Here is a 115,343-nt window from a genome sequence, read left to right on the forward strand (position 1 = left end):
GTCGTCCAACGACAAGTTCGTCGCGCTCGACCTGCTCAAGAACGCGAACATCGCCGCCGCGGGTGTCCTCCCCATGTGCCAGGACACCGGCACCGCGATCGTCATGGGCAAGCGCGGGCAGAACGTGCTGACCGAGGGCGGTGACGAGGAGGCCCTGTCGCACGGCATCTTCGACGCGTACACCAAGCTCAACCTGCGCTACTCGCAGATGGCCCCGCTGACCATGTGGGACGAGAAGAACACCGGCTCGAACCTCCCGGCCCAGATCGAGCTGTACGCCACCGACGGCGGCGCGTACAAGTTCCTCTTCATGGCGAAGGGCGGCGGCTCGGCCAACAAGTCGTTCCTCTTCCAGGAGACGAAGGCCGTCCTGAACGAGGCCTCCATGATGAAGTTCCTGGAGGAGAAGATCCGTTCGCTGGGGACCGCGGCCTGCCCGCCGTACCACCTGGCGATCGTCGTCGGCGGTACGTCGGCCGAGTTCGCGCTGAAGACCGCGAAGTACGCCTCCGCGCACTACCTGGACGAACTGCCCGCCGAGGGCTCCCCGACCGGTCACGGCTTCCGGGACAAGGAGCTGGAGGAGAAGGTCTTCGAGCTGACGCAGAAGATCGGGATCGGTGCGCAGTTCGGCGGCAAGTACTTCTGTCACGACGTGCGCGTGGTGCGCCTGCCGCGGCACGGTGCCTCGCTGCCCGTCGCGATCGCCGTGTCGTGCTCGGCGGACCGCCAGGCCACCGCGAAGATCACCGCCGAGGGTGTCTTCCTGGAGCAGCTGGAGAAGGACCCGGCGCGCTTCCTGCCGGACACCACGGACGAGCATCTCAACGAGGCTGGTGACGTCGTCGAGATCGACCTGAACCGGCCGATGGACGACATCCTCGCCGAGCTGACCAAGTACCCGGTCAAGACCCGGCTCTCGCTGACCGGTCCGCTGGTCGTGGCGCGCGACATCGCGCACGCCAAGATCAAGGAGCGGCTGGACGCGGGCGAGGAGATGCCGCAGTACCTCAAGGACCACCCGGTCTACTACGCGGGCCCGGCGAAGACGCCCGAGGGGTACGCCTCCGGTTCCTTCGGCCCGACGACGGCCGGCCGCATGGACAGCTACGTCGCACAGTTCCAGGCGGCGGGCGGCTCCAAGGTGATGCTCGCCAAGGGCAACCGGTCCAAGCAGGTCACCGACGCGTGCGACGCGCACGGCGGCTTCTACCTCGGCTCGATCGGCGGCCCGGCGGCGCGCCTCGCCCAGGACTGCATCAAGAAGGTCGAGGTCGTCGAGTACGAGGAGCTCGGCATGGAGGCGGTCTGGAGGATCGAGGTCGAGGACTTCCCGGCGTTCATCGTCGTCGACGACAAGGGCAACGACTTCTTCACCGAGCCCGCCCCGGCGCCGACGTTCACCAGCATTCCGGTGCGGGGTCCCGGTCTCGCCTGATCACTTCGAGCGTAGGTGCCCGCGGGGGCGTTCCGGCGTCGGCCGGGGCGCCCCCGTGGTGCGTCCGTACTGCTTCGCTCAGGGATCCAGCAGTCCCGACGTCGCGAGCAGATAGCCGAGTTGGGCGCGGCTGTTGCTGCCCAGTTGTTCCGAGACCTTCCGCATGTGTTCGGCGACGCTGCGACGGCTCATGCCGAGCCGGCGGGCGATCGACGCGTCCGTCTCGCCGCCCACGACCGCCAGCAGAATGGTGCGCTGGAGGTCGGACATGATGACCGAGGAGCGCAGCGGCGCGCTGTCGGGGCGGATCGGGACGGAGCGGGACCAAGCGTTGTCGAATTGCCGGGCGAGCAGGCTGACCAGGGCCGGGTGCTGGACCCGCAGCGCCGTGTGCGGCTCTTCGGGGACGGGTACGAACGCGATCTCCCGGTCGCAGACGATGACCCGGTCGACGACTTCGGCGACCGTCCGTACCTCGGCTCCGGCCGACGTCACCTGCTCGATGTAGGAGAGCGTCGCCCGGTGCGAGCGGACGGTGTGCTGGTAGATCGTCCGCTGCCGCACTCCGCGCCGCAGCATCCGCAGATCGCGGGGCAGCGCCTCGCCGAGGACGTGCGAGGGGCGGCCGCCGCCGGGCTGTGCGGTGAGCAGCTCCTCCTGGCAACTGCCCACGGCCGCCTCAAGTGCCTTGCTGATGACGGCTCTTCCGACGAGACGGGTGAGGACGGGCTGTTCGAGCCGGTGCACTTCCGCGTACAGCCCCTCGAACGCGGCGAGACTGGCGCGGACCGCGCGCAGGTTGCGGCGCTGCTGGGCGATCTCCTCCTCGATGGGGCCGAGCGCGGCGAACGATGCCGTCTCCGGCGGCACGGGGATCAGCGAACCGGGTGCGTCCCGGTCCGTCACCACCAGCTGCAGGGCCCGTAGACAGGCGGGCGCCCCGTCCTGCGGAAGGCTTCCCTGCATGAGTGCGCGCCGGTACGCCGCCAGGGCCGTCTCGCAGGGACGGTCGGGCGACGATTCGCGGCAATCACATGCCCGTGGGCCGGATTGATCGTCCTTCACAAGTATGCAGATTACATTTGTGCAAACGGCTCGACATCAGAGGTCGTGGTTGCTCGACGAGTATGTCCGGGTGAAGCTCGGCATCGACCAGACCAACAGCCATTCCGACGACGGACCGGACCGCACGGCGCTCGGCGAACGGCGTTATCGATTCCTCGTCGCCGGATACGCCATCTCTTCGTACGGCACCTTCCTGAATATGGTGGCGCTCAATCTGTTCGTCTATGAGACGACGGGCCGGGCGATCGCCATGGGGCTGTTCATGGCGGTGCGGCTGGGGTCCGGCTTTGCCGCCGGCCTGACGGCCGGCACGCTGCTCGCGCGCTTCACCGCCAAGACCGTGATGCTCTGGACGAATGTGGCACAGGCGGCGGTGATGCTGCTGCTGGTCCTTGCACCGGACGGGCTGCGGACGGGCGCACTGGTGGCCGTCTCGGTGGTGGTCGGTTCCTGCGGCACGCTCTTCATGGTGTCGCTGCGCAGTTCCATTCCCGAGATGGTGGGCGCCGACCGGCGCGGCTGGGCGAACTCCCTTTCCATTAGCGGGCGTTCGCTGGCAATGGTGGCCGGCTTCGCGTCGGCCGGTGTGGTCGTGTCGCTGGTCGGTTACACCGCCGCGTTCGTGGTGGACATGGCCACCTTTGTGATCTGTGCCGTGACGGTGGCGCTGCTGCCGATCGCGGGCGGAGGCAGAGGGAAGAACGCTCCGCCGGATTCGGAGGGGGATTCCGGCGGGCGCACCGAACAGGGTGCGGCGGCCGCGGAGAAGACGGGGCGGCGGCGGATACCCGTCGCGTTCGTCGCGCTGGCCGCCGCGCCCGGTCTCGGCCTGATGGTGGCGCTGCGCGGGGTGGACGCGTTCGGTTCGTCGTCCCACAACGCCGCGCTGCCGATCTACTCCACGGAGCTCGACGCCTCGCGCCCGGCCGTGTTCGTCAGCGCCTTCTGGTGCCTGTGGGCGCTGGGGAACGTCCTCGCGCAACAGGTGATCCAGCGGTACGCGAAGCGCACCGGCCGATCGGTGGGTGCGCTGGGCTTCGGTTACGGCACGATCGTGATGTCCGGGGCGTTCATCCTCGCGTTCGCGGGGTTCCCGTTGGTGGCGACGGGAGTGATCGCACTGGTCGCGGGAGCGGCCGACGGGCTCACGGAGGTCTCGTACACCTCGCATCTGCAGACGCTCTCCGCCGATCTGCGCGGGCATGCGTTCGGGCTCTCCGCGACGTTCGAGAATCTTGGCTTCGGCGTCGGAATGATCCTTGTCGCAGCGGCACTTGACCGCTACAGCCCGCTGACGGTCGTCGGATGGTCCCATGGCGCTGCGATGGTGGTCGCGGTGGCGTTCCTGCTCCGGGTGGCGGGGCTGCGGAGGGGAGAGAAGCGCGGTGGTGGAGACGGCGAGGGAGCCGGAGCAGGAGCGGGGGAACGAGAACCGCATCGCGGTGATCGGGATGGCGCTGAGGTTCCCGGGAGCTGACACCCCCGAGCAGTACTGGCGCGACATCCGGGCGGGCGTCTCGCACGTGCGCCGGTTCACCGGGGCCGAGTTCGCCGCCGCCGGGATACCGGAGGCGGAGTACGGGGCGGCGGGGTTCGTCGGGGCGTCGGCGCTGCTGGGCGGCAACGGGCACGACGGCATCGACGGGTTCGACGCCGGGTTCTTCGGGATGAGCGGGCGCGAGGCGGCCCTCACCGATCCGCAGCAGCGGCTCTTCCTTGAGTGCTGCTTCCACGCCCTGGAGGACGGCGGCTACGCCGGTCGCGACGAGTCGCTACGGACAGGGGTGTACGGGAGCGCCGGTTACCGTCTCTACTCCCTGCACAGCTATCTCGCCGAGAACCTGGCCGCGGAGGCACGGTCCGGCGACTGGATGACCGTCAAACAGGTCCAGGTCGGCAACTACCCTGATTTCACCGCCAATCGGGCCGCGTTCCGGCTCGGTCTGACCGGTCCCGCGGTCAATGTGGCGACGGCATGTTCCAGTTCGCTGGTCTCCGTCCATCTGGCCTGTCAGGCGCTGCGCGCCGGTGACGCCGATCTGATGCTGGTCGGCTCGGCGGCGCTGCATCTGCCGCAGGTGACGGGGCACCGCCATGTGAAGGGTTCCACGCTCTCCCGGACCGGTGCCGTGCGGGCCTTCGACGCGGGTGCGGACGGCACGGTCGGCGGCAACGGTGTCGCCGCCGTCCTGCTGAAGCCGCTGGACCGGGCGCTCGCCGACGGAGACACGGTCCACGCCGTGATCCTGGGCTCGTCGGTCACCAACGACGGTGCGGCGAAGACCGGTTTTGCCGCACCGGGTGTCGCCGGGCAGCGAGATGCCGTACTGGGCGCGCTGCGGTCCGCCGGGGTCCCGGCGGAATCGGTGGGTTACCTGGAGGCGCACGGCACGGGCACGTTCAAGGGCGACCCGATCGAGTTCGCCGCCCTCACGGAGGCGTTCCGCCGCCACACCGACCGGACCGGGTTCTGCGCGCTGGGCTCCACCAAACCTGCCATCGGACACCTCGACAGTGCGGCGGGGCTGGCCGGGCTGATCAAGGCGGTCCTGGTGCTGCGGCACGGGATCGTCCCTCCGCTGGTGAACTTCCGGGCGCCGAATCCGGCGCTCGCCGTCGAGTCGAGTCCCTTTGTCCTGCCGACGCGGGAGACGGCGTGGCCGGTGCCTGGGGAGGTACGGCGAGCCGGGGTGCACTCCATCGGGATGGGCGGTACCAATGCGCACGTGATTCTGGAGCAGGCGCCCATGGTGCGGGAGAAGGAGCGGGGGTGGGCCCCGGGACGGAAGCGGAACGTTTCCTCGGATACTCCGTCTCTGCTGCCGCTGTCCGGCGCGAGCCGCGAAGCGCTGGTGGCGTACGCCCGCGCATTCCGCGAGCGGCTGGCACACGGGCCCGGGGCCGCTCCCGCCGATCTGCTGGTAACGGCCGCGCTGGGGCGGCGCCATCTGCGCCACCGGCTGGTCGTGACGTCCGAGGATCCGGTGGCGGGGCTGGACGCGTTCCTGGCGGGGGCGGCCCCGCGCGGCGCGTACGACGCCGGGGTCGTCGAGCAGGAGCCGGAGCGGCCCGTCTTCCTCTTCAGCGGGCAGGGCGGCGGACATCCGGGCATGGCCGCGGAGCCGGCCGCACGCTTCCCCGTCGTGGCCGAGGTACTCGCCTCCTGCGCCCGCGTGTACGAGGAGGAGACGGGCAACGGCGACTTCCTCGGCCGGGTCGTGCACGGCCACGGCCCGGCCGCCTGGACCACCGACTTCGCGCAGCCCGCCCTGTTCGCCCTCCAGATCGCCCAGGCCCGCCTCTGGCAGCAGCTCGGCGTCACGCCCTCGCTGGTCGCCGGGCACAGCGTCGGCGAGTACGCGGCGCTCTGCGTGGCCGGGGCGCTGAGCATGGAGGACGGGATGCGGCTGCTGTGCCGGCGCGGCCGGCTGATGCAGGAGCGGTCGGAGACCGGCGCGATGCTCGCGGCGTTCGTACCGGAGGCGCGAGTAAGCGAGTTGCAGGCCGCCGTCGAGGGGCTGGAACTCGCCGTGGTCAACGGGCCGGCCCACCATGTCGTCGCCGGGCCCCCGGAGGCGGTCGAGGCCGCGCGCGCCCTGCTGGCGGCGGGCGGAGAGGCGTACGAGCCACTGGCCGTGGACCGGGCCTTTCACACCGCCCTGCTCGATCCGGTCCTCGACGAGCTGCGGACCGCCGCGGAGAAGGCCGGGCTGCTCCCGCTCCGTACGCCGTTCGTCAGCGGGCTCGACGGGGCGGTGCGGCACCCGGGGTGGCGGCCCGACGCCGACTATCTGGTCAGGCAGGCACGCCGGACCGCCGACTTCCACGCGGTGCTGCGGGCCGTCGGGTCCACGGGATCCGCTCGACCCACCGGCCCCACCGGCGTGGTCCTCCTCGAACTCGGCCCCTCCGCCACGCTGACCGGGATGGCGCGCCGGGTGCTGCCGGGTGCTGCCCCCGTACCGACATCGGCGTTCCGGCACGCGGTGGCCCGGCTGCACTGCGCGGGGGTGGCCGTCGACTGGGCGGCGCTGCTCGCGGGGTGCGGCGGCCGACGGGTGCCGCTGCCGACGTACCCGTTCCAGCGTCAGTCCCACTGGGCCGGTCCGCCACCGGTCCCCACCACTTCGTACGTACCCGAGCGCACAACGGAGGATGGCATGACCGAACAGGCCGTACTGGACCGGGTTCTGGCGCTTACCGCCGACCACCTCGGCTATCGGCCGTCAGAGGTCGGCGCGGACAGGACGTACGTCGGACTGGGCGCCGACTCCCTCCAACTGATCGGCATGGTGCGACAGTTGGAGGCCGAATTCGGTACGGAGATCGCGATACGGGAGATACTGGAGGAGGCGGGCACCCCCCGGCTCACGGCTCGCCTGATATCGACGCGTACGGCCCGGGAACCGCAGGTGGCGGACGAGCCGGAACCGGTCTGCGCGACGCGCGCCGAGGTAGAGGAACTGACCCGTCAGGTGGCCCAGTTGGCCCGTAACCAGGCCGCGATGCTCACCCAGCTCTCGGATGCCGTGGCCCTGCTGACCGGCATCTCGGCCACCGCCCCCGAGGGGGACCGCCGATGAACCACACGGACGGTGCCGCCGCCGAGGTGGCCCGCGCGGCGGAGCTCTCGCGACGCCTGACCGAGCAGCTCACAGCCGCTGCTACCCCCTCCCCGTACCGCTCCCCCTCCCCCGCTGCCGCTGGCGCACAGCACGGACCCCGCCTCGTCGTGGATCCCGCCGCCGGCATGGCCGGGGCGGGCGCCGACGCCGCTCAGCGCACGCACACCGCGTCCCTCGTCCGGCGGTTCACCGAGCGCACCCGCACCTCGAAGGAGCTGGCACAGCAGCATCGGCCGGTGCTCGCCGACAGCCGGGCCGTCGTCGGGTTCCGCCGGGCCACCAAGGAGATGCTGTACCCGATCGCCGCCCGGTCCGCGCACGGGTCACGGCTCACCGATGTCGACGGCAACGACTACACCGACATCACCATGGGCTTCGGCGCCCTGCTCTTCGGGCACGAGCCGGAGTTCGTCACCGATGCCGTACAGCGCCATCTCTCGCAGGGTCTCCGGTTCGGTCCCCGCTCCCCCGACACCGGTGAAGTGGCAGCGCTGCTGGCCGAGGTGACGGGGATGGAGCGGGTGGCGTTCGCGAACTCGGGTACGGAGGCCAACTCGGCCGCGGTCCGGCTGGCCCGGGCCGCGACCGGGCGCGACAAGGTCGTCATGTTCCGCGGTTCGTACCACGGGCACATCGACTCCGTGCTCGGCCGCCCCGGCGGTCCGGGCGGCCGGGGCGCCGTGCCCGTCTCACGCGGCATCCCCGCGAGCGCCGTCGCCGAGCTGATCGTGCTGGAGTACGGCAGCCAGGATGCCCTCGACACCATCGACGCGCTCGGTGACACCGTGGCGGCCGTCCTCGTCGAGCCCGTCCAGTGCCGCAACCCCGCACTCCGCCCGGCCGACTTCCTGCGGTCGCTGCGCGACCTGACTGCCCGCCGCGGCGTCGTGCTCCTCTTCGACGAGATGCTGACCGGTCTGCGCCCGCACCCGCGCGGCGCCCAGCACCACTTCGGCGTCGTCCCCGACCTGGCCACCTATGGCAAAGCGCTCGGCAGCGGCTTCCCGATCGGCGCGATCGCGGGCCGCGCCGACATCCTCGACGGCGTCGACGGCGGTCTCTGGCAGTACGGGGACGACAGCAGACCCCCGCACGAGACCACCTTCTTCGGCGGTACGTATATGCAGCACCCGCTCTCGATGGCGGCGGCGCGGGCGGTGCTCACCCACCTCAAGGAGGAGGGCCCCGGTCTCCAGGAGCGGCTGAACGCCCGGACCGACGCGCTCGGCGACCGCCTCAACCGCTTCTTCCGGGACGAGGAGTTCCCGCTCGAACTGGCCCACTTCGGCTCGATGTTCCGGTTCACGCACCGCGCCGACATGGAGCTGCTCTACCACCACCTCCTGCTGCGCGGTCTGTACGTCTGGGAGTGGCGCAGCTTCTATCTCTCCACCGCGCACACCGACGACGACGTGGCGGCGGTCGCCGCCGCCGTGGAGGGTTCGCTGCGCGAACTGCGCGACGGCGGCTTCTTCCCGTCGGCGAAGCGGCCCGCCCGGCCGCTGCCGGCACCGCGCACCCGCCCCGCCCCCGACCTCGGCGTCTACTTCTTCGGCGACTACCCGGAGACCGCGGACACGGCCAAGGCGTACGACAGCGTCATCGAGACCGCCCGCTTCGCCGACGAGCGCGGCTTCAGCTCCGTCTGGCTGCCCGAGCGGCACTTCCACTCCTTCGGCGGCCTCTTCCCCAACCCGGCCGTACTCGCCGCCGTCCTCGCCCGTGAGACCGAGCGGATCAGGATCAACGCGGGCTCGGTCGTCCTGCCGCTGCACGACCCGATCCGGGTCGCCGAGGAGTGGTCGGTCGTCGACAACCTGTCCGGCGGGCGGGTCGGCATCGGCTGCGCCACCGGCTGGCACGCGCAGGACTTCGCCCTGCACCCGGACCGGTTCGAGGACCGCCGGGAGATCGCCTTCTCCCACCTCGACGACGTCCGCCGGTTGTGGGCCGGCGAGTCCGTCGCGCGGCGGACGGGCGAGGGCACCGACATCGGCGTACGCATCCATCCCCGCCCGGTGCAGGCCGAGCCGCCGATGTTCCTGGCCACCTCCGGGCAGCGTTCCTCGTACGGGGAGGCGGCCCGGCGCGGGCTGGGGATCGTCACCAACCTCATGAGCCAGACCGTGGCCGAACTGGCCGCGAACATCGACCACTACCGGCGGGTGCGCGCCGACTGCGGACTCGATCCGGACGGCGGCCGGGTGACCGTCCTGGTCCACACCTACCTCGGTACGGATCACGCTGCCGCGCGGGCCGAGGCGCTGGAGCCGATGAGTCGCTATCTGCGCTCGTCGCTGCTGATGCGGTCGGCCGCCACCGCGCTCGGCCGCAGCCCCGAGGACGTGGCGACGGCGAGCGAGGACGACCTGGACTACCTCTTCCGCCGGGCGTACGACCGGTACTGCGACCAGCGGGCCCTGATCGGCACCCCGGAGAGCTGCGCCCCGCTCGTCGACGCCCTGCACAGGGCCGGGGCTGACGAGATCGCCGCGCTCGTCGACTTCGGGCTGCCCGAGGAGCGGATGCGGGCGGGGCTGGAACAGCTGGATCTGCTGCGGCGCCGCACCCGGGAGCGGAAGACGCCGGAGACGCAAGGGTCGAAAGAGGCACAGGGGCCGCAAGAGGCACAGGACATCACCGCGCCCGCCACCTCCGCGCAGCGGCGGCTGTGGCTCGCGGCCCGGCTGCTCGGCAACTCCGCCGCGTACAACGAGACCCAGGCGGTCCGCCTGCACGGCCGGCTCGACGAGTCCGCCCTCCGGGTCGCCCTGGACGGGCTGGTCGCCCGCCATGCCGGGCTGCGGACCGTGTTCCGGGCCGGCAGCGGCGACGAGACCGTGGTCCAGGTCGTCAGGCCCGGGCTGCGCATCCCGCTCCTGGTGACGGACGCCCGGGCGCAGTCCCCCGACGGGGCCGACCGGACGATCGCGGCGGCGCTCGCCGAGGAGAGCGGGCGCGGGTACGACTTGGCCGCGGGACCGCTGTTCACACCCCGGCTGATCCGGCTCGCGGACGACGACCAGGTGCTGCTGCTCGGCATGCACCACATCGTCACCGACGCCCACTCCGCGGGGCTGATGACGAATGACCTGGAGGAGCTGTACCGGGCGGCGGTGGAGAACCGTGCGCCGGTCTTCGCACGGCCTGCCGGCACGACGGCCGGTGCACCGGAACCGCCCCGGGACCCGGCCGATCTCACGTGGTGGCGCGAGCAGTTGGGCGAGAAGCCACCGGTGCTCGAGCTGCCCACCGACCGGCCGCGCGAGCGCCGGGTCGCGGGGCGCGGCAGGGCGGTGGCCGTACGGGTCGACCAGGAGCGGACCGTGCGGTGGCAGGAGTGGAGCGGGGAGCAGGGCGCCACACTGTTCGCGACGCTGTGCACGGCATGGCAGCTGGTGCTGCGCGGGCGGTCGGGGCAGGACGAGTTCGTGCTCGGGTCCACCTTCGGGCGGCGCACCCCCGAGACCCGGGACACGGTCGGCTTCCATGTGGCGCTGCTGCCGCTGCGGGTGTCGCTGCCGGACGGTACGGACGCTGCCGATGCGGTACGGGCCACCGGGCGCGCCCTGCGCGAGGCGGACGAGCGGCAGCTGGTCGACCTGGACGCCCTGCTCGTCGGGGCGCACCCGGACCCGGGCAACCCGCGCCCCCTGATCACCGTGTCGGTGGACCTGGACAACGAGACGCTGTCGCGGATCGACCTGCCGGGACTGCGGGCCGAGGAGGTGCCCGCCGGGACGGAGTCCGCCCCGCTGGAACTGGCCCTGATGGCGACGCGTACCGCATCGGGCCTGCGGCTGCGGCTGCGCTACGACGCGGATCTGTTCGACGCGGGGACGGCACGCGGGTATCTCGACGAGCTGGTCGGGACGCTGGAGTCGATGACGGGAGGTGGCAGGGCCACCGGGGACGAACCACCGCGCTCCACCGCGGACGCGCTCCGGGACGTCTGGGAGTCCGTCCTCGACGTCCGCGGCTTCCCCGCCGAGACCAACTTCTTCGACCTCGGCGGCAATTCGATCACCGCGATCCGCCTGGTCAACCGGGTGCGGGACGCGCTCGGTGTCGACTATCCGATGGCGGACTTCTTCTCCGACGCCACGCTGCGGGCGATGACCGACCAGCTCGCGCCCGAGCCCGCACCCCCCGGGGAGGACGTCGAGATCGTCGACCGAGCGCCGGTCAGCGACCAGCAGGCCCGGATGATCGCCGGACACCACTCCGTACCGCACTCCGAGTTGTGGAACATCCCGACCCGGATCACCTTCACCGGCGCGCTGGACGTGCCGGCCCTGCGGTCCGCGCTCACCGAGCTGCTGGCCCGGCACCACTCCCTGCGGACCCGGTTCGTCGAGGAGAACGCGTCCTGGTGGCAGGAAGTCGTCGCCGCGCAACCCGTCGATCTGCCCGTCGAGGACCTCACCGGCCTGCCGCCGGGCCAACGGCGGCCCCGGGCGGATGAGTTGTGCCGCGAAACCGCCACGACCGCGTTCGACCTCTCGCAGCCCGCGCTTCCCGGTCTGCGGCTGCTGCGCGTCGAGGAGGACCGCTGGGCGCTGATGTTCGTCCTGCACCACATCACCGCCGACGGCTGGTCCCTGTCGCTCCTGCTCGCCGAGATCGCCGCGCTGTACACCGCGGCGGCGAAGGGAGTTCCGCACACCCTCGACCCGCCGGGCTCGCAGGTCACGGAGTACGCCCGATGGCAGCGCGCCCAGGACGACCCGGAGACCGAGGCCCGCCGGGCCGCTTACTGCGCCGCGTACCTCGACGGAGTGCCGTCCCGGGTGCCCGTACCGACCGACCGTCCCCGGCCCGAGCAGCTCAGCGGGCTCGGCGACACGATCCGCGGCCGGGCGTCGGGGGCGGTGCGGGCGGCCGTCGAGATGTTCGCCGGGGCTGTTCACACCACCCCGTTCGCGGTGGCGGCCACGGCGCTCGGAGTGTTTCTGACCAGGCTCTCCGGGGAGCCGGACATTCTGCTGAGCGTCCCGTACGCCAACCGTCAGGGCACCGCCTTCGAATCGCGCGTCGCCATGACGTCGACGGCGGTGATGGTCCGCGTACGACAGGATTCGGCCAATCTCGGGACCACCTGTGCCGAGCTGACGGCGCGCACCGGGGCGGGGGCGATGGGGGCGATGGCGCACGTGCTGCCGACGGCCCGGATCATGCAGACGATGCGCGATGCGGGCGCCGACGACGTGCCGGACCGGGTGCCGCATGTGCTCGCCTTCCAGAACTCCCTCGACACGGACATCGAGATCCCCGGTCTGGGCGTCGAGGTGGAGGATCTGGCACCGCCTCTTTCACGCAGCGAGCTGTGCTTCGGGCTTGCGCCGTGCCGGGACCGTACGAAGGGTTATCGGACGTTCCTGGAGTACTCCGCCGACCTGTGGAACCGGGAGACAGCTGAAGAGCTCCTCAGCTCGTACATCGAGCTGCTCGAGGAGTTCTGCGCCCGGCCGGACCGCCCGGTCCGGGAACTGCTGCTCCCGTCGTCCCCGTCACCCACGCCCTCGAAGCCCTCACCCCCACCCTCACCCTCGAAAGCGAACAGCGGAAAGGCGGACGCCGTATGACGCCGGCCCCCCACCCCAGTCACCGCAGTCACACCGACGACCTGCTCTCCTTCATCCGGGCCAGCCCGTCCCCGTACCACGCGGTGGCGAGCGCCATCCAACGGCTGGAGAAGGCCGGCTTCCGCGAGCTGCACGGTACGGACGACTGGACGGGCACGACCGGCGGCAGCTTCGTCGCCCGCGGCGGCGCCCTGATCGCCTGGTACGTCCCCGAGGACGCCCCGGCGCACACCCCGTTCCGGATCGTCGGCACCCACACCGACTCGCCGAACCTGCGGATCAAGCCCACCCCCGACACGGGCTCGGCGGGCTGGCGCCAGATCGCCGTGGAGATCTACGGCGGGGTCCCGCTCAACACCTGGCTCGACCGCGACCTGGGCGTCTCCGGGCGGCTCGCGCTGCGCGGGCCCGGCGGCACGACCGAGTCGCGGCTCGTCCAGATCGACGAACCGCTTCTGCGGGTCCCGCAGTTGGCCATCCACCTGGACCGTTCCGTCAACGAGGGGCTGGCGCTCGACCGGCAGCGTCATGTCGCCCCCCTGTGGGCGCTCGGCGCGCCCGAGGAGGGTGCGCTGCTGCGCCGCGTGGCGGCGGCCGCCGAGGTGGACCCGGACGAGGTGCTCGGCTGGGACCTGATGCTGCACGACGTCCAGCCGCCCGGATATCTGGGCGCGGAGCGGGAGTTCGTCGTCTCGTCACGGCTGGACAACCTGGTGTCGGTGCACGCCGGCGTCACCGCCCTGGCCGGCGCGGCGACGGGAGCCGAGCCGCCCTCGTACATCCCCGTCCTGGCGGCCTTCGACCACGAGGAGGTCGGCAGCGGATCCGAGACGGGTGCGCAGAGCCCCATGCTGGAGCGGGTCCTGGGCCGCTCCGTCACCGCGCGCGGTGGCAGCTCGGAGGACTGGTCGCGGGCGGTGTCGGGGGCCTTCTGCGTCTCCGCCGACATGGCGCACGCGGTGCACCCCAACTACGCGGAGCGGCACGACCCGGACCACCACCCGCTGCCCAACGGCGGGCCGACGATCAAGGTCAACGTCAATCAGCGGTACGCCACCGACAGCACCGGGATGGCCGTGTTCGCGGCCGCGTGCGAGCGGGCGGGTGCGCCGTGGCAGCCGTTCGTCTCCAACAACGCGATGCCGTGCGGTACGTCGATCGGTCCGCTCACCGCGGCCCGGCTGGGGGTCGCGACGGTCGATGTAGGGGTGCCGGGACTCTCCATGCACTCGGCGCGCGAGCTGTGCGGGGCGGACGACCCGGCGTATCTGGCCGCCATCCTGGGCGCGTTCGTGACGTCCGGCTGACCCTCCCGTACACCCGAGACCGGAAGAGAGACCGTGGAAGAGACTGTCCTGATCTGCCTGCCCTTCGCCGGGGCGGGTGCGTCGTTCTTCACGCCGTGGCAGGGGCAGGCCCCGGCGGGGCTGACGATCCTGCCGGTGCAGCTGCCGGGCCGGGAGAAGCGGTTCGCCGAGCCCGCGTACACCTCGGCGGCCGAGGCCGTGGACGATGCGTACGCCCAGGTCACCGCCGCGCTCGGGGGCACGGGCCGACGCGTGGCCGTGTTCGGGCACAGCATGGGCGCGGTACTCGCGTACGAGCTGGCGCACCGGCTCGAACGCGAGCCCGGGATCCGTCTCGAAGCGCTCTTCGTCAGCGGCTCGCCCGGTCCGTGGACCGCCCGCACCGACCGGGCGGGCGGGCTGCCGGAGGACGAGTTCGTCGCACGGGTGAAGAGCTTCGCCGGGTACGCACATCCGGCGCTGGAGAACCCGGAGATGCGGGAGCTGCTGCTGCCGTCGCTCCGGGCCGACGTACAGCTGCACGAGAGCTACCGGCCGGCCTCCGAGCGGCCGCTGACCGTGCGCGTCGTCTCGGTCCGCGGGCGTGCGGACACGCTCGTCGCTGCGGCCGGCGCTGCCGAGTGGGGGTGGGCGACGAGCGGGAAGCTGAGCGTCGCCGAGCTGGACGGCGGGCACATGTATCTGGCCGACCGGCCGGACGCGCTGCTGGAACTGATCGCCGCCGAACTGGGCGAGGGATGACGACGAGCGGCGGAACCGGGCGGCTGGCCGGGCGGACCGCGCTGATCACGGGTGCGGCACGCGGGCTCGGCAGGGCCTGCGCACTGACGTTCGCCCGCGAGGGCGCGGATCTGGTGCTGCTCGATGTGGCGGGCCCGCTGCCCGGCGTCCCGTATCCGCTGGGTTCGGCGAGCCAGCTCGCGTACACGGCGGAGCTCTGCCGCGATGCGGGCTCCGCCGTGCTGACCCGGCAGGCGGACGTGCGGGATCTCGGCGCGCTGGAGGCGGCGGCGGACGATGCGGAGGAGCGCTTCGGGCGGATCGACGTCCTCGTCAACAACGCGGGGATCGCAGCCCCTTCGGGCCGTTCCGCACACGAGATCACCGAGCCCGAGTGGCAGCTGGTGATCGATGTGGACCTCGGCGGTGCCTGGCGGGCGATCCGGGCCGTCGGCGGGCGGATGACCGCGCAGGGCTCCGGCTCCATCGTCAACATCGCGTCGACGGCGGGCCTGGTCGGCTACCGGAACTTCGCCGGTTACGTCGCCGCCAAGCACGGCCTCGTCGGGCTGACCAAGGCCGTCGCACTGGACTACGCGCCGCGCAAGGTGCGGGTGAACGCGGTGTGCCCCGGGTCGGTGCGGGACGACGAGGCGATGGAGGGCCGGATGCTCGCGGAGATCGCCCGGTCGCTGGAGGTGCCGGTCGCCGAGCACGAGGAGACGTTCGTCCAGGCGCAGCCGATGAACGCACTCGTCGAGCCGCAGGATGTCGCGGACGCTGCGCTCTGGCTGGCGTCGGACGAGTCGCGTCAGGTGACGGGAAGCGTGTTGACGGTCGACGGCGGATTCACGACGCGCTGAGGCGCACCCCTACGAGGAGGAGGACACCGGTGCCAACTGCCGCCCATACGCTGACGGTCCGCCTGCCACTGGGCGCGACGGACGACGGCCCGGTCGCGACCGCACTCGCGACGGCGTCGAAGCGGTGGTGGCCGGACGGCCCGCACCCCCGGCTGTGGACCGAGACCGTCCCGGCACCGGCGGACTCGGCAAGGGCAGCCCGCCGCCGCGAGACGGAGACCCGGCGCCCGCTCGGACCGGGGCAGCTGCTGCGGGTGCTGCTGCTGCGGTACGAGGAGGAGGGCGCGGGTGAGTCCGGGGGCGGGTCGGCGGGCGGGAGCGCGTCCGCCCCTGCGACCGGCGCCACGGACAACCTCGCGGGCACCCGCGCAGGCGGGACCGCGGGCGACCTCGCAGGCGCCCCCGCAGGCGGGACCGCGCAGGGCGCCGTGCGGCCGCCCGTGCCGCGTCCCGGTGATCTCGTCCTCGTCGCCGATCCGGCCGCGTTGGACGCGACCTCGCTCCGGCTGATCTCTCGCGTGCTCTGCGGGGAGGTCGGGCCGGAGGAGGTACGGGCGGCGGAGCACTCCCCCGCAGCGCATCCCGCCCGTGTCCCCGGCCCCGACGCCCTGCGGCGCGCCGCCGCCACCGCACTCGTGCTCGGACGGTACGAGGGCAGGTCGTCCGTGCGCGTGGCCGTGCCCGTATCGGCGCCCGACCGGCCTGGGAACACCCTTGGCGCGTTCGACGGCCGGGCCGTGCTCGAGGCCGACCTGTCCGAGGGCCGCACGGTCGGGGACCTCCTCGCCACTCCCCTCAGTCCCCCGGGCGACGAAGCCGTCGACGAGTCCGCCCCTGCCGAGCGCCATGTCGCCCGCGTACAGGACCAGTTGGCCACGGTGCCGCCCGGGACCCCCCTCATCGACCTCGTCCTGCTCGACGAGACGGAGTCCGCCGAGCAGCTCGCCCTCGGCCGCCCGCCCCGCTCGGCCGTCCCACCGTCCCGCCCTTCCCACCGCATCGACGAAGCCTTCGCGGACCAGGTCGCTCTGCGCCCCGAGGCGCCCGCCCTGACCTGCGGCGAGCGCACCCTGACCTACCGGGAGCTGGACTCCCGCGCCGACGAACTGGCCGCCGGGCTGCGTGCCCGGGGCGTCCGGCCCGGTGACCATGTGGGTCTCTGCCTGCCCCGCTCGACGGACCTCGTCGCGATGATGCTCGCCGTCCTCAAGGCGGACGCGATCTACGTACCGCTGGATCCGGATCACCCCGCGGACCGCCGCGCCCGCACCGCCGAGGACGCCGGTCTGCGGCTGACGGTGGAGGACACCGCCCCCCTCACCGGCCACCCGGCCGACCACCGGGCCCCCACCGCCCGGCCCGCCACCGCCCCGGCGTACGTCATCCACACCTCCGGCTCGACCGGCCGCCCCAAGGGTGTCGTCGTGCCGCACAGCAATGTCCTCGCCCTCATCGACGCCACTCGCGACGACTTCGCTCTCGGCCCCGGCGACACGTGGACGCTCTTCCACTCCAGCGCCTTCGACTTCTCCGTCTGGGAGATCTGGGGCGCCCTGCTGACCGGCGCCCGGCTGGTCGTCGTCGACTACTGGGTCTCCCGCTCCCCTGCCGACTTCCACGCCCTGCTCGTACGGGAGGGGGTCACCGTTCTCAGCCAGACCCCGTCCGCATTCACCCAGCTCATGGCCGCCGACCGGGAGCACGGGGAACGCCGGGGCCGGGGAACGCCGCTCGCCCTGCGCCTGGTCGTCCTCGGCGGCGAACCGCTGGACGCCCGCCCGCTGCGCGACTGGTTCGACCGCCACCCCGAGGACCGCTGCCGGCTGGTCAACATGTTCGGCATCACCGAGACGACGGTCCATGTGACGGCGCAGACGGTGACCCGGCGCACGGCGTTGTCCGGGTCCCGCTCGGTGGGGCGTCCGCTGCCCGGCTGGTACGTGTACGTGCTCGACGCCCGGGGCAGGCCGGTCCCGCCCGGGGCACCCGGCGAGATCCATGTCGGCGGCGCCGGGGTCGCGACGGGGTACCTGGGCCGCCCGGGCCTGACCGGGCAGCGCTTCGTACCCGACCCGTGGCACGGCGGACGGATGTACCGCAGCGGCGATCTGGGCCGGCTGCTCCCGGACGGCACCCTGGAGCATCTGGGCCGGATCGACAGCCAGGTGAAGGTGCGCGGCTTCCGGATCGAGCTGGACGAGATCCGTCACGTGCTGCTGGCCGATCCGTCCGTGACCGCGGCGGCGGTGACGGTTTCCGGGGACGCGTTCCTCGATGCGGCGGGTGTGCGGATCGATGCGTACGTGGTTCTGGCGGCGGACCCGGTCGGCACGGCCGACGACATACGCCGGCGGGCCGCGAAGCTGCTGCCGGAGCACATGCTGCCCGCGTCGGTGACCGCCCTGCCGCGGCTCCCGCTCACCCCGAACGGCAAGCTGGACCCGTCCCGGCTGCCCGCCCCGACGGCCCCGGCCGACGCCCCGGCCGGCACCGCTGCCCCCGCCGCGGCCGACCCCTTCGCCGAACTTACCGGAATCTGGGAGTCCGTCCTCGGCGTGCCGGTCGGCCCCGACGACAACTTCTTCGATCTGGGCGGCAATTCGCTCTACGCGATCCGTCTCGCCACCGCGATGCGGGAGCGCGGGCTGCCTCCGGTGGCGCTGCGGCGGCTCTATCTGTCACCGACGGTCCGGTCCCTCAGCGAGGCGGTGGACGAGTGACGGCGCGGTGGCCGCATCGCGCGACCGCCCCGCCGTCATGCGCCCTGCGGCCCTACGCGAAACGCTGCTTCGCCGACCCGTCGCACGCCTGGAGCTTCAGCGGGTCCTTGGCCGCCGCGAGCGTCAGGCACAGCCCGGTCGAAGCCGCCGGGCGCAACGTGCCCGACTCCCGGACGAACTGCTGGTTCGCCGCCCCCGAGCAGTTCCACAGGATGAGCGTGGCGCCCGCTCTGTAGTCGGCGCCCGGCACATCGAGGCACCGGTCGTGGCTCAGTTCCGTACGGACGGTCTTCGTGCCTGCGTCGTACCACCAGCCCTGGTTGCGGCCGCCGTGGCAGTCCCAGCCCGCGATCTTCGTGTTGTTGCGGGTCACCGACGCGGGGACGTCCACACACGTGCCGGTGGCCTCGTTCTTGAGGGGCTCGAAGACCGAGTCCCAGGCGGCAGGCTCCAGGACCGGCTTTCCGGTGCTCGCCGGGTCGGCGCAGCTCGCCTCGCGCAGACCGGAGTTGTAGATCTGGGTCAGGCAGGAGGCGAAGGCGGCGTGCCCGCGCGCATTGGGGTGGAAGGACTGCCGGACGGAGTTGGAGTCCGGCGGGAAGTGCGACAGGTCGATGTAGAGGCCGCGTGCCCAGGTGTCCTCCATGCAGACCTCGTGGCCGTGGAAGAGCCGGGAGTTGTCGAGGTAGACGGCCCCGGTGTCGGCGGCGGCCCTGCGCATTCCGCGCTCGAAGGCGGGGACGGCGACGTTACGGCCCCAGGCGGCGTCGGAGTCGTAACCCGCGCAGCCACCCGGAATCTTGCCGGGGAAGTTCGGGTTGTCGTTGAAGTCGGGGCCGATCGGGCTGGGGTAGCCCATCACCACGAGCTTGTAGTCGCCACTGGCGTAACCGGCGTCGGACATGACGGTCTGCAGGTCGCGTACGGTCTTCTCGACCTTGGGGACGAGCCCGTCGACCCGAGCCTGCCAGCCGCCCTCGTACGTCGGCCGGCACGCACCCTGCAGGAGCACCCAGCGCTCCACGCAGTCCGTCATCACCGGGCCGAACTGGAGGTCGTCGTTGGCGCCGGCCACGAGCACGATCATCTTTATCCGGGTGTTGCGGGCCTTGATGGCGAGGTTGTCGCTCTGCACGAGTTCGTCGGCGTACTGCCTGGATCCGCCGATCACGATGTTTCCGGTGTACGCGCCCGAGCAGGAGACGTTGTACGTGACGTCGGCGGGGATCCCGGTGCGGTGGATGGCGGAGTCGGGCGAGCGGTGGCACCAGTTGTCGGGGCCGTTGGTCCCTGCCTCGTACGTTCCGACGCCCTCGCCGGAGATCTCGCTGTCGCCGAGCGAGATCAGCCCGGTCCTGCGGTCGGCGAGCGGGCGCTCGGCCGGGTCGCCGTACAGCCGGGTGGCTTCGGCGGCGCGGATGGCCTCCAGCTCGGGCGGGAGGGGGGTGGATGCGGTAGGGGTGGTACCGGACCGGTGTGCCGCGCCTGCCGGTCCGGCGGCAGCGGTCATGCCGCCCCATACCGCCGCCACGGCCGCAGCGGCCGCGACCGTGCAGCGGACTCTGTGTCTGGTGCGCCTCATTGCGCCTCCCCGGGTTGTGGTTACCCCCGGTATTTACTGGCCGGTAGGCGAATTGGGAATACGCAGAACAAGACAAGTGCTCAACTTTTTCAGGAGGTTGAAACCCATGGACGACGCGCAGACACCCGCCGGCACGGCCGACTCCACCGGCGCCACCGAGTACCGCATCGAGCACGACTCGATGGGTGAGGTGAAGGTCCCCGCGCACGCCAGATGGCGGGCCCAGACGCAGCGCGCCGTGGAGAACTTCCCGATCTCCGGCCAGCGTCTGGAGCGGGCCCACATCGAGGCCCTGGCCCGGATCAAGGCCGCCGCGGCCAAGGTCAACGCCGAGCTCAAGGTGCTCGACCCGGACATCGCCGACGCGATCCAGGAGGCGGCGGGCGAGGTCGCCGACGGCCGCTGGGACGCGCACTTCCCGATCGATGTCTTCCAGACCGGGTCCGGCACGTCCTCCAACATGAACACCAACGAGGTCGTGGCAACCCTCGCCACCGAACGTCTCGGCCGTGAGGTCCACCCCAACGACCACGTCAACGCCTCGCAGTCGTCCAACGACGTGTTCCCGTCCTCCATCCACATCGCCGCGACCGCGGCCGTCACCGGTGAGCTGATCCCCGCCCTGGACCATCTGGCGGCCGCGCTGGAGCGCAAGTCCGCCGAGTTCGCGACGGTGGTGAAGTCGGGCCGTACGCATCTGATGGACGCGACGCCGGTGACCCTGGGTCAGGAGTTCGGCGGCTACGCCGCGCAGATCCGGTACGGCATCGAGCGGCTGAACGCATCGCTGCCGCGCCTCGCCGAACTGCCGCTGGGGGGCACGGCCGTCGGCACCGGCATCAACACCCCGCCCGGCTTCTCCGCAGCCGTGATCGCCGAGATCGCCCGCGTCACGGGGCTGCCGCTCACCGAGGCCCGCGACCACTTCGAGGCGCAGGGCGCGCGGGACGGACTCGTCGAGACGTCGGGCCAGCTCCGTACGATCGCGGTCTCGCTCACCAAGATCTCCAACGACCTGCGCTGGATGGCCTCCGGCCCGCGCACCGGATTGGCCGAGATCAGCCTTCCCGACCTGCAGCCGGGCTCGTCGATCATGCCGGGGAAGGTGAATCCGGTCATCCCCGAGGCCGTCCTGATGGTCGCCGCCCAGGTGATGGGCAACGACACGACGGTCGCCGTCGCTGGCGCGGCGGGCAACTTCGAACTGAACGTCATGCTGCCGGTCATCGCGAAGAACCTGCTGGAGTCGATCCGGCTGCTGACCAACGTCTCCCGGCTGCTCGCGGACCGTACCGTCGACGGGATCACGGCCGACGTGGAACGGGCCCGGGAGTACGCGGAGTCCTCGCCGTCCGTCGTCACCCCGCTGAACAAGTACATCGGTTACGAGGAGGCGGCCAAGGTCGCCAAGAAGTCGCTCGCCGAGCGGCGGACGATCCGTGAAGTGGTGCTGGCCTCGGGGTACGTGGAGCGCGGCGATCTCACGGTGGAACAGCTCGACGAGGCGCTCGACGTGTTGCGTATGACCCGCCCGTGACGTGGATCGCAGCAACCGGGCGGCGGCATCCCTAAGATCTCTCCATGGCAGGTACGGGAGACAACGCGCGCGCAGAAGTCGATCGCTCGGACGTCGCGTACTGGGCGCCGGGCGATCACATCCTGTGGCGCTACCGCGGCAACGGTCCGCGGTCGCCCGGCGGCGCCCACAGCCCGGTCCACATCTGCCGGCCGGTCACCGTCGTCCAGGACACGGACGAACTGCTCGCCGTCTGGATGGCGCCCGGCACCGAATGCATCAGACCGGTCCTCGCCGACGGCACCAGTGTGCACGCCGAGCCGCTCGCCACCCGGTACACCGCGCCCCGCACCGTAGCCCGCTCGACCTGGTTCGGCAGGGGCGTGCTGAAGCTCGCCCGGCCCGGCGAACCCTGGTCGGTCTGGCTGTTCTGGGACCGCGGCTGGAGCTTTCGCAACTGGTACGTGAACCTGGAGGAACCGCGCACCCGCTGGGCCGGCGGCGTCGACTCCGAGGATCACTTTCTCGACATCGCCGTACACCCCGACCGGAGCTGGCGCTGGCTGGACGAGGACGAATTCGCCCAGGCGCAGCGGGTCGGTCTGATGGACCGGGACACCGCGCGGCGGGTACGGCAGGCGGGCCACGCGGCCGTCGGCGTCATCAACGCCTGGGGCACGCCGTTCCGGGACGGCTGGGAGAACTGGCGGCCCGATCCGCGGTGGCAAGTGCCCGCGCTGCCGGATGACTGGGACCGTACGCCCTCGCATATGCCGTCGTGAGACCCTTGATGCACCCCAGGGGGGCAAACGTAGGATCGTCCTCCGGAGGGCTGCTCCGCTCCAACCGGGGGGCGCGGCACTGGACCTGATCGCAAGTCATCGCACGAGTTGCACGATCTTCATGAGCCGCATCAGTTGCATGAGCCGCAACAACCGCACGAGCCACTACGAGGGGGTGGAGATGTGCACGCTGTCCGCCGCCGAAAAGGCGGAAACGTTGTCAGCGACACACCCCGCAGGCATACGGTTTCGGCCCCTCGGAGCTGGGCAGGCGGTGGCAGCCGTTGTCATCACCGCTCTCGCCGGGGCACAGTGGCGCCCCACAAGGTGATTGCCTCATACAACCGGCCCGGACGGACGGAACCCCACGCGTGACGGAGCATCCCACCTCCCACGAAGGCCGGCAGCCTCTCGCCGCCCGGTCGCAGGAACGCGCCCGGCCGCGGCAGCAGGACGCCGCGCCGGCAGCCGCCCCTGCCACCGCGGCGATCCCCGGCCCTGCCGCGGCGTCGGGCCCCAAGCCCGCCACGCCCCCGGGCACCGGCTCGAATCCCACGGCGATTCCCGGCCCTGCAGCGGCACCGACCCCCGCCGCGGCGGCGGGACCGGACCCGCAGACGGTGGCTCGCCGCGAAGGTGACCGGCTGCGCTTCGTGGGCGCCGCGACCCGCCGGATCGCCCGCGGCATAGATCTGGACGAGATCGTCCTCGGCCTGTGCCGGGCCAGCGTGCCGACGTTCTCCGACGCCATACTCGTCTACCTCCGCGATCCGCTCCCGGTCGGCGACGAGCGCCCGGCCACACCGTTCGTGCTGCGGCTGCGCCGGTCCGACCGGCTGCGTTTAAACGATGAGGAGACCGAGACCTCCCCGGAGACCGAGCGGCTGCGCCCGCCCGCCATCGACCCGCACGCCGACCTGACGCCCGCGGCAGAACTCTGCGAGGTGCAGGCGGGCGGTGCGCTCGCCGAGGTGCTGCGCGGCGTACGGCCCGTCTTCGGGGACTCCGCGGCGGCCCGCGTCGCCCTGCCCGAACTGCTCGGCGCCGGGCGCACCGTCCCCTCCGGCCACCGGGTGATCCTCGCCCCGCTGCGCGGCCGCCGGCGGGTGATCGGTGCTGCCGTCTTCCTGCGGGGGACCGAGCGGCCGCCGTTCGAGGCCAACGACCTGCTGGTCGCCGCCCAGCTGGCCACGCACACCGCACTCGGCATCGACAAGGCCGTGCTGTACGGGCGCGAGGCGTACATCGCCGATGAGCTGCAGCGCACCATGCTGCCCGACTCACTGCCGCAGCCCACCGGCGTCCGGCTCGCCTCCCGCTACCTCCCGGCCGCCGAGACGGCCCGGGTCGGCGGTGACTGGTACGACGCCATCCCGCTGCCCGGCAGCAGGGTCGCCCTGGTCGTCGGCGACGTCATGGGCCACTCCATGACCTCCGCGGCGATCATGGGCCAGCTGCGCACCACCGCACAGACCCTCGCCGGGCTCGACCTGCCGCCGCAGGAGGTGCTGCACCACCTGGACGAGCAGGCGCAGCGGCTCGGCAGCGACCGGATGGCGACCTGCCTGTACGCGGTGTACGACCCGGTCGCGCACCGGATCACCATCGCCAACGCCGGGCACCCGCCGCCCGTACTGCTGCATCTGGGCGGCCGCGCCGAGGTGCTGCGGGTGCCGCCCGGCGCCCCGATCGGCGTGGGCGGAGTGGACTTCGAGGCCGTCGAGCTGGATGCGCCCTCGGGCGCCACGCTGCTGCTGTACACCGACGGTCTGGTGGAGTCCCGGCTGCGGGACGTCTGGACCGGCATCGAGCAGCTGCGCGAGCGGCTCGCCGCCACCGCCCAGCTCACCGGACCGGATCACTCGCCGCCGCTGGAGGCGCTCTGCGACGACGTGCTCGACATGCTCGGCCCGGGCGACCGGGACGACGACATCGCGCTGCTCGCCGCCCGGTTCGACGGGATCGCGCCGAGCGATGTCGCGTACTGGTTCCTGGAGCCGGAGGACTCCGCCCCCGGACGGGCCAGGCGGCTGGCCCGCAGGGCGCTCAGCCGGTGGGGTCTCGACGAGCTCTCGGACTCGGTGGAACTGCTGGTCAGCGAGGTGGTGACCAATGCGGTGCGGTACGCGGAGCGACCGGTGACGCTGCGGTTGCTGCGGACCGACATCCTGCGCTGCGAGGTCGGCGACGACGCCCCGCAGCTGCCCCGGCAGCGCCGGGCCCGCGACATGGACGAGGGCGGCCGCGGCCTGTTCCTGGTGAACCGGCTGGCCCGGCGGTGGGGTGCGACCCGGCTGTCGACCGGCAAGGTCGTCTGGTTCGAGATGCCGACCCGCGGCCAGCAATAGGGCGCCGACGAAATAACCCAAGTCTGGACAAGGTCCACATGTTGCCGACCTCTCGTCGTCGGAGTTGACTCAGTCGTGACCGGGCGCCGCCTGGGCGACCTGACCGACACCCCGCACCGACGGGAGGACGCTCGTGACCGAGGAAACCAAGAACGCTCCTTACACCACGAACAACGCCGGGATCCCGGTGGAGAGCGACGAACATTCACTCACCGTCGGATCCGACGGCCCGATCCTGCTCCAGGACCACTACCTCATCGAGAAGATGGCCCAGTTCAACCGTGAACGGGTCCCCGAACGGGTGGTCCACGCCAAGGGCGCCGGGGCCTACGGCACCTTCGTCGTGACCAACGACGTCAGCCAGTTCACCAAGGCGGACCTCTTCCAACCGGGCAAGCAGACCGCCATGCTCGCCCGCTTCTCCACGGTCGCCGGCGAACAGGGCTCCCCCGACACCTGGCGCGACCCCCGCGGCTTCGCGCTGAAGTTCTACACGGAGCACGGCAACTACGACATGGTCGGCAACAACACGCCGATCTTCTTCGTACGGGACCCGATGAAGTTCCAGGACTTCATCCGCTCGCAGAAGCGCCGCCCGGACAGCGGGGTGCGCGACCACGACATGCAGTGGGACTTCTGGACCCTCTCCCCCGAGTCCGCGCACATGGTGACGTGGCTGATGGGCGACCGGGGCATCCCGAAGACGTACCGCAACATGAACGGTTACAGCTCGCACGCCTATATGTGGGTGAACGCGGGTGGCGAGCGGTTCTGGATCAAGTACCACTTCAAGACCGACCAGGGCATCGACTTCTACACCCAGGCCGATGCCGACGAGATGGCCGGTATCGACGGCGACGTCCACCGCCGCGACCTGTTCGAGTCGATCAAGCGCGGCGATCACCCGAGCTGGACGCTGTACGTCCAGGTGATGCCATTCGACGACGCGCCGGACTACCGGTTCAACCCGTTCGACCTGACCAAGGTGTGGCCGCACGGCGACTACCCGCTGATCGAGGTCGGCCGGATGACGCTGAACGAAAACCCCGAGGACTTTTTCGTCCACATCGAGCAGGCGTCCTTCGAGCCGTCGAACCTGGTGCCCGGCATCGGTCCGTCGCCCGACAAGATGCTGCTCGGCAGGCTCTTCTCGTATCCGGACACCCACCGGTACCGGATCGGTCCGAACTACGCGCAGCTGCCGCCGAACCGCCCGCGCTTCGGCCGGAACTCGTACGCGAAGGACGGCCCGATGCGGTACGAGCCGACGCGCACGGGAGCGGTCTACGCGCCGAACTCGTACGGCGGACCGGCCGCGGACACCGAACGCTTCGGCGACCCGGCGGGCTGGGCCACCGCGGGCGAGATGGTCCACGAGGCGTACAAGCTGCACCGGGAGGACGACGACTGGGGCCAGGCGGGCACGATGGTCCGCAAGGTGCTCGACGACGCGGCGCGCGATCGGCTCGTGTCGAACATTTCCGGCCATCTCCTGGACGGCGTGAGCCGCCCGGTCCTGGAGCGGGCACTGCAGTACTGGCGCAACGTCGACAAGGACCTCGGCGACCGGATCGCCAAGGAGGTCAACGGCGGCTGACGCCGTCGGACGCGGACAACATGGGAGAGGGGCGGTGCCGGTCGGCACCGCTCCTCTCCCATGTGTTCACTGCTCTCTCATGCGTTCACTGATTGAGCGAGTTGTTGTTTCCCGGCCGCCCGGAGTTCCCTCCCCCACCCGGCAGGACGGGGGACTCGCTCGGCAGGACGGGGGACTCGCTCGGCGTCTCGATGGGCGACTGACTGGCCGAATCGCTGGGCGTCTCGATCGGGCTCTGCGAAGGCAGGTCCGACGACTCGGACGGCGACGGGTCGGGGCTCTCCGACGTCGAGGGGGTCGTCGACGGGCTGGCCGGCACGGAGACCTCACCGCGCTCCACGTCCTGAAGATCGAACTGGGCACTGGAGCCGCCGCCCAGCGCGCCGAGGGTGTAGTCCGCCCAGATCTGCGCCGGGAAGCCGCCACCGTTGGCCCGGCCGGCGTTCGCGGTACCGGTCAGACTGACCTGGCCGCCGCCTTCCTTGGGGGATTCACCGAAGAGCGCCACAACCGTGGTGAGCTCCGGGGTGTAGCCCGCGAACAGGGCGGACTTGTTGTTCTCCGAGGTGCCCGTCTTGCCCGCCGCCTCGTAGGCCGAGGTGTTGGCCGCCTGGCCGGAACCGCTGTCCACGACGCCCCTCAGGACGGAGGTCACGGTGTCGGCGGACTTGCGGCTGATCACCTGATTCCCGATGCCCTTGACCGGGTCGACCGTGCGGTCCCGGTGCTTGGCGGACTTCACGATGAACGGGGTGACCTTCCGGCCGTGGTTGTCGAGCGTGGCGTACGCGCCCGCCATGTCCCAGGTCGAGGCGTTCATCGTGCCCAGTGTGATGGCGGGGCGCTCGGGGAAGTTCTGGTCCGGCACACCGAGCGCCAGCGCGGTCTCCTTCACCGCGGGCGGGCCGACGTCGACCACCATCTGCGCGAAGACCGAGTTGATCGACTTGTTCATCGCGGTCTGCACGGTGACGTCACCGTAGCTCCGGTTGTCCTCGTTCTCCGGGGCGAACGGGGTGTCGCTGCCCACGACCGGCCGCTTGCTGGTGCCGTCGTAGCGGGTGTTGACGCCGATCAGATCGCCGTCCTGGGTTTTCGCCTCGTTCTCCAGCGCGGAGGCGAGCACCAGCGGCTTGAAGGTGGAGGCGGGCTGGTAGTCCCGACGCGTGGCGTTGGAGAAGTAGTGCTTGACGTAGTCCACCCCGCCGTAGAGCGCGACGACTGCGCCGGTCTTCGGGTCGACGGAGGTGGCACCCGCCTGGACGGTCGCGTCGACCTTGTTGCCCTCGCGGTCCAGCTTGGACTCCAGCTGGCGGTCGACCGCCGCCTCCAGCAGCTTCTGCCGCTTCTTGTCGATGTTCAGGGTGAAGGTCCAGCCGCCGGCCTGCCGCATGTCCCCCGTGATGCCCTGCTTGTCGAGCTCCTTGTTGGCGGCCTCGACGAGGTATCCGGTCTGGCCCTCCATGCCGCGGGCGGGCTTGGGCTTGTCCGGGACGGGGAACTTCAGGGTGTCGCGCTGGGCCTTGTCGAGCCAGTGCATCTCGACCATGTTGTCGAGCGTGTAGGCCCAGCGCTCCTTGACGAGCCTCCGGCCGGTGGGCGTCGCGACCGCCCAGTCGTACTGGCTGGGGGCCTGGAGCAGCGCGGCCAGATAGGCACCCTGGGAAACGCTGAGGTCCTTGGCGTCGACCCCGTAGTAGGCCTGCGCCGCGGCCTGGATCCCGCTCGCGCCGCGTCCGTAGTACGCGGTGTTGATGTACCCGGCGAGGATGTAGTTCTTGTCCTTCTTCTGGTCGACCTTGAGCGAGATCACCAGCTCTTTGAGCTTGCGGCTGACCGTCGGGTCCTGCGTCAGGTAGTAGTTCTTCACGTACTGCTGGGTGATGGTCGAGCCACCCTGCTTGCCCTTGCCGGAGAGCGTGTTGAGGATGCCGCGCGCGGTGCCCTTCAGGTCGACGCCCTGGTCCTTGTAGAACGTCTTGTTCTCGGCGGCGACGAAGGTGTGCTGCACCTCCTTGGGGACCTCGGCGAGGTCCACGATCTGGCGGTTGACCCCGTCACCGGTCCGGGTCAGCACTGTGCCGTCGCTGTACTGGTAGACGTTGCTCTGCCGCTCGGCCAGGGCGTTGGCCTTGGGTATGTCCACGTACAGGTAGAGCGCCACGAAGGCGCCCATGATCAGCAGGCAGAACCCGAAGAACGTGCCCAGCATCTTCCGCCAGGTGAAGAGTCTGCGTATGCCGCCGCTCTTCGCGGCCCGCCGCGCTCCGCGCTGCTGGGCTCGTCGCGCATCCGCTCGACCCATCGCTGTATCGCTCCCGTTTCTCTGCTCGCCTGATCCGCTCGGCCCAGACAGCTAACACTGTCGACAAGGACAAAATGCAGCCGATCCGGTCTTTTCCGGACGTGACAATCAGCACCCGTTCCCTAAGGAACCGACTCCCGGGAGGTGCACATGGTTGCGAATTCGCTTAATGTGTAATCACATTGCTAGCAACACGCTAGACACGCAAACAGGGGGAATCATGACCGACCAACCGATAGCGGTGCAAACCGACGGCGCTCCGGAGATGCCCGAACCGCAGGTCCGGGAGACCACGGCGCACTCCATCCCCGGCGGCTTCGGCCTGCTCCTGACCGTCCTCGGCGTATTCCTCGGCGTCGGCCTGGCGATCATCGGCGGCGCCCTGGGCGCCAACGGACACGACGGGGCGGGGATCCCGCTCCTCGTCGTAGGGGTGCTTCTCGCCGTCGCCTCGTTCTTCTGCATGAGCGGCGTCAAGATGGTGGCGCCCGGCGAGGCCCGCGTCATCCAGCTCTTCGGCCGGTACGTCGGAACGATCCGAGCCGACGGACTGCGCTGGATCAACCCCCTGACCAGCAGCCGCAAGATCTCCACCCGGGTCCGCAACCACGAGACCGCGGTCCTCAAGGTCAACGACGCCTACGGCAACCCCATCGAGCTCGCCGCGATCGTCGTCTGGAAGGTCGAGGACACCGCGCAGGCGCTCTTCGAGGTCGACGACTTCCGGAAGTTCGTCGCCACGCAGACCGAGGCGGCCGTCCGCCACATCGCGATCGAGTACCCGTACGACGCCCACGACGAGGGCGGCCTGTCACTGCGCGGAAACGCGGACGAGATCACCGAGAAGCTGGCCGCCGAACTCACCGCCCGGGTGCAGGCCGCCGGCGTACGCATCATCGAGTCCCGCTTCAGCCACCTCGCGTACGCCCCCGAGATCGCCTCCGCGATGCTCCAGCGCCAGCAGGCGGGTGCGGTGGTCGCGGCCCGCCAGCAGATCGTCGAGGGCGCAGTCGGCATGGTCGAGATGGCGCTGACCCGGATCGCCGAACAGGACATCGTCGAGCTCGACTCCGAACGCAAGGCGGCCATGGTCAGCAACCTGATGGTGGTGCTGTGCGGTGACCGCGCGGCGCAACCCGTCCTGAACACGGGCACGCTCTACCAGTGACGGAAGAAACCCCGAAGCGCAAGCAGATGCTGCTGCGGCTGGACCCCGCGGTGCACGACGCGCTGGCCCGCTGGGCCTCGGACGAACTGCGCAGCGCGAACGCCCAGATCGAGTTCCTGCTGCGCAGAGCACTGGCAGAGGCGGGCCGCCTGCCGAAGACGACATCTCCCATCCCCCGCCGAGGCCGTCCACCCAAGCCCCCGGCGGAGTAGGAGGCGGGCGAGCAGGGGCAGGCGCCGGGCGCCTGCCCCTCAGCACCGGACGGGCCCGAAGATCGGCCCCCCGGCGATCGCGGGCACGCAGCTGTCACGGAACCCCGGCTGCGGGTTGTTCCGTCTGCGGATGCCTCTCGTTCACGACGGGTACCACCCCCGCGCCTACGTTCACGTGTGAAAGCTTTGTAATTCACGAGGAGCTGTTGTGAACAGACGCGTGCGTAGTGCGCGATGGGGAGCACCCGTCGCTGCGGCCGTCGTGGCCGCGGTCGCCACGATGGTGCTCAACCCGACGCTGGGTGCGTCGGCCGCTGCCCCGCAGTCGGCGGCGAAGGCGAAAGCCCCCACGGCGAAGAACGTCATCTTCATCAACGGTGACGGCATGGGTGCCTCGATGCGCGAGGCAGCGAGGCTCAACCTCTCCGGCCTGGAAGGCCAGCTGGCCATGGACCGCCTCACGGCGTCCGGCCAGCTCACCACCACCCCGCGGGACCCGAAGGCCGTCGTGACGGACTCCGCCGCGGCGGCGACCGCGTGGGCCACGGGCGAGAAGACCTACAACGGCGCGATCAGCGTCGACGTCGACGGCAACCCGCTGGCGACCCTCGGCCAGCAGGCCAAGGCGGTCGGCAAGGCCACCGGCCTGGTGACCACCGCGCAGGTCACCGACGCGTCCCCGGCGGCGTTCTTCGCCAACACCGCGGACCGCGGACAGCAGGACGAGATCGCCCGTCAGTACCTGGACGTCAGCAAGCCCGACGTCATCCTGGGCGGCGGCGAGGACTGGTGGCTGCCGGCCGGTACGCCGGGCGCGTTCAAGGACAAGCCTGCGGAGGACACGACCGAGGGCAGCCGCGGCACCAAGGGCAACCTGATCAAGAAGGCCCAGAAGGCCGGTTACTCGTACGTCAACAGTGCGAGCGGGCTGAGCAAGGCCAAGAACGGCAAGCTCCTCGGGCTGTTCAGCAACGAGGAGATGTTCCAGCAGCGCCCCGAGGGCCAGGGCGACGTCTACAGCCCGGTCGTGGACCTCGGCACGATGACCAGCAAGGCCCTGAGCAGCCTGGACAAGAACAAGAAGGGCTTCTTCCTCATGGTCGAGGAGGAAGGCACCGACGAGTTCGCGCACTCCAACAACGGCACGCGCGTCCTGCAGTCGATGCAGCAGCTGGAGAAGGCCGTCGCGGTGGCCCGCGCGTACATCGCGACGCACCCCGACACGCTGCTGGTCGTCACCGGTGACCACGAGACCGGCGGTCTCTCGGTCGAGGAGGTCGACGCCAACGACGAGTCCGGGGACGCCATCTCCGCCGAGGACGGTCCGTTCTCGATCCGCGGCAGCGACCGCAAGTTCACCATCGACTGGACCACGTCGGGGCACACCAGCGTGGACGTGCCCGTGACGGCGAGCGGTCCGCTCTCCGACAGCTTCTCGGGCAAGCACCCGAACACGTACGTGCACGACGTACTCAAGCAGGTGCTGGCACCGCGCCGCTGAACGCGGTGACGCAGGAACGGGCCCCGGGAGCATTCTCCCGGGGCCCGTTCCCGTGCGCAGGGGCGATGCCGTCGGGCCGTGGCGGCCCGGGCCGGGCCCGCCGTATGGCCCGCTGAGGGCCGCACCCAGCAGTACGGCCGACGCCCCACCTCATCTCGGGAGGACTGCCCCACCCGCGTATACATGCAAGGTATACACGCCACGTATAGTGTCCGCATGTCTATCGGTCACACCCTGCTCGGACTCCTGGAGTCCGGCCCCCGCCACGGCTACGACCTCAAGCGCACATTCGACGAGAAGTTCGGCCACGACCGCCCCCTGCACTACGGCCAGGTCTACTCGACCATGTCCCGCCTCCTCAAGAACGGCCTCGTCGAGGTCGACGGCATAGAGAGCGGCGGCGGACCCGAGCGCAAGCGGTACGCCATCACCGAGGCCGGTATCACCGATGTCGCCGGCTGGCTCGCCCAGCCCGAGAAGCCGGAGCCGTACCTCCAGTCGACGCTGTACACCAAGGTCGTCCTGGCCCTGCTCACCGGCCGCAGCGCCGAAACCCTCCTGGACACGCAGCGCGCCGAGCACCTGCGCCTCATGCGCATCCTCACCGACCGCAAGCGCGGCGGCGACCTCGCAGACCAGCTGATCTGCGACCACGCCCTGTTCCATCTGGAGGCCGACCTCCGCTGGCTGGAACTGACCGCCGCCCGGCTCGACCGCCTCGCCCGCGAGGTCGCCGCATGACCGCCGCCGGCTCCCTCCTCGTAGCCCGCGACCTGCGCAAGTCGTACGGCTCGACACCCGCCCTGGACGGCGCCTCGTTCTCCGTCCATCCCGGCGAGATCGTCGCCGTGCTGGGGCCGTCCGGCTCCGGCAAGTCGACCCTGCTCCACTGCCTCGCCGGCATCGTCACACCCGACAGCGGCACGGTCACCTACGCGGGCCGCGAGCTCTCCGCGATGTCCGACGCCGAACGCAGCGCCCTGCGCCGCAGCGATTTCGGCTTCGTCTTCCAGTTCGGACAACTCGTCCCGGAGCTGACCTGCGTGGAGAACGTCGCCCTGCCGCTCCGCCTCAGCGGCACCAGGCGCAAGGACGCCGAGCGCACCGCCCTCCGCTGGATGGAGCACCTGGAGGTCGACGACCTCGGCGCCAAGCGTCCCGGCGAGGTCTCCGGCGGCCAGGGCCAGCGCGTCGCCATCGCCCGCGCCCTGGTCTCCTCCCCGAAGGTGATCTTCGCGGACGAGCCGACCGGCGCCCTGGACTCCCTCAACGGCGAGCGGGTGATGCAACTGCTCGGCGAGGCCGCCCGGTCCGCCAATGTCGCCGTGGTCCTGGTGACGCACGAGGCCCGCGTCGCCGCCTACTCCGACCGCGACGTCACCGTGCGCGACGGCCGGGCCCGCGACCTGGAGCACGCCGTATGACGCTGCTCGAACCGAAGAAGGTCCCGGTAGCCGAGCAGCCCCGGCCCGCCGAGCCCTCCCGCGCGATCGCCCTGCTGCGGGATCTCGGCCTCGGTATCCGGTTCGCCTCCTCCGGCGGGCGTGAAGGCTGGACCCGCACCGCGCTCACCGCGGTCGGTGTGGGACTCGGCGTGGCGCTGCTGCTGGTCGCCTCCTCCGTACCGCATCTGCTCGATCAGCGTGCCGGCCGCGATCAGGCCCGCGCCGAGGCGCGCGTCTCACGCGACGACACCGTCCCGAAGTCGGACTCCACGGTGCTGCGGATCAGTACGGAGTCCGAATACCGCGGCCGCTCCGTCGGGGGCTTCCTGATGCGCCCGGAGGGGGCTCACCCGGTCACCCCGCCCGGTGTGGCGAACTTGCCCGGCCCGGACGAGATGGTCGTCTCGCCCGCTTTGGAGGAGCTGCTGGGCTCCCCGGAGGGGAGTCTTCTCAAGGAGCGGCTGCCGTACCGGATCACCGGAACGATCGACGACCAGGGCCTGACCTCCCCGAGCGAACTGCTCTACTACGCGGGCAGCGACACCCTGACCCCCGCCGCGGGCGGCCACCGGCTGGCGGGTTACGGCGACCAGGCCCCGCCCGAGCCCCTGTCCCCCGTCCTCATCGTGCTGGTCATCATGATCTGCGTCGTCCTGCTGGTGCCGGTCGCGATCTTCATCGCGACGGCCGTGCGCTTCGGCGGGGACCGCCGCGACCGCAGGCTCGCGGCGCTGCGCCTGGTCGGCGCGGACATCCGGATGACCCGCCGGATCGCGGCCGGTGAGGCGCTCTTCGGCGCGGTGCTCGGCCTGCTGACGGGCCTGGTCCTCTTCCTGGTGGGACGTCAGTTCATGGGCGCCGTCGAGGTGTGGGACTTCAGCGCCTTCCCCGCCGATCTGGTCCCGGCCCCCTGGCTGGCGGCGATGATCGCGGTGGCGGTACCGGTGGCGGCTGTGCTCGTCACCCTGACCGCCCTGCGCTCGGTGGTGATCGAACCGCTCGGCGTCGTACGCAACAGCCGCAGCCGCAGGCGCCGGTTCTGGTGGCGGCTGCTGATGCCGGTCGCGGGAGTGGCGGTACTCGCGCTGACCGGAAAGGTCGACGAGAACACCGCCGTCAATCCGTATCCGATCGCCGGTGGCGCGGTGCTGGTCCTGGTGGGGCTCGCACTGCTGCTGCCGTGGCTGGTCGAGGCGTGTGTGAATCGGCTGCACGGCGGCCCGCTGCCCTGGCAGCTCGCGACCCGCAGGCTCCAGCTGAGCAGCGGGACGGCGTCCCGTGCGGTCAGCGGCATCACGGTCGCGGTGGCGGGCGCGGTGGCGTTGCAGATGCTGTTCGCCGCGATGGGCGACGACTTCAACCGGGTGACGGGACAGGATCCCTCGCGGGCCCAGTTCACGACGTTCTCCGAGAACGTGACCGGTGACGCGGCCACGCGCACCATCAAGGAGTTCCGGGCCACCAAGGGCGTGCAGGCCGTCATCGGCACGGTCGAGGTGTACGTCACCCGGCCGGGGAAGTACGAGGGCGACATCCGGCCCACCACCTCACTGTCCATCGGCGACTGCGCGACCCTGCGCGAGCTCGCCCGGATCGGCTCCTGCAAGGAGGGCGACGCCTTCGTCGTCCACCCCAGGAACGACAAGGAGATGGCCACCTGGATGGACCAGACGGCTCGCAAGGGCAAGGAGGTCGAGATCAGCTCGTCCATCGAGCCGGACGGCGTGAAGTCGAAGCGGTGGACCCTGCCCGCCGACGCCCCGACCGTCGTCTCCCGCCGCGATCCGATGGGCGAGGACCACTGGGGCATCATGGCCACGGTCGGCGCGGTCGACCCGAGTACGCTGCCCGGCGCGACGGTCAACGCGCAGATCAAGGTCGACGAGAGCGTCCCGGACGTCGCCGAGTACGTACGGAACACGGCGGCCAGGATCGACCCCGGCATGCGCGTCGACTCCCTGCATTCGGTGACGCGCGACCGGCAGTACGCGAGCGTGCAGACCGGCCTCCAGGTCGGCGCGACCGTGACCCTGCTGCTGATCGCCGCCTCGATGCTGGTCTCCCAGCTGGAGCAGTTGCGGGAGCGCAGACGCCTGCTGTCGGTCCTGGTCGCCTTCGGCACCCGGCGGACCACCCTCGGCTGGTCGGTGCTCTGGCAGACCGCCGTACCGGTCCTCATCGGCCTGGTGGTGGCGGTCGCGGGCGGCCTCGGGCTCGGCGCGGTGATGATCAGGATGATCGCCAAGAAGGTGACCGACTGGTGGCTGTTCCTGCCGATGGTGGGGGCCGGCACCGCACTGATCCTGCTGGTCACCCTGGTCTCGCTGCCACTGCTGTGGCGGCTCATGCGACCGGACGGCCTGCGGACGGAATGACGACGACGAAGCGGTGAGCACAAGGGGTGCGGTCCCTCCGTGAGGAGGAGGACCGCACCCCTTTCACGCGTGTCACGTGGCTGCGGTCACCCGTACCGGCAGCGGCCGCATCGCCTCACGCAGTGCGGCGGCGAACTCCTCGAACTCGCCGTGCCGCGCCGCCCCGGTCCGCATCCCCAGCGCCACCCGCCGCGACGGCGCGGGATCCGCGAAATAGCCGGTGGCCAGCGCATCGTTGCGGGCGGTCTCCACGGTGACGGCGGTACGCGGCAGCAGCGTCACCCCGAGCCCGCCCGCGACCAGCTGCACCAGCGTGGAGAGCCCGGCCGCGGTCGTGGTCACCGGCGCCCCCTCCGTGCGTCCCGCCTCCCGGCAGATGTCCAGCGCCTGGTCGCGCAGACAGTGCCCCTCGTCGAGCAGCAGCAGCGGCAGCTCGCGCAGCGCCTCGCGCGGAATGTCGGCGCGACCGCCCAGCCAGTGGCTGCGCTCCATGACGAGCACGAAGTCCTCGTCGAAGAGCGGGAGTTCGGTCACCTGGGGCACCCCGAGCGGCACGGCCAGCAGCAGCAGGTCCAGCCGGCCTGCGGCCAGCCCCTCCAGCAGCGACGAGGTCTGCTCCTCGTGCACCTGGAGGTCGAGCTCCGGGTAACGGTCGTGGACCAGCCGCAGCACGGTCGGCAGCAGGTACGGGGCGACGGTCGGAATCACGCCGAGCCTGAGCACTCCGGTGAACGGCGCCCGGACCGCCTCGGCCTCCTCCATCAGCTCACCGACGGCCTCCAGCACCACCCCGGCCCGCACCGCCAGCCGCTCCCCGGCGGGCGAGAGCAGCACCTTGCGCGTCGTACGCTCGATGAGCTGGACACCGAGTGTCTCCTCCAGCGCGGACACGGCTCCGGAGAGCGCGGGCTGACTCATCCCGATTGCTGCCGCCGCGTCCCTGAAGTGCAGGTGCTCCGCCACGGCCGCGAAGGCACGCAGCTGCGACAGACTCGGTTGTTTGGGTCGATTGCCCTGGTTGCTCTGCGCCACTGATAGGCACCTCCGATCATCACGACCGAGTGTAGCTATTTCCGCGATCAATGCACTCTGTGCCAAGGTGGACATCGTCCACCCCCCAGGAACTCCCGCAAATGGGAATTCCTATGCTGCAAGGAGAGCGCGTGCTCACTGTCGGTGACAAGTTCCCCGAGTTCGACCTGACTGCTTGTGTCTCGCTGGAGAGCGGCAAGGAGTTCGAGCAGATCAACCACAAGACCTACGAGGGTCAGTGGAAGATCGTCTTCGCGTGGCCGAAGGACTTCACCTTCGTGTGCCCCACCGAGATCGCCGCCTTCGGCAAGCTGAACGACGAGTTCGCCGACCGTGACGCTCAGATCCTCGGCTTCTCCGGCGACTCCGAGTTCGTGCACCACGCCTGGCGCAAGGACCACCCGGACCTGACCGACCTGCCCTTCCCGATGATGGCCGACTCGAAGCACGAGCTCATGCGTGACCTCGGCATCGAGGGCGAGGACGGCTTCGCCCAGCGCGCCGTCTTCATCGTCGACCCGAACAACGAGATCCAGTTCACGATGGTGACCGCCGGTTCCGTGGGCCGTAACCCCAAGGAGGTCCTCCGGGTCCTCGACGCCCTGCAGACCGACGAGCTGTGCCCGTGCAACTGGACCAAGGGCGAGAACACCCTGGACCCGGTCGCGCTCCTCTCGGGCGAGTGAGCTGACACCGACATGGCACTCGATGAACTGAAGGCCGCCGTCCCGGACTTCGCCAAGGACCTGAAGCTGAACCTCGGTTCGGTCATCGGGAACAGCGAACTCCCGCCGCAGCAGCTCTGGGGCACCGTCCTCGCCTGCGCGATCGCCTCGCGCTCGCCGAAGGTGCTGCGCGAGCTGGAGCCGGAGGCCAAGGCCAACCTCTCCGCCGAGGCGTACACCGCGGCGAAGTCGGCCGCCGCCATCATGGCGATGAACAACGTCTTCTACCGGACCCGGCACCTGCTGTCGGACCCCGAGTACGGGACGCTCCGTGCGGGCCTGCGGATGAACGTCATCGGCAAGCCGGGCGTGGAGAAGATCGACTTCGAACTGTGGTCGCTCGCCGTCTCCGCGATCAACGGCTGCGGTCAGTGCCTGGACTCCCACGAGCAGGTGCTGCGCAAGGCCGGCGTGGACCGTGAGACCATTCAGGAAGCCGTCAAGATTGCCTCGGTGATCCAGGCGGTCGGCGTGACCCTCGATGCCGAGGCCGTGCTCGCCGAGCAGTAACAGCAGTACCCCTGATACGAGAAGGGCCCCGAGGACGACCGACCGTCCACGGGGCCCTTCTTATCGTTCCGCCCCACCGTACTCCCCGCCTCACTGCACCGGCGGCTTCTCTTCCCCTTCGTCCCCGCCCGCGGGCGGTGGCCCCGGCGCCGGGGGCGGGGGCGGGGGCTGAGTCGGGGCCGCACCCATTGCCGTGGCCCCGCGGGGCTGCGGCGCATGGCGAAGGGAGGCCTCCTGCCCGTACGTCCGCAGATAGCCGACCACCGTATTGGTGACCGCGACCAGCGGCACCGCGGTCACCGCACCGCCGATGCCCGCGATCATGCCGCCCGCGGCGACCGAGAGGACGACGGCGAGCGGGTGGACGCGTACCGCGCGGCCGAGGATGAACGGCTGCAGCACATGTCCCTCGATCTGCTGCACGGCCAGCACCACGAGCAGCACCATCAGCGCGGTGAACACGCCCTCGGTGACCAGCGCGACGACCACCGCAAGCGCTCCGGAGACCACCGCGCCGACCAGCGGGATGAAGGCGAAGAGGAAGATGAAGACAGCGAGCGGCACCGCCATCGGCACATCGAGGAACCAGATCCCGAGCCCGATGAAGATCGCGTCGATCATGGCGACCAGCACCGTGCCCCGCACATAGGCGGTCAGCGTCCGCCAGGCACGCGGCCCGGCGCCCGCGACCCCCGGCCGGGCCTGGGCGGGTACGAGCTTGAGCACCCACTGCCAGATGCGCTTCCCGTCGTACAGCAGGAAGAGCGTCGAGAACATCGCCAGCAGTATCCCGGTGAGGACCTCCACCATCACGGTGACGCCCTGGAGCCCGGCGGAGGTGATCTCTTCGGTGTTGGTGCCGATGGTGTCGCTGAGGTTCTTCGCGACATCGTTGATCTGCTGCTCGGTGACGTGGAAGGGGCTGTCGAGCAGCCAGCGCTTCAACTCTTCGATACCGTCGCGCACCTTGTCGGAGAGGGTGTCGAGGTTGTCCATGACCTGCCAGACAACGAACCAGCCGACCAGGCCCATGATGACGAAGCCCAGGATCGCCGTGACGGCGGTGGCCAGGCCGCGCGGCAGCCCGTACCGCCTCAGCCGGGCAACGGTCGGCTGCAGCATCGCGGTGACGAGCAGCGCGGCGACGAACGCCAGCACCACCAGCTGTACGGCACTGATGACCCGCATCAGCACCCAGAGCGTGCCCGCCAGGACGAGCAGCCGCCAGCCGGCCTCGGCCGCGACGCGCATCCCCCAGGGGATCGCCGCGACCGGATCGGGCCGGGCGCCGACGGACGGGGCGTATGCGGGCGGTGGCGGCACATGGTCGGCCGTGGCGGCAGGGTGGTCGGCGGCGGTCGGGATCGGCGGCTCGGCGTCCGCGTCCCGGTCCGCCTCGGCCTCCGCCGCGGCCCGGCGTTCCTCCAGCCGCTCGCCCAGCTCGGTCAGTTCGGCGCCCACCCGGCCGAGCCACCCTGGCAGTTTCGACATGTGTGTTCCTCTTCCCCCGATTTCTCTCCCCACCACTCCCCCGGAGTCGTCCGGACGACGGTACACGCGCGAAGCCCCTCACCGTAGGACGGTGAGGGGCTTCGCAAGGTTGAGACCGGAACCCCGGAAGGTTCCGATTTCTAGTACCAGTTGTTCGCCTGCCAGAAGGACCAGGCACCGCACGGGCTGCCGTAGCGGCTGTCCATGTAGTTGAGGCCCCACTTGATCTGGGTGGCCGGGTTGGTCTGCCAGTCGGCGCCCGCGGATGCCATCTTGGAGCCGGGCAGCGCCTGGACGAGACCGTAGGCACCGGAAGAGGCGTTGGTCGCCCGGTAGTTCCAGCTCGACTCGTGGTTCACGATGTTGCTGAAGCACTGGAACTGATCACTGGGGATCATCTGGCGAGCCATCGCCTGGACTTCGGCCACGGTGTACGAGCTCTGCGTGGCGAACGCGGAGGCGCTGCGGACCTCGGAACGGCTGGCGCGCTCGGCGTCCTCCTTGGCCTGCCGCTCCTGCTCCAGCTTGTCCTCGGCCGCCTGCTTCTTCGACTTGGCGTCCTTGGCGGCCTGGATGCGGGCCGCTTCCTCGGCAGACTTCTTCGCCGCCGCGTCGGCCGCGGACGCCTGGGCGTCGGCCTGCTGCGTCAGCGAGGCGGTCTGCACCTGGGCCTGCTGGCCCGCAGGGATGTCGGCGAGAAGCGTCGTGTCGGCTGCGGTCGCCTCGAAGTTGTTGTCGTCGACAGCGGGAGTGCTGCCCGAAGCAACGCCTACGACGGCGCCGACGGTGGTGACCGCGGTGGCAGATGCCACGGCGAACCCCCGGACCGAGATCCGGCTCACACGGTGTCCTTCCAGCATCGCCCGCTTAGGTGACCTCGCAGGCGCAATCGTGCCCCTGACACTGGCCTCCCTACTGCTTGGGTCACGGGGAGGCACGGGCCCGGTGGGCAGCTCCCCTGAGGGAGTGCCGCGTGGTGCTCGCGGGCGGCATACGGACGGCGATTGTTGAGTTGTGTGGTGCGTGGCACCTCTGGAGGTGCGGGTGTGCCGTATGCGGGGCCTGACGGAAGCAAGACTCTGCCGGAACGGGCCGCCGCGAAGCAATTCTCCGTTGCGTGTGAAAGCTCACACCTCGTTTGGCTCAGGTGTTTTGCGGAAATGGCACCGCAACATGATGCCGCCCGGCTAAGCTCGTTGGCTCGCCGGGCGGAATCAACTGTGGCATCCCCTATCAGATCTGGCCTTCCTCCAGCATTTCGGTCACCAGTGCGGCGATCTGCGAACGCTCGGAGCGGGTGAGCGTGACGTGCGCGAAGAGCGGATGACCCTTCAGCTTCTCGACCACGGCGACGACTCCGTCGTACCGGCCGACCCGGAGGTTGTCCCGCTGGGCCACGTCATGCGTGAGCACGACTCGGGAATTCGACCCGATTCTGGACAACACGGTCAGCAGGACGTTGCGTTCGAGCGACTGCGCCTCGTCGACGATCACGAAGGCGTCGTGGAGCGACCGGCCCCGGATGTGGGTGAGCGGCAGGACCTCCAGCATCCCGCGCCCCAGTACCTCCTCGATCACCTCACGCCCGGCGACCGCCGACAGCGTGTCGAAGACGGCCTGCGCCCAGGGGCTCATCTTCTCGGCCTCGGTGCCGGGGAGATAGCCGAGCTCCTGCCCGCCGACCGCGTACAGCGGCCGGAAGACCATCACCTTCTGGTGCTGCCTGCGCTCCAGCACGGCTTCGAGACCGGCGCAGAGCGCCAGCGCCGACTTTCCGGTACCGGCCCGGCCGCCCAGCGACACGATGCCGACGTCCTGGTCGAGCAGCAGATCCAGGGCGATGCGCTGCTCGGCGCTGCGGCCGTGGATCCCGAAGGCCTCCCGGTCGCCGCGGACGAGGCGCACATTGCCCTCGGCCGTGACCCGGCCGAGCGCCTTGCCGCGCTCGGACTGGAGGACCAGTCCGGTGTGCACGGGCAGTTCGGCGACCTCGGGGACGTACAGCGTCTCCTCTCCGAAGAGCAGATCCACCTGCTCGGCCGAGAGCGGAAGTTCGGCCATCCCCGTCCAGCCGGAGTCGGTGATGGCGAGTTCCGCGCGGTACTCCTCCGCGAGAAGGCCGACCGACGATGCCTTGATGCGCAGCGGCAGGTCCTTGGAGACGACCGTGACGTCGTAGCCCTCGGCCTGGAGATTGCGCGCGACCGCGAGAATCCGTGAGTCGTTGTCCCCCAACCGGTAGCCGGCGGGCAGTACGCCGGGATCGGAATGGTTGAGTTCGACGCGCAGCGTTCCGCCGAGATCCCCGAGCGGGATCGGGGCATCCAGCCGGCCGTACCGGACCCGGAAGTCGTCCAGCAGGCGCAGGGCCTGCCGGGCGAAGTAGCCGAGCTCCGGATGGTGGCGTTTGGCCTCCAGTTCCGTGACCACGACGATCGGGAGCACGACTTCGTGCTCGTCGAAGCGGGCCATGGCGTTCGGATCGGCCAGCAGGACGCTGGTGTCGAGAACGTAGGTGCGCCTGTCGGGCATGCGGCGCTTTGTGCTGGTCACCACGGAAGGACGTACCCCCTCGGACGAGGTTGGGCTGCGACGGCGTCGCGGAGCATCCCAAAGGGAGAGGACGGACCGGGCTGCGGCCACCTTGCGCGGGCCGAGCGCCGGCCCTCCGCGTCGGCCGCACTGTATGTACGGTCCTTCGTGTGCAAAGGGCCTCCCGGGCGAGCGGACTCGATGCCACTCACTTGGACACGACGTCCGCCTGGTTTTTGACCGGACGTCGACCTGACAGGGGTATTCCCTCGAACACGCGAAGCCATGCCGCCACGAGGCGGGCGGGTGAGCCGGAAGTGATGTCCAGGACCACGCAGGTCCGGGCCCACGCTGTGAGCCTGTCCGGCACTTGGCGCCGGAACCGTTGCGCAGGGGCGCGGGCGAGCCGGAAGCAGTGCTCCGGAGCACGGGTCAGGGCGCCCACCCGCCCCGGGGTTCGGTCCTCGAACGCCGGACGGGCTGGGTTCGGATGCGTGTGGTGTCAGCCGCCGAAGCGGCGGCCTCGGGCCGCGTAGTCGCGCAGCGCGCGAAGGAAGTCGACCTTGCGGAACGCCGGCCAGAAGACTTCGCAGAAGTAGTACTCGGAGTGCGCGCTCTGCCAGAGCATGAAGCCGGACAGCCGCTGCTCACCGCTCGTACGGATCACCAGGTCCGGATCCGGCTGCCCCCGCGTGTACAGGTGCTCGGAGATCAGGTCCGTGGAGACGATCTCCGCGAGGTCCTCGAAGGACGTCCCCTTGGACGAGTGGTCGAGCAGCAGAGACCGCACCGCGTCCGCGATCTCCTGCCGCCCGCCGTAGCCGACGGCGACGTTGACCAGTATTCCGTCGACGCCGACCGTGGCCTGCTCGGCCTCCTTGAGGACGGTCTGGGTGTGTGCGGGCAGCAGGTCCAGCGTGCCGACGTGGTGGACGCGCCACCGGCCGTCCGCCGCCAGGTCGCGCACGGTGTTCTCGATGATGCCGAGGAGCGGGGTCAGCTCGGACGCGGGCCGGTCGAAGTTGTCCGTGGAGAGCAGCCACAGGGTGACGACCTCGACATCGGTCTCACTGCACCAGCCGAGCAGCTCCTGGATCTTGTCCGCACCGGCCTGGTGCCCCTGCGCGGCCGTGCCGCCGGACGCCTTCGCCCAGCGCCGGTTGCCGTCGAGGATGACACCGATGTGCTTGGGCACCTGGGTGTGATCGAGGCGGGCCTCCACCCGGCGCGCGTAGAGCCTGTACACCAGGTCGCGCAAGTTCACTGAGTTCACCTCTCGGTTCTGTGCGGGCCCGCCCGCCCCACTGCCCGGGGTCCGGGGTCGTCCCCCCTGGGGATCGCCGCACAAGTCCGCAGAGTCCATCGCTCCGCCGTGCCGTGGCAGTCCCCGACGTCGCCACATTACTGCGCAGGCGCCGCACCGGCCCAACCTGGTCTGTCACAAGTACGTGATAAGGAGGGAAACGTGACTGATTCTTCTTCCTCCTACCGGGCTGCCGGTTCGCGCTACGACTCCATGGAGTACCGCCGGACCGGCCGCAGCGGTCTCAAGCTCCCTGCCGTCTCGCTCGGCCTGTGGCACAACTTCGGCGACGACCGCACACTGGACTCCCAGCGGGCGATTCTGCGCCGCGCCTTCGACCTCGGTGTGACCCACTTCGACCTGGCCAACAACTACGGCCCGCCGCCCGGCTCCGCCGAGCTCAATTTCGGAAAGCTCTTCCACCAGGACTTCGCCCCGTACCGTGACGAACTCATCATTTCGACCAAGGCCGGGTATGACATGCACCCCGGCCCGTACGGCGAGTGGGGCTCCCGCAAGTATCTGCTGTCGTCGCTGGACGCCTCGCTGAAGCGGATGGGGCTGGATTACGTCGACATCTTCTACTCGCACCGCTTCGACCCGGACACCCCGCTCGAGGAGACGATGGGTGCGCTGGCCTCCGCAGTGCAGCAGGGCAAGGCGCTGTACGTGGGTGTGTCCTCGTACAACTCGGAGCAGACCGCCGAGGCCGCCCGGCTGCTCAAGGAGATGGGTGTGCCCGCCCTGATCCACCAGCCGTCCTACTCGATGATCAACCGCTGGACGGAGGACGACGGGCTGCTGGACACGCTGGAGACGGCCGGCATGGGCTGCATCTCCTTCGTGCCGCTCGCCCAGGGCCTGCTCACCAACAAGTACCTCCATGGCATCCCGGAGGGTTCGCGCGCGACCCAGGGCAAGTCCCTCAGCCCGGAGCTGCTCTCGGACGAGGTGGTCCGCCGGCTGAACGGGCTGAACGACATCGCTCAGCGGCGCGGCCAGTCCCTCGCCCAGCTGGCACTCAACTGGGTGCTGCGAGACAGCCGTATGACGTCCGCCCTGATCGGCGCGTCGAGTGTGCAGCAGCTCGAGGAGAACGTCGCGGCACTCGCCGGACCGGCGCTGTCCGCCGAGGAGTTGAAGGAGATCGACACCTTCGCCGTGGACACCGAGGGCACCAACATCTGGGCCGGACGGGGCTGATCGGTCCGGTTCTCACGGGTCCCGCCCGGGACCCGTGAGAACCGGCCCACAAAAAAATCGGGCCGGTCCGTGGGGGGGGATACGGACCGGCCCGAGGGGGGGTTTCCACCATAACCCTTCGTAAGTGATGCTGCGTGCCACGCCGCTCCATAATTACTCTCCGAATTCGCAGGACTCCGGTCCGAGCACGGATTCCGGGGCCCGGGAGAGGGTGCAAAGAGGGCGGACGGCCGACGGCGCCGCCTTGACGCCGGACCGGCATCTCCCGGGTCCGGGCCCGTTCCCGTTCGCGGCCCGCAATGGGCTCGGTGGCCGCCGACCGGTCACCTTGCGGCCCTCGGCCCCGGTGGTGTGCCGGTCCTGGGCCATCGGAGTGAGCGCCGCCTCGATCCGCTCGACCTGGGCATCGGCCTTCACCCGGTCGGCGGCGGGTCGCTCCGGCGGAGAGCGTGGGCCTCGTCGTGAGCGCCGGTGCGGTCGCTGCCGCGGCGCCGGCCTGCGCCCGCTCCTTCCCGCAGCCCGCGAGGGCCGGGGCCAGGACGGGCACCGTCGCGCCGGCGAGGACCGCAGCCGTGCGTCTCGCGGAGGTCATGGACCACATATGGGACACGCCCTGACCTGATGGGCCGCTAGTTTCCGCATCATGACGACACGAACCGCGACCGTGACCTGGGCCCAGGCGAACGCGCGCCGGATCGAACGCCAGGGCCTCGCCGCCCCGATGGCCTCCTCCTCCGACCGTGCCGTGTCGGCGATGCTCGCCGCGCATGCACAGGTGTCGTCCGCCGCCGAGCTGTCCGTGGGGCTGCGGCTGGCGGGCGCGACGCGTACCGACGTGCGCAAGGCGCTGTGGAACGACCGCACCCTGGTCAGGACGTATGGGCCGCGCGGCACCGTACATCTGCTGACGGCCGCCGAACTGTCCTTGTGGATCGGTGCGTTGTCCGCGATCCCGGCCGGTACCGGCCCGTTCCGCAAGGACGTCCGGCTGAGCGCGGATCAGACCGAGGAGGTTCTCGCGGCGGTCGGCGACGCGCTGACGGGGGCCGAGCTGACGATCGACGAGCTCTCCGACGCGGTGATAGCCCGCACCGGGCCATGGGCCGGGGACCGGGTGATGCCCGCGTTCCAGGACATGTGGCCGCGCTGGCGGCAGGTGATGCATCTCGCGGGCCACCGCGGTGTGCTGTGCTTCGCCCCCGACCGCGGCCGCAAGGTCACGTACACCAACCCGGGCGCCACCCCGCTCGACGGCCCGGAGGCGCTGGCCGGGCTCGTACACCGCTATCTGCACGCGTACGGGCCCGCCACACCGCGGCACTTCGCGAAATGGCTTGCCGCGCCGAACAGTTGGGCGGCGTCGGTCTTCGCGGAGCAGGCCGGGACCGGGGCGATCGAAGAGGTGGCGTACGAGGGTGGCGGGCCGGCCTGGCTGGCGACGGGCGACACCGACTTCCCCGCCGGGCCGGCGCGCGGGGTTCGGCTGCTCCCCTACTTCGATGCGTTCGCCATCGCGTCACAGCCGCGCGAGAGGCTCTTCCCGGGCGCTGCGTACACCCGCGCGCTGGCGGGTGGCCAGGCGGGGAACCACCCGGTGCTGCTGATCGACGGCACGGTCGCCGGGGTCTGGCACCAGCGCCGCTCGGGCCGCCGGATCGCGGTGACCGTGGAGCCGCTGTCCCCGCTCACGGCCGGGCAGCTGCGGGAGCTGGAGGAGCAGGTGGAGCGGGTGGGGGTGGTGCTGGAGGGGAAGCCGGAACTGACGGTCGGAAAGGTGTCGGTGGGGCCGCACGCATAGCGCCTGCCCGGTAGCCGGTGGCTTGTCCTCTCAGGTGGTCGCTTCCGCGCCGCGGTGGCCTCGGGTGTAGCGGATCGCGACATTGTCCCCGCCGATGACGACGAAGCGTCCGCCCTCGCACCGGATGACGGCCTGGTGCACCTCGCCGCGCTCGTCCCGGAGCTCCTCCGTGCGGGTGACCGTCCACCCGCCGTCGGGCGGTTCCGGCAGGTGCGGCAGGGCGGCGAACTCCCACTGGCCGGCGGGTACGCACCAGTCGGGCAGGCGCGGCCAGGTGCCGGGGCCGATATGCAGGGTCCAGTCGGAGGCGCAGGTCAGGAGCAACGACTGGCTGTCGGAGAGCAGGAACTCGACGGCCTCCGGTTCCCCCATCCGTCCCTCCGGCCGGTAGAAGAGGCCGAGGACACCGACGACCCGTGCCCCTCTGAGCCATTCGGCGTTGCCCTGCCGCGTGCTGCGGGAGGCCTCCTCGCCGTTCTCCACCCTCATGGCCTGCTCCTTCCCCGTGCGCTCACCGCCCAGGGTCGCATCATTTTGGGCGTACGCCGGTGAAGGGAGAGTGATGGCACAGCGAGCGTCACCACGTTTACGGCTGCCGCGGCTTGCGGGCCTCGATCAGGAAGCGGGTGGTGCGCGCGACGAACGGCCCCTCGGTCTCGATGAGGTGGTGCAGGGCGGCCAGTTGCGGCCGGTACTGCTCGACCGTGAAGCCGGGCACCATCCAGATCACCTTCCGCAGGAAGTAGACGACGGCGCCGATGTCGAAGAACTCGGTACGCAGCGTCTCCAGCCGCAGGTCGACGACTTCGAGCCCGGCCGCCTCCGCGTCGGCGCGGGCCCGCTGCGGGTCGCGGGCACCGCGGGCCTCGGGAGGCTGCGGGCCGAGGAAGTACTCGACGAGTTCGAAGACGCTGGCCGGGCCGACCTGCTGCGAGAAGTACGTACCACCGGGCTTCAGCACGCGCGCGATCTCCGCCCACCACGTGGTCACCGGATGCCGGCTGACCACCAGGTCGAAGGCCGCGTCCCCAAACGGCAGCGGCGGCTCGTCGGCGTCGGCGACCACGACCGCGCCGAGCGGGTGCAGAAGGCCGGTGGCGCGGGCGATGTTCGGCGGCCAGGACTCGGTGGCGACCGTCAACGGCGGCAGCTTCGGGGCGGAGGCGAGGACCTCGCCGCCGCCGGTCTGGATGTCGAGGGCCGCCCGCGCCCGGCCCAGCCGCTCGGCCATGGCGTGCGCATACTCCCAGGAGGGGCGTTGTTCGGTGGCCCGGCCGTCGAGCCAGGAGAAGTCCCAGCCGTCGACGGAGACGGCGGCGGCCTCGGCGACGAGCGCTTCGAAGCGTGTGCGTTCCTCTTCTTCGGATGTTCCGGGCATGCGGGGATGGTGTCACCGCACATTCGCGGGCGCGACCGAATTCCGGGTGCCCCGGCGGGTCAGGCCGCGAGGCCGCCGAACAGTATCCCGAGCAGCGCGCCCGCGATCATGAACGGCCCGAACGGGATGCCCGTCTTGCGTCCGGCCCGCCGCAGGATGACCAGCCCGAACCCGTACACGGCACCGAGCACGAACCCGGCGAAGCCGCCCGCGAAGACGACCGCCCACCCGTACCAGCCGAGAGCCACCCCCAGTGACAGGGCGAGCTTGACGTCGCCGAAGCCCATCCCGTTCGGGTTGATCAGGAAGAGCAGGAAGTAGAAGCCGCCGAGGGCGAGGCCGCCGAGCAGGGCGGACAGCCACGAACCGGCGTGCTCCGGAAGCAGCGTCGCGCCACCCAGCAGTACGACGGCCGCACCGGCGAGCGGCAGCGTCAGCCGGTCGGGCAGCCGGTGGACGCGGCGGTCGATGGTGGCGAGGAGTACGGCGACAGGGGCGAGCAGCAGCCAGACGGCAAGCTCGGGCCGGAGCCCGGTGGCCGCGGCGAGGGCGGCGCAGCCGAGTGCGCCGGCGACGGGGGCAAGGACGGCGGGGGCGTAACGCGCGACCGGTTCGGTGCGGGGGTCCCCTTCCCGACCGTCACCTTCCTTCGTGCTCGCGTCCGCCGACTCGGCGACCTCGGCAGACTCGGCGGCCCCGTCCCGCTCCTCGGGTGGCGTCGGCACCGCGGCCGTCTTCGTCTGCGCAGTCGTACGCACCGCAGCACCCGCGGCACACGCCGCGCACCGTGTGGAGCCGAGCCAGCCGCGGGCCACCCCATTGAAGGGGTGGCCGGCGGGGCAGGTGTCCCGCCATGCGTCCTCCGGTTCGACGGAGAACCGGTAGGCGGCGCGCGGGACCAGCAGTCCGGTCGCGGCGCCCCAGAGCGCGGCGACGCCTGTCAGCATGACGTACACGGAACCGACCCTAGGCGGGCGACGTACATGCGGTCATGGGCCCTGGGGCCCACTGCTCGTCATTTCGGGCCCAGTGGTTGTCACCGGGCGCTACCGTCGTCGCCATGGGTCAATGGCGCAATGGCAACGGGACGTTGACGGTCGGGGACCGGGAGGGGGGGCCGGGGCTGGAGATACCGCTGCGGATCGCCGCCTCGTACCGGGCCCGGTCGAAGGGGCTTCTCGGGCAGGACGGGATCGACGGGGCCCTGATGATCACCCCGTGCGGGAGTGTGCACACGTTCGGGATGCGGTTCACGATCGATGTGGCCTACCTGGACCGGAAGTTCAACGTCGTGGCGGTCCACACGATGAAGCCGGGGCGGCTCGGGATGGTGCGGCTGCAATCCCGTCATGTGCTCGAGTCGGAGGCCGGGACGATGGAGAAGTGGGGACTGCGGCCCGGCGTGCAGGTGCAGATCGACCAGGCCGGCTGAGGGGCGGGTCACGGGAGCTTGGCCAGCTGCGCAGTGACCACTTCCGCCGGGATTTCCGGAGGCGTCGCGTCGACGAAGTCGGCGACGTAGAACGTGACGACCGTCGAACCCCTCCGTACGAGCCGGAAGACCAGCGGCACCTTGTCGCCCTCGATGTTCCCCGTCACCTGGTAGGCGATGCTCTCCTCGCCCACCCGCGGCGCATCCAGCAGATCGACCTTGCTGTACGTGGACGGCCCCTCGTCGCTCGAGGTCCTGAACCCACCCGCGCAGGCCTGCACCGCGTCGCGGACGTCGCGCAGCACCTGTTGGGCCGCGCCCTTCGGGTGGGAGGTGAGAATCTCGGTGACGACGGTCTGGTCGTCCTTTCCCTCCTCCGATTTGTCCATCACGGTACGGAAGACGGTAGCGGTCGCGGCGGGTTCGGGAGCGCCGTTGATCACGGCGGCCAGTGGCCGGCAGGCCTGGTCCTCGGCTTTTTCCGTGCCGGTGTCCTGGCTGCCCTGCAGCGGGGTGACCTCGTAGCCGGCCACGTCGCCGGTGGCCAGGGCGGCCTCGGTCAGCTCCGGCTCGGTGAGCACCTTGTTGGTGCCGGCCGGCAGCGTGCTCGGGGAGGACGGCGGGGGCGGGGACGAAGTGTCGTTGCCGGACGGCTTCGCGCTCGACGGACTGCTCGCCCTGCCGTTGTCCTTGCCCTGGGACGAGTCGCCGCCTGACGGGCCGCAGGACACGGCCGCGAGGCAGAGCGCCGCTGTCGTCGCCGCCATGACTGCTGTACGAGCCTTCATCGTTCCCCGTTTCCGACCATGGGCCCCGTCCCTGTCTGCACGCTAACAACCGGGCGGCGGCGGGTGCGTGGGCCCACGGGCCCAACCCGGAGCCGCGCTCAGGAAGGGGCCCTTCTTTCGGATCAGGCGGGATCAGGGCGCGTGCCCCGCGAGCCCGGCGTGGTCCGACAGCCCTCAGGGCCGGGTGCCCAGGCCGCGGCCGACGAGTGGGGACACCGTGCGGATCAGCTTCAGTTGCGTGGAGCGCAGGACCTTCACGGTCGTGACGTCGGACCAGCCGGTCGTCGTGGACCACTCGTAGCCCGAGCCGACCACCTCGCTGGCGAACGCCAGCTCCGTGGCGAGCAGCGCCCGCGCCCAGTCCATCGGCTCCAGGGGTTCCTTCGCCGCCAGCGCCGAACGGATCCTGGCCCCCCTCCGGTTCAGGTCGGCCGCGTCGTCGAAGCCCATGGCCACCGCGAACTCCTCCGTGCAGCGCGCCGGGCCGCTCCACTCGACCAGGCCCTGCTGCAGGAGCCGGGACTCCTCCTCGGTCAGCGCCAGCTGCTCCGCCGTCTGTAAGCGAGTCCTCACCCGTCCACCCTTCCGGTCACGCGCCCGCCCCGGTCGTTGTCCGTACGCGGAGACGGGCGGGCCATGAACACTTCCGGGGCACGACGCTAGCGACCCGCCCCGGCCCCGTCTTGGGCCCCAGGACTCAGGCGGGGACCCAAGGCCCGGCGACGAGGCCGATCCGTCGTCAGTCCCTCGGGCTCTTCCCGTAGTAGGGCTTGACCGTCCTGGCCAGCTTCCGCTGGATCGACCGCAGCATCATGATGGTCGGCTCGTCACCGAGTCCCGTGGTCGTCCGCCATTCGACGCCGGTGCCGGCGAGGTCGCTGACGAACACGATCTCCACGGCCAGCAGGGTCCGCGCCCAGTCCACCGGGGCGAGCGGGGCGTCGTCGGCGAGTGCAGCCCGCAGCCTGCCGCACTGGTCGACCAGGTCCTGCTCGTCCGCGAAGCCCATGCCGACGGCGAGCTGGTCGCTGCAGTGAGCCGGGCCGCCCCATTCCAGGAGCGCCCGCCGCAGGAGTCCGGTCTCGGCTCCCGTGAGCAGTTCGCTCGCCGCCACTTCGCCTGCCGACATCAGTTCAGCCCTTCCCAGTACTCTTCGAGCTTCGCCGGGTCCCGCCGGAAGATGGTTCCGCCGTCCGGGCTCATTGGATCGTGGATCACGATGGTCGTGCCGTCCTTGCCGAGGAACGCCTTCCGGCCGCTGCCCAGGTCCTTGGTCCGCGACGGATTCTTGATCACGTCCTTGGCGAGTTCGGCGAGATCGTCGGTCGACAGCCCGGGGAAGTCGCCCGCGTGCTTGCTGTCCGCGTGCCCCTTGGCGATGTCGTCGGCATCCTCGAGGCGCTCCTCGTCGGTGCACCACGAGTTGTTGTGCACCAGGACGGGGGCGCCGCCTGCCAGCACATAGTACGTATGGATGCCGTTGACGGTCAGGTCGTACGTGGTCTGCCGCTGGGTGTACCGCACGACGGCCGAGACGGCGAGCACGGACCCGTCCGCGGTCCGCAGCTCCGTACCGGGCGTGATGTCGGCCGCATCCACCCACTGCCGCCGGCCGACCGCCCAGAACGGGTGCGTGCCGGTCGCGGTGATCACCGCGGGCCCGCCGGCGGTCCGGAACGTCAGCCGGGTGAAGTCCTTGTCGTCGTACGTCGTGATCGTGCGCTCGACCCGTCGGCCCTGGGTGCGGTCGCTGTACGGGTCGGTGGCCCGGACCCGGTCGCCGGTCCGCACCGATTCGATGGGGACGCTCCGCCCGTCGGCGAGCAGCACCTGTGTTCCCGGCAGGAAGCTGTGCTTGACCTTGCAGTTCGGGTTCTCGTCGGGCTTCTTCTCGTCGGGCTTGTCGTCCTTCTTCGGCGGGTCCCTCTTCGCGTCGTCGAGCTTCTTCCGGGCGTCCTCGAGCTTCTTCTCGGCTTCCTTGACCTTCTTGCGGTTCTTGACCAGGCCCTTGAGGGCGTCGTAGAGGTCGCCACCGTGTTTCTTCAAGCTCTTGATGAGCTTGTAGGCCTTCTTCCACTTCCACGGGGCGCCGTACTTCGCGCCCAGTTTCCCGACAGCACCCCCGATCAGGCTGAGCAGGACGTTGATCAGGGTTTCCGTGCAGGCGCCCATGTCGCCCTTGGTGATGCAGTTCAGCGCGTCGGTGATCCCGAGCTCGTCGGCGAGGATCTTCGCGAGTTCCTTCGCGGCTTCCTTCGCCTTGTCCGAGTTGGACGTCTCTTCCTTCTGGGCGTCCTGGAGCTCTTTCAGCGCCTTGTCGTAGTCGACCTGCGCCGGCGTCTTCGGCGTACCGTCGTCGTTGCGGTCCGACGCCGGATCCCCGGTGCCGGGCTTGCCCGAACCGCCGTCCCGAGCCTCGGTGTTCCCGTCACCACCGCAGTTCCCGCCGCCTCCGATCCGGCAGACCTGCGCACCGATCTTCTCGGTGAGCTCCGCACCGATCCCCGTCGCCACCAGAGCGCCGACGATCGCCACGACCACCAGGACCAGGCCCAGGTACTCCAAGGCCCCCTGCCCCCGATCGCGCCGGCGGCGCAGACCCAGCAACCGGACGTCCGTACGCGGCCGGGAACCCCGTGACCACCGTCGGATCCGACGACGCAACTCCCCCAGATGTGACATGGTTTCGACGCTAACGAGCGTGCGGTGCACCCGTCTTGGGCCTCCGGACCCCAATGAGCACCCACCTGCAACCGCCCACCGGGCGGCGAGTCCCCGGCCGACCTCCGATTGCCCGGGCCCACGTCCAACCACTCGATCGCCCGTCACCCGGCGCCTCCTTCACCGGACTTGGGCCCGAACTTGGGGCCAAGGACCCAGGTCATCCGGTCCGCACGCCCGTACGCTCACGCCACACCCGGGGTTCGGCAGCGGGGCGGGCAGGCAGTGCGAGTCAGTGGCGGAGGGGAAGACCGTGAGAAGTGGCGGCGGCTGGAGAAGCGGAAGCGGGGGCCACATACCGCGAGAGCGCGGCGGGGGTGTGTTCTTTCCCCTGACGCGCAGTTGGGCCGTCGGCGCCCTCGTCTACGTCTTCGCCGGGATCCTGGTGACGCGTGGGCTCGTCGAGACGCTCGCCACCGATGAGCGGCTCCAGGTCTTCACCTGGCGGCTGGTACTCCTGCATGTGCCCAGCGTCATCACCACCCTGCTCACCACCCTGGCCGCCGCCCGCGTCCTGCCCGACGAGCAGCGCGAGTCACGTCTCCTGTACCTGCTCGCCACCTTGAGTGTTCCGGTCGTCGGGCTCGCGTACGGCCTCTACGTCTCGTGGCATGTCGTCGGCGTCGAGGGTGTGCTGATGCCGGTGGTGGTGCTGGTCACCGGCTCTGCCGTGGGACTGGCCGTCGACCGGCTGCTGGAGGCCGACGAGACGGAGCCCGCCGCGCCGAACTCGTACACCTGGCGCGACAGCGGTGCCACCGCCATGGAGTACCTGGGGGTGATCGTCCTCGTCGTCACCCTGATCGGCGCGATGGCGATGGCGGGTGTCGGCGGGCAGATCGGCGACCGGATCCGGTGTGCGATCAGTTCGATGGGCGGCGGCAGTGCCGGATGCACGACGGGCGGCGGGGACCCGACCGCGAAGCCGAAGACCGATGCCGACTACGAGCCCAAGCTGTGCCAGGTCTCCAGCGTCTCCGACACCGTCGGCGACAAGGTGAAGATCGGCTGGTTCGAGTGGGGCAACGAGTACGGCTTCCAGCAGAAGGTCAGCCAGGCCAAGACAGATGTGAACGAGGACGGCAAGGTCGACGAGAACGACAAGCTGGTCTACATGACGTTCACGGACGCCGCGTCCGTCGGCGCCAGCGGCAGTACGCCCGGCGTCAAGCTCGGCAAGCTCGGCAAGGCGGACGTCGACGTCGGCGGCGGCGTCAAGATCACCAACGGTGACACCTGGGTCTTCAAGAGCGAGGAGGACGCCAAGAAGATGCGGGACGACATCGAGGAAATGAAGATGTGGGAGACCTCGACCAAGTACAGCGGCGGCTACGGCGGCGGCTGGTACTCGGGCATGAAGTGGGCCGAAAAGAAGGAGGACGTCGAGAAGAAGATCGGCGACAAGAAGATCTCCTACTCGACCATCGGCCTCAACGTGTACGCCGACGGCGGTCTCAACATCAGCGCGGGCGACGAGTCCGCGCTCGGCGCCAAGCTGGGCGGCAAGGCCAAGTTCTCCCCCGACGTGACCATCACCAAGGACGACGTGAACGGCAACGAGTCGTACACGTACACCGCCAAGCTCGAACTCGAGGGCAAGGTCGGCGGCACGGCGGGCCCGCTCACCGGCACGGCCGGCGCGAAGGACACCCGCACCGGGGCGATCACCGTCACCCGTGACCAGAAGACCGGCAAGATCGTCCGTATCGACATGACGAAGACGGTCGAGACGGGCTCGACGTCCGACAAGGGCGAGGCCAAGGGCGACAACGGCAAGAAGGACGGCGACAAGCGCGGCGGCAAGGGCAGTGTCACCGACTCGTCCGGCGAAACCGGCATCGAGGTCCAGACGAACTCGATCATCTTCGGCAAGGACGACGACAAGGCCACCGAGGACAAGCGGGCCATCGCCGAGAAGTGGCTGGACGGCAGCGGCAACAACACCGCACCGTTCGAGTACATGTTCGGCGACAAGTCGCTGCAGCAGAAGCCCGACGGGACGGACCCCTTCGACCAGATGATGTTCCAGGACGGCCTGTCGAGCACCATGCAGTACCACGGCGAGACGGACGCCCAGGAGTTCGGCTTCGAGGTCTCGCTCGGCATGAGTCTCGGGTTCTCCATCTCGGACGAGCACAAGAAGGAGACACTGACGGACGCGCAGTTCCTCGGAGCTCCGCAGGGCGACAAGCGCAGCTTCCTTCCGTACAGCTACTGCGCGAACTGAGCACCCCGCAGCACCGGCGGCACCACCCGGCACCACGCACGACGAGAGGCGATGAACAGACCATGGCAGCGGCAACGGCAAGGGCGGCAGTGAACAGGTCCCGGACGCTCGGCGCGGCTGTTGCCGCCGCCATCGGTCTCACCCTTCTCACCGGCTGCGGCTCCTCGGACGCGGGCGCCGTCCCGGACGGCTGGGGCAAGCTCGACACGAAGAGCCTGTCCGTCGGCTACCCGAAGGACAAGGGATACAAGGAGCAGTCCGTGGCCGACCGCAGCAAGAGCAACGCGGCCGTCGCGCTCAAGACGGAGGGCGGGCTGCGCACCGGCATGGTCTCGGTCCAGCTCGACTTCGCCACGGGCGTCGACGACGCGGGCGAGGCCGCCGCCGCGGCGGGCGCGGGCATCGGCCTCGGTGCGACCCGTAAGGCCACCTCCGATGTCCGGCTGGCGGGCGAGGAGAGCGCCCGGGACGCGCGTCGGATCGACTACGAGTTCACCTCGTCCGGCAAGGAGCAGACCCCGGCGAGCGGCACCCGGATGACAGGGGTCGTGGTGGCGGGGGTCGACTCGAAGGACGTACCGTTCGCCATCCGGATCAACGCGGTGAAGGGCTCGCTGAGCGCGAAGGATCTCGACGCCTTCGTCGGCTCGATCACCGTGAAGTAGCCCGTGGAGGACTGGCGTTCATGAATGTTCTGCCCGGCGGCACCGCGACATTCCTGCTGCTGTTCGGCCTGTTCCTCGGTGCGTTCGCCGTGCGCTCGGCGCTGCGGCTGGGCCGGGTACTGAGCCTGATCCGGCACGGGGTACAGGTCGAGGGCCGGTGCGCGGAGCGCCGGGTCGTGGACCGGGGGGCGGACCGGGAGCGTGGGTACGCGACGGAGTACGTGTTCGCGTTCCGCACGCTCGACGGCCGCGACATGGAGTTCGTCGACCATGCGCCGGGCCCGTTCGGCTTCGAGGTCGGGGCACCGATCCGGGTCACGTACGATCCGGCGGACCCGGAGAAGCGCGCCACGGTGGCCGGGCCGCGGGCATGGGGGCCGGTGCTGATGCCCGCGGTGTTCGCGGCCGGTCTGACGGTGTTCTCGCTGGGCCTGCTGTACGGGTTCGTGGCGATGCGGGGCTGGGTCTGAGGGCTGCCGGCCGCCGCAGCGGTGCGGCGGCCGGGTCCGAGGCCTGCACGGGCCCTTCGGGGCGCAGGCCGGGCGGCCGCTACCGGCTGGGGACCTCGCTGCCGAACAGCATCCACGGCGACTGCTCGAACGACGCCACACCCGACAACTGCGGCTGCACCGCCGCCACCTCGTGCCGTACGGCCAGAGTGTCCGGCCAACTGTCGAAAAGCGTGGTGCCGTTGACGATGACCCCGTCCCAGTCGGTCGCCACCGATGCCCCCTCCCGGTCGACCACGAAGCCGATGCAGAGCACGGAGGCCCTGCCGATCGCCTCCCTGATCGCGCGGACGGCCAGCTCCTGATCGTCCTGGGACAGCCCGTGGAGTCCGAATTCGAGAGCGACGACGCCACCCCTCGTACGACGGATGCGCGCGTACACCTCGGCGCCGCTCTTCACCCACAGCAGGAAGCTGATCTCGTCGAGCCGTTGCAGGCCCGCCACGGTCACCAGCTGCTCCCAGGTCACCCGCGCCTGGGTGGCCGGCGGTTCGGAGCCGGGACTGACCAGTGTGATGCGGCCGGTGGCGGGGTGGTCGAGCCGCAGCCCCGCCGCGCCCAGATCCCCGAGCAGCGACTCGGCATCGAGTCGGCTCCAGCCGAGATGGTACGAGTGGAAGAAACCGTCTTTCATCGACGCTTCACCTCATAAGAGTGTGGGGGCACCTCTTCGGATGTGCGTATGAGCACGTCGAGTCACCGCTCGGCGGCGGCAAGTCTTCAGCTCACATTCGGTCGGTCACGAGCGTAATGAGCGCAGCCGACGGAGGCGTGGGCCCACGGGCCCATGAACGGGCCCCAAAGCGCTCAGCGTGCCGATGCCCCGGGCTGACGGCCGATGAGGACCTGAACCGGCTCAGGCGACCGGCACGGCGGGGGCGGTGAAGAGCGAGGCGTCCCCGCCCTGGACCCTGTCCCGGACACCTGCGCTCGCCTCGTGCGGCACACCCAGCGGAACGGCACTGACCTCGGAGAGGCGGGTGTACTGCTCGGGCGTGAGGACGACGTCGAGGGCGCCCAGGTAGTTGTCGAGCTGGCTCACGGTGCGCGGGCCGACGATCGGGATCTGGGAGGTCGCCGCGCGTGCGGCCCGCTCGTTGATCCAGGCGACCGCGACCTGGGCCGGGGGCGCCCCGGTCTCCTCGGCGACGGCAATGACGGTGTCGACGATCGCGGCCTTCTGATCACTGCTCTCGGTGTGCACCAGGGTCTTCAGATCGCTGAGCCGGCCTTCCGCGCTGCCGCGGTACTTGCCGGTCAGCAGCCCTCCGCCGAGCGGGGACCACAGGGCGGTGCCGAGCCCGAGGCTCTCGGCCATCGGCAGCAGCTCACGGTCGGCGGTCCGCTCGACCAGGCTGTACTCGACCTGGATTCCGGCGACGGGCGCCCAGTTCTTCAGGTCCGCCAGTGTCGCGGCGCGGGAGACTCGCCAGGCGGGGAAGTTGGACAGTGCCGCGTGCAGGATCTTGCCCTGGCCGACGAGGTCGTCGAGGCCGCGCAGGATCTCCTCGACCGGCGTCAGGCCGTCGGGGAAGTGCACCCAGAGCAGGTCGATGTAGTCGGTGCCGAGGCGCCGCAGACTCGCCTCGACCGAGTGACGCATGTTCTTCAGGCCGTTGCCGGTCCGCGACAGGGCCGGCTGCGGAGCGGCGCCGTTGGTGAACTTCGTGGCCAGGACGAAGTCCTCCCGGTCCGCGCCGAGGAACTCCCCCAGCAGCGTCTCCGACTCACCGAACTGGTAGTGGTCCGCCGTGTCGAGGAAGTTCCCGCCGGCCTCGGCGAACCGGTCGAACATGCGGCGCGCCTCGTCGGGCTCGGCCCCGGCGCCCCAGCCGGTGCCGAAATTGCCGGTACCCAGTGCGTACTGGGAGACGCGCAGCCCGGTACGGCGGCCGAAGGTCGTGTAGCGCATGGAGTTCTCCCTGGAAATCGAGTCCGTCCGCAGACCCCGGAGCCGTCGGCGAGCAGTTGGCCGCGGACCACGACGGTGCTGTCGCCCGCACTCGACAGCGACCGCCCCGGGGCGTCGGCGCATTCCGTCGCCGCTCTGCTGATCGACTACGCCGTCGGTGCCGCGGAGCAGGAGCGGTCTCCTGGTACGGAGAAACCCGCAACCGGCTGCAAACGGCTCCCGGGCGGTCTAGCCGATCGTGTCGAGCCTGGGCACGATGCGCGCGGCGAGCTGTTCGGTGAAACTGACCGGGTGCCGGTCCGGCAGCACCTGGACGGCGGTGATGCCGAGCTCCGCGTACTCCTCGACGTCGGCGAGGAACGCATCGGTCTCGTCCAGCACCGGCCTGTTGAACATGAGGGTCTTCTCGATGGAGTCGTAGTCGCGGCCCACCGCCGCGCAATGCACCCGCAGTACGTCGAGCTTGTGGGCCACCTCGTCCACATCGGTGGCGAACAGGTTGCACGCGTCCCCGTACCGGGCGACCAGCCGCAGCGTCTTCTTCTCGCCGCCGCCGCCGATCATGATCGGCGGCCGCTCGCCGATCGGCTCCGGCATGCACAGCGTCTCGTCCAGCCGGTAGTGCCGCCCCTCGTACGGGCCGTTCTCCTCGCTCCACATCTGCAGACAGATCTGCAGCGTCTCCTCCAGCCGTTCGAACCGCTCCGCGACCGGGACGACCGGCACCCCGAGTCCGCGCTGCTCCCGCTCGTACCAGGAGGCGCCGAGACCCAGCACGGCCCGGCCGCCGGACAGCACGTCGAGGCTGGTGACGATCTTCGCCAGCAGGCCCGGATGGCGGTACATCACCCCCGTGACCATCAGGCCGAGCGTCATCCGCTGGGTCAGCGCCGCCACGAATCCGAGGGCCGTGTACCCCTCCAGCATCGGCTCGTCGGCCGTGCTCTGCGGGGTCTCCATCTGGAAGTAGTGGTCCATCACGGTGAACGAAGCGACCCCGCCCTGGTCGGCGATCCGCGCCGCCTCGGCGAGCGTGGGCGCGATGAGCGCGGGGTCGGCGGGTTGCGAGTAGTTCCAGTAGTGCAGGCCGAGCTTCACGTCCACTCCTCCGTGCCGGAACCTCTGCGACGACCCTGTGCAGTCCTTCGTCACGGTACGTGCGTCCGGGCAGGCAGGCATGGACAGTACGCCCGGCCGGGTGCCGGGGCCTCGGCTCGACCTTGCTTCGGAACCCTTGCGGGAGTCGGCATGCTCCCCTGCATGCGGTAACCCGGCGCGCGCAGCCGACCTCCCCCCGGAAAGCTGTTGGGCGTACGCACCCCCACCGTCCCCACGGCGAAAGACAAAGAGGGTCTCCCTGTGCGTTTGTACCGAATGGCACTGTGGGTCACGGTCCCTTTGGCCGTTCCTCTCCTGGCGGCACCGGCCGGGGTGACGAGGGCCGGCAGCGGGACGATGCCGGAAAGCCCTCCCTCGGCGCAGCGGACCGAAACCGTTGCGGAGCCGGCCGTCGATTCCACATGGCCGTACCCCACCCTCGGAGCGACGCCGGTGACATTCCCCCGTGCGGCGCTTCGGCCCGCCATCGTGTCGCGTGCGCAGTGGCGGGCCGACGAGACCCAGCGCGACGCCCATGCCCACTACGCGGGAGGGGTGACAGCGATCTTCATCCACCACACCGACACCCCCAACGACTACAACTGTGCGGACGTCCCGCTCACCCTGCGCAACCTGTACACGGGCCAGACCCACGACCGGAATTGGGGAGACCTCGGCTACAACTTCCTCGTCGACCGATGCGGCAACATCTACGAAGGCCGCGCCGGCGGTGTCGACCGCCCCGTCGTCGGCTCCCACACCCAGGGGTTCAACCGGGGCACTGCGGGGATCGCGGCAATCGGCACCTTCGGACGAGGGACGAAGGTGCCGGCCCCCATGGAGCACTCGATCGCGGCCCTCGCCGCCTGGAAACTCGGCCTGCGCGGTGTCGACCCCCGCAGCAAGGTGCGACTCACGTCCACCAATGACAAGAGCCGCTACGCCAAGGGCACTTCGGCCGAATTCAATGCCATCTCCGGCCATCGCGACGGCAATGAGACCGACTGCCCCGGGGATGCGCTGTTCGCCCGGCTCCCCGCGATCCGGGACATGGCCGCCGATCTCCAAGGCAGGTCTGCGGGAGCATTCTCCGGTATCGGCGTCCCGGTGACCTTGCAGAGCCTCCACCAGGGCGGCAACTGACGCCGGTCATCGGTCGGCGCGCTCACGGACGCCGGCGGCCCGGCCCTCACCCGTTCGGGGCCACCGGCGGTGCGAACGGGTCCCTCCGTGTGCGTGGACGTCGGGGTCTGCCCACGCTGAAAGGTGCTGCAGCCGGTGATCCACGATGAGGGACGATGATCGTATCGGTGGTGTCGATGCCGGAAGGCGTCGTTACTCATACACACGTGTCGGAGGCGCGTGAACGTCTCGCGGCATCCCGTTTTCTGATCGTGGACATCGAGCTGCCCGAGGAGGCACCGCCCGACGAACAGCCGGTCGCCCACCAGCTCGGTCTGGAAGCCGAGGACCTGGCGTGGCTCGGAAGGGAGGGCAAAGCCGTGCGTGCCGAGTTCCTCGGAGAGAGCGCCGGGTTCGTCGTACCGATGTTCCGGCAACGCCGGCCCCAGCAGGTCTATCGTCTGGCACGGCTACGACGGCGCGCGGCCCTCCTGCACCACTCGCTCCTGCCCTACCTGGAGGCGACGGACGAGACCTTGACGCGGAGGATGATGAGCGGCAGCTTCTCGGAGGAGCGGCAGCGGCTCGCCCGCTCGTACCAACGCGCTGCGAGGTCGGTGCTCACGGACATCGCGTCTCTCCAGGACGCCTCCCGGCGAGCCTTCGTCAGCTACTCCTCCCTCGTGTCCGGCGAGCAGAACGGCGTGATCAACCGGCTGGCCGTCGTGTCGACGATCTTCCTGCCGCTGACGTTCCTGACCGGATTCTTCGGCATGAACTTCACGTACATGACCGATGAGTTGGAGAGCACGACCGTCTTCTGGCTGCTGGCTGTGGGGCTGCAGGCGATCGTCCTGTCCATCGCCCTCTACGTGCTGCACCGCACCCGCCTCTGGCGGAAGCTGCGCGACGACAGTCCCGATGACCTGTGAGCCCACGCACGCTCGACATCGCCGGTTCCTCTTCCGGCCCTTGCTCTTGGCCATCACCCTCCACCGGAGGTCAGGCCGCAGTCGTGATGTTCCGTTGTTGTTGTTCGAAGGAGCTCATCGTGCGCGTGAAGTCCCGGGTGGACAACAGCAGCTTGTAGACGATGGCCAGTTCGAAGACCAGCAGCAGTGCCGCGCTGACGACAGTGGCACCGATGACCTGGTCCAGGAGCGGGCCGATGATGAACACGCTCATCTGGAACTCGATGCCACTGATCAGATGGGTGCGGATGCGGTGACGCAGCATGAACGAGCGGAACCGCAGGTAGCCGGGGAAGCGGTGACGGAACTCCTGTTGCAGATCGATCACTTGCCCTCGGGAGGCGGCGAGTGTCACTGGACCGGAGGGCGCCTCCTCCCGCGCAGGGAGGCTGGTTGCATCCTGCTCGATGTCGGCTTCGGGGTTGTCCCGAAGCAGGTCCTCCATGAACGCGAGCTCCGCCTGGTTCTCGGCTCGACGGGCTGACCGGATGCGCGACTTGATCTGCTTGCGCATCGTGTGCCGGGTCTTGAAGATCTCCAGCGAGTTGATGTACCGCAGGCCGTCCAGGAAGACGACCACGGCAGCGAGCCAGACATAGATCATCTCGCCGGTGCGGGAGTACTGGCCGGCCATGAGGGCGATGGCGCACGCCATGACCCGTATCCGGTCGAAGATGTAGTCCAGCCAGGCACCGAACACAGACCCCTGACCGGTGAGACGGGCGACCTTGCCGTCCATGCAGTCAAGGATGAAGCTCAGGTGGTAGACCAGCGCGCCGGCGATCAACCAGTACCAGTCACCCTTGGCGAAGCAGGCGGCAGCAACCAGCCCCAGGACCAGCGCGCCCCAGGTGATCTGGTTGGGAGTAATACGGGTGCGCCTGGCAACGAACCGCACCAGAGGTGTGGCTACGGGGTCGACCAGGAGCACGGTCCACCATGCATCGCGCTTCTTCTGCGTAATGCGACGCACCTCGGCGAGGGGCGGTATGTCTCGACGCATGGAATAACTTCCTGAAGTTCTACTGACGTTCACCTGAACTTAAGAAGGCGGTGATCCAGATACAAGGCTCCACCGGTGCAACCTTTACCCGCCGGTAGGAGTCATGGAGCGTTTCCGGCGCGCCTGCTCACGTACGACCGCGGCCCGGCGAAGCCTCCGTCACCTGGGCAGCCGGGCCCATGACCTGATGCCCGCATGCGGCGGCAGCGCGTCGCAGACGCCCCACTGCCCGCCCCAGTCGTCCACTACGGAATCCAGCAGCCACAGGGCCCTCCGGCGTCGCTCGGCACAGAGGGCGACGGTATCGGGATCGGCGTGGCGCGGGTGCTGGTCCCAGACGGCCAGTCGAAGTGCGTTGTCGCGGTGCCGGGCGGAGACGTACAGATCGAGGCCCGGGGTCATCATGCCGGCGACACCCCCGAGCTCACCCACCACGAGCGCGGTCGGCCAGGCGTACGGAGTGAGCCCGTACGCGCGCAGCGAGGCCGTGACGGCATTGCGCCCGATCGCCGCGCTGCGCGGGTCGCCGGGGAGAGTGAGACTGAGCGCCGGCCCACGATCGGCGATGCGGCGGCTGGGCTGCGGATACGCGTACGGGTCGGGTGCGGGCTCCTCGACGGCTACCGGGCAGAGCGCGGCGCGCGGAGATTTCGGCATGACTGACTCCCCTTCTGTACAGGTGGCGAGTTGGCGGTCTCTCTTCCGCGTCGATGCGCACAGGTGGCTCTTGCGCTGCGGAATGAGCGGTGGCTTGCCTCCCTGGCACGGAACCGCCCCTCCCAGGGCAGGAGGATGCGGGCAGGACCGCGCGATGCACTTCCAACTCGTCGCAGCGTGACCAGTGCGTCACCAAACGTAGTTGGCTGGGGGTCATAATGGCCACCCACTCCCGCAAATTTGAATCCTTACGTGGTCCAAGGCGCGGTCTGCACGGCAGACTTCGCACGGAAGGTCACGGAAGGACTGACATGGCATCGCGAACGTCCCCGACCGAACGTCAGCGGCGTTTGGGTAGCGAACTCCGGAAGATGCGCACCACGGCCGACATCACTGCCGAGAACGCGGCCAGGCTGCTCGGGGTCGACCGCTCCAGGCTCTCGAACATCGAGCAGGGTCTCCGCGCCATCAGCGAGGACCGTCTGCGCACACTCGCCAACGCCTGCGGCTGCACGGACGAGGCGTATGTGAACGCCTTGGCCGACATGGCCCGTCCCTCGCACCGCGGCTGGTGGGAACACTACCGGCCCACCCTCCCCAGCGGCCTCCTGGACATCGCGGAGCTGGAAGCCCACGCCTTGCGCATGCGGACGGCCCATTCCGTACACATCCCGGGGATCTTTCAGACCAGCGATCACGCCCTCGCCGTCTTTCGCGTCGTCGTGCCGGCTCTTCCCGAGCACGAGGTCGCCCTCCGCCTGGCCCACCGCGTGGAACGCCAGCAGGTCCTGGACGGCGTGACACCGCCGGAGTACGTCGGCGTCATCCACGAAGCTGCGCTGCGTATGCAGTTCGGCGGCAGAAGGGTGGCCCGCGCCCAGCTGGAACACCTCCTGGCCGTGTCGGAGCGCCGCCACATCACCTTGCGCGTGACCCCGTTCGACGCGGGCGCCTTCCCCGGTGCGGGACAGACCGTGAACTACTCCGAGGGCCCCGTACCGCAGCTGGACACGGTGCAGGTGGACAGTACACATGGGCCCGAATTCCTTTATGGGGAAGCGCAACTGGCCAAATACCGTTCACACCTCGACTGGATGGAACGGATTGCGCTGCCACCCGAGAAGTCCCGGGATTTCATCCACGACATCGCACGTCATCTCTGAGGGGAGTCTCCGTGCACGGCATCACATGGGAAGAACCGTTCTGTGGTGAGGGAGCCAGCTGCTACCGACTCGGGACGGATGATCAGGGCAACAGCTACATCGCACTCGTCGGCCAGGAGGCCCACCACCTCACCGACAGCCGAGAGGCGCTCCGGCAGATGATCCGCGACATCAAGGCCGGCAAGGCCGACCACCTGCTCTGACGCCGGAGGCCCGGGCCGGTTTCGGTAAGAGGCAACTGCGCATCGGCTATGCCACCGGCAGACTCGCCGTCCGGTGGATACGCGGCGGCGCACACGTCACGCAGCGCCGGTGTCCGAGTTCCGGTCGCGGCACAGCGGCCGGCGGGGCCCCATACCGCTCGGTGTCGCCGCGTCGAGCGCATCGCGGCACACTGAAAACGGGCGTCCAACCGGCGCCGAGTGCTCCTCAGGACGGAGGTCACCACCTCACCTGCGGGTTCATCGAAGACTCGGGGCGGTCACCCGCTGTCAGAACGAGTGATCGCCCCGATGGCCGACGGAGGTGCCTGGGCCGTGAGGGGCGACACGCTCATGATCATCGATGGTTCCGGTGTGATCACGGAGTGGAGTCACGAGGCCGCCTCCTTGCTGGGCCTCCCCGAGTCCGAGGTGCTGGGTCTTCCGGCGACAGGACTCTTCACGGTCGGCAAGGGCAATCATGGCGGGGAGGAGCTGCAGCTGAGGAGCCGAGAGGGCCGCACGGCAACCTGCCAGCTGTGGGTGCGACCGGTGCTGCGAAAGGGCGCCGTGGCCTGGGAAATCGGGCGGCAGCCGACGGAACCCACGGGCGGGACCCATGCGGACGACATCAGCGCGAGTGTGATCGAGGCCCTGTTCACCCAGTCACCCATCGGCTTGCACATCCTCGACCCCGAACTCCGGGTCGTGCGCGTCAATATGGCCACACGTGCCTTGCACGGAGTGCCGCCCGAAAGCCTGCTGGGTCGGACACTCATGGAGGCGTACCCCTTTTCGGACCCTGCAGCCGAGGAAACCGTGGCCCGCCGTGTCCTGCAGCGAGGCCTGCCAGTGCTCGACCGCTTGGTGCGTGTTCGCCCCCCTGCCGATCACGGCAGGGAACGAGTGTTCTCCGCATCCACCTTCCGGCTTCAGGACGCCCGAGGTGCAGTCCTCGGGCTTGCGATCTCCACGGTCGATGTCACCGACCGGGATCGGGCGCACGCGCACACCGCCGTCCTCGCCCGTGTGCGCGAATCCGTCGGCCAGTCCCTCGACGTGGTCACCACCTGCCAGGAAGCAGCGGATGTCCTGGTACCTGTGTACGCCGACATCCTCGTGGTCGAGGTAGTGGATGAAGTCGTACGGGGTGAGGACCCCCCGGTCGGTCCCCTCAGCCGGGATGTGCCCCTACGGCGTGCTGCCTTCCGCAGCCGTGTCGTGGAGCCCGTGCATCCGGTCGGCGATGTACGCACCGCTCCCTACGCGACCCCGTTCGGGCAAGCTCTGTCCGACCTGCGTCCCCGGCTCGTGGAATTGACTGCCGACAGTGCCTGGCTGGCGGCGGATCCGCCACGTGCCGAGGCCATCCGCGCGTCGGGAGCGCATTCGCTCATCACGGCACCGCTGACGCTCCGCGGCACGGTGCTGGGGCTGATGAGCCTGTACCGCTGCGGGCAGACCGAGCTCTACGGAGAGGACGACGTCGACCTCTCCCTCGAACTGGCCGCCCACACCGCGCTGTGCATCGACAATGCCCGCCGCTTCACCCGCGAGCGGACCATCGCCGCCACGACCCAGCGCCGGCTGCTGCCCCAAGGCCCTTCTCCGCAGTCGGCCGTCGACACTGCGTGGCTCCGCCTCCCCGCGGACCTGGGTGCGAGCTGGTTCGACACCATCGCCCTGCCCGGCGCCCGCACAGCACTGGTCACCGGCAACGCGACCGGACAAGGAATCTCTGCCGCCACCACCATGGGGCAGCTGCGCACCGCAATCCACGCGCTGGCCGCACTCGACCTGGAGCCCGACGAACTCCTCGCCAGACTGCACGACACCACCGGCCGCCTGGCCGAGGAACGTGCGGCGCTCCCACCCGCCGATCCGCTGCACAACGAGACACTGACCGCAAGTTGTATCTACGGGGTCTACGACCCCATCACCCGCATCTGCACCATCGCCCGAGCGGGCCACCCCGCACCGATCGTCGTCCAGCCTGACGGCACGACCCACGTCTGCGACGTCCCGGCGAGCCCCCTGCTGGGATGCGCCGAGGACATGCCCAGGGCTTCCGCGAGCCTCGAACTCGACGAGGGCAGCATCCTCGCCTTCTACACCGCAACCCTGCTCCCGGAGGCGGAGAAGGATCCGGGCCTGCTCCGGAGCGTCCTGAGCCGGTCCGACCGCTCCCTGCAGTCCCTGTGCGACGACGTCGTCTACGCACTGGGAAACGATCCCCCAAGAGGCGACGCCGCGCTTCTCCTGGCCCGTACCTCCGGCATCGCCCCCGACCACGTGGCCACCTGGCGACTCACCCCCGACGCGACAGCCCCCGGCGAAGCCCGAGCCCTTGCCCGGCGCCGCCTCACCGACTGGGGACTGGACGAGGAAACCGTCTTCACCGCAGAGCTGATCGTCAGTGAACTGGCCACGAACGCCGTGCACTACGGAGCCCCGCCCGTGCAACTGCGCCTCATCCTGGAGCGCGCACTCACCTGCGAAATAGCGGACGCCGGCAGCTCCGCACCCCATCTGCGGCACGCGCCGGTCGTGGACGAAGGAGGTCGCGGGCTGTTCATCGTCTCCCAACTCGCCCACCAGTGGGGCACCCGCTACAGCCAGAACGGCAAGACCATCTGGGCCGAACAGTCCCTCCCGCCCCATTGAGGACTCAATGAACCGGGAAAGCAGGGCCGCACCCCGCTGGGGCACATCGCGCTGCCACCGCGCGACCACCACCTGCTGCAACGAAAGCTGTTCCTTTCTGATCACGTGTGCCGCTACAGTGACGCAGCTGTCGTAGGGGAACGTGAGGTTCCGTTCCGCGCCGGGGAGGCGAACGGCAGCCTTTCATCACTCTTGTGGGGGCACATGAAGATTCACAGACGCCGCGTGCTCGCGGCACTGGGCACCGCCGTCGCCGTGGCGGCGGGCATGGCCACCGCGCCGGGCGCGGCTGCGGCAGACCCCGTGACGTGGCAGGCCACGGACGGCAAGCTGATGTTCCTCAACGGCGCACGCAACGTCCTGCAGACGCACCAGCTCGGCAGCGGCACCTACACCGACTTCGTCGCCGCAGGAAGCCAGCCGGCCTGGTCGCCCGACGGCAGCCGGGTCGCGTACGTGAAGGACGGCCGGGTCGAGACCCGCCGGTACACCGGCTCCACCCTGGTCAAGATCCCTGAGCGGGACACTCCGCGAGGGGTGGGCCATCCGACGTTCCTGTACACCGGCAACACGCTCGTCTACTCCGAAGACGGCCGCCTCCGCTACGCCCCGTCGGACGGTTCCCGCTATGCCGAGCCGCTGTTCTCCACCGCGGAGGACGGCTGCGATCGCAAGCCGAGCGCGTCCGTCAACGGCCTGATCGCCTTCGTGCGCACCGGCGACACCTGCAGCTCGCCGACCGGGTCGGCCATCTGGCTCTACGACGACACCACCGGCGGCTTCACGGAGCTGACCGACAACGGCGACGACCCCGCGGTCTCGCCCGACGGCACGCAGGTCGCCTTCGTCCGCGAGGCCCGGCTGTTCGTCATCAACGTCGACGGCACCGGGGAGCGCCAACTCTCCTTCACCGACGGCGCGTACGCCCCGGCGTGGTCGCCCAGCGGCACCCGGATCGCCGTCACCAACGGAACCGACGAGGACGCGGCCACCCCCCGCATCGTGGACGTCGCCACCGGTGAGGTCACCAAGATGCCGTCGCCACCGGGCACCTCGTCGACCCTCGACATCGCCTGGCAGCCGCTGCGCCGCCAGAGCGTCGGACGGGTCTGGGGCGCCGACTCCTCGGCCACCAACGTGGCCTCGTCCCGCTGGACGTGGAACACGGTCGGCCGGAGCGAGCTCGGCCTGATCGACGCGCGGACGGCCGTCCTCATCAGTAAGGACAGCCCGTCCTACGCCCTGACCGGGCAGTCGCTCGCCGGCCAGAAGCAGGGCCCCCTGCTGATGACGTCGAAGACCTCGCTGTCGAGCGCCGTGCAGACCGAGCTGAAGCGCACGCTGAAGTCCGGCGCCACGGTCTACCTGGTGGGCGGCACGGACATCCTCTCCAGCACGGTGGCGAGCAAGGTCAGCTCGCTCGGCTTCACACCCAAGCGGCTGGCGGGAACCTCGCGCTACTCCACGTCCGTGGCGGTCGCCAAGGCGGTCACCAGCGCCCCGGAGTACGTGTTCGTCGCCACCGGCACCGACTACCACTCGGCACTCGCGGCCTCCGCGGCGGCCGGATCGCTCGGCTACGGCGGCAAGGGAACGGTCGTCCTCAACGAGGGCAACACGCTGTCGTCGTCGGTGAAGTCGTACCTCAACTCGCTCGACCCCGACCAGACCATGGTCATCCCGGTCGGCACCTCCGCGAAGTACGCGCTCACGCACACGCAGCTCTCCAACTGGCCCGACACCTGGACGTACTACCCGATCAGTGGCAGCGGCCACGACGGCACCTCCGTCGCGCTCGCCCGCTTCTGGTGGAGCTCCCCGTACCAGGTGGGCCTGGCCTGGTCGGACAGCTGGCGCGGCGGCGTCTCGGCGAGCGCCGGCATGCTCTCCTACGGCCCGGTCCTGTGGACCGACGAGACGACGCTGACGGAGACGGACGCGACCTACCTGCGGCAGCAGGCGGCCGGGGTCAGTTCCGTCATCGCCTTCGGCGGGACGGGGTCGGTCTCCTCGGCCGAGCTGACCGCGGCGGCCTCCGCCATCAGCGCGGGCAGCTCGCTGGTGGACTACCGCCCGTACTACAACGGTCTCGCCCCGGCGCAGCAGACGACGCTCTCGGCGCAGCGCGACGCGAGCGACACCGGCACAGCCGCTCCGAGGGCCGGGACCGCGGCACCGCGACCGGACCTGGACGCGGTGCGGACCTCGACCAGGTAGCGGACGGGCAGGACGGTCCACCGGCCCCGGGCGTCACGTACGCCCGGGGCCGGTTGTACGGGGTGCTCGACACGCTCGGGCTCACACCCGGCAGTTGAGTCCGGCGGCGCGAGGCCACCAAGGGCTTCGCGCAGCAACCGCTGACTCAAACTCAGGTGCGGAAAGCGTGCCCTTGCCCGGATTCGAGCGGTTCACGTCTGGCAAGTCCGTGCCATGGCAAGGACTTGCCGTCATCAGGCCTTCTCGTCGGCGTTACCGGCCGATAGACCCATGGCATGTTCTCCCCCTCACTATCTTCCGCCTTCCGGCGCAGACGCTGGCAGCTGCTATCGGCCGCCACCGCGGTGCCGCTGCTGGCGTCGGGGCTCGCAGTTCTGCAAGCGCCCGCACAAGCCGCTCCGAGCAAGCCCACCGTTCCCGCCAAACCCTCGGCGACCCACAAGGTCACCCTGGTCACCGGCGACGTCGTCACGGTCACCACGATGGCCGACGGCAAGCAGACCGCCGACGTCGACCGGCCGGACAGCGCCGTCGGCGGCGTAAAGATCCAGGAGATCAAGGGTGACCTGTTCGTCATCCCCGACGAGGCGGCGCCGCTGCTGGGCACGGACAAGCTGGACCGCCGGCTGTTCAACGTCACCGACCTGATCGAAATGGGCTACGACGACGCGAAGTCGGCCGCGGTGCCGCTGATCGCGGCGTACGCCCAGCCGAAGTCCCGCTCGGCCGTCGAGCCGACGGCCCCCCGCGGCAGCAAGCTGACCCGCAAGCTCAAGGGCATCCACGGTGCCGCACTCAGCACCGAGAAGCGGCAGGCCCGCACCTTCTGGACCACCGTCGCGCCGCAGGGCAGCGCGAAGTTGGGCGCGGGCGTGTCGAAGCTGTGGCTCGACGGTCGCGTGAAGGTCAACCTGAAAGAGAGCGTGCCGCTGATCGGCGCGCCCGAGGCCTGGGCGGCCGGCTACACCGGCAAGGGCGTCAAGGTCGCGGTGCTCGACACTGGCATCGACGTCAACCACCCCGACTTCGCCGGCCTGATCGACGGCACGACCAGCTTCGTGCCGGGTGAGACCATCACCGACGTCAACGGGCACGGCACGCATGTGGCCGGCACGATCGTCGGTTCCGGCGCCGCCTCCGGAGGCGACAACAAGGGCGTCGCCCCCGGCGCCGACCTGTTCGTCGGCAAGGTGCTCGGCGGCGCGGAGGGCTACGGCCAGGACTCCTGGGTCATGGCCGGCATGCAGTGGGCCGCCGAATCCGGTGCGGACGTCGTCAACATGAGCCTCGGCGACTCCTACCCGACGGACGGTAGCGACCCGATGTCGCAGACGGTCGACGCGCTGTCCGCGCAGTACGGCACCCTGTTCGTCATCGCCGCCGGCAACGCGGGCCCGGAGAGCATCTCCGCCCCGGGCGCGGCCGCCTCGGCGCTGACCGTGGCCGCCACGGACAAGCAGGACCAGCTCGCGTCCTTCTCCAGCACCGGCCCGCTGTCCGGCTCCGGCGGCATGAAGCCGGACATCGCGGCACCCGGCGTGGACATCACCGCGGCCCGTTCGCAGGAGATGACCGACGGCGGTGAGGGCCTCTACCGCACCCTCAGCGGCACCTCGATGGCCACCCCGCACGTGGTCGGCGCGGCGGCGATCCTGGCCCAGCAACACCCGGACTGGACCGGCGCCCAGCTCAAGGAACACCTGATGAGCACCGCGAAGGGCCTGGCCGACGGGTACTCGCCGTACGAGGTCGGTACCGGCCGTGTCGACGTGGCCGCCGCCGTGCGCACCACGGTCCGCGGCACCGGATCGCTCTTCTTCGGCAACTACACATGGCCGCACGAGTCGAGCGACGTCGCCGTCAAGAAGGACCTGACCTTCACCAACACCGGTTCCGCCGACGTCACGCTGAACCTGGCGCTGACCGACGACGGCGGCCCGTTCACGCTGGGAGCCACCACGGTGACCGTCCCGGCGGGCGGCACCGCCGCCGTCGCGGTGACCGGTGACCCGCAAGCCGCCTCGGCCGGCCGGCACGTCGGCTACGTGATAGGCACCGACGCGGCCACGGGGAAGCCGGTGACCCGCACCTCCGTGGCGCTGCTCAAGGAGGAGGAGCGCTACGACCTGAACATCAAGCTGGTCGGCCGGGACGGCAAGCCCGCTGCCGGCTGGGTCACGGTCAACCTGGCCGGCGACTTCTGGCCGTGGTCGGTCTACGTCGACGGCTCGACCACCATGCGCATGGCACCCGGCCTGTACACCGTCGCGGGGTACATCGACGTGGCCGGCGAGAAGGCGGACCGCTCGGGTCTGGCCGTGCTGGTCGCCCCGGAGACCGTGCTCAAGGACGGCTCCGCGGACGTGGAGCTGGACGCGCGCAAGGCACGCCTGCTGCAGACCGAGGCGCCGCAGCGCACCGAGGACCGCCAGCGCAAGGTCGACTTCAACGTCCACTACAAGGGCCTCGACCCGTTCATGGACTACCGCAGCGCATACGTGCTGCCGCCGACGTACGACGACGTCTACGTGGCGCCGACGAAGCCGATGAAGCAGGGCGAGTTCCTGCTGACCACCCGCTGGCGCAAGGGCGAGCCTCTGCTCAGCCTGAGCACGCCGGGCGGACGGCTCCGCTTCGAGACACTGGTGCAGGCGGGCAGCGCCCTGGGCACCGCCACGGACAGGCTGGACGCCGTCTACGCGGGCAACGGCGCGGCGGTCGAATACAAGAAGGTGAAGGCCAAGGGCAAGGTCGTCGTCATCGGGCGCAGCGACGAGGTCTCGCCGCAGGAGCGCACCGAGGCCGCAGCCGCGGCCGGCGCGAAGGCGCTGATCGTGGTCAACGACGGCGTCGGTGCCCTGATGGAGTACGTCGGCGAGTCGACCATCCCGGTCGCCACCGTGCACCGCGACACGGGCAGGACCCTTGTCTCGATGGCCAAGGCCGGCAGCCTGAAGCTGACCGCGAAGCAGACCGAGTACACGCCGTTCGTCTACGACCTGACCCGGGAGTACCCGGGCAAGGTGCCGGACCGGGCCCTGGTCTACAAGCCGACCAAGGGTGACCTCGCCCGGATCGATGCCCGCTACTACTCGGCCACGGACGGCGGGTTGGCGGAAGGCTACCGGTCCGACTTCACCCTCAGCCCGTCGTTCAACCTCCCCGAAGCCGAGTGGCACCCGGGCACCCGCACCGAATGGGTGACCCCGGGCCAGGTCTGGAGGGAGTTCCACGCGCAGGGCGTCGACGGAGACATGCCGTGGGTGATGGTGTCGGGCGACAACACGTATGCCAAGGGCAGCACCACCCGTCTGGACTGGTTCGCTCCGGCGACCCGGCCCGGCCAGAGCGAGTCCTTCGGTGTGTACAACTCCCGCTGGCAGAACTACATGACCTGGAACGTGCAGGCATGGGCCTCCGCCAGCGACAACATGCGGCTGGGCGGCTTCCTGGACTGGGGTCGGACACCGACCCACCTGCAGGTCTTCCAGGGCGACAAGCTGATCCACGACAACCCGTACAGCACGGACATGCAGTGGATCGAGGTGCCGGCGGGCAATCTGCCCTACCGCGCCGTCCTCGACGCGGAGCGGCCCGGTGACGTCTTCCGGCTGTCGACGCGCACCCACACCGAGTGGACGTTCATGTCCGACACCGTCGACTCGGACTTCTTCGAGCCGTTCTCGGTGCTGAACCTGAACTACAAGCTGGAGTCGGACCTGCACGGCGACGTCAAGGCCAATGCGACCCAGAAGATCGCGCTCAAGCCGGTGTCGATGGACCTCGGCACCGTGCCGGGCACCGTCACCAAGGTGAAGCTGGACGTCTCGTACGACGACGGCGCCACCTGGCAGAAGGTGACGCTGGCCAAGGGCGCCCACGGCTACTGGACGGGTTCGTTCAGGACGGACAGGAAGCGCGGCGGCTTCCTCTCGGTCCGCGCGAGTGCCGGGACGGACAGCGGCTTCAGCGTCAAGAACGAGATCATCCGGGCGTACGGCCTGCGATGAACCACACTGTCGGGCCCCGGGGAGGCGACTCCCCGGGGCCCTTCCCGTCGCACCTGCTCCCAGCAGGAACTATTCACGGCCTGCCACCGTGGCGCATACTCTCCCCGCTGCGGCAAGCGGAAGGGGGTCGATCACCGATGCTGGATGTTCTGGGTCTCGAACCCGATGACGAGCGCGTCTACCGGGCGCTGCTCGGACGGCCCGACTCCACCGCGATGCTGCTGTCGGATCTGCTCGTCGTAGCGCACGCCGACGTCGACAAGGCCTTGTCCCGCCTGGTCGGGTGGGGACTGGTGATCAGGTCGGCGGATGAACAGTTCACCGCCGCGCCACCGGCCATGGCGCTCGGCGCTCTCATCAGCCAGCGCCGGGACGGGCTGCGGATGGCTGAGCAGGCACTGGTGACCTTCGCCGAGGAACACCGGGCGGCGATGACCGGGAGCAGCATCAACGATCTGATCGAGGTCGTCACGGGCGTCGACGCCATCCGTCATCGCTTCCTGCAGGTGCAGCAGGCAGCCCGCACGGAGGTCCGCAGCTTCATCACCGCACCCTTCCTCGCCGTGCCGCCCGACGAGAACACGGCAGAACCCGCGGCCATCGGGCGCGGCGTGCGCTTCCGGGCGGTCCTGGACCGGGCCGTGCTGGCAGAGCCGGGCATCATCACCGATGCGATCGATTCACTGCGCAACGGCGTGCAACTGCGTGTCGCCGACCAGCTGCCGATGAAACTCGTGCTGGCCGACGCCGACCTCGGCCTTGTCCCGCTCGCGGTCACACCGGCCGGAGAGCCCGGCGCCGTGCTGCTGCACCGCAGCGGCCTGTTGGATGCGCTGGACGCACTGTTCGAGACGGTATGGCGCACCGCCCACCCGCTCGAGCTGTCGGACACCGGCAAAGAAGCCGGAACCACCGTCGAGCTCGGTGCGGAAGGACCGACCGACCTCGACCGAAAGATCCTCGCGCTGCTGCTGGCCGGCCTGACCGACCCGACGGCCGCGACACAGCTCGGTCTTTCACCGCGCACGCTGCACCGGCGCCTGCGCCATCTCATGGACATAGCCGGAGTTCGGACCCGGATGCAGCTCGGCGGTTACGCCGTCAGACACGGCTGGGTGGATCCACGCTGAAGGTCCTGTGCCGGTGCGGACGCGCCCTGTTCCCTCGCCCGTCTCGCCATGTACCGTTCAACCAAGCGTGTTCCAGCCTTCCGGCCGATGCCTTTCTACGCGCGAAGAATCAGCGCCCGCACCGCCTCTCCCCCCACCTTCACGGAGGTATGACGGATGCTCGGATCCAGTAGGTCCCACCGCCGCGTCGCCAGAGTCCTGGCTCTCCTCGGTGCCCTCGTCGCGGGTGCCGCCGTCCAGGCCGCTCCCGCCCCCGCGGCGCCCGCATCGGGCGGCAGCGCACCGGCGACTGCCGCGGCCGCCACTCCCCACCGTGTCCTCTTCGACAACTCCAAGGCCGAGACCGCCGGCAACGCCGACTGGATCATCGGTACCAGTCAGCCGGACCCTCTTGGCCAGGATGCGACGCCCTCGGCGGAGACCGACTGGACGGGGGCGATCTCCTCCTGGGGCGTGGCCCTGCAGAAGACCGGCGCCTACTCGCTGAAGACGCTCCCTTCGGGCAACAGCATCACCTACGGCACCGCTTCGGCCCTGGACCTGCAGAATTTCGACACCTTCGTCCTCCCGGAGCCGAACGTCCTGCTGTCCTCGGCCGAGAAGGCGGCCGTGATGAATTTCGTGAAGAACGGTGGAGGCCTTTTCCTGGTCTCCGACCACACCGGCGCCGACCGCAACAACGACGGCTACGACGCGGTCGAGGTGATCAACGACCTGATGACCAACAACAGCGTCGACAGCACGGACCCGTTCGGCTTCTCCGTCGACTCGCTGAGCATCAGCACCGACGACCCCAAAGCCATCGACGACTCCTCGAACGCCGTCCTGCACGGTTCTTTCGGCACGGTCGGCGGCAGCATCATCCGCAGCGGCACGACCGCCACGCTCAAGCCGGCCGACAACCCCGCCGTCAAGGGCCTCGTCTACCGGACCGGTTACTCCGGCAACACCGGCGCCTTCTTCGCCACCAGCAGCTTCGGCAGCGGCCGGGTCGCGTTCTGGGGCGACAGCTCGCCGATCGACGACGGCACCGGCCAGTCCGGCAACACCCTGTACGACGGCTGGAACGACCCCGCCGGCACCGATGCCGCCCTGGCTCTCAACGCGACCGAATGGCTCTCCGGGGCGACCGGCGGCGGGGGTGGCACCACCTGCACGCCGGCGCAACTGCTCGGCAACCCCGGCTTCGAGTCGGGCAGTTCCCCCTGGTCCGCCACCAGCGGGGTCATCACCGACGACAGCGGCGAGGCCGCCCGCACCGGCTCCTACAAGGCGTGGCTGAGCGGATACGGGACCACCCACACCGACACGCTCTCCCAGTCGGTGACCATTCCGGCCGGCTGCGCCGCCACCCTCAGCTTCTACCTTCACATCGACACGGCGGAGACGACCACGACCACGTCCTACGACACACTCAAGGCCCAGGTCGTGAACAGCAGCGGCACGGTCCTGTCCACCCTTGCCACGTACTCCAACCTCAACGCGGCAGGCGGCTACACCCAGCGCAGCTTCGGTCTCGGCGCCTACGCCGGGCAGACGGTGACGGTCAAGTTCACCGGAACCGAAGGGTCCACGCTGCAGACGTCGTTCGTCATCGACGACACCACGCTCGACGTGAGCTGAGTGCGCACGCCCACTCACGGCGCCCCGGGCCTGTTTGCATCATGAGCAAACAGGCCCCCGGCGAATACGCAGGAGTTGAGGTCCGGGCCGCGGCGCTCGGCCATGAGGGTGCCGTGACCGTGCTGGGTGTGCAAGGCATCGCCCCCACTCGCCCACTACCGCAGCGAGCAACCACAGCACGCCCCGACGCCGCTCCTCGCAGAGGGTGACGGCATCCTGGTCCGAGTGACGTGGATGCTGGTCCCGGACGACCGGCCGCAGCGCGTTGTCGCGGTGCCGAGCGGGGACGTACAAGGGCAGGAGCTGGGCTAGGGCCGGTACCGCACGATCACGGCGCGGCTGAAGTTCGCGTCGCCGAACGCTCCGAGTTCGGCCTTGCCGACGCCCCATGCCTCATCGGTCCCCGGGACCGGGGCGATCTCGGCCAGCCGGAACGCCTGTTTCCTGTCGACCTCGGTGACCTTCCCGGTGATCCCGGTGACGTAGGGCGGCCGTGCGATCCGGTTCACCTTCCCGTCCTTGCCGCGCACCCTCTTGGCGTCGAGGATCCCCGCAGGCAGTGCATCCGACTTGCTCCACCGCTTGCCGTCCCAGTGCAGAGCGCAGGGTCGGTCGCCCGGAGGGGCGTATCTGGTCCCGGTGTACGGGCCGTACTCGATCCCCATGGCCCACACGTCGTCGGCTCCGCGCGCGACGAGCGTCTGCACCTCCGTCCGACAGCCGGGAAACTTCGCGTCCGCCTCATCGACGTCCGGCATCCGCTCCTCGCGCCACTGCCGCCCGTCCCATCGCGCGGCCGCGAGCCGAAGGGGGCGCGGCTTCGGGTGGTCCGGATCAGACTCGTCCGCCTTGTCCGCCTCCGGGTTGGGAACGTTCCCGGCCACCCGGAGATCCCCGCCGGCGGTCTCCGTCGTGATGGCCCGTGCCTCCAGTGGCAGCCGGGTGGCGGTCCAGCCGCGCCCGTCCCAGTGCCAGGCCGTCTGCTGCTTGGGATTGCCGAGCGCCCAGATGTCCGAGGGCCCGAGCACCGCGACGCCGGCCATGTCGCTTTCTTTGGGCAGCGCGACGGCCAGCCAGTGGCTGCCGTCGAACCGGGCGGCGATCGGAGTGGAGTACGTGCCCGGCCCGTGGTGGACGCGCGCGAACAGCCAGGCGCTGCCCGCGCCGGCGTACAGGGCCGGTGTGCCGAGCGTGCCGCTACCGAGTACGGCACGGAGATCGGAGGACAGGTCGTACTTCTGCCACCGTGAGCCGTCGAACCGGAGCATCTGCATCCTCGGGACGGAGCCGCCGACGTCGTACAGCTCCGCAATGGCCCAGGCCTCGCGCTGGGACACGGCGGCGATGTCGAGCACCTGATTGCCGACGGGGTCGACGTCGGAGACGTACTCGTACGCCCAGGCCCGATGAGCGGGTGCTTCATCGGTACGGGAGCCACTCGGCGCCGGATCGGCCGCGTGCGGCCCCTCCGTGCCGCACCCGGCGAGCAGCGCGACAACGGCGACGAGTGCAACCCTGCTGGTGAGGCGTGGTATCGGCATTCGCGGGATTGTACGGCCTGGCTCGGCCTGCCCCTGTGTCGGCGCGAGCACGAGGTGCCTCTTGTGTGCGCGTCGCTGCATGCGGAACGATCACATGCAGCGGGCCGAGGCCCGACGTGCGAGCACGCGTTCGCCCTCCTGGCCTCGCTGTGGGGAGTCACCGCTCAGGCAACCTCCTGCGCAGCCAGTTCACGGATCTCGGGAGGCAGCGCCTCGTCTGCGGCCAGCCGGGCCAGGGCCTCGCGGCTCTGCGGGACCTCGGCGGTGTTGCGGAGTGCCCACACGGCCTGCTCGGCGGCCATGCGCGCACTCCGCCTCGGCCTCGGCCATGCGTTCACGGGTCACGCAGCGGGCGTACGGCATGCGCTCCCGCAACACGTGCCTGATCTCGGTCCATTCGGGCCAGGACGCGTCCTGGCCCAGGAACTTCAGAATCACTTCGGGGGGAGGTTCGGGCGAGGCGAGGGGAGCCGGGGGAAGGCAGGCTTCGAGCACGGCTCGCGCGTAGGCGAGGTTCTCTTGGCTCTCCTGCGTTTCCGGGGGCCAGCTGAAGCCGAGGTCCCACGAGTACGGCAGGGCGCGTACGGCCTCGGGAAGCAAGGGCTCCTCGCCACCGTCTTCCGTAGTCATCACGAGACTCCCAGGTATTCCATCGCGCTCTTGGGATCCTTCATCTTGCCGGAGTCACGAGCGGCCTGCTTCTCCGCGTCGGTCTTGGAGTTCCACGCGGCGTCCATGTCCTTCAGCTGCTTGGGGGTGACGTCCTGACCGGCGATCCGGGCACCGAGACCGTTGTAGCAATGGTCTGAGCCGGGGTCCCTGGTGGAGTCGTACCGGTCTTTTTGTCCTTCTGGACCACCCTTGGCACGCACCGGTGCGGTCGCAACGGGCTGAGGCCGGCCAGGGGGCACCCCAGTCACCACCCCAGTCGTCGACGACGGCGGTCAGCGGCCACAGCGCCCGGCGGCGGCGTACCTCGCAGCGGGTGGCCATGTGGGTCCACCTGCTGCAACGGCGAAGGCCTGGCACTGCGACCGTGTCGCAGTGCCAGGCCCCATGTGGGCGTGCGCCCTCAGGAAGCGTTGCCGCGCGGGAAGGAGACCTCCACGCGCCGGTTCTTCTTCCGGCCCTCTTCGTTGGCGTTGCTGGCGATCGGGTACTGCTCGCCGTAGCCACGGATCTCGAAGGTGACGTTCGAGTCGAGCGACTGGGCCAGCACCGAATGCACCGCGTCGGCACGCTGCTTGGACAGCACGTCACCGTGTGCGGAGGAACCGAGATTGTCGGTGAAGCCGAAGACGCGCACCTTGGTGGCGTTCTGCTTCTTGATCTCGGCAGCGACGGCCGCGATACGGGACTTGGCCGCCGAACTCAGCTTCGCGCTGTCCTTGCCGAAGAGGACTTCGGCCTGGAGCGCGAACTTGATGCTCGCGTTGCTGTCCTCGCGACGCTCCTCGCCGCCCATGTCCTCGACGACCTGGATGATGTCGAGGACCTTGCCCGGCGCGAGCGTGCCACCGTCGGGCATCTTCAGGTCGGGGTCGTTCCCATCCACCTTGACGGGCGGCTCCGACGACGCCTCCGTACCGGGAGGCACACTCGGACCGTCGTCCGCGAGGGCGGTCGAGACCCCGAAGACGCTGGTGCCGGCCATCAGCATCGCCACCGCGACGGCGCGCCCCACGGCATGACCTGACCTGAGCCTTGTGCGTGTACTGGTCATGTCGGCCATCACCCGGAGATCTTCAGAGAGGTGGTGGCGAAGGTCGGCAACGTGAAGTCAACTTCAGTTGTCGTGCTGGGCGGAGCCGGGAACTGCATGAAGACCGGTGTCGACTTCCCCGGCTGGAGCGGGAGAATCCCCGTCGTGCAGAGGCACCGAGAATCCGTGTCCCGGAGGATGTAGTAGCGCTTCTTGCCCGCCTTGTCCACCAGCGTGGCGCCGGCGACCGAGTTGGGGTTCTTCGCCACGATGGCGCTCTCGGCCCCCGCCCAGCCTGCGGTGTTGCTCGACTGCTGGCCTTCGTTCTTGATCTCTCCTTGGACGGTGACGAACCCGCCGGAGTCGCGCTTGACCTGATTGATGACGAGGGTGAGGCCGCCCTGCCCCTTCACCTCAGCCAGCTTCACATTCGGGTCCACATTGTCCCCGGCGGAAGTGTCTTCCTTCGCACCCTTGTCCCCGTCGGAGGGCTTGGAGGGTGTGGAGGATGACGACGAAGAAACGGGGTCCTTCGTCTTTCCGCCGTCATCGCTGCCGCAAGCAGTGACGGCGAGGGCCAGTGCCGCCGTCATCGAGACAGCGGCCACCACCCTTCGGGTCCTCGCAGTACGCCGAATGCTCATCGGTTCTGATTCCTTTACTCGTCGTTCGCTGTCAGTCGTCGACCAAGTGGACGGCGAAGATGGCCTTGCTCAGTGCGGCCCATGCATTCTGATTGAAGTCAGTGGGGTCGATCGAGAAGCCATCCCGGCCATCGCACTTGAAGGCCACCGGTTCACCCGGGTCGCCCTTGAACTTGTAGGTGCATCGGAACTCGATGACTGCAGTCGCATCCGCGGTGGCCTGCTTGGTCTCCGTACCGGGGATCACCGTGTCGCCAACCGTGTAGCGGGTCCGGATGCTGACATGCATCTTGTCCTGCAGGTAGCCGTACGTCGGGTAACAAGCTGTGGTGTCAGCCCGGTTGGAGGCGGCGAACCGCTCGGCCTGCATGCAAGGAGCCACCGGGTTGAACATGTAGTCCTGCAGGAACTCGTGGAGCCCGCCCGGTGTCATGAGTGAGGCGACGAACGGAGGCCCCAAGGTGTCACGAGCGTCCTGAGCCGCAGCGAGCACGGCGGCGTCCGCCGCTCCCTGAGCTCCGTTTCGAGTTGCCGATGCCTTACCGACAGCAAAGAACGCGCACGCGAGGAAGAGCAGGCCCGCCACCATCACTACATAGATGGGGAAGGCCTGCCCTGCATCGCCGCGTTTGCGCGTACCCATTAGCCGGCGGTGATGGAGTCCACGAGGCCGGAGATCCGAGTCGAGATCGCGCCACCGATACCCGTCGCCACGATCGCGCCGATGATCGCCACGACCACCAGGATGATGCCGAGGTACTCGAAGGCCGTCTGGCCGCGGTCCTTGGCCTCGTAGCGCTTCTGGATGGAACGGACGGTTGTGGCGGCCCAGCCGTTGACGCGGACGGCGGTCTTCAGGGTGATGTTCGACATGGTGTTCCCCTCCAGGTTCGGCCGACCGGTAACCGGCCGACTCACACGTTTCTTTGTTGTCGCTTCCGTTACCGGCTTCCTCCTGGCCGGTGCCGTTTGCGACATGAGAAACATACGGCGGAACACCCTGCCCACCAGAGGGTCCCAGGGCCCAATCCCGGGCCCAAAGGGCCAGTTGGGTCCTGACGCCCGAGTCCTGGGCCCGCGTCCCCCGCTCAGCCATGTCCACCACTCCCCCGCGCCGGCGCCGTACCGAGCCAGCGGGCGATCGCCTCGCTGCGGCTTCCGCTGTGCAGCTTGGTGAAGATGCGGTTGATGTGGTTCTTGACGGTCTTCTCGCTGATGAAGCAGGTGGCGGCGATCTGCTGATTGCTCATGCCGGACGCGATCAGCTCCATGACCTCCACCTCCCGCGAACTCAGCCCGTACTGCTGCCTGTTGGGAGCCACGACCGACCCCCCGGTTGTTGAAGACTGTGCCACAACTGGTTGCATTTGCGAAAGACCCTGCACGGGAAGGGCCGGTCGCGTCGCAGGTGACGGCATTTCGGGGACCGACGGATGTGCAGGCGCACCGTATTGCTGCACATGTCCGGCGCCCTGCCCGTCGTAGCCGGGGCCCTGGTGGGCAACGCCCGTGGTCAGCGCGGTCCCCAGCCCCTCGGGCAGCTGTCCGCCCTGTGGTCCGGGGCCCTGCCGCATATGGGCCAGGAGCGCGTTCGCCGCGGTGGCGGTGAAGTGGGCCCGGCCGCTCTTGGTGTCCCTCACGGCCTGCACGAGTTGGTCCGCCGTGAATTCCCCGTGCACCAGATAGCCGCCCGCGCCCAGCCGCAGCGCCTCGTGGACGATCTCGCTCTCGCGGCTGTACGTCAGCATCATGACCGGGGCGACCTGCACGAGGTGCGGCAGCGCGGAGATGCCGTCGACCCCCGGCATGCGGACGTCGAGCAGGACGACGTCCGGGCGGTGCTGAACGGCCATGTCGTAGGCCTGGCGGCCGTCCGCGGCCTCCGCCACGACTTCGATGTCCTCGCGGCCGGAGAGCAGCACGCCCAGGCCGGCCCGGACCACCGGGTTGTCGTCGGCGACGACGACCCTCAGCGGGCCGGTCACCGGCGCCGGAGGGGCGGCGGGGAAGGGGGGAGGCATGGCCTCGGATGCCGCGAACTGCTGGGGGACGGGGAACCCGGAGGAGCTGAGCTCCGAGTTGAGCGGGGTGACGTGCGAGGACGTGTGCTGGGAGGCGTGGTTCTGTGCGGCCCAGTTCTGGCCCGACGCGCGGGAGACGTCGTCCGGCATCTGCGACCTCCTCTCAGGTTCTTGGGGGGGTGGGATGGAGCGGGTCAGTTCATTTGTGGTGCGTGGGGGCCGGCTGCGAGAGCGGCCACCGGAAGTTCCAGGCGTACTTCGGTGCCCTTGGCCGCCTTGCCCTTGCCGATGCGGATACGGGCTCCGATGGACGCGGCACGTTCGACCATGCCGACGAGGCCGAAGTGGCCGGCGCGCTTGAGGTCGTCGAGCGTCGTGCCCGGGGGCAGCCCGCGCCCGTCGTCGTACACGCTGACGCGCAGGACATCGCCCTTCACGCCGGCCAGCACGATGAGATAGGTCGGGTGGGCGTGGCGATGGGCGTTCTCCATCGCTTCGGAGGCGACGGTGAGCAGCTGGCGGGCGACCACCTGCGGCACGAGCGGGACCGGGGCCTCGTTGAGCATCCGGAAGGTGGCCGTGAGCCCATGGCGACGGGTGAAGTCATCGGCCCTGGCGCGGAGTTCGGAGACGACGTCCACACCTCCGTCGAGTCCGGAGTCGCGGCGCAGGTCGGAGAGCAGTTCCCGCGACTCCGCCGCTGCCCGGCGGGCGGAGCGTGCGACCAGTTCGGCCTGGTGCTTGACGGTGAGCGGGTCCATCCGGTCGGAGGAGCCGGCCAGGCCGTCGGCGGCCAGCGCCAGGCCGTGCAGGGTCTTGGCCACCGAATCGTGCATCTCGCGGGCGAGCCGGGTGCGCTCGCCCTCCACGGCCTCGTTCACGGCCAGCCGGGCCCTGGTCTCGGTGAGGGCCTGGCTGGCTGTGCCGAACCGGAGAAGGAGATTGCGAAGGGTGACTCCGACGGCGCCCGCGATCACGCAGAAGCCGGGCAGGAGCAGCGCGGTGGCATCGCCGGCCTGCAGCCTCGAGTCGGTCCCGTACACGCCGAAGACGATCAGTGTCTGGAGCGCCGCGAAGACCGCCGCGCCCCGCCAGCCGTAGACGAGTCCCGCCAGCAACGGGGTGCACACGGTGACATAGGCGAGCGTGGACTCGGGCGTCGCGGTGATCAGCAGCAGGGCTCCGAACAGCGCGTCGATGCCCAGCAGCCAGGGGTGGCGCAGAAGGACGGGCCCGAAGCGTTCCCAGTCCCGGAAGAGGACGTACGAGCCCATGAACGTGACGAGGACGGCCGAGCCGATCAGCCAGGTGGCCGCGCCCGACGCCGTGTGATCGATCGCGAACGGAGTGGCTATGGCGATCATCGCAAGCCGGAAGCCGAAGACCTGGCGGCACATGGCCTGGAGCGCGTTGAGCTGGATCGCGAACGCCGGGCGCGCCCCGGGGTCGGCCATCGCCTGACGCACCTCAGCGGTCAGTCCGAGTTGTGAACTGCCGAGCTGGAAAGACATGAGCCTGTCACCTCCCCCTGGTCATCGTGCTCAAGATCCCCGTCATGCATGTCATCCGCCCGTGAGGAAGCTGAAGTCGACGTTGGCTCCGTAGACGAAGCCGACCGTCAGCAGGACCAGGGTTCCCGGGAGCAGGAAGGTCGTGACCGCGAAGGTGGCCTTCGGAACGGCCCTGGCGGCCTTCCGGCGGGCGTTCTGGGCATCCGTACGCCGCATGTCGTTGGCGATCTGGATCAGCGTGTCGACGATCGGGGCGCCCAGCTCCTCGCCCTGCTGGAGCGTGGTCACGAACATCGCGACCTGTTCCGAGTCGTTGCGCTTGCGCAGCTCCTCGAAGGCCTGGCGACGACTGACACCCATGTCCATCTGGCGCAGGGTGATACGGAGTTCGTCGGCCCACGGGCCCTCGTACTTGTCGGCGACGCGCCCCAGTGCCTGGCGGAAGCCGAGGCCCGCCGAGACGACGACCGCCAGCACGTCGAGGAAGTCGGGGAGCGTCCGCTCGATGTGGTCCTTGCGGACCCGGACCGCCGACCAGATGCCGACCTCCACCCAGAACAGACCGAAGCCGATCAGCAGAAGGGAGAGGAAGAGCTGGCCGCGCAGGATCATCGAGAAGGCGCCGAGCAGGCCGAGGGCACCGTAGACGAAGCGGCGGGCGGCGTAGCGGTCGATGGTCAGACCACCGGGGTTGCCCGCCATGTCGATCTGGCGGCGCTTCTTGTTGACGGCCTTGGGGCCCATCATCCTCAGCACCATGGGGGCCCAGCGCATGCCGAGCCGGTCGATGCCGGAACCCACCGCGCTGGTGCGGGTGGCGCCGACCTCCAGGGCGATGGCGAGGTCGCCGGGGAGTTTGGCGTCGGCCCGGTACATCCGGATGCCGGCGATGGCTCCGAACACCGCGAGACCCACGACGAGTGCAAGCAACAGGTCCATGTCAGTTCCTCCCCTCAGACGTCGATACGGGACATGCGTCGGATCACGATGAATCCGATCGTGTACAGGACGAGGGAGACGATCACGGCGACCTGGCCGATGAGGGCTCCGGTCATCCGGTCGAGTGCGCCCGGCATCACCGCGTTCATCAGGAGCATCGCGCCGAAGCCGAAGACCGGGACGGCGTAGGCCGTGACGGTCACCTGTGACAGCTGCGTCTTCACCTCACGTCGGGTCTCCTTGCGCTCCTCCAGCGTCTCCGTGAGGTTGCGCAGCGAGCTGACGACCGTACCGCCGGCCCGGTTGGACAGGACCAGTGTCGTCACCAGGACGACGAGCTCGCGCGACGGCAGCCGGTCGGTCAGCTCGCTCATCGCGTCGTCGAGCGATTCGCCGACGGCGAGGCGGCGGGCGACGCGAGCCAGTTCCTCCCCGGCCGGGTCCTCCATCTCGTCCGCCGCCATGCTGATGGCGGTACGCAGGGCGAGGCCGGCCTGGGTGGCGTTGGCGAGGATGCGGGAGAGCTCGGGAAGCTGGTTGATGAAGCGTTCGGTGCGCTTGGTCCGCTGCCAGTTCAGGAAGGCATTGGTGCCCCAGAGACCGATGAGCGCCGCGACCGGGCCGAAGAAGCTGGCGAGGATCGACGAGGCGGCCATCCAGAGTCCGGCCATGGCGACGAGCGCGTAGACGAAGAACTCGCCCGGGGTGATCTCCAGGCCCGTGGCGGCGAGTTTCAGCTCCAGCTTGCGGCCCAGGCCCGTCTTGCGCAGCCTGCGGTCGACGCCCTGGAAGCGGCGGTGTCGCCCGGCTGCCGGGATCTGGCCGGTGTGCGACAGCCGGTCGACGAGGGCGTCCCGGTCGGCCTTCCCGCCGGAGTAGGCGTGCAGGCCCATGACGCCTGTCACACCGAAGAGCAGTGTGACGCCGATCGTGAGCAGAGGGAGATTGTTCATCACGCGGTACCTACTTGGCCTCTCGGGTGGCGAGCTGTTCGTCGGACGCGGCGACTCCGAAGGCCTGCGGGATGGGCTGGCTGGCCATGTAGAGACGGTCGGCGATCTTGCGCGGGAGCGGGAGGTACTGGAACTGGCCGTAGATCCGCCCGTCGGCGGCCATCGGCTGGGCGTTGAACCGGGCGACGGACACGATCCGGTAGGCGTCGCGGCCGTGCGAGTCGAGGACGGCGATCTCGGTGACCTTGCGGGAGCCGTCGGCGTGCCGGGTGAGCTGGACGATGACGTCGACTGCGCTGTTGATCTGGTCGTGCAGCGCCTCGAACGGGATCTTGATCTCCGACATCGAGGCGAGGGTCTGCAGACGCATGAGCGCGTCCTCGGCGTTGTTGGCGTGGACGGTGGCGAGCGAGCCGTCGTGACCCGTCGACATCGCCTGGAGCATGTCGAGCGATTCGCCGCCGCGGACCTCACCGACGACGATCCGGTCGGGCCGCATACGCAGGGAGTTACGGACCAGGTCACGAATGGTGATCTGGCCCTTCCCCTCGACGTTCGCCGGGCGGGACTCCAGCCGGATCACATGGCTCTGCTGGAGCTGGAGTTCGGCGGAGTCCTCGATGGTGACGATGCGCTCGTTGTTCGGGATCAGACCGGAGAGTGCGTTGAGGAGCGTCGTCTTACCCGTACCGGTGGCACCGGAGACGATGATGTTGAGCTTGGCCTGGACGAGCCCGGACAGCAGGATCAGCATCTGCTCGTCGAGTGAGCCGACGTTGATCATCTCCTGGAGCGTGAACGCACGCGGGAACCGTCGGATGGTGAGCGTCGCGCCGGTCAGGGAGAGCGGCGGGATGATCACGTTGACACGCTCACCGCTGGGCAGACGCGCGTCGACCATCGGATTCTGCTCGTCCACCCGGCGGTTGACGGTCGACACGATGCGCTCGATGGTCTGCATCAGCTGCTCGTGCGAACCGAACCGCATCGGGAGCTGCTCGACCTTGCCGCTGCGCTCCACGAAGATCTGGTCCGGTCCGTTCACCATGATTTCGGTGATGGACGCGTCCTCGAGGAGCGGTTCCAGGATGCCGAGACCGAGGGCCTCGTCGACGACGCGGCGGATCAGCTGGGTGCGTTCGACGGTCGAGAGGACCGGGCCCTCACGGCTGATGATGTGGCTGAGTACGCGCTCCAGGCGGGCCCGCCGGTCGGCGGCGGCCAGCGAGGACATCTCCGCGAGGTCGATCTCCTCGAGCAGCTTGGCGCGGTAGGTGGCCACCATGTGGCTGTCCTCCCGCCCCCCGCTGTTCTTCTCGGGGGCGGTGATGCGGGCCCGCAGGCTCATTCCGTAACTCCCTTGATCCGACGTGCAGATGGTGCTCCGGCCGCGCGATGCGGGGCTCGGTCACTCCCGGGGGAAGGTGGAGCTTCGCTCGGCGTAGCCCCAGCTGAGTCCAGGGACGACGGAGGGGATCTTGACGCGCGCGGTGTAGGTCACCTCGTCGATGCCGTAGCTCGGGGTGAAGAGTGAGTCGTCGGCGAGCCAGTCGCTCATCGCCTCCCGGCCCGCCAGTTCGGGAAGCGTCAGCGGCATGTCGTGGCTGGCCGTACGGGCCGCCGCGCGGGCGCCCGTGCCGGCCTGGTTGGCCGTGTACGCGGCCACGCCCAGCTGGATCGCCAGGAGACCCACCAGGAGCAGCAGCGGGATGAAGCCCATGTACTCGATGGCCACCTGGCCGCGGTCGCGTCGGGATGTGCCTGTGCGCTCGCTCATCGGTCAGCCCTCCGTCGGCGACGCGGCTTCGCCGGTGATCGTCATCGGCCAGTTGAGTACGCCGGGCGCCAGGACCGGCACCTTCAGGCTGACCTCGGCCTTGTACAGAGTGGGCGTCGCCCGGCAGCGCGTTCTCGACTTGCTCTCCCAGGCGTCCGGCAGGTCCTCCCGGGCCGCGCGCTTGCAGGCCAGCGTCGGAAGGTACTCCGCCCCGGTACCCGCCCGGGCGGCCTCGTCGGCCGCGTTCGACGCCAGGCTGAACGTGTAGCCGATCAGCGCGCACTGCCAGAGCGCGATCAGTAACAGGATGATCAGCGGCGTGACGCCCACGAACTCGATCGCGGTCTGGCCGCGATCCCGCCCACGGAAGGAATCACCGTCACGCCTCCTCCGTATCCTCAGGCCCCTCATCTCGGTGGCTGCCATTGGTCAACGTGTCCCCTCGGTCGTCCCACGGCCCCCGGAGTCACCGTCGCGCCGTCTGCGCGGGCGTCCGATGGAGCCTCGGTCGTTCTTGAACTTTCCGGCGTTCTTCCCGCCGCTCCTGTCTGCGCCGGCGGGGAGCTTGACGATCCCCAGCTCTCCGGCCAGGCCCCAGAGCGCCTGCTTCACCGTGCTCCTGGCGTCGAGTTCGTGCATCCGGCCCGCGTCGACGGCGCCCTGCAGTTCCTTGAAGTTCGCGGGAATCGCCGTGTTCGCCATCCGGGTCCCGGTGATCTTCTCGATCAGCGGCGGCTGGATCTCGGTGTTGCGGATGAACCGGTTGACGAGCGTGAGCGTCTCCTCCGCCTTACGGATCTGGAGCCGCTCCCACATCCGTACGGTGCGCTTCGCGCCGCGCACCGCGATCACGTCCGGGGTGGTGACCAGCACCGCCGTGTCGGCCATTTCGATGGCTGCCGCGCCGGCTCCCTGGAGCTGGCTGCCGCAGTCGATGACCACCACCTCGTACCGCGAACGCAGGGCGCTGACGATCTGGCGGGCCGACCGGTCGCTGACCTCCTCGCCGCGCTCGCCCTCGCCCGGCGCCAGCAGCAGGGCGAGCCCGCTGCTGTGGCTGAACACGGCGTCGGACAGGACGCGGGGCGATATGTCGGCGATCGCGGCCAGGTCGACGATGGAGCGCCGGAACTGCACGTCGAGGTACGAGGCGATGTCGCCGGACTGGAGGTCCATGTCGACCAGCGCGACGGTCTGCCCCGACGCCTGTGACGCCAGGGCGAGCTGGACCGCCGTGACGGTCGCCCCCACCCCGCCCTTGGCACCGCTGACGGTGATGACGGTGCCGCCGGGCCCGGTGAAGACGTCACCTCCGGAGCCCAGGTGGCGGCGGACCCCGACCGACCACTGGGCGGCGGACTGGACCCGGTTGGCGAGTTCCTCGTAACTCACCGGCAGGGTGACCAGGCCACGGGCGCCCGACTCCATCGCCGCGGAGAACAGCCCGGGGCTGGCATCCGCGGTGATCAGCACGACCCCGATGGCGGGGAAGCGCAGGGAGACCTCCCGGATCAGCTCCAGAGCCGGCACCGGACCGATCCGCTCATGGACCAGCACGACCTCGGGCAGCTCGTCGATCGACTCGCCCGCGAGGCGGGCAAGGGTGTCGATGAGCTGGGTCGAGTCGCCGACCGGTGCGGCCGGCTCTGCGTCGGGAAGCTGGCTGAGCAGAGTGGTGACGGATCTGGCCGCGTCGGGGTCCCCGACGGCCGGGAGGATCCTTGTGGTCATTCGATCCTCACTTGTCCTTGTCGAGCGTGTAGGTGCGGTCGCCCGGTCGGATGGTGCTGTCGCTGCCGGAGGCCAGGAGCGCGAGGCGTACGTGCTCCGCGAAGGACTCGGCGTAGGCGATGCGCTGGGTGTCGAGCGTGTTGAGCGCGAACGTGATGGGGACGGCCTCGGTGCCCATGTTCGTCTTGGCGTCCCGGCCCGGCTCCAGGGCGGTCAGCTTGCCGACGTCCAGCACCTTGGCGTTGGAGACGATGACCTTCGACTGGGACGGGGCGCCGTCCTGCTCGCCGGCGAACGTGGCGTAGATGTTGACCGTCGAACCGGGAGTGATCTTGCCGGCGACGCCGGTGGCGGCGTCGATCATGATGGCGATCTCCTGCTCACCGGGCTGCAGTTCGGGACTCTTCTGCATCATGTCCGACTGGAGCAGCGAGCCCTTGCGCAGCTGTGTGACGGCGATCTTTCCGTTGACCTCGGAGAGGTCGGTCACGGCGTTGGTCGACAGCCAGCGCTTCGGCATCTTGATCTTCTCGAACTGTCCGGAGGACAGCGCCGTGTAGGGGGCGATGTCGGACTTCAGCTGGTAGGCCGACACCTCGGGGCCGACCTTCGAGTTGACATCACTGATCACCGAGAGCACGCCGGCGAAGGCGCCGAAGGCGCACAGGACCGACAGGAGCAGGAGTATCACGCCGCGGCGCTGGCGGGAGTTCATGGGCCGGACAACCTCGTTCGTATCGGATGCGTGGGGCAGCGGACAGAAGGATGCGCGGTGGCTGGGCGTACGTCGGGAAGTCGGTCGGGATTCGCGTACGGGACCGTTCCCGTACCACGTCTGCATCTACGCGTGTTGCGGAAATGCAGGGACGTCACGACCGTGCCTGCACGGCCGCTCCCTGGTTCAGGACACTTCCGGGGTGCATTCGGTTCTCGGGTGGAGGAAGTGGTGAGGAACAGAACCCACAACGATCTCCGATGAGTTCCATTCCGCACCAGTGGCAGTTCTCGCGCCTTACGGAGGCAACCAGTTGGTACAGAACGGAGATGTCCGGAAGATAGGCGGCAAATTCCACCAGTTTTCCGGTTCCCCACCAGCGGGAGGAGTCGGAAGGAAGAGTGGCCTCCTGAATGGCCTGGACCTTCCAGGCGGGAGCCAGAGTCTTGTGCACCCAATCCGACTGCGACTGGCCCTTGGCGATCAGCAGATGCGTTCCGAACTCCGGGCCGGACGGCGGCTCCACTGCCGGGCCGACCTTGACGAGCTGCGGGTTCGGCCCCGCGACCACGGCGAACTGGGAGCCCGGCACCCATGATTTGGCATGCGTCTTGAGACTGACCGGAACCCGGTCCAGCTTGGTGACCGAGTTCAGCAGGGCGCCCGCGTAGATGTAGTGCGGCAGCAGCCGGGCGGCGGAGGCGACCACTCCGGGACTGAAGTCGCAGATCGACAACTGGCGCAGCTGTCTTACCAGTACGGCGATTCCGAGCGGCGGAAGATCCACCTTGAGCAGGGCAATGCGATCGCTCTCCAGGACCGATCTGACGGAATGCAGTCTGCGCTCGTGGGCGACCGGAAGGCCGGCCGAGTAGACGGCGACGACATAGCCGTGCTGCTCCAGCAGCACGTGCATGTCGCTGATCGCCAGATCCATCGTCTGGTCTTCCGGAGCCTGCAACAAGGCCGCCGTAGGTGTCTGCTGGTCGGTCGGTGGTAGTACAAGATCAGCACTGGTCACTGCTATTGCGGTCGGCACGCTGGTCCCCGTTCGGCTCCGACCGCCGTCGCGCTGACGGCGGCCGCAATCGCTCCTGCTCCGTGCTTCTGCCACAGCACTTTATCCACGTCTTACCAGCCAGAGAACACCTTTCGTGGACCAGTACAGCTACATCCGGGCAACACCCTCGCGACAGGCCGGCGACAGCCGGGTACGAAATCGGGCGAAACAGAGAGTGGTTAACTCCTGTACCACTGCGGAGGGTTACCGAAACGCGTTCCGATTTTCGTTGGCCTGAATTCATTCGCGCACGTCAGAATGGATCTCGGCTACCGACGTCTCATTCCGGCGGTGCGAAATCCGTCACCGTCCGGCCACCCAGGCCGCCCCCCGCCCGCCGTCCGCCCGACTCGCCGGTGAGGGACACCGGTTGGGTCCCGGAATGTGCGCCCGCAGCGATCCGAACCCCGGCCGGCGCACTCCTGTCGCCCCCTCACCGGAACCCGTAGTCGCCAGAGGTCTTGACAACTCGATTGGTCTGGACCAGCTTTGTCGGCCAACGGTGGCCACCGTTCTTCAACGCACCTCCACGCCCCGCACGTTCACTCCCGTGTCGCATCCCCGGCACCCGCCTGCATCCCGATGCATCCCCGGCATCCCCAACTCCCCCACGGAGGCAAGCAAGTGGAACGCTCACCCGGCACCCGGCACGGCAGACGCCGCATCCGCCCGGTCCTCGGCTCCGTCATGGCCGTCGTCGCCGCAGCGGCGCTGACCGTCACCGGCCTCGCCGGCACCGCCCAGGCCGCCGACGTCAACAACGCCAAGAACGCGGGCTTCGAGTCCGGCCTCGCCAACTGGACCTGTTCCAACGGCAGCGGCACCACCGTCTCCTCCCCCGTGCACGGGGGAGCCGCGGCCCTGAAGGCGACCCCGGCCGGCCAGGACAACGCCCAGTGCACACAGACCGTGGCCGTGAAGCCCAGCTCCACGTACGCGCTCAGCGGCTGGGTGCAGGGCGGATACACGTACATCGGCGCGACCGGCACCGGTACGACCGACGTGTCGACCTGGACCCCCGACTCCAGCAGCTGGACCAAGCTCTCCACAAGCTTCACGACCGGCCCGAACACCACCTCGGTGACCGTGTATCTCCACGGCTGGTACGGGCAGGCCCCCTACCTCGCCGACGACATCTCCGTCACCGGCCCGGACGGGGGCGGCGGCGGTGACCCGGCGCCGACCGTGCCCGCCACCCCGGCCGGTCTCGCGGTGGGCTCCGTGACCGCGTCCTCCGTGGCCCTGTCCTGGAACGCGGTGTCCGGCGCGACGGGCTACAACGTCTACCAGAACGGCACCAAGGTGCAGTCGGTGAGCCGAGCCTCGGCCACCGCGACGGGACTGACCGCCTCGACCTCGTACTCCTTCCAGGTGTCCGCGACCAACGCGGCCGGTGAGTCCGCCAAGTCCGCGGCGGTGACCGGCACCACCTCGGCCACGGGTGGCGGCGGGGGCGGCGGGACCGTGCCCAAGCACGCGGTGACCGGCTACTGGCAGAACTTCAACAACGGCGCCACCGTCCAGAAGATCAGCGATGTGCCGGCCAACTACGACATCATCGCGGTCTCCTTCGCCGATGCGACCGGTACGCCGGGCGGTGTCACCTTCAACCTCGACTCGGCCGGGCTCGGCGGCTACACCGTCGACCAGTTCAAGGCCGACATCAAGGCCAAGCAGGCAGCCGGGAAGTCCGTGATCATCTCGATCGGCGGTCAGAACGGCACCGTCTCGATCAACGACGCCACCTCCGCGACGAACTTCGCGAACTCCGTCTACTCGATGATGCAGACGTACGGCTTCGACGGCGTCGACATCGACCTGGAGAACGGCCTCAACTCCACGTACATGACGCAGGCGCTCAGGTCCCTCTCGTCGAAGGCGGGCTCCAAGCTCGTCATCACGATGGCGCCGCAGACCATCGACATGCAGTCGACGTCGAACGAGTACTTCAAGACGGCGCTCAACATCAAGGACATCCTGACCGTCGTCAATATGCAGTACTACAACAGCGGTTCGATGCTCGGCTGCGACGGCAAGGTCTACTCGCAGGGCTCGGTGGACTTCCTCACCGCGCTCGCCTGCATCCAGCTGGAGGGCGGCCTCGCGCCGGCCCAGGTCGGGCTCGGACTGCCGGCCTCGACCAGTGGTGCGGGCAGCGGCTACGTCTCCCCCACGATCGTGAACAACGCCCTGGACTGCCTGGCCCGCGGCACGAACTGCGGTTCGTTCAAGCCGTCCAGCACGTACCCGGGTCTGCGCGGCGCGATGACCTGGTCGACCAACTGGGACGCCAAGTCGGGCAACGCCTGGTCGAACGCGGTGGGCCCGCACGTGCACGCCCTGCCGTAACCACCGTCCGGTACCAGTGACCAGCAGCGCCGCCGCTCCCCCGGTGGCGCTGCTGCATGTCCGCCTCCGGGCGTCGCCCCGTGGCCTCCTCATCACCCGTGATTCCCTGCCGGAAAGGGAAGTTGCGGACCTGGTACAGAGGGAGTCGTGGCACCTGCCGACCCCTCGTGGGACCCTGTTCACCGCGCGATGAAGTGACGGGGGGAGCGACATGGCGGGGGCACGGCTGGAAGGGCTGAGCGAGAGCGATCCAGCAGCACTCGGGGCAAACCGGCTGCTCGGCCGGCTGGCGTCCGGTGGCATGGGGCGGATCTACCTCGCGCTGGCCGCGGACGGGCAGCTCGTGGCGGTCAAGACGCTACTGGCCGAGGGAGAGGTCAGCGACATCGACCGGCGCCGGTTCGCCCGCGAGGTGACGCTGGCGCAACGGATCGACAGCGCGTTCACGGCACGGGTGAGGGAAGCGGACCCGGAAGCCGAGCAGCCCTGGATGGCCATCGACTACATCGCCGCGCCCGCCCTCTCCGAACTGGTCCGCGCAGCAGGGGTGTTACCCGCATCGGCCGTACGGTGGCTGGCCGCCGGAACGGCCGAGGCACTCGTCACGCTGCACCGCGAGGGCATCATCCACCGGGATGTGAAGCCGCAGAACATCCTGCTTCCCCTGACGGGTCCCCGGTTGATCGACTTCGGCATCTCACACGCCAGCGACCTCACCCGGACCAGCCTCACCCTCGGCACCATCGCCTTCACCTCGCCCGAGCAGGCACGCGGCGAGGCATCGACGGCGGCGTCCGACGTGTACTCGCTGGGCGCGACTCTCTTCCACCTCACCACGGGGCGGCCGCCGTACCGCGCCGACGGTGACACCCTCGCCCTGCTGGCACGGGTGCAGCGCGGCGAACTGGACCTCGACGGGCTTCCCAAGGAACTCGTGCCTCTCATCCGTCCCTGTCTGGCGGTACGCCCGACGGACCGTCCCGCGCCGGCGGACGTGCTGGACCAGTTCCGCCGGGCGATGGCCGGACTGCCGCTCTCGCAGAGCGGGAGCCGCTGGCTGCCGCCCCGCTGGACAGCACTGATCGAGGTGTACGAACGCCAGAGTCACGCCCTGCGACGCGGCGCGGTGGCAGGCCCGGACGACCTGACCGTCGATCAGCGAACTTCGGCGGTACCGCTTCCGGGCCGGACCCAGATGTACACCGGGGAGGCGGAGGCAGAGGCCGCCCGGGTACGGGCGCAACGCGAGCGGGACCAGGAACGCAAGAGGGAACAGCAACGCGAACAGGCCGAGAAACAGGCCGCCCGCGAGCAGGCCGCCCGGCTCATGGCCGAACGCGCCGCAGAGCAGAAACGCGCCGAGCAGCCCCGCCAGGAGCGGGCCCGCAAGCGGGCTTCCTCGTCATCGGCCCAGCAGCCGCCCTTGTCCGTGGCATCCGTCACCGGCCCGCCGGCGAAGAAGGGTTCTTCGAACGGCTGGTGGCTCATCCCGCTGATCTTCTTCGTGGTGGCGGTCTGGCGACCGTGGGAATCGGATGCCGGAAGCAGCAGCGGGGGCAGCAGCACCTCCAGCAGCAGTGGCTACACATCGTCGTCCGGCAGCAGCGGCTCGTCCTCCTCCGGCACCGTCGCGGACCCCGCCCCGACGCCCGATGCCACCGATGCCGCTTTCCGTGCCGTATCGACCGGGGACTGCCTCACGGCGTACGACGACGGCTACGACGACTGGTCGACGGCCGTGCCGCACACGGTGTCGTGCGGCGTCGCCGACGCCTACACCCGAGTGACGTCCGCGCGAAAAGGGATCAGCTTCGCGGACTGCCCGACCGGTAACGGCCGCTCGTACTGGTACCACGCGGGCTCGGTGTCGGACTTTACCGTGTCGCTCTGCGTGGAGCGCCAGTTCCGCACGGGCCAGTGCTTCGTGGCCAAGGTCAGCAACACCTCCGTCACCAAGTCGCTCCTCATGAACGTCTGGAGCTGCGACGCGGCCAAGGTCCCCTCCGGCTACAACGCGACCTTGCAGATCACTGGGTACCACCGGGCGCAGAAGAGCTATCCGCGGGGCTACTGCGCCCGGAGCCAGGGGGACCGGAACAGCTACTGGATCTACGACGTGGACGGCGGGAAGAACGTCCTGTGCACGACACAGACCGACTGAGCCCGCCGCCGCCCTAGATCACCAGGCTCAGCAGCGCCGCCACCGCGAAGCCCGCCACCGACAGGACCGTTTCCAGGACCGTCCAGGACTTCAGGGTGTCGCGTTCGGTGATGCCGAAGTACTTCGACACCATCCAGAAGCCGCCGTCGTTGACGTGCGAGGCGAAGATCGAACCCGCCGAGATGGCCATGATGATCAGCGCCAGATGCGCCTGCGACATGTCCTGGCCCTCGACCAGCGGCACGACGATGCCCGCCGTGGTGACGATCGCGACCGTCGCCGAACCCTGGGCGACGCGCAGGGCGACGGAGATCAGCCAGGCCAGCAGGATGACCGGCAGGCCGACGTCGTTGAACGTGTCGGCGAGCGCGGCCGCGATGCCGCTGCCCTTCAGGACGGCACCGAAGATGCCGCCCGCGCCGACGACCAGCAGGATGTTGCCGACCGGCTTCAGCGACGAAGTGGACACCGACTCCAGGGACTTGCGGGACCAGCCGCGCCGGATGCCGAGCAGGTAGTACGCGAGGAGCAGCGCGATCGAAAGAGCGACGAACGGGTTGCCGAAGAACTCGATGACCGAGCGGACGGTGGAGGGGTCCAGGGCGATGGAGGAGAACGTCGCGGCGAGGATCAGCACCAGCGGGGTGCCGATGATCGTCAGTACGGTGGCGAGCCCGACCGGCTCCTCGCGCGGGGAGACACCGGCGGCCCGCTGCTCGGCGACGACCGCGGCCTTCGACTCCTCGGCGGCCTCGACCATGTCCTGCGGGACCTCGACGAAGATCCGCTTTCCGATCCAGGCGGCGTAGACCCAGGCGGCGAGGACGGACGGGATGCCGACGACGGCGCCCATGAGGATGACCCAGCCGAGGGAGACGTGGAAGAGACCTGCGGCGGCGACTGGTCCCGGGTGCGGCGGCAGGAACGCGTGGGTCATCGAGAGACCGGCGAGCAGCGGCATCGCGTACAGCAGGATCGACTTGCCGGACCGCTTCGCGGCGGCGTACACGATCGGCGCGAGGACGAAGATGCCTACGTCGAAGAAGACCGGGATACCGAAGATGAGGCCGGTCAGGCCCATGGCGAGCGGGGCCCGCTTCTCACCGAAGAGGTTCAGCAGGCGGGCGCTCAACACCTCTGCTCCGCCGGAGACTTCGAGGATCGCGCCGAGCATCGTACCGAGGCCGATGATGATCGCGACGTGGCCGAGGATGCCGCCCATGCCGGACTCGATGACGGAGACGGCGGCGGATTTCTGCACCGTGCCGAACAGCTCGGTGACCGAGAGACCGGCGCCCAGGCCGACGGCTATGGAGACGACGAGCAGGGCGACGAACGGCTGCAGCCTGACCTTGATGATCAGGAAGAGGAGGAGCGCGATTCCGAGGGCGGCGACGGTCATCAGACCGGCGGTGCCGTCGATCAGGAGGAGGAGTCCACCGGTGTGGGGTGGTGTCTCGACCGGAGGTGGTGTGGCGGCGAGCAGCATGGGACGACTCCGTGGTGTGGGGGTCCTTCGGGCAGGGTGGAGCGCGGCACGGCGTCCCGGTAGTGCGGGGCGCCGTGCCGTGTGGCGTGGTGATGCGGTGCGGCAAGCGGATCAGCCGGGGATCGGTCGGCTCGTTCAGCTCAGGACGGCGAGCGCGTCGATCTCGATCAGCAGGCCCTTGGGAAGGCCGACGTAGACCGTCGTGCGGGCGGCGGGGGCCTCCTTGAGGTTCTGCTCGCCGAAGTACGCGTTGTAGATCTCGTTCATCTCCGCGAAGTGGTCCACGTCCGTGAGGTAGACGCGCATCATCATCACGTCGTCCCAGCTCGCGCCGCCCTCCTCCAGGATCGCCTTGACGTTGGCGAACGTCTGGAGGGTCTGCTCACGCAGCGTCGGGCCGGCCGGGGTGGGCGCCTGGCCCTCGACGGCGGGCAGGAAGCCGACCTGGCCGGCGACCTGGAGGATGTTCCCCTTCTTCACACCGTGCGAGAACTTGGCGGGCGGGGCGGTGTGGGTGCTGGGGGTGAGGGCGGTCTTCTCGGTCATGACGGTTCAGGCCTTCTTGGGTTGGGGGGTGGGCGTGCCGGAGTACTCCCGGGTGATGGCGTCGGCGGTGCGGCGCACCAGCGGGAGCAGGGTGAGGAGTTCCTCGGCCGTAACGACGACGTTCGGTGCGGAGACCGACATGGCGGCGACGACCCGGCCGTCCGCGCCGCGGATGGGGGCGCCGACGCAGTTGATGGACTCCTCGTGGCCGCCGAGATCGGTGGCCCAGCCCTGTTCGCGGACGGCGGCGAGCTCCTTGAGGAAGGCGCCGGCGTTCGGGATCGAACGGGACGTGTACATGGGGTAGTCGAGCTTCTCGGCGATCGCACGCCGTTCCGGCTCGGTCAGATCGGCGAGCAGCAGCTTGGCGACGGCGGCGACGGTGATCGCGACGGGCTTGCCGATCCGGGAGTACATCCTGACCGGGTAGCGGCTCTCGACCTTGTCGATGTAGAGGACCTCGTGCTCCTCGTACACCGCGAGATGGACGGTGTGCCCGCACTGTTCGTTGAGCTCGACGAGGTGGGGGTGAGCGATCTCGCGTACGTCGAGGTTCTCGACGGCCTCCTGCGCCAGGGCGAACAGGCGGGCTCCGAGGCGGTAGCGCTGGTCCTGCTGGCGGTAGACGAGCCCGTGCTCGTGGAGCGTACGGAGCAGGCGCAGCGCGGTGGACTTGTGGACGCCGAGACGGTCGGCGACCTGGCCGAGATCGGCGGGGCCCTGGGCGAGGAGCGGAAGAATGCTCAGCGCGCGGTCGACGGTCTGACTCATGGGGTGGGTACCTCCTCGGATGCCCGCTCGGCCGCTGTCCAGCCGGGGCCGAGACGAAGTGTCTCCCAGTCGGTGGCGTCGAGAGCCACCAGCCGGTCGGCGTGGGCACGTGCCGGGGGGTCGGTGAGGTCGCCGGGAACGGTGAGGACGGCGGCGGCCATCAGGTGCCCGTGCCGGACGCGGTCCCGTACGGGCAGTTCGCGGAGGGTGGCGGAGAGGAACCCGGCGGCAAAGGCGTCACCGGCGCCGACGGGGGCGACGACGTCGACCCGGAGGGCGGGGACGGTGGTGACACTCTCAGCCCCTCCGGCGTCGGAGGAGTGGGGCCCGGGGCGGGGTCCCGAAAAGACCGTCGCCCCCTCGGCCCCCCGCTTCACGACCAGCACCCCCGGCTCCGGCAGCGCCGCACGGATCGCCTCCGCGCCGCACAGCCCCCATGCCTCCTCCGCCTCGTCCTCACCGACGAAGACGAGGTCGGAGCGGCGGGCCAGGTCGAGGAGGACGGCCGGTGCGGCGTCGCCGTCGCGCCACAGCCCCGTCCGGTGGTTCACGTCGAAGGAGATCAGCGGGCGTCCGGGGCGGGGCGCGGTCAGGGAGTGGAGCAGGGACAGGCAGTCCTCGGACAGCGCCGCCGTGATCCCGGACAGGTGCAGGATGCGGCCGCATAGCGCGTCCTCGGCGGGGACGTTCGCCGGGGACATCGCCGATGCCGCGGACCCGGCCCGGTAGTACGCGACCTCGTGCGTGTCGGTCGCCCGGTCGGTCGCGGTACGGAAGTAGATGCCTGTGGGGCGTGCCGGGTCGCGCTCGACCGCCGATGTGTCGACGCCGTACCGGGAGATCGCCTCGATCAGATGGTCGCCGAACCCGTCCGCACCGACGCGGCTGACCCACTTCGCCCGGTGGCCCGACGCCGCGAGCGCGCAGGCAACATTGGACTCGGCGCCCCCGATCGCACGGCCGAAGGACGGCACGTCGGCGAGGCGGCCGGGCTGGGAGGGCAGGAACGTCACCATGGACTCGCCGAGGCAGACGACATCGCTCGTCGTGGCGGTGTGGGCCGCCCCCGCTGCGGGTCCGGGCACTCTGGGCTCCTCGATGATCAGCGTTCAGCGCCGGTTCTCACCATTGACCCGGCGTCGGCTCGGATGTTAGACAGCGTTAAGCGATATGCGCAATGACTGTTGCATATGTTGCAACGATTACTTCTTGAGGAGGCTCCCTTGGCCGCCGACCACCCGGTCACCCAGGCTGGACTCGCCGAACTCGCCGGACTTGCCGACGAACGGGTCGACCACCGCTTCAAGGCACTCCCGCCCGATGCGGAGGGCCTGACCGTCGGCGCCCTGGCCGCCGAACGCCGCAACCTCTTCACCGGCGGCTTCACCACCCCGGTCCTCGCCCTGTCCGCCGAGTCGGTCGAGCACAACCTCGCTCTCCTGGAGACGTACGCGGAACGCCACGGCCTCGCGTTCGCCCCGCACGGCAAGACCTCCATGTCCCCGCAGCTCTTCGCCGACCAGTTGAAGCGCGGCGCGTGGGGCATCACCGCGGCCGTTCCGCACCAGGCGCGGGTCTACCGGGCGTACGGCATCCAGCGGATCTTCCTCGCCAACGAGCTCGTCGACCCGGTGGCGCTGCGCTGGCTGGCCCGCGAGTTGGCGGCCGACCCGGACTTCCGCTTCGTCTGTTACGTGGACTCGGTGCGCGGTGTCGAGCTGATGGACGAGGCCCTGCGCGCCGCGGGCGCCTCCCGCCCGGTGGATGTCGTGGTGGAGCTGGGAGCGGGCGAGGGCGCCCGCACCGGTGCGCGTACCGAGGCCGACTGCGCGGCGGTCGCCGACGCGGTGGCTTCGACGGGAACCCTGCGGCTGGTGGGCGTCGCCGGCTACGAGGGCGAGGTGCCTGACGCGTCGCCGGAGCGCGTACGGGAGTGGCTGCGCCGACTCGTCGCGCTGGCGGCGGACTTCGACAAGGCGGGCCGGTTCGCCGGTGCGGACGAGATTCTGGTCAGCGCGGGCGGCAGCGCGTGGTTCGACGCGGTGGCCGAGGTCTTCGCGGAGATTCCCGAACTCTCCGTACCGGTCGTGAAGTTGCTGCGCTCCGGTGCGTACGTCTCGCACGACGACGGTCACTACCGGCGGATCACGCCGTTCAACCGGGTGTCCGAGGAGGGGACGCTGCAGCCGGCCTTCCGGCTGTGGGCGCAGGTCGTGTCGCGTCCCTCCGCCGAGCAGGCGTTCCTCAACGCGGGGAAGCGGGACGCGGCGTACGACCTCGACCTCCCGGAGGCGCAGGTGATCCGGTCCGGGCGCGACGGCTCGGTGCGGGCGGCGACGGGGGTGACGGTCACGGGGCTGTCGGACCAGCACACGTGGATGCGGACCGAGGCGGGGGCGGAGCTCGAGGTCGGCGACTGGGTGGGGATGGGTCTTTCGCATCCGTGCACATCGTTCGACAAGTGGCAGCTGATTCCGCTGGTCGAGGCGGACGGCACGGTCACGGACTACATCCGCACGTTCTTCTGATCCCTGCGGGCCGACCCCCCACCCCGCCCCTTCCCGAAACCGGGGGCGCTGCCCCGGACCCCCGCTCCTCAATCGCCGGAGGGGCTTGAAAGGCCCGCCTGCACAGGCAGACGAGCAAGGGCCGATGACCGGCCTCGCCGGCGTTCGAGGTGCAGGGTCCGGGGCGGGGTGGGGGGGAAGCGACACCGTCACCGAAAGGCTGCACAACCATGGACCTCGTCATCCGCAACGCCGGCGTCATCGACGGCACCGGCGCCCCCTCCTACCGGGCCGATGTCGGAATCGCCGAAGGCCGGATCGCCGAGATCCACCCCGAGGGCACCCCGGGGCCCCGCCCCACCGCCACCCGCACCCTCGATGCCACCGGCCTCGCCCTCTCCCCCGGTTTCATCGACATGCACGCCCACAGCGACCTGGCCCTTCTCCGCGATCCGGATCACAGCGCGAAGGCCGCCCAGGGCGTCACCCTCGAAGTCCTCGGCCAGGACGGCCTGTCGTACGCCCCGGTCGACGACCGCACCCTCACCGAGGTGCGGAAGGCGATCACCGGCTGGAACGGTGACGGTTCGGACGTCGACTTCGACTGGCGCACGGTCGGCGAATACCTGGACCGCCTCGACCGCAACTTCGGCGGCCAGGGCATCGCGGTCAACGCCGCGTACCTGATCCCGCAGGGCACGGTCCGGATGTACGCGGTCGGCTGGGACGACCGCCCGGCCACCGAGGCCGAGCTGACCCGGATGAAGGAGCTCGTGGCCCAGGGCATGACGGAGGGCGCGGTCGGCATGTCGTCCGGCCTCACCTACACCCCGGGCATGTACGCCAAGGACGCCGAACTCGCCGAACTGTGCCGGGTCGTGGCGGAGCACGGCGGCTACTACTGCCCGCACCACCGCTCGTACGGCGCGGGCGCACTCGCCGCGTACGAGGAAATGGTGCGACTCACCCTTGACGCCGGCTGCCCTCTCCATCTCGCCCACGCCACCATGAACTTCGGCGTGAACAAGGGCAGGGCCCCCGAGCTGATCGCCCTGCTGGACCGGGCCATCGCCTCGGGCGCCGACATCTCCCTCGACACCTACCCGTACACCCCGGGCTCCACGACGCTCGTCGCGATGCTGCCGAGCTGGGCGAGCGAGGGCGGACCCGAGTCGGTCCTCACGCGCCTCGCGGACGACGGGGCGGCGGAGCGGATCCGGCACCACATGGAGGTGCTCGGTTCGGACGGCTGTCACGGGGTGCCGATCGAGTGGGACACGATCGAGATCTCCGGCGTCAGCGTGCCGGAGCTCGCCGGACATGTCGGCCGTACGGTCGCCGAGTCCGCACGGATGCGCGGCGAGGAGCCCTGGGTCACCGCCCGCCGCCTGCTCGTCGACGACCGGCTCGGCACGACGATCCTCCAGCACGTGGGCCACGAGGAGAACGTCCGGCAGATCATGCGGCACCGCGTCCACACGGGCGGCAGCGACGGCATTCTCCAGGGCGACAAGCCGCACCCGCGGGCGTACGGCACATTCCCGCAGTATCTCGGCCGGTATGCAAGGGAGTTGGGCATCCTCTCGCTGGAGGAGTGCGTCGCCCACCTCACCTCGCGCCCGGCAGCCCGGCTGTGCCTGCCCGACCGGGGGTACGTACGCGAGGGCTACCGCGCCGACCTCGTCCTCTTCGACCCGGAGACGGTGGCGGCGGGCTCGACGTTCGAGGAGCCGCGCACCTTGCCGGTGGGCATCCCGCACGTCCTGATCGACGGCCGGTTCGTCATCGAGGACGGCAGGCGGACTTCCGTACTGGCCGGGCGGGCGGTCCGGTCGACGCCGTAGCCCTCCCCGTCGGCCCCGCCGTCGGCTTGCGGCTCACGATGATCCGAATCCTTCCGCCCGCTCCTCCAGCCAGAGGCGGCGGTCGCCCAAGGCGGCGACAGCCCGCTCAGCGGCTGACGGGCTGCTGCTCCCACGTGTCCGTGGCCGAACCGGTGCGGTGCATGCGCTGCCATCCGAGCCGGTTCCCGAGCAGCGCGGTCACCACCGACTGGACCACCACCAGGTACATCAACTGCCGGTAGACGAAGATCTGGAGCGGCAGACTCCACAGCGGCTCGAACTTCTCCCGGTCCAGCCGGAGTGCGTACACCGCGCCGAAGACCTGGACAGCGGTGAAACCGAGCCACACCAGGCCCGCCTGGCCGGCGTCCTGGAAGAGCAGACCGTACAGCGCGAAGACATCGACCAGCGGCGCGAGCAACGGAAGAACCGTCTGGAAGAGCGCGAGATAGGTCAGTCCCCGCCGGCCCAGCTTGCCCGCCGGGCCACGTTCGACCACGGCCCTACGGTGCTTCCACATCGCCTGGAGTGTCCCGTAGCACCAGCGGTAGCGCTGCTTCCACAGCTGCCGGACAGAGGACGGCGCCTCGGTCCAGGCGATGGCCGACTCCTCGTAGACCACCCGCCATCCGGCCCTGCAGAGCGCCATCGTGAGGTCCGTGTCCTCGGCCAGGGTGTCCTCGCTGACACCGCCGACGCCCATCAGCGCCTCACGCCGGAACGCCCCGATCGCACCGGGAACCGTCGGCATGCACTCCATGACGTCGAACATCCGGCGGTCGAGGTTGAACCCGATGACGTACTCGAGATGCTGCCAACGCCCCAGGATCCCGCGGCGGTTGCCGACCTTCGTATTGCCACTGACCGCGCCGACGCGCGGGTCGGCGAGCGGCTGGATCAGATTGCGGATGGCCTCCGGTTCGAAGACGGTGTCACCGTCGATCATCACGACGATGTCGAAGTGGGCCCAGGCCAGACCGGTGTTGAGGGCACTCGCCTTGCCCCCGTTGGGCTGGCGGACGACCATTACCCGGGGATCGGGGATGGATTCGGCGATTTCGTACGTACGGTCGCTGGACCCGTCGTCCACCACGATGACCTGCACGTACTCATGGGTGGACGCGAGCAGCGAGCGTACGGTCGCTTCGATGCCCGCCTCCTCGTTGTACGCGGGAACGATCACCGAGACCGGATCGGTGAGCGGGGGCAGCCGCATCGCGCCACGGCGCCGACTCCGCTTCGTGCGCACCCGCTTCACATGGACACGGGCCACGGTGAGCAGCAGGACGAGCCGCAGCAAGGTGAGCGCTCCGGCGACGGCCAGCAGCCAGGTCATCCCGTCGGCAAAGGCCCGGGCGCCCTGCTGCGCCAGGACGACGGCGGTGCCCCTCCACTCGGAGAGCGTGCTCACTTCGTACATCGCCGAGGGCTGACCGAGCCCCTTGCTGACGGTGGTGTACCTCAGGTCGTCGTCGGCTGCCGCCCGGAACAGCTTCCCGGTCTCCGTCACTGCCTCGGCCGAGCCGGTGAACTGCCGTACGGCGCCACGCTCCGGGCTCCGAGAGCCATCGGCGGCGACCAGCACATAACCGTCGAGGATGGCGCGCCGCCCGGCCTCCCACTGCTCGCCGCAGAGGCTCGCGGTGGTGCTCGTGTGCGGCAGGCGCAGCAGCGGGGTGCCGACGCCCGCGGTACCGGCGAGGGTGTTCTGGGTGAGGGAGAGCTCCAGGCCCGCACGGATACCGGAGACGGAGCCGAGGTCGGCGTCGGTGTAGGTGTGCGAGCCGATCTCGTGGCCCTCGTCCTTGATCCGCCGTACGAGATCGGGATGAGCGGCGGCCTCGGTGCCGGTGAGGAAGAACGTCGCCTTGGCGTGGTGCTCGCGGAGCAGGTCCAACAGGCGCGGGGTCCAGGCCGGGTCCGGGCCGCCGTCATAGGTGAGCGCGACGGTACCGGGCAGCACCTCCGATGCGCGGACGCCCCCCGTCTTGGGATCCAGGCGGACAACAGGGCCGCCCTGGAAGGGAGCCGACCCGGCGGCGGCGCAGGCGGCGGACGGGGAGGTCGGGGCTATCTCATGACGGCCGTATCCGCTGAACACCAACGCCGTGGCGGCAGCCGCCAGTGTCAGTATCAACAGCACCCAGTGGGCGCGGGGCTCACGACGTTGAGCATGCCTGGTCAATGGTTCTTCCCCTTGCCGGTGGCGGCGGGCGCCGCCGGAGTGCCACGGCCCGGGTTGCCGTCGGCGTTGCCGGGCGCGGGGGCGGACGTCGCGCCTGTGGTCGGCGCGGGGGCAGGCGGCGCGGAGGCGGGCGCGGAGCCGGTGGCCGTGCCGGCCGGGCGGGTGGTGGGTCCGGGGCTCGCGGACGCGGCGCCGGTGCCCTTGGCGGCTCCTGCCGTGGAGACGGGCGGCTTGGGGCGGGGAGCGTCCACCGGCGAGGGCGAGTGCTCTGCCCGCACCGGCGGCTTGTCGCCCCCGTTCCCGCCCCAGGGCAGGGAGCCACCCACCGGTCCCGAGCCGGAGAGCCCGACCACAACGGTCCCGAGGAAGAGCATGCAGACGACACCGAGGAACGCAGCCGCGTACTTCATGAAGCGGCCGCGCCGCCCCGAGGCGTCGACAAAGACTGCCCTGTTCTGGTCATTCCGATGGCTCATGACGGCGCATTGTACGGAGCGCGCCCCTCCGCAGAGAAGCGCGCTCCGATACCGGGACATACCTCGCGGGACGGCCTGCCGCTAGGGCTTGGGCAGCGCGCACCCCGCCCGGCTCAAATCGATCTGGCTACCGGTGCCGATGCACGGCACGATGCCGTAGGTCTCCTGGGCGTAGTTGATTCCCTGACGGACCGTCACGTTGCCGCTCTCGTCGACCTCGCACGGGTTGTTGTCCGTGCACTGCTGCCCGTCCTCGTTACCGGTGTTGTTGACGGCGACGACCTTGCCGGTCGCGTTGTCGATCACCGGGGAGCCGGAGGTGCCGCCGATGGTCCGGCAGGCGGAGGTGTAGCGGACCGAGTCCTTCCAGGTCCACTCGCCCTCCTTGAGGCGGTAGACGAAGCCGTCGACATTGCAGCTGTACGTGCGCTTCCAGTAGCCGGAGACGACCGTGATCGCGGTGCCCTGGACCGGGTGCGCGGCGTTGAGCTCCAGCGCCTTGATCCCGTAGGTGCTCTCGATCTGGGCGTAGGTGCGCGTGAGTTGGTACAGCGAGATGTCGGTGTCGGTCATCGTCCCGTACGCAATCTTGCTGGCGCGCAGGGTGCCGACGCCGCTGCCCGCGGAGTTCAGCAGGGTGAAGCTGCGGGTGGACGACCGGTTGAAGACGACCTCACCCGGGCCCGGGAAGCCGGTCTCCATGCAGTGCCCGTTGGAGAGCACGAGAGCCGGGTCGGACGGCAGCGAAGCGGCGGTCCGGACGACGGAGCCGGAACAGTTGCTGAGCGCGACGGTCCCGGCGAAGTTGACGGCCTTGGCCTTGACGGCCCGCGGTGCGGCGGCCTTGGCCGTGGGCGCGGCCGCGTCGTGGCTCGTGGCCGCGACAGCGGGGGCCGCTCCGGCTCCGAGGAGCAGAACGGCGAAGAGTGCGCCGACGAGAGGCATTTTCATGTGGGGGTCCCCTCTGTGACCTCTATGACCGAAGGGTTCCTTCGGCTTTGTCATGCGCATTGTTAGGGGCGCGCCCGTGCGGAGCAAGAGCCTGTTTTCGGCCTGAGGGCTGTCCCGACATTCCTGGTGGATCACCGCGCGGCGTCGGATGCGGTGCATCGTAGGGCGGAGGGACGTCCGCATACGGGATGTATTCGGGCGTTCCGACCACGCGGCGAGGCACCGCAGCTGTCGTCGCGCGCCCGCCAGGGATCACGGGACAGCCCTTAGGCTCGTCGCATGGTGCAGAGCGCGGCTGAAGATGTCGACGGATACCTGGCCGAGATCCCGCAGGAGCGCCAGGAGGCCCTGGGCAGACTGCGGCAGATGTGCCGTCAGGAACTCGAAGGATTCGTCGAGGTGATGGCGTACGGGATGCCCGCCTACGAGCGCAACGGCGTCAGCGAGGTCGCCTTCGCCAGCCAGAAGAACTACATCTCCTTCTACTTGCTGCGCACCGACGTCCGCGAGGCCTTCGAGGAGCGGCTGGCCGGATACGACATGGCCAAGGCGTGCCTGCGCTTCCGCAAGCCGGAGAACATCGACTTCGACCTGGTGCGCGATCTGTTGCGAGCCACGGCGGCCGGTCCGGGCACGGTCTGCTGAGGAAGCCCCCGGGCCCCGGCGAGCGTCCGTGGAAGCCGCTCGCACCAGCCGGATCACCTCATGGCCGGAGGCACCCCGCCGCCCCGATTGCGTACGGTCGATTCATGACGACCGACCATGAGTCCGGGCTCGACCTCGACGCGTACCTCGCCCGTATCGGCTGGACCGGCGAGCGGCTCCCCACCGTGGAGGTGCTGCGCTCCGTGCACCGCGCCCACGCACTGGGCATCCCGTTCGAGAACCTGGATCCCGTGCTCGGCAGCGCGCCCTCGCTCGCGCTCGCGGATCTGCAGGCGAAGCTCGTACGCAGCAAGCGCGGCGGTTACTGCTACGAGCAGAACACCCTGCTCGCCGCCGCACTGACCGCACTGGGCTTCAAGATCACACTGCTCTGCGCCCGCGTACTGATGGGTGCCGCGCCCGGGGACGTAAGGCCCCGCACCCACATGCTCATGCGGGTCGAGGTAACGGGTGAGCCGACCCCGTATCTCGCGGACGTCGGCTTCGGTGCGAACAGTTCGCTACTGGAGCCGATCCCGCTGGTGGCGGACGCGGAGCTCCACGACGCCCCGCGTCGTCACCGGCTCGTCCACGCACCGCACGACGGCCCACTGGAGCTGTGGAAACTGCAGACGCACGCCCCGGGCGGGGAGTGGGAGGACCAGTACGCGTTCACGCTGGAGCCGTTCGAGGCACCGGACTACGAGGTCATCAACTGGCACATCGCGACCAACCCGCGCTCCCCGTTCCAGCACGTGCTGTACGTCCAGCGCACCACCCCGGAAGCCCATCTCGCACTGATGGGCCGCAGGCTCGTGGAGACCGCTCCGGACGGCACGCGCAAGGAGCGGGAACTGGCGGGCGGCGACGAGGTGCTGCGGGTCCTCTCGGCCGACTTCGGCATCCGTCTCCCGGAGGGCACCCGTCTGCCGGAGTGAACGCACCGGGCGGCGGGCCGAGGGCGCGGCCCATCCGGCCCCCCGCCCGCCTTCCCGGCGGGCCGTACCGACCGCTTCGAGGCGAGGCCCTCCGCGCCGCGCATCCCTCTTTCATACGGTGGTCCACCCGCCGCCGGGGGCCTCGGTCACGGCCCCCGCCTCCCTCACGTGGCGCATCTCACCGGTCCGGCCCGTCACACCCCTATTCCAAGCTCCGCCCCCGCCCGCGCCCGGGGATCCCACTGTCCGGGGCGGGGCGCACATGGCGATGGAAGACGCGGCGGGCGGGCGGCGCTACCCGGGTGGGTCAACCTGCGGGGAATCCCCGCGCAGCCGGTGAAACACGGCCGTAAGCTCGCTGACATGCAGGTCATCCAGTCCACAAAGCTCGCCAATGTCTGTTACGAAATCCGGGGCCCCGTGCTCGAGGAGGCCATGCGGCTGGAAACGGCCGGTCACCGCATCCTCAAGCTGAACACCGGCAACCCTGCCGCGTTCGGGTTCGAGTGCCCGCCCGAGATTCTCGAAGACATCCTGCGCAACCTCGCCGCGGCGCACGGCTACGGCGACGCGAAGGGCCTGCTGTCGGCGCGCCGGGCGGTGATGCAGCACTACCAGACCAAGGGGATCGACCTCGGCGTCGAGGACATCTACCTGGGCAACGGCGTCTCCGAGCTGATCCAGATGTCGATGCAGGCGCTGCTCGACGACGGCGACGAGGTGCTCGTACCCGCTCCGGACTATCCGCTGTGGACCGCCTCGGTGTCGCTGGCCGGCGGCACTGCGGTGCACTACCGGTGCGACGAGCAGGCCGACTGGATGCCGGACCTCGCCGACATCGAGCGGAAGATCACCGACCGCACCAAGGCGATCGTGATCATCAACCCGAACAACCCGACGGGCGCGGTCTACGACGACGAGATGCTGCGCGGGCTGACGGAGATCGCCCGGCGCCACAACCTGGTCGTCTGCTCCGACGAGATCTACGACCGGATCCTGTACGACGGAGCGACCCACACCCCGACCGCAGCCATCGCGCCCGATCTGATGGTGCTGACCTTCAACGGTCTCTCCAAGAACTACCGGGTCGCCGGATATCGGTCGGGGTGGCTGGCGGTCTGCGGCCCGAAGGCGCACGCCTCCTCGTACATCGAGGGGCTGACCATCCTCGCCAATATGCGGCTCTGCGCCAATATGCCGTCACAGCACGCGGTGGCCACAGCGCTCGGCGGGCGGCAGTCGATCAACGACCTGGTGCTGCCGGGCGGCCGGATCCTGGAGCAGCGGGACGTCGCGTACGACCTGCTGACGCAGATCCCCGGGGTCACCTGCGTGAAGCCGAAGGGTGCGCTGTACCTCTTCCCGCGGCTCGACCCCAAGGTCCACAAGATCAAGGACGACCGGCAGATGGTCCTCGACCTGCTGCGGGCCGAGAAGATCATGGTCGTGCAGGGTACGGGATTCAACTGGCCGGAGCCCGATCACTTCCGCATCGTGACGCTGCCCTCGACCGAGGATCTGACGGATGCCGTCCAGCGGATCGGCAACTTCCTGGACGGATACAGCCAGCCCTGACCAGGGCGGCGGCCCACAGTATCGGATCGCGGACAACTTTAGACTGATTCCAAGCTAGGATGGTTCCAAGCAATACCAGGAGGCCATCCATGTACGAACCGATCCGCACCAAATCGGTCCACACACCGGCCGACCACGCCGACGACTTCCCGCACCGCTCCCGCGAGGAGGAGCTGGACATCCAGCTGGCCGGGCACCTGGCCGCGCTCCTCGCGGTCACCGACGAGCTCGGCCTCGGCGAGGCGGGCGACCGCATCGCCGAGCAGGTCGCGCGGCTGCGCGGCGCACCGCCCGCCCGGCACGCCGGCCTGACCGACGCCGCACCGCACACGCTCCACCGCCGCGCGCACGCCCTCGCGGGCCGCGCGCTGGTGGTGGCCGCATCCCGCGCCGACACCGCGGCCGCGATCCTCGCGGCCGAGCGGATGGACGCGCACACGGCGGCGATGGCCGCCGTGACCACCCCGCCGCCCGCCGCCGCGACCGGCACCACCGCGCCCGCCCCCGCCCCCGTACGGCTGGTCGGCGCCCTCTGACGGCCCCGGTCCACGGGCCGCGGAGGCGCGTGGACCGGGTGCCACACATCTGACATCGGCCGCTCCCGTTGCGTACTGGGATGCGCACTTCACCTTCCGTCCACCCAACTCCGTCCGGAATATGGCAACGAAGACCGTGCGTGGAGTGATCGGGTCGGAGAAGGCGGAGTTCTTCGCCGATCCCGATGTGGTGAAGGCCCTCGCTGCCAAGGGGTTGTGAGCTGCTGTTGGTTTGCTGAGCTGAAGTGAGTTGCGGTGAGCGAGAGTGAGTCCTGTCGGTGGGTTCGCAGGGGTGGGAACGGGGGTTCTGGGGTCGAATGGGTGACCTTGGCGGCTGTTGCTCGTTGGGCTGGGTGGCAGGTGTCTGGCCTGGGTGGGGGTGATGTGGTGGGTGGCTTACGGAAGCTGACGGATTCCTTCGTGGTACCCGGGCCGCGCGGGGTGGCGATCCGGGACCGTCTCAAGCACCTCACGTCCCAGGACGAGATGGTGCTGCGTGCGGTCGGTGCGCATCAGGGTGCGCTGGCTTCCGGTGATCTCAAGGCCCGTTGTGCGGAGGGTCTGGAGCACAATGCGGACACCTGGGCAGCGCGTAAGCGGGACCTGACCGCACTGTCGTCGTCGCGGATCGCCGGGGCCATCACCAAGGCCACCCACGATCAGTGGGCGCTCGCACGCCGCTGCCAGGCGGCGTATATCCAGAACCTGGCAGCCGGGATCAAGACGCTGCGGCACCGCCTGTCCCTCCCGATCGGGGAGAAGGGCACCAAGCGCGCGGCGGGTGGCTACCGGTCGAAGAACGAGTGGTTCCGCAAGTCCCGCCGTCTTTCGATGCTGGAAGACCGGCACACCGCTGCTGTTGCCGACTGGCAGGCCGGACGGGTGCGGGTGGCACGCGGCGGCAAGCGTCTCCTGAACACCCGCCACCACCTCACCCAGGCCCGTCTCACCGAAGACGAGTGGCGGGAACGATGGGAGGCGGAACGCTGGTTCCTTGCTGCCGATGGCGAGTCGGGGAAGCGGTTCGGGAACTAGACGATCCGCGTCACCCCGGACGGCGAAGTGTCCGTCAAGCTACCCGTTCCGCTCGCGCACCTGGCCAACACCCGGCACGGCCGGTACACCCTCACCTCCCGTATCGCGTTCGCGCACCGGGGCGCGGAGTGGGCCGACCGCATCACCGCGAACCGGTCCGTGGCCTACCGCATCCACCTCGACGTGGACCGCGGACGCTGGTACCTCACCGCATCCTGGCAACGCCCCATCGTCCAGACCATGTCGCTGGCCGCCGCCCGCGCCCGGGACATGATCGGCGTCGACACCAACGCCGACCACTTCGCCGCCTACCACCTCGACCGGCACGGCAACCCCATCGGCGGGCCGCACCGCTTCCCCTACGACCTGTTCGGGACCATCACGCACCGCGACGCACAGATCCGCCACGCCCTGACCCGGTTGATCAACTGGGCGGTGCGTGTCGGTGTCGCCGCGATCGGTATCGAAGGCCTCGACTTCACCGCCGAGAAGACCCGGGAGAAGCACGGCCGCCGCAAGCGATTCAGGCAGCTCATCTCCGGCATGCCCACCGGGAAACTCAAGGCCCGGCTGGTGTCCATGGCCGCCGAACACAGCCTGAGCATTGTTGCGGTCGACCCCGCCTACACCAGCATGTGGGGTGCCCAGCACTGGCAGAAACCGCTGTCCACTCCACACCGCATCATGTCCCGTCACGATGCCGCGGGCATCACGATCGGACGACGCGCCCTCGGACACCCGATCCGGCGTCGGGCGGCACCGCCCCCACACGACCAGAGCGATCGTGCGGGGCATCGGACCGTCCAGGCCGGACCAGGCGCCCGGGGGCGTGACGGAACCCGCCCACCCACCACGGACCACGCCCCTGGAGGCGTGCCGCCGAGCGGGAAGCGAAAGCGGGAACCCAGTGCATCCAAAACCGTTCGGGATGCGCCCAGTACGCAGCAGTGGGTCCAAGACTCACTCACGCACTGGCTAGGAACGGTATCTGGCGATGGACGTCGTACGCCGCAACAACGAGGAGCTGATCAGGGGCGTCGACCGGGCCGCGACCACGACGGTCTCCGCGCTGCGGATCGCCGTGATGCTGGCATCGGCGCTGGAGAGCCAGCGCAAGGTGAGTGAACAGGTCCAGGTGCTGCGCTCCACGACGGAGGATCTGATCCGCGGCAACGCGGAGATGCTCGCCACGCAGAGCGGGGAGATCCAGCGGATCGCCGCCGACCCTGCGGTGGGAGCGGAGACGCTGCGGACGGCGTTCCAGCAGATCTACCGGACGCTGGACGCGATCGACACGTACAAGGTGCAGGCGACCGAGTCCATGGCGGCGACCGTCGAGTCGCTGACAGCCGAACTCCAGCAGGCGAGAACACACTTGGAGCGCAGCCGGTCCGCGGGCGTCCTCGATGGCGGTGGTCTCGGATGACGGGCCGGCTGAGAAGGCTGCGGCGCCGGGTGTCGCGCACACTCGTGTCGCTGCTGGCCGCCGCGGTGCTCGTACCGCTGGCGGCGTGTTCGGCGACGGACGGTCCCGCGCCGCCCGGGAAGAAGGACGACGGTGCCCCTCGCGCCGGGACGCTGCGGGTGCTCGCATCCAGTGAACTCGCCGATATGAAACCCCTGTTGGAGCAGGCGCGGAAGGCGACCGGGATCACCGTGCGGCCCACCTGGACCGGGACGCTCGACGCCGTCGAACAGCTCGGGTCCGGGAAGGCGGACGGGGCGTACGACGCGGTGTGGCTGTCGTCCGACGACTATCTGCGGCTCCGTCCGGACGCGGCGAAGCGGATCACTTCCGAGACCCCGCTGATGACCTCGCCGGTCGCCCTCGGCGTCAAGCCGTCGGTGGTGAAACGCCTCGGCTGGGACCCGTCGGACGTCACCTGGACGCAGGTGCACCAGGCGGTCGCCGACGGGCGGCTGACGTACGGCATGACTGACCCGGCTCGTTCCAACTCCGGCTTCTCCGCACTGGTTTCGGTCGCCTCAGCGCTGTCCGGCGCCCAGTCCGCACTGACCGACGCCGATGTCCGCAAGGCGAGCGGGAAGCTGAAGGAGTTCTTCGGCGGGCAGCGGCTGACCTCGGGGTCATCCGGCTGGCTGGCCACCGCGTACGCCCGGCGCGGCACGGTCGACGCGCTGATCAACTACGAGTCCGTGCTGCTCTCCCTCAACCGGGACAGTCACACCGGGCTCACCGTGATCCGCCCGCGCGACGGTGTGGTGACGGCCGACTACCCGCTGAGCCTGCTCTCCGCCGCCTCGCCCGACGCCAAGGACGCGGTCCGCGCCCTGACCTCGTACCTCCGCTCCCCCGCCGTGCAGCGGCAGCTGACCCGGGAGACGTTCCGCCGACCGGTCGTCACCTCCGTACGGCCGGCGGCGCCGCTGGCCGCCGAGGCCCGCCGGGAACTTCCGTTCCCCGGCTCGCGATCCGTCGCGGACGGACTGCTCGACAGTTACGAGAACAAGCTCCGGCGGCCGTCACGCACCGTGTACGTGCTGGACACGTCCGGGTCCATGGAGGGCGAGCGGCTGCGGAAGCTGAAGGCGGCGCTGACCGGGCTGACCGGGGACTTCCGGGAACGGGAGGAGGTCACACTGCTGCCGTTCGGCTCGTCGGTGAAGCGGGCACGCACGCATACGGTCGATCCCGCCGACCCGCGGGCCGGGCTCGCGGCGATCAAGGCGGACACCACCGCCCTGACCGCGAGCGGCGAAACCGCGATCTTTTCGAGTCTGGAGTCGGCCTACGACCGGCTGGGCCCGGACACCGAGTCCGCGTTCACCTCGATCGTCCTGATGACGGACGGCGAGAACACGACGGGCGACTCGGCCGACGACTTCGCCGCCTTCTACCGCTCGCTCCCGGCGGCCCGCCGCGTCACCCCCGTCTTCCCGGTCGTCTTCGGCGACTCGGACCGTGCGGAACTGGACGCGATCGCCACCCTGACCGGCGGCCGGCTCTTCGACGCGACGAAGGACCAGGGGCCGGGCTCCCTGGACGGGGCATTTGAGGAGATCCGTGGCTACCAGTAGAGCATCGGGCCGGGTCATGGCGTACGTCGAGTCCCGCAAGAACCTCACCGGGAGTGCGTGCGGGATCGCCGGGCTCGCCCTCACCTTCACCGGACTCGCCGGTGCGTACTGGCCGGCGGTGATCGTCGGGCTGTACGGCGCGGGCGCACTGATCGCCCCGCCCGAGCGGCCGCCCACCCCGGACTTCCCCGATCCGTCGTCGCAGCTGGAGACGGTGCGGGCCGACTTCGCGACCCTGCGGGAGTATCTGACCGAAGTGGAGCTGCCGCCCGCCGCCTCCGGGCGGCTCGCCGAGCTGACCGGGCTGCTGGAGGGGCTGCTCGCACCCGGCTGGGTCTCCGAGGCCCTCGCCGCCGACCCGGAAGCCATCCACGCCCTGTCCCGCGCCGTGCACCAGGACATCCCTGAATCCGTCGACACGTATCTGCGGACCCGCTGGTGGACGCGGCTGACGCCGGGCACCGAGCCGCCCGAGCGCCCGCTCGAACAGCAGCTGTCACTGCTGCACCGGGAGGCGGAGTCGCTGGCCGCGAGGCTGCGGGAGGCCGAGGCGCGCCGGCAGCAGACGCATACGCGGTACCTGGAGGACCGGGGCCGGGCGAACTGAGCCCCGCACATGCCCGGCCGGCCCCCGTGCGCCCCCACCGGAGGCAATGTGAAGAAATAGTGCAGCACTGTGAAGATCTCGTACGCGGACCTGCAGCACTGTGCGGACGTTCTCTATAAGAGGGGCGGGAAAGGGCGGCCCCCGGAACCGTGAGGGAGTTCCGGGGGCCGTACCGCGTCGGGCCGTTGACCCACAGGTCAGGGTGGATGTCGGGAGGCCCGGCCGCGGAGTGTGCATGGGGGGCGCACTTCGGGAGTGCGCCCCGGCGGGCGTCAGCCCAGACGCTGGACCAGCGCGCGGTACTCGTCCCACAGCTCCTTCGGCGTGTGGTCACCGAAGGTGTTGAGGTGCTCGGGGACCAGCGCCGCCTCCTCGCGCCAGACCTCCTTGTCGACCGTGAGCAGGAAGTCCAGCTCGGACTCGGAGAGGTCCAGGCCGTTGGTGTCCAGGGAGCCCTTGGCGGGCAGGATGCCGATCGGCGTCTCGACGCCCTCGGCCTTGCCCTCCAGCCGCTCGACGATCCACTTGAGGACGCGGCTGTTCTCACCGAAGCCAGGCCACACGAACTTGCCCGCCTCGTTCTTGCGGAACCAGTTCACGTAGTAGATCTTCGGCAGCTTGGACTGGTCGGGCTTGTCGGCGCCGACCTTGATCCAGTGGTTCATGTAGTCGCCCATGTTGTAGCCGCAGAACGGCAGCATGGCGAACGGGTCGCGGCGCAGCTCGCCGACCTTGCCCTCGGCGGCGGCGGTCTTCTCGGAGGCCACGTTGGCACCGAGGAAGACACCGTGCTGCCAGTCGAAGGACTCGGTGACCAGCGGCACGGCCGAGGCGCGGCGGCCACCGAAGAGGATGGCCGAGATCGGCACACCCTTCGGGTCCTCCCACTCCGGCGCGATGATCGGGCACTGCCCGGCCGGCACGGTGAAGCGGGCGTTGGGGTGGGCGGCGGGCGTCTCGGACGCGGGCGTCCAGTCGTTGCCCTTCCAGTCCGTGAGGTGGGCGGGGGCCGTCTCGGTCATGCCCTCCCACCACACGTCGCCGTCGTCGGTGAGCGCGACGTTCGTGAAGACGGAGTTGCCCCACATGGTCTTCATGGCGTTGGCGTTGGTGTGCTCGCCGGTGCCGGGCGCGACGCCGAAGAAACCGGCCTCGGGGTTGATCGCGTAGAGGCGGCCGTCCTCGCCGAACCGCATCCAGGCGATGTCGTCGCCGATGGTCTCGACGGTCCAGCCGGAGATCGTGGGCTCCAGCATGGCGAGGTTGGTCTTGCCACAGGCGCTCGGGAACGCAGCGGCGACGTACTTCGACTCACCCTGCGGCGGCGTGAGCTTCAGGATCAGCATGTGCTCCGCGAGCCAGCCCTCGTCGCGGGCCATCACCGACGCGATGCGGAGCGCGTAGCACTTCTTGCCGAGCAGGGCGTTGCCGCCGTAGCCGGAGCCGTACGACCAGATCTCACGGTCCTCGGGGAAGTGCGAGATGTACTTGGTGGAGTTGCACGGCCACGGAACGTCCTCCTGGCCCTCCTCCAGGGGTGCGCCCAGCGTGTGGACGGCCTTGACGAAGAAGCCGTCCGTGCCGAGCTCGTCGAGGACGGCCTGGCCCATGCGCGTCATGGTGCGCATCGAGACGGCGACGTACGCGGAGTCGGTGATCTCGACGCCGATCGCGGACAGCGGAGAGCCGACGGGGCCCATGCAGAACGGGACGACGTACATCGTGCGACCGCGCATGGACCCGCGGAAGACACCCTGCTCACCGGTGAAGATCTCCCGCATCTCGGCGGGGGCCTTCCAGTGGTTCGTCGGGCCCGCGTCCTCCTCCTTCTCGGAGCAGATGAAGGTGCGGTCCTCG

91 protein-coding genes and 2 pseudogenes (2 of these 93 running past the window's edge) are annotated in these 115,343 nt (G+C 69.8%); 48 read left to right on the top strand and 45 right to left on the bottom strand.

Annotated elements, in window-relative coordinates; all coding sequences use genetic code 11:
• Positions 1 to 1,438: the 3' portion of a fumarate hydratase gene (locus OHA03_RS08680; protein ID WP_267002393.1), read on the top strand. The gene continues 230 nt to the left of window position 1, outside the view; 1,438 of the gene's 1,668 nt are visible here — the last part of the coding sequence; its start codon lies beyond the left edge, outside the window; it ends in the stop codon at positions 1,436 to 1,438.
• A 78-nt stretch (positions 1,439 to 1,516) separates the two neighbouring features.
• Here the strand turns inward: OHA03_RS08680 and OHA03_RS08685 are convergent, their stop codons facing one another.
• Entirely contained in the window at positions 1,517 to 2,503 is a 987-nt protein-coding gene (locus OHA03_RS08685; RefSeq protein ID WP_323181179.1) for a helix-turn-helix transcriptional regulator, read from the bottom strand.
• A gap of 82 nt (positions 2,504 to 2,585) precedes the next feature.
• On the opposite strand from OHA03_RS08685, the gene OHA03_RS08690 reads away from it, so the two are divergent.
• From OHA03_RS08690 to OHA03_RS08720, 7 genes are read left to right on the top strand one after another with little or no spacing between them, the layout of a single operon-like run.
• Positions 2,586 to 3,980 carry an MFS transporter gene (locus tag OHA03_RS08690; protein ID WP_267007979.1) on the top strand — a complete coding sequence of 465 codons (1,395 nt, stop codon included), beginning with the start codon at positions 2,586 to 2,588 and terminating at the stop codon, positions 3,978 to 3,980.
• The gene (locus OHA03_RS08695; RefSeq protein WP_267002397.1) at positions 3,889 to 7,086 is read left to right on the top strand and encodes a type I polyketide synthase; all 3,198 of its coding nucleotides are present in this window, start codon (positions 3,889 to 3,891) and stop codon (positions 7,084 to 7,086) included. Before OHA03_RS08690 ends, OHA03_RS08695 begins: the two co-directional genes overlap by 92 nt.
• Positions 7,083 to 12,713: a MupA/Atu3671 family FMN-dependent luciferase-like monooxygenase gene (locus tag OHA03_RS08700; protein WP_267002415.1), complete on the top strand. Its 5,631-nt coding sequence runs from the start codon at positions 7,083 to 7,085 to the stop codon at positions 12,711 to 12,713. Before OHA03_RS08695 ends, OHA03_RS08700 begins: the two co-directional genes overlap by 4 nt.
• The gene (locus OHA03_RS08705) at positions 12,710 to 14,020 is read left to right on the top strand and encodes a M18 family aminopeptidase (RefSeq protein ID WP_267002417.1); all 1,311 of its coding nucleotides are present in this window, start codon (positions 12,710 to 12,712) and stop codon (positions 14,018 to 14,020) included. Before OHA03_RS08700 ends, OHA03_RS08705 begins: the two co-directional genes overlap by 4 nt.
• 33 nt (positions 14,021 to 14,053) lie before the next feature.
• A complete protein-coding gene (locus tag OHA03_RS08710; protein ID WP_267002419.1) occupies positions 14,054 to 14,761 on the top strand; it encodes a thioesterase II family protein in 708 nt (235 codons plus the stop codon).
• The gene (locus OHA03_RS08715; RefSeq protein WP_267002421.1) at positions 14,758 to 15,603 is read left to right on the top strand and encodes an SDR family oxidoreductase; all 846 of its coding nucleotides are present in this window, start codon (positions 14,758 to 14,760) and stop codon (positions 15,601 to 15,603) included. The genes OHA03_RS08710 and OHA03_RS08715 overlap by 4 nt, the downstream gene beginning before the upstream one ends.
• A 29-nt stretch (positions 15,604 to 15,632) precedes the next feature.
• Positions 15,633 to 18,323 (top strand): amino acid adenylation domain-containing protein, encoded by a 2,691-nt coding sequence (locus tag OHA03_RS08720; protein WP_267002423.1) that lies wholly within the window; start codon positions 15,633 to 15,635, stop codon positions 18,321 to 18,323.
• Between the two features lie 52 nt (positions 18,324 to 18,375).
• Here the strand turns inward: OHA03_RS08720 and OHA03_RS08725 are convergent, their stop codons facing one another.
• Complete coding sequence (locus tag OHA03_RS08725; RefSeq protein ID WP_267002425.1) at positions 18,376 to 19,905, bottom strand: ricin-type beta-trefoil lectin domain protein; 1,530 nt, start codon at positions 19,903 to 19,905, stop codon at positions 18,376 to 18,378.
• A gap of 106 nt (positions 19,906 to 20,011) precedes the next feature.
• On the opposite strand from OHA03_RS08725, the gene OHA03_RS08730 reads away from it, so the two are divergent.
• From OHA03_RS08730 to OHA03_RS08745, 4 genes are all read left to right on the top strand, one after another.
• Positions 20,012 to 21,442 (top strand): aspartate ammonia-lyase, encoded by a 1,431-nt coding sequence (locus tag OHA03_RS08730; protein WP_267002427.1) that lies wholly within the window; start codon positions 20,012 to 20,014, stop codon positions 21,440 to 21,442.
• A 44-nt stretch (positions 21,443 to 21,486) separates the two neighbouring features.
• Positions 21,487 to 22,203, top strand: coding sequence for a DUF402 domain-containing protein (locus OHA03_RS08735; RefSeq protein ID WP_267002429.1), 717 nt, complete (start codon positions 21,487 to 21,489; stop codon positions 22,201 to 22,203).
• Between the two features lie 371 nt (positions 22,204 to 22,574).
• The gene (locus OHA03_RS08740) at positions 22,575 to 24,551 is read left to right on the top strand and encodes an ATP-binding SpoIIE family protein phosphatase (protein WP_267002431.1); all 1,977 of its coding nucleotides are present in this window, start codon (positions 22,575 to 22,577) and stop codon (positions 24,549 to 24,551) included.
• A gap of 133 nt (positions 24,552 to 24,684) precedes the next feature.
• Positions 24,685 to 26,148, top strand: a complete 1,464-nt coding sequence (locus OHA03_RS08745) for a catalase (protein WP_267002433.1) — start codon at positions 24,685 to 24,687, stop codon at positions 26,146 to 26,148.
• Positions 26,149 to 26,233: 85 nt separating this feature from the next.
• On the opposite strand, the gene OHA03_RS08750 is transcribed toward OHA03_RS08745, so the two are convergent.
• A complete protein-coding gene (locus OHA03_RS08750; RefSeq protein ID WP_267002435.1) occupies positions 26,234 to 28,453 on the bottom strand; it encodes a transglycosylase domain-containing protein in 2,220 nt (739 codons plus the stop codon).
• 220 nt (positions 28,454 to 28,673) lie between these two features.
• Between OHA03_RS08750 and OHA03_RS08755 the strand changes: the two genes are divergently transcribed.
• From OHA03_RS08755 to OHA03_RS08780, 6 genes are all read left to right on the top strand, one after another.
• Complete coding sequence (locus OHA03_RS08755) at positions 28,674 to 29,621, top strand: SPFH domain-containing protein (protein WP_267002437.1); 948 nt, start codon at positions 28,674 to 28,676, stop codon at positions 29,619 to 29,621.
• 26 nt (positions 29,622 to 29,647) lie between these two features.
• The gene (locus OHA03_RS08760; RefSeq protein WP_267007980.1) at positions 29,648 to 29,833 is read left to right on the top strand and encodes a hypothetical protein; all 186 of its coding nucleotides are present in this window, start codon (positions 29,648 to 29,650) and stop codon (positions 29,831 to 29,833) included.
• A gap of 208 nt (positions 29,834 to 30,041) precedes the next feature.
• Complete coding sequence (locus tag OHA03_RS08765) at positions 30,042 to 31,334, top strand: alkaline phosphatase (protein WP_267002439.1); 1,293 nt, start codon at positions 30,042 to 30,044, stop codon at positions 31,332 to 31,334.
• A 216-nt stretch (positions 31,335 to 31,550) separates the two neighbouring features.
• A complete protein-coding gene (locus OHA03_RS08770; RefSeq protein WP_267002441.1) occupies positions 31,551 to 32,075 on the top strand; it encodes a PadR family transcriptional regulator in 525 nt (174 codons plus the stop codon).
• Positions 32,072 to 32,758 carry an ABC transporter ATP-binding protein gene (locus OHA03_RS08775; protein ID WP_267002443.1) on the top strand — a complete coding sequence of 229 codons (687 nt, stop codon included), beginning with the start codon at positions 32,072 to 32,074 and terminating at the stop codon, positions 32,756 to 32,758. Before OHA03_RS08770 ends, OHA03_RS08775 begins: the two co-directional genes overlap by 4 nt.
• Positions 32,755 to 35,154, top strand: coding sequence for an ABC transporter permease (locus OHA03_RS08780; RefSeq protein WP_267002445.1), 2,400 nt, complete (start codon positions 32,755 to 32,757; stop codon positions 35,152 to 35,154). Before OHA03_RS08775 ends, OHA03_RS08780 begins: the two co-directional genes overlap by 4 nt.
• A 72-nt stretch (positions 35,155 to 35,226) precedes the next feature.
• Here the strand turns inward: OHA03_RS08780 and OHA03_RS08785 are convergent, their stop codons facing one another.
• Complete coding sequence (locus OHA03_RS08785; RefSeq protein ID WP_267002447.1) at positions 35,227 to 36,186, bottom strand: hydrogen peroxide-inducible genes activator; 960 nt, start codon at positions 36,184 to 36,186, stop codon at positions 35,227 to 35,229.
• A 131-nt stretch (positions 36,187 to 36,317) separates the two neighbouring features.
• Between OHA03_RS08785 and OHA03_RS08790 the strand changes: the two genes are divergently transcribed.
• Both OHA03_RS08790 and OHA03_RS08795 read left to right on the top strand, forming a co-directional pair.
• Positions 36,318 to 36,872, top strand: a complete 555-nt coding sequence (locus OHA03_RS08790) for a peroxiredoxin (protein ID WP_030969360.1) — start codon at positions 36,318 to 36,320, stop codon at positions 36,870 to 36,872.
• A gap of 12 nt (positions 36,873 to 36,884) precedes the next feature.
• The gene (locus OHA03_RS08795) at positions 36,885 to 37,421 is read left to right on the top strand and encodes an alkyl hydroperoxide reductase (RefSeq protein WP_267002452.1); all 537 of its coding nucleotides are present in this window, start codon (positions 36,885 to 36,887) and stop codon (positions 37,419 to 37,421) included.
• 90 nt (positions 37,422 to 37,511) lie between these two features.
• Here OHA03_RS08795 and OHA03_RS08800 read toward each other — a convergent pair whose 3' ends face one another.
• The 4 genes from OHA03_RS08800 to OHA03_RS08815 all read right to left on the bottom strand — a co-directional run bounded on the left by OHA03_RS08800 (position 37,512) and on the right by OHA03_RS08815 (position 42,708).
• The gene (locus OHA03_RS08800) at positions 37,512 to 38,912 is read right to left on the bottom strand and encodes an AI-2E family transporter (protein WP_267002454.1); all 1,401 of its coding nucleotides are present in this window, start codon (positions 38,910 to 38,912) and stop codon (positions 37,512 to 37,514) included.
• Positions 38,913 to 39,052: 140 nt separating this feature from the next.
• On the bottom strand, positions 39,053 to 39,754 hold the full coding sequence (locus OHA03_RS08805) for a transglycosylase SLT domain-containing protein (RefSeq protein ID WP_267002456.1): 702 nt from the start codon (positions 39,752 to 39,754) through the stop codon (positions 39,053 to 39,055).
• Positions 39,755 to 40,145: 391 nt separating this feature from the next.
• Positions 40,146 to 41,468, bottom strand: a complete 1,323-nt coding sequence (locus tag OHA03_RS08810) for a PhoH family protein (RefSeq protein ID WP_313938949.1) — start codon at positions 41,466 to 41,468, stop codon at positions 40,146 to 40,148.
• 478 nt (positions 41,469 to 41,946) lie between these two features.
• Positions 41,947 to 42,708 carry an isoprenyl transferase gene (locus OHA03_RS08815; protein WP_030914966.1) on the bottom strand — a complete coding sequence of 254 codons (762 nt, stop codon included), beginning with the start codon at positions 42,706 to 42,708 and terminating at the stop codon, positions 41,947 to 41,949.
• A 201-nt stretch (positions 42,709 to 42,909) separates the two neighbouring features.
• Here OHA03_RS08815 and mgrA point away from each other — a divergent pair, with 201 nt between their 5' ends.
• Both mgrA and OHA03_RS08825 read left to right on the top strand, forming a co-directional pair.
• The gene (gene mgrA, locus OHA03_RS08820) at positions 42,910 to 43,950 is read left to right on the top strand and encodes an L-glyceraldehyde 3-phosphate reductase (protein ID WP_267002463.1); all 1,041 of its coding nucleotides are present in this window, start codon (positions 42,910 to 42,912) and stop codon (positions 43,948 to 43,950) included.
• A gap of 643 nt (positions 43,951 to 44,593) precedes the next feature.
• The gene (locus tag OHA03_RS08825; protein ID WP_267002465.1) at positions 44,594 to 45,748 is read left to right on the top strand and encodes a winged helix DNA-binding domain-containing protein; all 1,155 of its coding nucleotides are present in this window, start codon (positions 44,594 to 44,596) and stop codon (positions 45,746 to 45,748) included.
• 30 nt (positions 45,749 to 45,778) lie between these two features.
• Here OHA03_RS08825 and OHA03_RS08830 read toward each other — a convergent pair whose 3' ends face one another.
• The 3 genes from OHA03_RS08830 to OHA03_RS08840 all read right to left on the bottom strand — a co-directional run bounded on the left by OHA03_RS08830 (position 45,779) and on the right by OHA03_RS08840 (position 48,082).
• On the bottom strand, positions 45,779 to 46,237 hold the full coding sequence (locus tag OHA03_RS08830) for a hypothetical protein (protein ID WP_267002467.1): 459 nt from the start codon (positions 46,235 to 46,237) through the stop codon (positions 45,779 to 45,781).
• A 97-nt stretch (positions 46,238 to 46,334) separates the two neighbouring features.
• Positions 46,335 to 47,126: a class I SAM-dependent methyltransferase gene (locus OHA03_RS08835; protein ID WP_267002469.1), complete on the bottom strand. Its 792-nt coding sequence runs from the start codon at positions 47,124 to 47,126 to the stop codon at positions 46,335 to 46,337.
• A 59-nt stretch (positions 47,127 to 47,185) separates the two neighbouring features.
• The gene (locus OHA03_RS08840) at positions 47,186 to 48,082 is read right to left on the bottom strand and encodes an A24 family peptidase (protein WP_267002471.1); all 897 of its coding nucleotides are present in this window, start codon (positions 48,080 to 48,082) and stop codon (positions 47,186 to 47,188) included.
• Between the two features lie 104 nt (positions 48,083 to 48,186).
• On the opposite strand from OHA03_RS08840, the gene OHA03_RS08845 reads away from it, so the two are divergent.
• Positions 48,187 to 48,558 carry a DUF192 domain-containing protein gene (locus OHA03_RS08845; protein ID WP_267002473.1) on the top strand — a complete coding sequence of 124 codons (372 nt, stop codon included), beginning with the start codon at positions 48,187 to 48,189 and terminating at the stop codon, positions 48,556 to 48,558.
• Positions 48,559 to 48,566: 8 nt separating this feature from the next.
• On the opposite strand, the gene OHA03_RS08850 is transcribed toward OHA03_RS08845, so the two are convergent.
• From OHA03_RS08850 to OHA03_RS08865, 4 genes are all read right to left on the bottom strand, one after another.
• Entirely contained in the window at positions 48,567 to 49,346 is a 780-nt protein-coding gene (locus OHA03_RS08850) for a hypothetical protein (RefSeq protein WP_267002475.1), read from the bottom strand.
• Between the two features lie 174 nt (positions 49,347 to 49,520).
• Positions 49,521 to 49,919 (bottom strand): hypothetical protein, encoded by a 399-nt coding sequence (locus tag OHA03_RS08855; RefSeq protein ID WP_267002477.1) that lies wholly within the window; start codon positions 49,917 to 49,919, stop codon positions 49,521 to 49,523.
• Positions 49,920 to 50,085: 166 nt separating this feature from the next.
• Positions 50,086 to 50,475: a hypothetical protein gene (locus OHA03_RS08860; protein WP_267002479.1), complete on the bottom strand. Its 390-nt coding sequence runs from the start codon at positions 50,473 to 50,475 to the stop codon at positions 50,086 to 50,088.
• Positions 50,475 to 52,028 carry a polymorphic toxin-type HINT domain-containing protein gene (locus OHA03_RS08865; RefSeq protein ID WP_267002481.1) on the bottom strand — a complete coding sequence of 518 codons (1,554 nt, stop codon included), beginning with the start codon at positions 52,026 to 52,028 and terminating at the stop codon, positions 50,475 to 50,477. Before OHA03_RS08865 ends, OHA03_RS08860 begins: the two co-directional genes overlap by 1 nt.
• Before the next feature lie 358 nt (positions 52,029 to 52,386).
• Between OHA03_RS08865 and OHA03_RS08870 the strand changes: the two genes are divergently transcribed.
• The 3 genes from OHA03_RS08870 to OHA03_RS08880 all read left to right on the top strand — a co-directional run bounded on the left by OHA03_RS08870 (position 52,387) and on the right by OHA03_RS08880 (position 55,429).
• Entirely contained in the window at positions 52,387 to 54,294 is a 1,908-nt protein-coding gene (locus tag OHA03_RS08870; RefSeq protein ID WP_267002483.1) for a hypothetical protein, read from the top strand.
• Positions 54,295 to 54,356: 62 nt separating this feature from the next.
• A complete protein-coding gene (locus OHA03_RS08875; protein WP_267002485.1) occupies positions 54,357 to 54,959 on the top strand; it encodes a hypothetical protein in 603 nt (200 codons plus the stop codon).
• A gap of 20 nt (positions 54,960 to 54,979) precedes the next feature.
• Positions 54,980 to 55,429, top strand: coding sequence for a DUF3592 domain-containing protein (locus tag OHA03_RS08880; RefSeq protein WP_267002487.1), 450 nt, complete (start codon positions 54,980 to 54,982; stop codon positions 55,427 to 55,429).
• 79 nt (positions 55,430 to 55,508) lie between these two features.
• On the opposite strand, the gene OHA03_RS08885 is transcribed toward OHA03_RS08880, so the two are convergent.
• The 3 genes from OHA03_RS08885 to OHA03_RS08895 all read right to left on the bottom strand — a co-directional run bounded on the left by OHA03_RS08885 (position 55,509) and on the right by OHA03_RS08895 (position 58,478).
• Positions 55,509 to 56,102 (bottom strand): hypothetical protein, encoded by a 594-nt coding sequence (locus OHA03_RS08885; RefSeq protein WP_267002489.1) that lies wholly within the window; start codon positions 56,100 to 56,102, stop codon positions 55,509 to 55,511.
• Positions 56,103 to 56,324: 222 nt separating this feature from the next.
• On the bottom strand, positions 56,325 to 57,380 hold the full coding sequence (locus tag OHA03_RS08890) for an aldo/keto reductase (RefSeq protein ID WP_267002491.1): 1,056 nt from the start codon (positions 57,378 to 57,380) through the stop codon (positions 56,325 to 56,327).
• Positions 57,381 to 57,608: 228 nt separating this feature from the next.
• On the bottom strand, positions 57,609 to 58,478 hold the full coding sequence (locus tag OHA03_RS08895) for an LLM class F420-dependent oxidoreductase (protein ID WP_267002493.1): 870 nt from the start codon (positions 58,476 to 58,478) through the stop codon (positions 57,609 to 57,611).
• A gap of 453 nt (positions 58,479 to 58,931) precedes the next feature.
• Here OHA03_RS08895 and OHA03_RS08900 point away from each other — a divergent pair, with 453 nt between their 5' ends.
• Both OHA03_RS08900 and OHA03_RS08905 read left to right on the top strand, forming a co-directional pair.
• Positions 58,932 to 59,621 (top strand): peptidoglycan recognition protein, encoded by a 690-nt coding sequence (locus OHA03_RS08900; RefSeq protein ID WP_323181181.1) that lies wholly within the window; start codon positions 58,932 to 58,934, stop codon positions 59,619 to 59,621.
• Between the two features lie 206 nt (positions 59,622 to 59,827).
• The gene (locus OHA03_RS08905; protein ID WP_267002497.1) at positions 59,828 to 60,532 is read left to right on the top strand and encodes a CorA family divalent cation transporter; all 705 of its coding nucleotides are present in this window, start codon (positions 59,828 to 59,830) and stop codon (positions 60,530 to 60,532) included.
• A 70-nt stretch (positions 60,533 to 60,602) separates the two neighbouring features.
• Here the strand turns inward: OHA03_RS08905 and OHA03_RS08910 are convergent, their stop codons facing one another.
• A complete protein-coding gene (locus OHA03_RS08910; RefSeq protein ID WP_267002499.1) occupies positions 60,603 to 61,574 on the bottom strand; it encodes a CDP-alcohol phosphatidyltransferase family protein in 972 nt (323 codons plus the stop codon).
• Between the two features lie 159 nt (positions 61,575 to 61,733).
• Positions 61,734 to 62,231, bottom strand: coding sequence for an ATP-binding protein (locus OHA03_RS08915; protein ID WP_267002501.1), 498 nt, complete (start codon positions 62,229 to 62,231; stop codon positions 61,734 to 61,736).
• A gap of 311 nt (positions 62,232 to 62,542) precedes the next feature.
• Between OHA03_RS08915 and OHA03_RS08920 the strand changes: the two genes are divergently transcribed.
• The 8 genes from OHA03_RS08920 (at position 62,543) to OHA03_RS08955 (ending at position 75,550) form a co-directional block, all read left to right on the top strand.
• Complete coding sequence (locus OHA03_RS08920; protein WP_267002503.1) at positions 62,543 to 63,394, top strand: helix-turn-helix transcriptional regulator; 852 nt, start codon at positions 62,543 to 62,545, stop codon at positions 63,392 to 63,394.
• Between the two features lie 11 nt (positions 63,395 to 63,405).
• Complete coding sequence (locus OHA03_RS08925) at positions 63,406 to 63,597, top strand: hypothetical protein (RefSeq protein ID WP_267002505.1); 192 nt, start codon at positions 63,406 to 63,408, stop codon at positions 63,595 to 63,597.
• A 333-nt stretch (positions 63,598 to 63,930) separates the two neighbouring features.
• The gene (locus OHA03_RS08930; protein ID WP_323181182.1) at positions 63,931 to 66,258 is read left to right on the top strand and encodes a SpoIIE family protein phosphatase; all 2,328 of its coding nucleotides are present in this window, start codon (positions 63,931 to 63,933) and stop codon (positions 66,256 to 66,258) included.
• A 204-nt stretch (positions 66,259 to 66,462) separates the two neighbouring features.
• Positions 66,463 to 68,475 carry a cell wall-binding repeat-containing protein gene (locus OHA03_RS08935; RefSeq protein ID WP_267002507.1) on the top strand — a complete coding sequence of 671 codons (2,013 nt, stop codon included), beginning with the start codon at positions 66,463 to 66,465 and terminating at the stop codon, positions 68,473 to 68,475.
• 275 nt (positions 68,476 to 68,750) lie between these two features.
• Positions 68,751 to 72,485 carry a S8 family serine peptidase gene (locus OHA03_RS08940; RefSeq protein ID WP_267002509.1) on the top strand — a complete coding sequence of 1,245 codons (3,735 nt, stop codon included), beginning with the start codon at positions 68,751 to 68,753 and terminating at the stop codon, positions 72,483 to 72,485.
• 137 nt (positions 72,486 to 72,622) lie between these two features.
• Positions 72,623 to 73,615 (top strand): helix-turn-helix domain-containing protein, encoded by a 993-nt coding sequence (locus OHA03_RS08945; protein WP_267002511.1) that lies wholly within the window; start codon positions 72,623 to 72,625, stop codon positions 73,613 to 73,615.
• Between the two features lie 156 nt (positions 73,616 to 73,771).
• The gene (locus OHA03_RS08950) at positions 73,772 to 75,238 is read left to right on the top strand and encodes a hydrolase (RefSeq protein WP_267002513.1); all 1,467 of its coding nucleotides are present in this window, start codon (positions 73,772 to 73,774) and stop codon (positions 75,236 to 75,238) included.
• A gap of 126 nt (positions 75,239 to 75,364) precedes the next feature.
• Positions 75,365 to 75,550, top strand: coding sequence for a hypothetical protein (locus OHA03_RS08955; RefSeq protein ID WP_267002515.1), 186 nt, complete (start codon positions 75,365 to 75,367; stop codon positions 75,548 to 75,550).
• Here OHA03_RS08955 and OHA03_RS08960 read toward each other — a convergent pair.
• The 17 genes from OHA03_RS08960 to OHA03_RS09040 form a co-directional block, all read right to left on the bottom strand.
• Positions 75,547 to 76,779: a hypothetical protein gene (locus OHA03_RS08960; RefSeq protein WP_267002517.1), complete on the bottom strand. Its 1,233-nt coding sequence runs from the start codon at positions 76,777 to 76,779 to the stop codon at positions 75,547 to 75,549. The genes OHA03_RS08955 and OHA03_RS08960 overlap by 4 nt on opposite strands.
• Before the next feature lie 164 nt (positions 76,780 to 76,943).
• On the bottom strand, positions 76,944 to 77,081 hold the full coding sequence (locus OHA03_RS08965; RefSeq protein ID WP_267002519.1) for a hypothetical protein: 138 nt from the start codon (positions 77,079 to 77,081) through the stop codon (positions 76,944 to 76,946).
• Between the two features lie 327 nt (positions 77,082 to 77,408).
• Positions 77,409 to 77,651, bottom strand: coding sequence for a hypothetical protein (locus tag OHA03_RS08970; RefSeq protein ID WP_267002521.1), 243 nt, complete (start codon positions 77,649 to 77,651; stop codon positions 77,409 to 77,411).
• 200 nt (positions 77,652 to 77,851) lie between these two features.
• On the bottom strand, positions 77,852 to 78,502 hold the full coding sequence (locus tag OHA03_RS08975) for an OmpA family protein (protein ID WP_267002523.1): 651 nt from the start codon (positions 78,500 to 78,502) through the stop codon (positions 77,852 to 77,854).
• Between the two features lie 8 nt (positions 78,503 to 78,510).
• Entirely contained in the window at positions 78,511 to 79,125 is a 615-nt protein-coding gene (locus tag OHA03_RS08980) for a hypothetical protein (protein WP_267002525.1), read from the bottom strand.
• Between the two features lie 31 nt (positions 79,126 to 79,156).
• Positions 79,157 to 79,768: a pilus assembly protein TadG-related protein gene (locus tag OHA03_RS08985; protein ID WP_267002527.1), complete on the bottom strand. Its 612-nt coding sequence runs from the start codon at positions 79,766 to 79,768 to the stop codon at positions 79,157 to 79,159.
• Positions 79,768 to 79,998: a hypothetical protein gene (locus OHA03_RS08990; protein WP_267002529.1), complete on the bottom strand. Its 231-nt coding sequence runs from the start codon at positions 79,996 to 79,998 to the stop codon at positions 79,768 to 79,770. The genes OHA03_RS08985 and OHA03_RS08990 overlap by 1 nt, the downstream gene beginning before the upstream one ends.
• A 215-nt stretch (positions 79,999 to 80,213) precedes the next feature.
• Positions 80,214 to 81,296, bottom strand: a complete 1,083-nt coding sequence (locus OHA03_RS08995; RefSeq protein ID WP_267002531.1) for a response regulator transcription factor — start codon at positions 81,294 to 81,296, stop codon at positions 80,214 to 80,216.
• Positions 81,297 to 81,340: 44 nt separating this feature from the next.
• Positions 81,341 to 82,657, bottom strand: a complete 1,317-nt coding sequence (locus OHA03_RS09000; RefSeq protein WP_267002533.1) for a sensor histidine kinase — start codon at positions 82,655 to 82,657, stop codon at positions 81,341 to 81,343.
• A 51-nt stretch (positions 82,658 to 82,708) separates the two neighbouring features.
• A complete protein-coding gene (locus OHA03_RS09005) occupies positions 82,709 to 83,596 on the bottom strand; it encodes a DUF5936 domain-containing protein (RefSeq protein ID WP_267002535.1) in 888 nt (295 codons plus the stop codon).
• A gap of 14 nt (positions 83,597 to 83,610) precedes the next feature.
• A complete protein-coding gene (locus OHA03_RS09010) occupies positions 83,611 to 84,549 on the bottom strand; it encodes a type II secretion system F family protein (protein WP_267002537.1) in 939 nt (312 codons plus the stop codon).
• A gap of 10 nt (positions 84,550 to 84,559) precedes the next feature.
• Entirely contained in the window at positions 84,560 to 85,897 is a 1,338-nt protein-coding gene (locus OHA03_RS09015; protein WP_267002539.1) for a CpaF family protein, read from the bottom strand.
• Positions 85,898 to 85,957: 60 nt separating this feature from the next.
• Positions 85,958 to 86,326, bottom strand: coding sequence for a TadE/TadG family type IV pilus assembly protein (locus OHA03_RS09020; RefSeq protein ID WP_267002541.1), 369 nt, complete (start codon positions 86,324 to 86,326; stop codon positions 85,958 to 85,960).
• 3 nt (positions 86,327 to 86,329) lie between these two features.
• Positions 86,330 to 86,752, bottom strand: coding sequence for a TadE/TadG family type IV pilus assembly protein (locus tag OHA03_RS09025; protein WP_267002543.1), 423 nt, complete (start codon positions 86,750 to 86,752; stop codon positions 86,330 to 86,332).
• Between the two features lie 3 nt (positions 86,753 to 86,755).
• Entirely contained in the window at positions 86,756 to 88,057 is a 1,302-nt protein-coding gene (locus tag OHA03_RS09030) for an AAA family ATPase (protein ID WP_267002545.1), read from the bottom strand.
• 7 nt (positions 88,058 to 88,064) lie between these two features.
• A complete protein-coding gene (cpaB, locus tag OHA03_RS09035; protein ID WP_267002547.1) occupies positions 88,065 to 88,772 on the bottom strand; it encodes a Flp pilus assembly protein CpaB in 708 nt (235 codons plus the stop codon).
• Between the two features lie 154 nt (positions 88,773 to 88,926).
• Complete coding sequence (locus OHA03_RS09040) at positions 88,927 to 89,793, bottom strand: hypothetical protein (RefSeq protein WP_267002549.1); 867 nt, start codon at positions 89,791 to 89,793, stop codon at positions 88,927 to 88,929.
• 726 nt (positions 89,794 to 90,519) lie between these two features.
• On the opposite strand from OHA03_RS09040, the gene OHA03_RS09045 reads away from it, so the two are divergent.
• Both OHA03_RS09045 and OHA03_RS09050 read left to right on the top strand, forming a co-directional pair.
• The gene (locus tag OHA03_RS09045) at positions 90,520 to 92,181 is read left to right on the top strand and encodes a chitinase (protein WP_267007982.1); all 1,662 of its coding nucleotides are present in this window, start codon (positions 90,520 to 90,522) and stop codon (positions 92,179 to 92,181) included.
• Positions 92,182 to 92,392: 211 nt separating this feature from the next.
• Positions 92,393 to 94,342: a protein kinase gene (locus OHA03_RS09050; RefSeq protein WP_267002551.1), complete on the top strand. Its 1,950-nt coding sequence runs from the start codon at positions 92,393 to 92,395 to the stop codon at positions 94,340 to 94,342.
• A gap of 13 nt (positions 94,343 to 94,355) precedes the next feature.
• Here the strand turns inward: OHA03_RS09050 and OHA03_RS09055 are convergent, their stop codons facing one another.
• From OHA03_RS09055 to OHA03_RS09070, 4 genes are all read right to left on the bottom strand, one after another.
• Positions 94,356 to 95,831, bottom strand: a complete 1,476-nt coding sequence (locus tag OHA03_RS09055; protein WP_267002553.1) for a GntP family permease — start codon at positions 95,829 to 95,831, stop codon at positions 94,356 to 94,358.
• Between the two features lie 135 nt (positions 95,832 to 95,966).
• Complete coding sequence (locus OHA03_RS09060; protein ID WP_030914824.1) at positions 95,967 to 96,377, bottom strand: RidA family protein; 411 nt, start codon at positions 96,375 to 96,377, stop codon at positions 95,967 to 95,969.
• Between the two features lie 6 nt (positions 96,378 to 96,383).
• Positions 96,384 to 97,148, bottom strand: a complete 765-nt coding sequence (locus OHA03_RS09065; protein ID WP_267002558.1) for an IclR family transcriptional regulator — start codon at positions 97,146 to 97,148, stop codon at positions 96,384 to 96,386.
• A complete protein-coding gene (locus OHA03_RS09070) occupies positions 97,145 to 98,233 on the bottom strand; it encodes a sugar kinase (protein ID WP_267002560.1) in 1,089 nt (362 codons plus the stop codon). The genes OHA03_RS09065 and OHA03_RS09070 overlap by 4 nt, the downstream gene beginning before the upstream one ends.
• Before the next feature lie 138 nt (positions 98,234 to 98,371).
• Here OHA03_RS09070 and OHA03_RS09075 point away from each other — a divergent pair, with 138 nt between their 5' ends.
• Together OHA03_RS09075 and OHA03_RS09080 are read left to right on the top strand one after the other, a co-directional pair.
• Complete coding sequence (locus OHA03_RS09075) at positions 98,372 to 99,676, top strand: alanine racemase (RefSeq protein WP_267002562.1); 1,305 nt, start codon at positions 98,372 to 98,374, stop codon at positions 99,674 to 99,676.
• A 209-nt stretch (positions 99,677 to 99,885) separates the two neighbouring features.
• Positions 99,886 to 101,499, top strand: a complete 1,614-nt coding sequence (locus tag OHA03_RS09080) for an amidohydrolase family protein (protein ID WP_267002564.1) — start codon at positions 99,886 to 99,888, stop codon at positions 101,497 to 101,499.
• 106 nt (positions 101,500 to 101,605) lie between these two features.
• Here OHA03_RS09080 and OHA03_RS09085 read toward each other — a convergent pair whose 3' ends face one another.
• From OHA03_RS09085 to OHA03_RS09095, 3 genes are all read right to left on the bottom strand, one after another.
• Positions 101,606 to 103,684: a bifunctional polysaccharide deacetylase/glycosyltransferase family 2 protein gene (locus OHA03_RS09085; protein ID WP_267002566.1), complete on the bottom strand. Its 2,079-nt coding sequence runs from the start codon at positions 103,682 to 103,684 to the stop codon at positions 101,606 to 101,608.
• Positions 103,681 to 104,160, bottom strand: a complete 480-nt coding sequence (locus tag OHA03_RS09090; protein WP_267002568.1) for a hypothetical protein — start codon at positions 104,158 to 104,160, stop codon at positions 103,681 to 103,683. The genes OHA03_RS09085 and OHA03_RS09090 overlap by 4 nt, the downstream gene beginning before the upstream one ends.
• 81 nt (positions 104,161 to 104,241) lie before the next feature.
• Positions 104,242 to 105,111 carry a serine protease gene (locus OHA03_RS09095; protein WP_267002570.1) on the bottom strand — a complete coding sequence of 290 codons (870 nt, stop codon included), beginning with the start codon at positions 105,109 to 105,111 and terminating at the stop codon, positions 104,242 to 104,244.
• A gap of 279 nt (positions 105,112 to 105,390) precedes the next feature.
• On the opposite strand from OHA03_RS09095, the gene OHA03_RS09100 reads away from it, so the two are divergent.
• The 8 genes and pseudogenes from OHA03_RS09100 to OHA03_RS09135 all read left to right on the top strand — a co-directional run bounded on the left by OHA03_RS09100 (position 105,391) and on the right by OHA03_RS09135 (position 113,486).
• Positions 105,391 to 105,756: an iron chaperone gene (locus OHA03_RS09100; protein WP_267002572.1), complete on the top strand. Its 366-nt coding sequence runs from the start codon at positions 105,391 to 105,393 to the stop codon at positions 105,754 to 105,756.
• A 104-nt stretch (positions 105,757 to 105,860) separates the two neighbouring features.
• Positions 105,861 to 106,694 (top strand): arylamine N-acetyltransferase, encoded by an 834-nt coding sequence (locus OHA03_RS09105; protein ID WP_267002574.1) that lies wholly within the window; start codon positions 105,861 to 105,863, stop codon positions 106,692 to 106,694.
• Between the two features lie 363 nt (positions 106,695 to 107,057).
• Positions 107,058 to 108,269 carry a pyridoxal phosphate-dependent aminotransferase gene (locus OHA03_RS09110; RefSeq protein WP_267002576.1) on the top strand — a complete coding sequence of 404 codons (1,212 nt, stop codon included), beginning with the start codon at positions 107,058 to 107,060 and terminating at the stop codon, positions 108,267 to 108,269.
• Positions 108,270 to 108,358: 89 nt separating this feature from the next.
• Positions 108,359 to 108,805, top strand: a complete 447-nt coding sequence (locus OHA03_RS09115) for a hypothetical protein (protein ID WP_267002578.1) — start codon at positions 108,359 to 108,361, stop codon at positions 108,803 to 108,805.
• 387 nt (positions 108,806 to 109,192) lie between these two features.
• Positions 109,193 to 110,800, top strand: a pseudogene (locus tag OHA03_RS09120) (IS200/IS605 family accessory protein TnpB-related protein); the annotation flags it as partial.
• Positions 110,801 to 110,825: 25 nt separating this feature from the next.
• Positions 110,826 to 111,266 (top strand): annotated as a pseudogene (locus tag OHA03_RS09125) (toxic anion resistance protein); the annotation flags it as partial.
• The gene (locus tag OHA03_RS09130; protein WP_267002580.1) at positions 111,263 to 112,879 is read left to right on the top strand and encodes a substrate-binding and VWA domain-containing protein; all 1,617 of its coding nucleotides are present in this window, start codon (positions 111,263 to 111,265) and stop codon (positions 112,877 to 112,879) included. The pseudogene OHA03_RS09125 and the gene OHA03_RS09130, both read left to right, overlap by 4 nt.
• 16 nt (positions 112,880 to 112,895) lie before the next feature.
• Positions 112,896 to 113,486, top strand: coding sequence for a hypothetical protein (locus OHA03_RS09135; RefSeq protein ID WP_267007983.1), 591 nt, complete (start codon positions 112,896 to 112,898; stop codon positions 113,484 to 113,486).
• 272 nt (positions 113,487 to 113,758) lie between these two features.
• Here OHA03_RS09135 and OHA03_RS09140 read toward each other — a convergent pair whose 3' ends face one another.
• Positions 113,759 to 115,343, bottom strand: partial view of a phosphoenolpyruvate carboxykinase (GTP) gene (locus OHA03_RS09140; RefSeq protein WP_267002582.1) — the 3' portion only. The gene runs 242 nt beyond the window's last position; 1,585 of the gene's 1,827 nt are visible here — the last part of the coding sequence; the start codon falls outside the window, past its right edge; the stop codon is at positions 113,759 to 113,761.

Source organism: Streptomyces sp. NBC_00154 (assembly GCF_026342835.1).
Lineage (GTDB): Bacteria > Actinomycetota > Actinomycetes > Streptomycetales > Streptomycetaceae > Streptomyces.

What these genes read in the sequence shown, in the direction of transcription:
- OHA03_RS08700 (WP_267002415.1), top strand. Translation starts at nt 7,083, where the DNA reads ATGAACCACACGGACGGTGCCGCCGCCGAGGTGGCCCGCGCGGCGGAG.
- OHA03_RS08705 (WP_267002417.1), top strand. Translation starts at nt 12,710, where the DNA reads ATGACGCCGGCCCCCCACCCCAGTCACCGCAGTCACACCGACGACCTG.
- OHA03_RS08715 (WP_267002421.1), top strand. Translation starts at nt 14,758, where the DNA reads ATGACGACGAGCGGCGGAACCGGGCGGCTGGCCGGGCGGACCGCGCTG.
- OHA03_RS08725 (WP_267002425.1), bottom strand. Translation starts at nt 19,905, where the DNA reads ATGAGGCGCACCAGACACAGAGTCCGCTGCACGGTCGCGGCCGCTGCG.
- OHA03_RS08730 (WP_267002427.1), top strand. Translation starts at nt 20,012, where the DNA reads ATGGACGACGCGCAGACACCCGCCGGCACGGCCGACTCCACCGGCGCC.
- OHA03_RS08735 (WP_267002429.1), top strand. Translation starts at nt 21,487, where the DNA reads ATGGCAGGTACGGGAGACAACGCGCGCGCAGAAGTCGATCGCTCGGAC.
- OHA03_RS08750 (WP_267002435.1), bottom strand. Translation starts at nt 28,453, where the DNA reads ATGGGTCGAGCGGATGCGCGACGAGCCCAGCAGCGCGGAGCGCGGCGG.
- OHA03_RS08755 (WP_267002437.1), top strand. Translation starts at nt 28,674, where the DNA reads ATGACCGACCAACCGATAGCGGTGCAAACCGACGGCGCTCCGGAGATG.
- OHA03_RS08760 (WP_267007980.1), top strand. Translation starts at nt 29,648, where the DNA reads ATGCTGCTGCGGCTGGACCCCGCGGTGCACGACGCGCTGGCCCGCTGG.
- OHA03_RS08770 (WP_267002441.1), top strand. Translation starts at nt 31,551, where the DNA reads ATGTCTATCGGTCACACCCTGCTCGGACTCCTGGAGTCCGGCCCCCGC.
- OHA03_RS08775 (WP_267002443.1), top strand. Translation starts at nt 32,072, where the DNA reads ATGACCGCCGCCGGCTCCCTCCTCGTAGCCCGCGACCTGCGCAAGTCG.
- OHA03_RS08780 (WP_267002445.1), top strand. Translation starts at nt 32,755, where the DNA reads ATGACGCTGCTCGAACCGAAGAAGGTCCCGGTAGCCGAGCAGCCCCGG.
- OHA03_RS08795 (WP_267002452.1), top strand. Translation starts at nt 36,885, where the DNA reads ATGGCACTCGATGAACTGAAGGCCGCCGTCCCGGACTTCGCCAAGGAC.
- OHA03_RS08800 (WP_267002454.1), bottom strand. Translation starts at nt 38,912, where the DNA reads ATGTCGAAACTGCCAGGGTGGCTCGGCCGGGTGGGCGCCGAACTGACC.
- OHA03_RS08825 (WP_267002465.1), top strand. Translation starts at nt 44,594, where the DNA reads ATGACGACACGAACCGCGACCGTGACCTGGGCCCAGGCGAACGCGCGC.
- OHA03_RS08830 (WP_267002467.1), bottom strand. Translation starts at nt 46,237, where the DNA reads ATGAGGGTGGAGAACGGCGAGGAGGCCTCCCGCAGCACGCGGCAGGGC.
- OHA03_RS08835 (WP_267002469.1), bottom strand. Translation starts at nt 47,126, where the DNA reads ATGCCCGGAACATCCGAAGAAGAGGAACGCACACGCTTCGAAGCGCTC.
- OHA03_RS08845 (WP_267002473.1), top strand. Translation starts at nt 48,187, where the DNA reads ATGGGTCAATGGCGCAATGGCAACGGGACGTTGACGGTCGGGGACCGG.
- OHA03_RS08850 (WP_267002475.1), bottom strand. Translation starts at nt 49,346, where the DNA reads ATGAAGGCTCGTACAGCAGTCATGGCGGCGACGACAGCGGCGCTCTGC.
- OHA03_RS08860 (WP_267002479.1), bottom strand. Translation starts at nt 50,475, where the DNA reads ATGTCGGCAGGCGAAGTGGCGGCGAGCGAACTGCTCACGGGAGCCGAG.
- OHA03_RS08865 (WP_267002481.1), bottom strand. Translation starts at nt 52,028, where the DNA reads ATGTCACATCTGGGGGAGTTGCGTCGTCGGATCCGACGGTGGTCACGG.
- OHA03_RS08875 (WP_267002485.1), top strand. Translation starts at nt 54,357, where the DNA reads ATGGCAGCGGCAACGGCAAGGGCGGCAGTGAACAGGTCCCGGACGCTC.
- OHA03_RS08880 (WP_267002487.1), top strand. Translation starts at nt 54,980, where the DNA reads ATGAATGTTCTGCCCGGCGGCACCGCGACATTCCTGCTGCTGTTCGGC.
- OHA03_RS08885 (WP_267002489.1), bottom strand. Translation starts at nt 56,102, where the DNA reads ATGAAAGACGGTTTCTTCCACTCGTACCATCTCGGCTGGAGCCGACTC.
- OHA03_RS08890 (WP_267002491.1), bottom strand. Translation starts at nt 57,380, where the DNA reads ATGCGCTACACGACCTTCGGCCGCCGTACCGGGCTGCGCGTCTCCCAG.
- OHA03_RS08910 (WP_267002499.1), bottom strand. Translation starts at nt 61,574, where the DNA reads ATGCGTCGAGACATACCGCCCCTCGCCGAGGTGCGTCGCATTACGCAG.
- OHA03_RS08915 (WP_267002501.1), bottom strand. Translation starts at nt 62,231, where the DNA reads ATGCCGAAATCTCCGCGCGCCGCGCTCTGCCCGGTAGCCGTCGAGGAG.
- OHA03_RS08920 (WP_267002503.1), top strand. Translation starts at nt 62,543, where the DNA reads ATGGCATCGCGAACGTCCCCGACCGAACGTCAGCGGCGTTTGGGTAGC.
- OHA03_RS08935 (WP_267002507.1), top strand. Translation starts at nt 66,463, where the DNA reads ATGAAGATTCACAGACGCCGCGTGCTCGCGGCACTGGGCACCGCCGTC.
- OHA03_RS08940 (WP_267002509.1), top strand. Translation starts at nt 68,751, where the DNA reads ATGTTCTCCCCCTCACTATCTTCCGCCTTCCGGCGCAGACGCTGGCAG.
- OHA03_RS08945 (WP_267002511.1), top strand. Translation starts at nt 72,623, where the DNA reads ATGCTGGATGTTCTGGGTCTCGAACCCGATGACGAGCGCGTCTACCGG.
- OHA03_RS08950 (WP_267002513.1), top strand. Translation starts at nt 73,772, where the DNA reads ATGCTCGGATCCAGTAGGTCCCACCGCCGCGTCGCCAGAGTCCTGGCT.
- OHA03_RS08960 (WP_267002517.1), bottom strand. Translation starts at nt 76,779, where the DNA reads ATGCCGATACCACGCCTCACCAGCAGGGTTGCACTCGTCGCCGTTGTC.
- OHA03_RS08965 (WP_267002519.1), bottom strand. Translation starts at nt 77,081, where the DNA reads ATGGCCGCCGAGCAGGCCGTGTGGGCACTCCGCAACACCGCCGAGGTC.
- OHA03_RS08975 (WP_267002523.1), bottom strand. Translation starts at nt 78,502, where the DNA reads ATGACCAGTACACGCACAAGGCTCAGGTCAGGTCATGCCGTGGGGCGC.
- OHA03_RS08980 (WP_267002525.1), bottom strand. Translation starts at nt 79,125, where the DNA reads ATGAGCATTCGGCGTACTGCGAGGACCCGAAGGGTGGTGGCCGCTGTC.
- OHA03_RS08985 (WP_267002527.1), bottom strand. Translation starts at nt 79,768, where the DNA reads ATGGGTACGCGCAAACGCGGCGATGCAGGGCAGGCCTTCCCCATCTAT.
- OHA03_RS08990 (WP_267002529.1), bottom strand. Translation starts at nt 79,998, where the DNA reads ATGTCGAACATCACCCTGAAGACCGCCGTCCGCGTCAACGGCTGGGCC.
- OHA03_RS08995 (WP_267002531.1), bottom strand. Translation starts at nt 81,296, where the DNA reads ATGCCGGACGACGTCTCCCGCGCGTCGGGCCAGAACTGGGCCGCACAG.
- OHA03_RS09000 (WP_267002533.1), bottom strand. Translation starts at nt 82,657, where the DNA reads ATGTCTTTCCAGCTCGGCAGTTCACAACTCGGACTGACCGCTGAGGTG.
- OHA03_RS09005 (WP_267002535.1), bottom strand. Translation starts at nt 83,596, where the DNA reads ATGGACCTGTTGCTTGCACTCGTCGTGGGTCTCGCGGTGTTCGGAGCC.
- OHA03_RS09010 (WP_267002537.1), bottom strand. Translation starts at nt 84,549, where the DNA reads ATGAACAATCTCCCTCTGCTCACGATCGGCGTCACACTGCTCTTCGGT.
- OHA03_RS09015 (WP_267002539.1), bottom strand. Translation starts at nt 85,897, where the DNA reads ATGAGCCTGCGGGCCCGCATCACCGCCCCCGAGAAGAACAGCGGGGGG.
- OHA03_RS09020 (WP_267002541.1), bottom strand. Translation starts at nt 86,326, where the DNA reads ATGAGCGAGCGCACAGGCACATCCCGACGCGACCGCGGCCAGGTGGCC.
- OHA03_RS09025 (WP_267002543.1), bottom strand. Translation starts at nt 86,752, where the DNA reads ATGGCAGCCACCGAGATGAGGGGCCTGAGGATACGGAGGAGGCGTGAC.
- OHA03_RS09030 (WP_267002545.1), bottom strand. Translation starts at nt 88,057, where the DNA reads ATGACCACAAGGATCCTCCCGGCCGTCGGGGACCCCGACGCGGCCAGA.
- cpaB (WP_267002547.1), bottom strand. Translation starts at nt 88,772, where the DNA reads ATGAACTCCCGCCAGCGCCGCGGCGTGATACTCCTGCTCCTGTCGGTC.
- OHA03_RS09045 (WP_267007982.1), top strand. Translation starts at nt 90,520, where the DNA reads ATGGCCGTCGTCGCCGCAGCGGCGCTGACCGTCACCGGCCTCGCCGGC.
- OHA03_RS09050 (WP_267002551.1), top strand. Translation starts at nt 92,393, where the DNA reads ATGGCGGGGGCACGGCTGGAAGGGCTGAGCGAGAGCGATCCAGCAGCA.
- OHA03_RS09055 (WP_267002553.1), bottom strand. Translation starts at nt 95,831, where the DNA reads ATGCTGCTCGCCGCCACACCACCTCCGGTCGAGACACCACCCCACACC.
- OHA03_RS09060 (WP_030914824.1), bottom strand. Translation starts at nt 96,377, where the DNA reads ATGACCGAGAAGACCGCCCTCACCCCCAGCACCCACACCGCCCCGCCC.
- OHA03_RS09065 (WP_267002558.1), bottom strand. Translation starts at nt 97,148, where the DNA reads ATGAGTCAGACCGTCGACCGCGCGCTGAGCATTCTTCCGCTCCTCGCC.
- OHA03_RS09080 (WP_267002564.1), top strand. Translation starts at nt 99,886, where the DNA reads ATGGACCTCGTCATCCGCAACGCCGGCGTCATCGACGGCACCGGCGCC.
- OHA03_RS09090 (WP_267002568.1), bottom strand. Translation starts at nt 104,160, where the DNA reads ATGAGCCATCGGAATGACCAGAACAGGGCAGTCTTTGTCGACGCCTCG.
- OHA03_RS09095 (WP_267002570.1), bottom strand. Translation starts at nt 105,111, where the DNA reads ATGAAAATGCCTCTCGTCGGCGCACTCTTCGCCGTTCTGCTCCTCGGA.
- OHA03_RS09100 (WP_267002572.1), top strand. Translation starts at nt 105,391, where the DNA reads ATGGTGCAGAGCGCGGCTGAAGATGTCGACGGATACCTGGCCGAGATC.
- OHA03_RS09105 (WP_267002574.1), top strand. Translation starts at nt 105,861, where the DNA reads ATGACGACCGACCATGAGTCCGGGCTCGACCTCGACGCGTACCTCGCC.
- OHA03_RS09110 (WP_267002576.1), top strand. Translation starts at nt 107,058, where the DNA reads ATGCAGGTCATCCAGTCCACAAAGCTCGCCAATGTCTGTTACGAAATC.
- OHA03_RS09115 (WP_267002578.1), top strand. Translation starts at nt 108,359, where the DNA reads ATGTACGAACCGATCCGCACCAAATCGGTCCACACACCGGCCGACCAC.
- OHA03_RS09130 (WP_267002580.1), top strand. Translation starts at nt 111,263, where the DNA reads ATGACGGGCCGGCTGAGAAGGCTGCGGCGCCGGGTGTCGCGCACACTC.
- OHA03_RS09135 (WP_267007983.1), top strand. Translation starts at nt 112,896, where the DNA reads ATGGCGTACGTCGAGTCCCGCAAGAACCTCACCGGGAGTGCGTGCGGG.